The sequence below is a fragment of the Proteus sp. G2674 genome (assembly GCF_009915195.1).
GTDB classification, from domain to species: domain Bacteria; phylum Pseudomonadota; class Gammaproteobacteria; order Enterobacterales; family Enterobacteriaceae; genus Proteus; species Proteus mirabilis.
This window is the reverse complement of record NZ_JAABLS010000013.1, coordinates 1-115,343: the sequence shown is the minus strand read 5'-3', so window position 1 is coordinate 115,343 and position 115,343 is coordinate 1. Positions and strand designations below refer to the sequence as shown.

Here is a 115,343-nt window from a genome sequence, read left to right as displayed (position 1 = left end):
AAATTAGCCGTTAATGGTGCTTGGCACACTGAATTGATGAGCGAAGGGAAAAATTTACTTGCTCACTTTTTACAGACAATCCCTTTTTCAATCCCAGATAAACCCCTAGTGATGAATGTTTCTGCTGAGATTGTTAGCGATATTGAGACAATTAAACAGAATTTAGTTAATCAACTCACAGAAACCGTAAGATGGACAGCAACTATGGCGCTATGGTGTCATTTAGGCTATCACAATTTTATTGAACTTGGTGATAGCAAGTCATTGTATTATTTAGCGAAAAATTCATATACGCTAAAAGATAAAAATATATTGCATGTTAATGATTATATTTAATTATCTTATATAGGAGCAATTATGTTGCCTAATTATCATTATTATATGCAAGCGCATCATTATACTATGCTAACACCTATTTATATCGCCTCGATAGTATTAAGTTTATGCTTTATTAATAATTATAATGAGTTAAGTTTTTGGTTATTATTTATGGGTAACTTTGCTATTTTTATTGTCATTTTACTCAGTGCAATGATGAATGAGCGAATATATTGGCGATACTGTCTCTTTTCTGAAAAGTTTTATTTAAAAAATAATAATAAAAGCGAGATAAAAAGGACGATAATATCACGTTATTTTACTGTTTTTTCGTTAAGCTATATAATTGGGGTTATAATAATATTTCTTGTTACCTCTTATTTAATCGAGATTGTTTTTGATAGCCAAATATATATTATTATTTTTCTTGGTTTTTTCTTGTCACCATTAATGATATGGTTTTTTATGTATTTTTTGATCAAGTTTTATGTCAGTTGTTCAATTCATTATTTGAATAACTTTTCTTTATATAGCCGTGAGAAGAAAAAATTTAACATATCCTATCTTATTGTTAATGAGGTTTTTTTAAGTTTACTTGTTAATTTTCCTATTGTTTTTCCGCTCCAGAACAGTGCTGCTTTCTCGTTAGAGCAAGGTTATCTTAATATTGAGTTTATTGTTGCATTAATCATTCTTTTATATAGTGTTCTGTTTGTTATGCTTTTTTTATCGAAGGCGAGTAAAATTAATTACTTAATGGGGATGATTATTTGTTATAGCTTTGAAGAAGATTTTGCTGAGGTAAAAAAAAGAGGCCTATTTTGTCGTGTATTATGGTTTCTGATTTTGATCCCTTTAGGTACATTGTTACTCTGTTTATTATTCTATTTGCTGAATATAAAAGAGAATTTCTTTTTAATTTATTCGGTGAGTTTATCTTTAGTTATTTATCTCTATTTTATTGAGCGGAGAAATAAACTCTATCAGGAATTTATATTAGCATTTGATATGATCTTACGTTTAAAAGCACTAAAAAATTTTAAGGAGTAAGACATTGTGATGGTTATTATTTAATCCCCTAATCAATATTATTAGGGGACGAATAAGTTAAATAATTTTTTCACTCAATGAAGGTTTTTTATTAGGAATAACATATTGCCAAAAAGAGCGTTTTTCTTTTTGGGTGGTAAATAATTTCCCCACTCGGTTGGCAATTAACTCTAATGAAAAACAGAGCACAAAGTAAATAAAGGCAACAAATAAAAAAACTTCCATCGGGTACACCATGCTGCGATTATTAACTTGGGTTGCTAAGAATGAGAGTTCACCGACACCTACAACATAAGCGAGGGAAGTATCTTTAATTAAGGCTATCCATTGATTGATAAAAGAGGGCACCATCATACGTAATGCTTGTGGTAACACGATATACCAAAGCGTCTGCCAGCGATTAAATCCTAACGATAAACCTGCTTGCCATTGCCCTTTGCCAATAGCGAGAATACCGGCTTTAACACCATGAGCGATATAAGAGGAGGTAATAAGTGCTAGAGCACAGATCACGGTGGTTATCTCAGGAATTTCCATTCCTAATACCACGGGTAATAGAAAATAGAGCCAAAAAATCAACATAATGACCGGAATAGCACGGAAAAAACCTAAAAAAGCGGCAAATAAGTTAACCCATACCCCTCTAAGCATGGCGAGAGCGATCCCCCCAAGCGTCCCTAATATAATAGATACAATACCGGCGATCACACTAATAAATATAGTTAAAGCCGCACCTTCTAATGGCCCATCAGGATACGCGCCAAAAAGTAGATACTGCCAATTATCAGCAATAACAGTAAAGTCCATATTAATATCCTTGCGCTAATTTTCGTTGCTGATGCCATTGCCCCCAAGCTTCCATTAATGCAATGGCAGCGATATACAGTATGGTGGCGACGCCGAACGCTTCAAAAGTACGTAATGATTCAGTTTCAACTTGCCTTGAAGCATAAGAAAGCTCTGCGACACCTATGGCCATAGTGAGAGAGGAGTTTTTGATAATATTCATATATTGACCCAACAATGGCGGAAGGGCGATACGAAAAGCTTGCGGTAAAATGACATAACGCATGGATTGCCAGTGGGTTAATCCTAACGCTAAAGCTGCATATTTTTGGCCTTGTCTGACTCCTTGTATTCCTGCTCTTAGCTCTTGGGCAATAAAAGGTACAGAGTAAAAGGTAAGCCCAATAATACCGGCTAAAAATTCAAAAGAGGGCCAAGAGAGCGTTAAGCCAAATAAAGAAAGTTCATGTGGGGTGTTAAGCCATATCATGGCCGTTTGTGGCAATAGTTCACCAGAAGCAAAATACCAAAAGAAGAGCTGAACCAATAATGGGGTATTACGAAAGAGTGAAGTATAAATGGCCGCACACCAACGTAATGGCGCAATATGGCTATCATAGGCAGCACTGAGAAGAAAACCTAGTAATGTGGCAATAATGATAGTCCAGAAAGAGATAAGCAAGGTGATTAAAAAACCTTGCCACAGCCAACTTAAGTAGTGAGGCTCAAGAAGATAGTGAGAAAGAAACTGCGCAAACATAATTATTACCTATTGCAGACGCCAAACCCCGCAGTAGCGGGGTTGGTGTTTTATCAATAAATCATCGCGATGAATTAAGTCGTTATTTGCTCTACCATTAGGATTGAGGCGCTTGCTCAGAAAGTGGGGCAAACTTAAAGTCACCACGAGGTTGAGCGGACTTAGTATCAGGGCCAAACCAACGATTATAAATTTCGTCTGCTTTGCCTTCTTTCTCTAATCTTAATAGCGTGTTATTAATCTCGTTAATTAAACGCTGTTCACCTTTAGCTGCGGCAACGGCTTGATATTCTCGTGTAATACTAAAGGGCGATATTTCAAAATCAGCTTTGATTTTCTCAGGTAAATTAGCTAATAACCCTACTAATTTAGCATCATCTTGGGTTATCGCTTGTACATTGCCATTGCGTAATGCGGCAAACGCAAGAGGGGTATCGTCATAGGAGATGACTTTAGTTTCAGGATAGCGTTCACGTAGGGTAATTTCCTGTACGGTGCCTTTGTCAGCCCCAATGCGTAATGACGCAATTTGCTCAGGGCTGGTTAATACGCCTTTGCGCGCGATAAATTTCTGTCCAGTAGCAAAATAAGGTACAGAGAAATCGACTTGTTTTGCTCGCTCTTCGGTAATGGTGAAGTTGGCGGCAATTAAATCAACTTTTTTGGCGCTAAGTAGTGGGATACGGTTAGCTGGGTTAGTTGGACGTAATTCCAATTTAACCCCGAGATCTTTGGCAATTTCATTCGCAATATCTGCATCATAACCTGCCAATTTTTTGGTTTGTGGATCGATAAAACCAAACGGTGGGTTACTATCAAAAATAGCAATGCGTACCACACCTGCCTGTTTTATATCGTCTAATTTATCGGCTTTAGCCAGACCAGAAAAAAGCACTGAGCCAGCAATTAATGCCGTTGCCAAAACACGTAATTTCATTATTCACCCCAAAAAAAGTATTCTCATTGTTATGTTGCCTATCACGCTATCAAGTTGTTCTAAGTTCATAAAATAATAAAAAATGATATGGATATGCTTTTATAGAATAAGTTAAGGAGAGATAGTGACTTTATAAACATAAATAAAAAAACAGAGGCAAATAATGCCTCTGTTTCAGAGCGTAAAGAGAGTGAATAAATTATTTAATTAGCAGAATGACTATCATCATTTTTTGTCAGCATTCTTTCTACTTGGTCACCCCCTAAATGACGGAAGTCATGACCCTTAACGTAGTAGAAGATAAACTCACAGATATTCTGGCAACGATCGCCAATACGTTCGATAGAACGAGCACAGAATAATGCCGTCAGTACGCTCGGGATAGTGCGAGGATCTTCCATCATATAAGTCATTAATTGACGAACAATACCTTCATATTCGTTATCAATTTTTGCATCTTCACGATAGATTCGAATAGCTTCTTCTAAGTCCATACGAGCGAAAGCATCAAGAACATCATGGAGCATTTGTATCGCATGTTGGCCTAAGGACTCTAAACTTACTAGCAGTGGTTGATGTTGATGTGAAAATTTCTCAAGGGCCGTTTTACAGATTTTTTCTGCCACATCACCAATACGCTCTAATTCGGCAATAGTTTTAGAAATCGCCATAATAAGGCGTAAATCACTAGCGGTGGGCTGACGTTTGGCAATGATACGCATACAGGCATCATCAATGGCAACCTCCATCATATTGACTTTTTGATCACCTTCAATCACTTCATTGGCCAATGCTTGGTCTTGGTTATGCATTGCGGTAATGGCTTTTTTTAATTGCTCTTCAACTAAGCCACCCATGACCATCAGTTCTGTACGGATATGCTCTAACTCAGCGTTAAATTGACCAGAAATATGTTTATTGTGGTTTAAATTATCCATGATTTGCCTCGTTATCAGCCATAACGCCCAGTGATGTAATCTTCAGTTTGCTTCTTCGCTGGACGAGTAAATAATGTATCGGTATCACTGAACTCGATTAATTCCCCCAAATACATAAATGCAGTGTAATCAGAACAACGTGCAGCTTGCTGCATATTGTGGGTGACGATCACCACGGTATATTCGGATTTTAGTTCACTGATAAGCTCTTCAATACGACCTGTAGAGATAGGATCGAGTGCAGAGCACGGCTCATCCAGTAATAATACTTCAGGACGGATAGCAATACCGCGTGCGATACATAAACGTTGCTGCTGTCCCCCAGAAAGACTATAGCCACTTTGATGTAATTTATCTTTGGTTTCATTCCATAATGCGGCTTTGGTCAGCGCCCACTGAACGCGTTCGTCCATTTCAGCACGAGACAGTTTTTCAAATAAGCGTACACCAAAAGCGATATTGTCATAAATAGACATTGGAAATGGTGTAGGTTTTTGGAATACCATGCCTACTTTTGCGCGTAATAGCGCAATATCTTGTTTATCTGTCAGAATATTGTTGCCATCTAACAAGATTTCACCTTCAGCACGCTGTTCGCCATAAAGCTCATACATTTTATTAAAAGTACGCAGTAAAGTGGATTTACCACAGCCAGAAGGGCCGATAAATGCCGTTACTTTATTTTTGGCAATATCTAATGAGATATTTTTCAGCGCATGGAACTTACCATAGTAGAAGTTCAAGTCACGAACTTGGATTTTGTTTCCAGCGTTATCATTAGCCATAGTCATTCAACGTTCTCTCTTGCTTAACTTTCTGCGTTAACCATGCTTATTTTTAGCAAATAGCACGCGCGCGATAATATTGATAAATAGAACACAGAGGGTGATCAGTAATACGCCAGCCCAAGCAAGCTCTTGCCATTGTGAGAAAGGGCTCATGGCGAATTTAAAGATAGTCACAGGTAAGTTGGCTATCGGTTCGTTTAGATCTGTGCTCCAGAATTGGTTAGATAGTGAAGTAAATAGCAGTGGTGCTGTTTCACCCGCAATACGCGCAATCGCTAATAATACGCCCGTGATAATACCTGATACGGAGGCTTTTAACGTGATTTTAGCGATCATCTTCCACTTGGGCGTCCCTAATGCATAAGCCGCTTCCCGTAAGCTATCAGGGACTAACTTCAACATATTTTCCGTGGTACGAATAACAATAGGTATTTGTAATAACGCTAATGCCACAATACCCGCCCAACCAGAGAAGTGCTGCATTTGTGCCACCACAATGGTATACACAAACAGTCCAACAACAATTGATGGGGCTGATAATAAAATATCGTTGATAAAGCGTATGACTTCCGCTAGCCATGAACGGCGTCCATACTCAGCAAGGTAGATACCCGCTAAGATCCCCAAAGGAGTACCAATGACCGTCGCCCATAAAATAAGTAGACCACTACCTACAATGGCGTTAGCTAATCCGCCACCATCGGTGTTAGGGGGCGGCGTCATTTCTGTGAATAAGGCCCAAGACATGCCATCAAAGCCTTTGGTTACTGTAGAAAACAAGATCCACATTAACCAGAACAGACCAAATGCCATGGTAGAGACAGATAAAAACAGTGCGATACGGTTTTTTTGACGACGCCAAAGTTGGCGTTTATGGCGTATATGCAGTTCTTTTTCTGTTTGAACTTGTAATGAAGAAGAGGATGTTTTAGCCATCTTAACGTGCTCCTTCATTCTTAGATAAACGTAGTGTCATAAACTTAGAAATCGCAAGGACGATAAAGGTAATGACAAATAAAATCAGACCTAATTCCATTAATGCAGCGGTATGAAGACCTGTTTCTGCTTCGGCAAATTCGTTGGCTAATGCAGAGGTAATACTATTGCCCGGCATAAAAAGTGATGCAGAGTCTAACTGGTAGGTGTTACCAATAATAAAGGTCACGGCCATAGTTTCCCCGAGCGCACGACCTAATCCAAGCATCACACCACCTATCACACCGTTTCGGGTATAAGGTAAAACGATATTCCAAATCACTTCCCATGTGGTACAGCCGATACCGTAAGCGGATTCTTTCATCATCACCGGGGTCTGTTCAAATACATCACGCATTACAGACGCGATATAAGGGATGATCATAATTGCGAGGATAACCCCTGCTGCTAATATACCGATACCAAACGCAGGGCCAGAGAATAATTCACCGACAATAGGGACTGATGAGAGCACATTGCCAACAGGCTCTTGGAAGTATGTGGCAAAGAGCGGTGCAAAGATAAAGAGTCCCCACATACCATAAACGATACTTGGAATAGCGGCTAATAACTCAATCGCGATACCCAATGGGCGCTTTAGCCAATTGGGTGCCAGTTCTGTTAAAAAGAGTGCAATACCAAAACTCACCGGAACCGCAATGATCAGGGCAATAATTGAGGTAACGACAGTACCGTAAATTGGTACTAAAGCACCGAATTCCTGTGCGGGTGGATCCCACTCTTTCGTCCACAAGAATGACAGACCAAATTGTTGAATACTTGGCCATGAGGCGAAAATTAGTGAAACAATGATACCTGCTAAAAGCAAAAGTGTAATTAACGCAGCTAGTCGAACTAGTGCGCTAAAAATAACGTCCCCTCGTTTACTCGGGGCCTTTATTACCGTTGTATGCTCGGCCATAAAGCCTCTTTAATTTATTACCCCCTGTGTTGCAGGGGGTGAACGTTAATCTATTTTTTAATGGTAACCCTTTGGTTAGTAAATTGGTTTACCATTACTGTCTTTGATGCTTGTTTTCCAAGCAGCACGAATTTGTTCTACCACTTCTTTTGGCAATACGGCGTAATCAAGATTTTTCGCTTCATCATTGCCTTTTTCATATGCCCAGTTAAAGAAATTCAGTACTTCTTTTCCTTTAGCCGCATCTTTTTGCGTTTGATGCACTAAAATGAAGGTAGTAGAAGTAATTGGCCAGGCATTTTCGCCTTTTTGATTCGTTAGGTCTTGTGCAAAGCTCTTACTCCAATCAATTTTTCTCGCTGCTGCGCTAAAACTATCGGCAGTAGGAGGAATAACTTCGCCATCTGCAGTGACTAATTGAGTATATGCAAGATTGTTTTGTTTTGCGTAAGCGTATTCAACATAACCAATTGAGCCTGGTAGACGTTGAACAAAGGCTGCGATGCCATCATTTCCCTTACCACCTAAGCCAGTAGGCCATTTAACGGTAGAGCCTGCGCCTACTTCATCTTTCCATGCGCTATTTACTTTAGATAAGTAGCTAGTAAAAACGAATGATGTGCCTGAACCATCAGCACGACGAACAACAGCAATGTTTTGGTCAGGTAGATTGAGTTTTGGATTTAGTTTAGCTATGGCAGGATCATTCCATTTTTGGATCTTGCCTAAGTATATATTCCCGATAGTCTCACCGTCTAAGACAAGCTCACCGGATTTAATACCTGAGATATTGACTGCCATCACCACACCACCGATGACAGTTGGAAATTGGAATAAACCGTCAGCCTTGAGTTTTTCATCAGCTAATGGTGCATCAGAAGCGCCAAAATCGACAGTATTAGCAATGATCTGTTTTACACCACCAGAAGAGCCTATGCCTTGGTAGTTAACTTTGTTGCCAGTTTCTTTTTGATAGCTATCTGCCCATTTTGCATAAACTGGAGCAGGGAACGTTGCGCCAGCACCAGTCAGTGAGGTCGTTGCCTGTGCAGAAAGAGCCGTCATTGAAAGTGCAGCGGCAATGACACTGGTCAGGGTGGTACGCATCAGTTTCATAATCCCTCCTGTGGGATAGGTAGAATAACTTTTCGACATCTATCAACTTCGGTTACGGTACGCACAGACAATAGGTCAGTTAGATGACAATTAAATGTCTTAATTGTGACAGTTTTATGACAAAGCAGAAAAAGAGTGAAAATAATGCCTAAAAATAGGTGAAAAAGAATAAGAAGGGCGTTAACGTTAAAAAGTGAGGATATTAATCATCTTCGTCTTCTTGCACTTTTAACGGAAAGTTGGCACGGATAAGTAACCCGCCTTTCGTGCTATCGCCGAGTTCGACAAAGCCACCATGGGCATCCATGATCCGACGAATAATAGATAGACCTAAACCCGCACCGGTTGAACTTCGTGCTTGTTCCCCTTGAACAAAGGGTTGGAATAAACGTTGTCTATCTTCTTTGGCAATGCCTGGACCATCGTCTTCAACTTGAAACCAAGCATATTCTTCATTTTGATTACTTGTGATGCTTATCCAACCATGTCCGTAGCGTGTGGCATTAACAATCATATTGGTAAGCGCCCGTTTGACGGCAATTGGGTTTGCTGTGATATTGATAGGATAAGGGTATAAATGCTCTTCGCTGACTTTGCCTGAGTTAGATTCAGCGCAGATCACTTCACGCAATAGACCATTCATATCACATAATTCTAAAGACATCTCTTTGCCTGTGCGCATATAGTCTAAAAATTGACCGATAATGGCATCGCAATCTTCAATATCTTTATTGATAGAATCAGCAAGATAACTATCTTCAGGACTCATCATTTCTGTAGCAAGACGAATACGCGTTAACGGAGTGCGTAAATCATGGCTTACCCCGGCCATCACCAGTGTTCTATCATTATCTAATGAACGAATATCTGATGACATTTGATTAAATGCTCGAATAATTGAACGCATTTCAGCAGTGCCTGATTCAGGTATTGGTGGAGGGATCACCCCTTTACCAATGCGTCGTGCTGCATATTCAACTTCATGCAATGGACGATTTTGAAAACGGTTATATAACCAGAAAAATGCCACTACGATGATGATAAAAATAATGGCTTGCCGATAAACGGGTAATAAGAAATTTTGCCCTAATTCGGTAAGTGGTACGCGTATCCATAGCGTGGGTGAGAGTTGGGTATTAATCCATAAAATAGGATACTCTAGGGTGTTTTCTAGCCAAATCGTCGTATCACTATTGAGATAATCCGTCATCTGCTGGCTAAGTTCTAAATCTTCTCTTGCCCACTCTAAACCAGCTTTTAAAGCGGCGTCTTTATCAAAGAATGAGATACCTAACTCGTTGTAAATTTTATTACGTAGAGCGGGAGAAATTTTAAGTGGGGTGCCATCGACTAAGATCAGTTCTTCCGGTACTAGCGTACGAATTTCATACGCTAATACTTTATTAAATTGCTGGAGGCTTGGCCCGACAATAAGATGCTGTACAACAACATAACTGGCTATCAAGCTAAAAAAAAGTAATGAGATAACCAGAAATAGAGAGCGAGTGAGCTTATTGTGGGGTGAAAGCCTCAGCCTTCTCATTATGATACGCTCGTTCCATCAGGTACAAAGACATAACCCAGTCCCCAAACCGTTTGAATATAGCGAGGATGGGTGGGATCTTCTTCAATCATGCGACGTAAACGAGAAATTTGCACATCAATAGAACGCTCCATCGCACTATATTCACGACCTCGCGCCAGACTCATTAATTTATCACGTGATAATGGCTCTCGGGGATGTGAAACAAGGACTTTTAATACGGCAAATTCACCACTGGTCAAAGGCATATGTTGATCTTCGTGGAACATTTCCCGCGTACCGAGGTTAAGCTTAAATTTACCAAATGAGACAATCGCATTGTCTTGTGAAGGTGCTCCCGGTAGTTCGTTGGCTTGGCGACGAAGCACCGCACGAATACGGGCTAATAGCTCTCTTGGGTTAAATGGTTTTGAGATATAATCATCAGCACCAATTTCAAGTCCGACAATTCTGTCAACTTCTTCCCCTTTGGCAGTCACCATAATAATAGGGATAGGATTGTTTTGGCTTCTCAAGCGACGACAAATAGATAAGCCATCTTCGCCAGGAAGCATTAAGTCGAGGACAATAAGATGGATAGATTCGCGAGTAAGTAAACGATCCATTTGATCGGAGTTTGCCGCGGTGCGGATTTGAAAACCCTGCTCTGTCAAATAGCGCTCTAATAGTGAACGTAGACGTAAATCATCATCCACAATCAGCACTTTATAACTGTCTTGCATCTTTAAGCTCCCGAAGTGCAAATGCTTTTATTAGCGAATTCTATCATTGATAAGAATATTAAACCAAAAACAAAGAATAAATATTAATGATTTATAGGCAAAACTTGTTCTGACTTTGTATCTTAGAATATCACACTATTTATTTATCTTATTCCGAATAATATTTGATAGATAATACGCAGTAATTAACGATGCCACCTGGCGTTTGCACGCTAACTTCATCATCCACTTTTTTACCGATCAGCGCTCTCGCGACAGGGGAATCAATAGAAATCCACTGTTTTGCTGGGTCAAATTCATCAGGGCCGACTAGTCTAAATGTCTTAATGTTTTCATCATCGTCTTCAAGGGTTACCCAAGCGCCAAAATACACTTTTCCTTCTTGACGAGGATCTGGGTCAACAATTTTTAATTCATCAAGACGTTTGGATAAAAAACGAACTCGTCGGTCTATTTCACGTAATCTTTTTTTACCATAGATATATTCAGCATTTTCCGAACGGTCACCTTGAGCCGCTGCTTCAGAGACCGATTGAGTGACGCGAGGACGCTCTTCTTTCCAAAGATATTTTAGCTCTTTATCCAAGGCATGCCAGCCATCACGAGTAATATAGTTACTTTTTGCCATTACCAATAAATACGATCATCAACATTGAATTTCATACAGATACTATAGCGCGAATCACAGAATAATCTGTTATTTTCCTCATAAATGTCATGCTTGGCCTATAATAAGCGGAATTTTTTTCTTATTGCGCGTGTATAATAGCCATCTTTTTTAACCACTCCTCTCGGTAGGTAAATATATTATGAATGAATCATTAAGCCGAATTATTGCACAAGAGCTATCAGTAAAGCCCCAGCAAGTACTTTCGGCCATTACGTTACTGGATGAAGGGAATACGGTGCCTTTTGTGGCCCGTTACCGAAAAGAGGTAACTGGTGGGTTAGATGATACTCAGCTTCGTCAATTGGAAACCCGCCTGAGTTACTTACGGGAACTCAATGATCGTCGCCAAACTATTTTAAAATCAATTGAAGAGCAGGGGAAACTCACAGAAGAATTACGCTCTTCGATTAATGAGACGCAAAGTAAAACAGAACTTGAAGATCTCTACCTTCCTTATAAACCGAAACGTCGTACTCGTGGACAAATTGCAATTGAAAATGGCTTAGAGCCATTAGCTGATTTGTTATGGAATGAACCACAACATACTCCTGAAGACGCAGCAAGTGCATATATCAACCCTGAAAAAGGCATAGATGATAGTAAAGCAGCCTTAGATGGGGCTCGCTATATCTTAATGGAACGTTTTGCAGAAGATGCTGGATTATTAGCTAAAGTTCGCCAATATTTATGGAAAAATGCGCATCTTGTTAGCAAAGTTGTTGACGGAAAAGAAGCAGAAGGCGCTAAATTTAGCGATTATTTTGATACTCATGAGCCGATTGCTCATGTACCTTCTCACCGTGCATTAGCGATGTTTCGTGGTCGTAATGAAGGTATTTTGCAGTTATCACTTAATCCTGATCCACAATTTGAAGAAGCCCCCAAAGAGAGCTATGGCGAACAGTTGATTACGGAGCATTTAGGTTTACGTCTTAATAATCAACCCGCGGATAGTTGGCGTAAAGCCGTTGTCAGCTGGACTTGGCGTATAAAAGTGTTAATGCATCTTGAAACTGAGTTAATGGGTCAGTTACGTGAGAAAGCGGAAGATGAAGCCATTAATGTGTTTGCACGTAACCTAAAAGATCTCTTAATGGCCGCACCTGCAGGTATGCGAGCTACGATGGGGCTAGATCCTGGTTTACGTACTGGGGTTAAAGTCGCGGTGGTGGATAGTACCGGTAAGCTGATTGCAACAGATACTATTTATCCTCATACCGGACAAGCGGATAAAGCCGCTGCTAGTGTAGCGGCATTATGTATTAAGCATAATGTAGAGTTGGTGGCGATTGGTAACGGTACTGCATCACGTGAAACAGAGCGCTTTTTTGCTGATACAGTAAAACGCTACCCAGAAGTTAAAGCACAAAAAGTGATCGTGAGCGAAGCGGGGGCATCGGTTTATTCGGCATCAGAGCTGGCAGCTAAAGAATTTCCGGATCTGGATGTTTCTCTTCGTGGCGCTGTTTCTATCGCTCGTCGCTTACAAGATCCATTGGCGGAATTGGTAAAAATTGACCCTAAATCTATCGGGGTGGGTCAATATCAGCATGATGTGAGCCAAACATTATTGGCAAAAAAATTAGATACTGTTGTTGAAGACTGTGTAAATGGTGTCGGTGTTGATTTAAATACAGCTTCTGTACCGCTATTGACGCGAGTGGCGGGGCTTAGCCAATCTATTGCTCAAAATATTATTGCTTGGCGTGATGAAAATGGCCGTTTTGTGGATAGAAAACAGTTACTCAAAGTGGCGCGCTTAGGGCCTAAAGCGTTTGAGCAGTGTGCGGGATTTTTACGTATTCGTGATGGTAAAAATCCACTTGATGCCTCAACGGTTCACCCTGAAGCCTATCCTATTGTTGAAAATATTTTGCAATCAATACATCAAAAAATTGATCAAGTCATGGGCAATAGTGCATTACTTTCACAAATCAATGCCAGAGAGTTTGTCACCGAGCAGTTCGGTTTGCCTACCATTAATGACATCTTAAAGGAGCTTGCTAAACCGGGGCGTGATCCTCGTCCTGAGTTTAAAACAGCCACCTTTGCCGAAGGTGTTGAAACAATGAATGATTTAGTCAGTGGTATGATATTGGAAGGTACTGTAACGAATGTGACTAATTTTGGTGCCTTTGTGGATATTGGGGTACACCAAGATGGATTAGTGCATATTTCATCACTGTCGGATAGATTTGTTGAAGATCCCCATACTGTGGTAAAAACCGGCGATATTGTGAAGGTAAAAGTCCTTGAAGTCGATTTACCGCGTAAACGTATTGCGTTAACCATGCGTTTAGATGAAGTGGCTGCTGATAGTGATCATAAACGCCAGTCAGTGACTAAGGATAATGCTTCTAAACATAGTCGCGGGCAAAAAACGACCAGAAACCGCCAATCAAATACGGGTAACAATGCAGGTAATAGTGCGATGAGCGATGCATTGGCCGCAGCATTTGGTAAAAAACGCTAATATCTTATAGGCAGCCATCAATATTAACGTGAAGTAATAAATTGTATTACTTCACGTTTCATAACTATTCACTCAATCTATGGTTTGATGAATAAAAAGCCAAAAGTAATCAGCAATTAAATTATTTTGTTAATATAAAATATACTTTTAGTCTTTTGTCTGAGTCTGCTTTTATCTAACTTAAGGTATATTGCTAATATAATAGATAGAATATGACGTATTTTATCTTTATATTCATTTGTTGTTTCTTTTATCAACATTTTTCTATTTTCCCTATGGGTGATTAATTTTATATTAAAAATAAGTTGATCCCATTATTAACCTTACTACTGTTATGGTTTAATGGTGGGTAAAATAGAAACGTAAATTAAAATTTATCTTATTTTATTGTTCGTCATAGGATTTGCACAACAAAAATCAATGACGATAGGTTTATTTCACCGATATTGGATGATGAAAATGACATTTAATAAATTATCATTAGGGGTAGTTTTACTTTCTGCTTCATTACTAGCAGGTTGTGCCTCAGAATCTTCTCGCTCTTTAGAGGTTGCTAAAGTGGCTACCTATAATACGACTTACTCAGGACCTAAGAGTGCCATTGCTATTGGTAAGTTTGATAACCGTTCTAATTACATGAATGGTATTTTTTCTGATGGTGTGGATAGATTGGGTAATCAATCTAAAACGATTTTAATTACACATTTACAACAAACAGGCCGTTTTAATGTTTTAGATCGCGCTAACTTAACGGAGTTAACACAAGAAGCGAAGATTAAAGGCCAAAGTCAGCAATTAAAAGGCGCAACTTACGTTATTACTGGTGATGTGACAGAGTTTGGTCGCAAAGAAGTAGGTGATCGCCAACTATTTGGTATCTTAGGGCGTGGAAAAACACAAGTTGCTTATGCCAAAGTGAACTTAAATGTTGTGAATGTGAATACCTCTGAAGTGGTGTTCTCTACGCAAGGTGCGGGGGAATACGAGCTTTCTAATCGTGAGATTGTTGGTTTTGGTGGCACAGCAAGTTATGACTCAACACTTAATGGTAAAGTGCTTGATTTAGCCATTCGTGAAGCGGTGAATAATTTAGTTGCAGGTATTGAAAGCCATGCTTGGCAGCCTGAGCAGTAACCCCAATTTTATAAGGATATAAAAATGTCAAAATCATTGCTGGGGTTGCTATTTGCCTCGTTGTTATTGGTTGGGTGCCAAGCGCCAAAGCCTCTTTATAACTGGGATAGTTATCAAACGGTGGTATATCAATATTATCAACAAAGTGAAAGTGATCCTCATGCGCAAATCGATGCATTGAAAAAAAGCATTGAGGTTGCCCGAGCGAAATCATTAGGCGTTCCACCGGGGTTACATGCACATTTGGGCATGTTATATGTGACCACTGGCGCATTAGACTTAGCCATGAGTGAGTTTGATCAGGAGAAAACTCTTTATCCTGAATCAGCAAAGTTTATGGATTTTCTGATGAAAAATAAGGGAGCACAAAAATGAATCGCATTTTAACGTTAGTTTTTGTGGCATTTGCTTTTGTGTTATCAGGATGTGCAGAGCCAGTCAAAACAGACTATACCGCCTTTAAAGCAAGTAAACCAAAAAGCATTTTAGTGCTGTTACCTAAAAATCAGACTCCAGAAGTAGAAGCTGCCCATAGCTTTTTATCTCAAGTGACTTATCCTTTGGCGGAAGCTGGCTATTATGTTTTTCCTGTCGCCGTTGTTGAAGAGACCTTTAAACAAAATGGTTTGTCAACGGGAAGCGATATTCAAGCGGTGAGTCCTAGTAAGTTACGTGAGATTTTTGGTGCGGATTCTGTGCTCTATTTGGATGTCACCCAATATGGTACTTCTTATCAAGTGATCGCCAGTGAGACGCGTGTCAGTGCCAGTGCTAAATTGGTTGATTTACGTAATGGTGCCTTACTGTGGAGTGGACATGCCAGTGCATCGAGTGCAGAAGGGGATACAGCATCGAATGGTTTGGTGGGCATGTTAGTTTCTGCAGTAGTGACTCAAATTGTTGATACTATTGCAGATAAAAGTCATGAAATTGCAGGAGTAGCAAGTGTGCGTTTACTTTCTGCTGGACATGCCAATGGGATCTTATATGGTCCTCGCTCTCCCCACTATGAAAAAGAGGGACAATAACAGCTTGTTATAGTGATTACTCTTTTAAAAGACGCGGTTTATATTGTAAATATAAGCCGCGTTTTTATTTATCTATTATAAATAATAATTATTCTTATTTATATTAGGTGATTTTATCTGCATTTTATATAAACAGCGTGCGACTACTGATTTGAGAGTGAAACATTAAGGGGGAAAATGATATATCGCAGAGAACTAACCATCCTTGGTTGATTGTCCATTTCCTTCCGTGGCGCGTAATCCTTAATTCGGAATATATAAAGAGACGATTAAATAAGAGAAATATCAGAATGAATGCGAAAAGGTAATGGGGAGTGCTATCTTTCCTTGTAATATAGCGACCTTTATTCTTTTACTGAGCCTCAAATTTAAATCAAAACACGACTTAATTGGATATTAATCAATGTTTAAATATAGAGTATGTAATATTATAAATTAGGTAAAGGGCTAATTATCATTATAATTATAACTATCGAATTATGAGAGAATAAAAATATAATAAAATTAATAAAACGATATATTTATTTATTTTAAAGTGTATTTTGAGTAATATATTTTTTTTAATGTGTTATAAAAATAATCGAAAAAAGATGTGTCATTAAAATGCGCTACTAACATATTGAATAAACTTAATTTATTCATAAATAAATTTTAACAGTAATACTATTTCCGTTTAATGTGATCTATATCATATTTTTTACTTGAGTGATTATTTACAGATAGAGTGAAAAGGTCAAAAACAGGATCTTTTTTTCTCTCGTGTTCAGTTAAGCATTTATTGGTTACACTATTATTTCTGGTGGTCATAATGTCTGTTGGCTGGTATGGCACATCGGCGGTTCACTTTTGGAAGGTAGAAGCATGTCAGAACAAACAATTATTTGGGATCTTGACCTGATCCATAAGTATAACTATTCAGGTCCGCGCTACACATCATACCCAACGGCATTGGAATTTAATCAGCAATATAGTGATGCGGATTTCGAACAAGCAACAAAGCGTTATCCCGAACGACCTCTGTCACTGTATATTCACATTCCTTTCTGCCATAAGTTATGTTATTTCTGCGGTTGTAATAAAATTATCACGCGCCATAAACATAAAGCTGATGAATATCTTGATGTTTTAGAAAAAGAAATTATTAATCGCGCTCGCTATTTTAAAAATAGAAAAGTGACCCAAATGCATTGGGGGGGCGGTACTCCCACTTTTCTTGATAAACAGCAAATTAGTCGCTTAGTCGCTTTATTAAGACAACATTTTCATTTTGTGGAAAATGCTGAGCTCTCTATTGAAATTGATCCCCGTGAGATTGAGTTAGATGTTATTGATCATTTACACAATGAGGGATTTAACCGCCTAAGTATGGGGGTGCAAGATTTTAATAAAGAGGTACAACAAAAAGTTAATCGTGAACAAGATGAAGCATTTATCTTTTCATTAGTAGCAAGAGCGCGTGAAGTGGGCTTTCATTCTACCAGTATTGATTTGATCTATGGGCTACCTAAACAGACTAAAGAAAGTTTTGCTTTTACGTTAAAAAAAGTGATTGAATTGTCCCCTGATCGCTTAAGTGTGTTCAATTATGCACATTTACCTAATTTATTTGCCGCACAACGTAAAATTAAAGATGAAGATTTACCACTTGCAGAAGAAAAGTTAGAGATCTTGCAAGAGACTATCACCACACTCACCACAAATGGTTATCAGTTTATTGGTATGGATCACTTTGCTAAGCCTGATGATGAATTAGCGGTTGCACAACGCCAAGGTATTTTACATCGTAATTTCCAAGGATATACCACTCATGAAGAGTGTGACTTATTGGGAATGGGCGTTTCAGCTATCAGTATGCTGGGTGATCACTATGCGCAGAACGAAAAAGTGCTAAAAGAGTATTATGCTCGCGTAAATAGCGAAGGGCATGCGTTGTGGCGTGGACTCTCTCTAACTGATGATGATTGTATTCGTCGCGATGTTATTAAGACCTTGATTTGTAATTTTCATCTTAACTTTACCGAGATTGAACATCTATATCAGCTTGATTTCAAAGATTATTTTAAAGAAGATTTAGCATTACTTGCGCCAATGGCAGAAGATGGATTGGTGGAGATCAGTGCAGAAAAAATTCAGGTCACTCCAAGAGGGCGTTTATTGATCCGTAATATTTGTATGTGTTTTGATACTTATTTACGTAATCAAATGCGCCAACGCCAATTTTCTCGGGTGATTTAGTGGGCAAAAATAAAAGGGAGGGGAGTGACTTAAAACTCCTCTATCCCTAACTCTTTTAATTTACGTGTCAGCGTATTTCTTCCCCATCCTAATAAACGTGCAGCATCTTGTTTATGGCCTTTTGTATAGGAAAGCGCACTGAGTAGTAAGGTGCGCTCAAATTGTGGTAGAGCATCATGAAGAATATTTTCTTTTCCTTCACTGAATACCTCATCCGCCCATAATGAAAGATGTTGTGACCAATGTTGAGAGGAGACTCGAGGTATCGATTTGCTCTTCTCATCTGATTGGCGGATCTCTTGAGGTAAATCTTGCGGCATAATCTCTTGGCTAGCGGTCATAACCGTTAACCAACGACATACGTTTTCTAATTGTCTGACGTTACCTGACCAGTGGTATTCCATCATGCAATGTAAACTTTGCTGGTGGAGCACTTTGGTTTCAACACCAAGCTCTCGAGCGGTTTTTTGGAGAAAATAACGCGCTAAACTTGGAATATCTTCTGTTCTATCACGCAGTGGAGGTAATTGAATACGTATTACATTGAGTCGATGGTAGAGATCTTCACGAAAATCACCTTCCATTACGCGTTTTTCTAAGTCTTGATGAGTCGCGGCAATAATACGTACATCGACTTTCACAGGGGCATAACCGCCAACACGATAAAATTGTCCTTCAGCTAAGACGCGTAATAAGCGGGTTTGAATATCCAGTGGCATATCGCCAATTTCATCAAGAAAGAGGGAACCGCCGTTCGCTTGTTCAAAACGACCTTGGCGTACTTGAGATGCACCAGTAAATGCCCCTTTTTCATGGCCAAAAAGTTCTGATTCGATTAAGTCTTTGGGAATAGCCGCCATATTGAGTGCAATAAAAGGGGCTTGTGCTCTCGGACTATGGCGATGAAGAGCATGTGCAACTAATTCTTTACCAGTACCCGACTCGCCATTGATAAGCACACTAATTGATGAGCGAGAAAGGCGACCAATAATGCGATAAACCTCTTGCATCGCAGGAGCTTCGCCAATCATGTCAGAGACAGATTGAAGGTTAGTTTCTGTTGTATTAGGTTGTTTTTGCTCTCGATAGTGCGTAATAGCACGATGAATGAGTGCAAGTGTATCATCAATATCAAAAGGCTTGGGGAGATAATCAAATGCCCCTTGCTGATAAGCATTTACCGCGGCATCAAGATCAGAATGCGCTGTCATGATAATAACCGGCAACGTAGGGTGTTGCTCTTTAACGCTTTTTAATAGAGATAAGCCATCAATATCAGGCATACGAATATCTGATAATAATACATCGGGAAGTTCACTATTGAGTGCACTGAGGACGTCATTAGCGTGTTCGAAGGTTTTACATGTAAGGCCTTCTCGTGTAATGGCTCGCTCAAGCACCCAGCGAATAGAGCTATCATCATCGACAACCCATATATTTCCTTTTTGCATTGGTTATCTCCTATTTTATTGGCAAGTAAATAGAAAACTCGGTATTTCCCGGCCAACTGGTAAATTCAATTTTACCGGCGTGTTGATCGACTAAGCTACGTGCAATGGATAAACCAAGGCCATTTCCGCCTTCTCTGCCACTGACCATCGGGTAAAAAAGCGTATCTTGTAGATGAGGAGGAATACCCGCGCCAGTATCAATCACATCAATGCGAGCCACCAGTCGATGGCGTTCACCCTGCAGTGTGACTTGGAACGCTGTTCGGGTTCGCAAAATAATAGTTCCCCCAGTTTTCTCCACTGCCTGTAATGCATTGCGGGTGATATTTAACAAGACCTGCTCAATTTGATCCGGATAGTGTGAAAGCTCAGGTAGACTAGGATCGTAATCTTTGAGTAAGGTGACATTTTCAGGGCATTCTAATGTGATAAGTTGTGCAACACGCTCTACAACATGATGAATACTCTGAAAGGTTTTGGTGCCGGGATGTTGTGGGCCGAGTAACCTATCCACAAGCGCTCTTAGGCGATCGGCTTGTTCAATAATGACTTGGGTATACTCAGTCAGCGCAGGATCAGGTAATGATTTTGCTAATAATTGAGCCGCCCCTCGTAATCCACCGAGTGGATTTTTAATTTCATGTGCCAGTCCCCTAACCAATTCCCTTGCCGCCATTTGTTGTGCTTGTTGTATCTGCTCTTGGCTTAACCGGCGTTGACTATCCATAGGCGCCAGCTCCAACAAAATGTGTTGCTCGGAAATAGGCTGGGCACTGAGCGACATAGTGTGTGATTGGTTATTAATAACCAAAATCACTTCGTTATCAGTGAAGCTTTGCCCATTTGCTAATGTTTCACGCATTAACTGTTCATCAAAAGAGGAATAACTAAATAGTGCGCTAAAAGGGGTTTCAAATAATTTGCGACGACTTTGAGCCAGTAATTGCAATGCAGCATGGTTTGCATAGCAAATAATAAACTCTTGGTTGATAACCAATACTGAGTGGATTAATGAATCCAAAATAAGTGTGTTATCAGGTAAATCCGCCGTTTCCATATTGAATACTCCCATTGCACCATTTTAGTGCATCTTACCTTTTTTTTCATAAATGAACAGATGCGTAATTTATTAACAGATGCCTCATTAGAGAGAAAAGAGCCCATCCGAAGATGGGCAAAATAGCTTCACGGCAACAAAAAAATCATAAGCAAAGTAAGTACTTTAGCTATTGTGCGTTACGCACTGTAATACATTTCAAATTCAAGTGGATGTGGTGCCATACGAACACGCTGCACATCAGTACGTAATAGCTCAAGATAAGCGTCTAAAGCATCATCAGTGAATACACCGCCACGGGTTAAGAATTCACGGTCATTATCAAGAGCATTGAGCGCCTCTTCTAATGAACCTGCCACTGTTGGGATCTCTTTAGCTTCTTCTGGGGGTAAGTCATAGAGGTTTTTATCCATGGCATCACCTGGGTGAATTTTATTGATAATACCATCAAGACCCGCCATTAATTGAGCTGCAAATGCAAGGTAAGGGTTAGCTAAAGGATCTGGGAAACGCACTTCGATACGGCGTGCTTTCATGCTAGCGACTACCGGAATACGAATGGATGCTGAGCGGTTACGGGCAGAATAAGCCAGCATAACAGGGGCTTCAAATCCCGGCACTAAGCGTTTATATGAGTTAGTGGTTGGGTTAGTAAATGCGTTTAATGCACGAGCATGTTTGATAATACCACCAATGTAATACAGCGCCATTTCAGATAATCCGCCATATTTATCACCAGCAAATAAATTGACACCATTTTTAGACAGTGACATGTGGCAGTGCATACCTGAGCCATTATCACCCACTAAAGGTTTTGGCATAAAGGTCGCGGTTTTACCAAATACGTTAGCGACGTTTTGTACTACGTATTTATAAATTTGAGTTTCATCTGCTTTTTTGGTCATGGTATTAAAGCGGGTTGCCACTTCATTTTGACCTGCAGTTGCGACTTCGTGGTGGTGTGCTTCAACCACTAAGCCCATTTCTTCCATGATATTACACATGGTCGAGCGAATATCTTGTGAGGAATCAACCGGAGGTAGAGGGAAGTAACCTCCTTTTACCATTGGGCGATGACCTTTGTTACCTTCTTCATATTGTGTATTGGTATTCCATGCTGCTTCAATATCATTGATGGCATAAGAAGCACCAGAGATATCATTTTTAAAACGAATATCATCAAAAAGGAAGAATTCAGGTTCAGGGCCAAATAGGACGGTGTCAGCGATACCACTTGATTTTAAGTAGTCTTCTGCACGTTTTGAGATAGAGCGCGGGTCACGATCGTAACCTTGCATAGTGCCAGGCTCTAAAACATCACAACGAATAATTAATGTTGGATCTTGGAAAAATGGGTCAAGCATCGCTGTTGTAGCATCAGGCATTAGCACCATATCTGATTCATTAATGCCTTTCCAACCACCAATAGAGGAGCCGTCGAACATTTTTCCTTCTTCAAAGAAATCATCGTTAACTTGATGCGCCGGAATAGTAATATGTTGTTCTTTACCGCGGGTATCAGTGAAACGTAAGTCAATATATCTAACTTTATGTTCTTCAATCATGGATAACACATGTTCAAGGGACATAGTAACTCTCCTGGCGAATGGTTTTATTAAGTGCAGTGGCCTTACACATTTTTCGGTGAATTTTTTGCTCACCTAAATTCTATTGCGAAAAGCATGCCAACTTATCTAAAAAGGGATATATACTGTATTGATGAAGTTTAGTGTAGAATATCCCCCGTGATTTTTTAATTATTGCACAAATTTGGTGCAAATTAAGTCTGAATGATTGCACAATTTTGGTGCAATCGGTGCAAGACGACTTATTTCTGAGGCGTGAAAAGGATCACAATTCAATTAATTGCATATTGTTAAGCAATCATTATTGTGATCTTGTTTAGTCTCTCGTCTAAAGCGTGTACAATAACACGCTTATTTCTACAATGCCTGAGGCAAATTTTGTGATCGAAAACTTGCGTAATATCGCCATCATCGCCCACGTTGACCATGGTAAAACTACTATTGTCGATAAATTACTACAGCAATCTGGCACGTTCGGTGAACGTGAAACCGTTGCTGAGCGCGTGATGGACTCTAATGATCTCGAAAGAGAGCGCGGAATTACTATTCTTGCGAAAAATACAGCGATTAAATGGAATGACTATCGTATTAATATCGTAGATACCCCAGGACACGCCGACTTCGGTGGTGAGGTAGAACGCGTTATGTCTATGGTAGACAGCGTTCTATTGCTGGTTGACGCGATGGATGGCCCAATGCCACAAACTCGTTTTGTGACACAAAAAGCGTTTGCTAACAACTTAAAACCTATTGTTGTTATCAACAAAGTTGACCGTCCAGGTGCACGCCCTGATTGGGTTGTTGATCAGGTCTTTGATCTGTTTGTTAACTTAGGTGCGACTGACGAACAACTGGATTTCCCAATTATCTATGCATCAGCATTAAATGGTATTGCGGGAACAGATTATAATGACATGGCTGATGATATGACTCCATTATATGAAGCTATCGTCAAATATGTAGAGCCGCCAAAAGTCGATCTGGAGGGGACCTTCCAGATGCAGATTTCTCAGTTAGATTATAATAACTATCTGGGTGTTATCGGTATTGGGCGTATTAAGCGCGGTAAAGTAAAACCTAATCAACAAGTGACTATCATCGATAGCGAAGGTAATACCCGCAACGGTAAAGTAGGTAAAGTATTAGGTCATTTAGGCTTAGAGCGTATCGATGTTGACGTTGCAGAAGCTGGCGACATCATTGCGATTACAGGTTTAGGTGAATTAAATATTTCTGATACGATTTGCGAAGTAGGTGCTGTGGAAGCATTACCTGCATTAGCCGTTGATGAGCCTACTGTTAGCATGTATTTCTGTGTTAATACATCACCATTCTGTGGTCGTGAAGGTAAGTTTGTTACTTCTCGTCAGATTTTAGATCGTCTGAAAAAAGAGTTAGTTCATAACGTAGCACTGCGTGTTGAAGAGACTGAAGATCCAGATGCATTCCGTGTATCAGGTCGTGGTGAATTACACCTATCAGTACTGATTGAAAATATGCGCCGTGAAGGTTACGAATTAGCCGTATCTCGTCCGAAAGTTATCTTCCGCGAGATTGATGGTCGTAAACAAGAGCCTTTTGAACAAGTCACTATCGATATTGAAGAGCAGCACCAAGGTGATGTGATGCAAGCGATGGGTGAGCGTAAAGGTGAAATGCGCGACATGCAACCAGATGGTAAAGGACGTGTACGTTTAGACTACATTATCCCTAGCCGTGGTTTAATTGGCTTCCGTACTGAGTTTATGACGATGACATCAGGTACTGGTTTACTGTACGCAACATTCAGTCATTATGACGATGTGCGCCCAGGTGAAATCGGTCGTCGTAATAATGGTGTGATGATCTCTAATGGTCAGGGTAAAGCCGTTGCTTACGCGCTATATAGCTTACAAGATCGTGGTAAGTTATTTGTTACTCATGGTGCAGAAGTTTATGAAGGCCAAGTTATTGGTATTCATACTCGCTCTAATGACTTAACAGTAAACTGCTTAACAGGTAAAAAGCTGACAAATATGCGTGCTTCTGGTACGGATGAAGCGACAACGCTGACGCCACATATCAAGCAAACATTAGAACAAGCATTAGAGTTTATTGATGATGATGAATTAGTGGAAGTGACTCCACAATCTATTCGTTTACGTAAACGTCATCTCTCAGAAAACGATCGTCGTCGTGCTTATCGTAGCAAAGACTAATTTGTTATTCTGATAATATAATTCTTAGGGCGCGTTAAGCGCCCTGAGTTTATAAAACCCCGTCACTTCTGTGAAGTGATCCCAGCTCTACTCTTGCGGTATCGAAAAATTACAGTGCGTACCTGATAAGAGCACCAATCAACGGACTAGAGATTTTTCGATTGCACCGTCGAAAGAAGCCCAACCTAACCAGAAGTACCCAACTTAGCTAGTTGCACGAGCTAAGGCACAATAACCGATCATGGAGAAAAGCAAAGACAAGAAGATGTTATCGCTTCGCTCTGTTTTGATTAGTACCACATTGGGGCATTAGGTTTTTATGCTAAATGCTATAAGTCTTTCATGTGACGTTTTATCGCCTCTTTACTTTCAGTAAGTCATGCTTCTCATTGCTTTTGGGCTTCTTGCTCCTTTTTCCATTGTTCTATTTGCGCCGGACTAAACCGATTTTTCCTTTTGACCATTTGGTTGAGCCTTTTTCATTTGCGCATCTTAGTCTCGGGTTTTACTTTTTTCGCTTTCATCCGATATCTCATAAATCATTGGCTACTTTTAAAAACGTTAACCGCATTTTTAGGTTTAAAAAAGAGATGTTAAAAATGCTATTGAACAGCACAGAAACCGTTCTAAACTGTTAGGATGGTTTTTTGTTCGAGTCTTAAAATTGCTTTGAAGAACTTTGATGGGGATGAACGGGTGGTTTTCGCTAACTAATTCGCCCGTTTAACATAATGGGTCTTATCTGAAACTAAAATGTAATAACAAAAGATGTGTGATAATGACAAAAAGATCAGATATTGATGGAGGCAGACTTATCTATACTAAATAAATTGGATGGATAGATAAAGGTCATGCAAAAGGTGAAGATGCATCCACTTTAATGAGTGTTCTAACTGCAGGAGACTATGTTAGTGACGTAGACTCAATGACATATTTAACAGTATTAAGTAAAGAAGAAGCTTATCGTCGCTGGGGTTATTATGGCTCTATTGGTAAATATAAAAATAAGCTTTTCAAACCGTTAATTTTTCCTGATCCTGCTATTTATCTAAATAATGCAAGACCTTACTTCGTTTCATTACCATGCTATTTGGATCGCGTAAAATCGATAGAAGATATTAGAAATAATAGTATTTTAATTTATGTAAAAGATACAACAGGAATAAACATTGGAGCTGAAAGTGTATGGATTAAAATTGAATAAATTTTTTATTTTTTCAATATTATTGATTTTATCTTTAATGACGACCATCATTTTACTGATGTTTCCTGGTGACAGAGAATATACCAAGCTAAATTTTGTTTATTATTACCTATACACTTTTGATGAGGTGAAAAAAATAGATTTTATATCAGATGAATATATCATTATCTATAGACCCATCGATGGAAATTCAAATGAGTCCAATGATGTTATTTTTTTTAATATAAAACCTGAAAAGAACATAGCTCTTATTGATAATCTATCTAAAAATGGATTCACCTCGACATATGATGATTTCTATAAAGAAGAGCGATGGGTTAAAGATAATATACATATAAAAATATCTATTGATGAAAAATCAAGAACCACATCACTTTTTGTTGAGAAATCTTAAATACTTTGATTAATACTATCACCTGACATTCCTGCACAAATGTGATCCCAAGATATACTTTCATATCTAATAGTAATATCTTCATATGGTTGTGCATTAGCATGAATAAGTGAGTTCGGATAATGCGCTGATATACCTATAATGCTAGCTTATTAAGAGTATTAGAAGGACTAGATTTAGAGTTATCAATTAAGGCTAAAAATTCTAATATAAACCCTATGATTGCAAGTACTGTGATAGCGAATAAAAGCGAAATTGATTTGAAAGATGATGGGGATGATCTCGACTTTTGGTTTAAAACAGAGGAATAAGGTATGAATAAACAAATCGAGAAAGTGGAAGGCCTTAATATTCAGCTACATGACATTTTAAATGCTTGATGAGCATAAAGAAAAATTAGTATTACATTGGGCACAGTTGCATGATGATTTTAAAATCATAGGAAAATAAATGGGGAGAGAGTACCTTATCATCACATGGCAATTCCTTTATAGATAAGGATGCTTCTCGTCTTATTTTTCGTCTCTTCCCCTTCTGGTTTTATGTTTTTCAAAAAATTAGGTGTGAATATGGTATTTTTTATCGTTTAAGCCTATTCACTCAAGCAATTTATGATTAAAGTAAAACGAGTTTTCTATTATGGAGAGAATTTATGCTTTATATCTTTGATATGGGTAATGTGATTATCGATATTGATTTCAATCGTGTTTTTGCCGTGTGGAGTAAACTCAGTGGGGTTCCATTAGCCAGTATAAAAGATAATTTTACGACTGGGGAAACCTTTAAATTACACGAACGAGGCAATATTACGGATATAGAATTTGCAGAAGCTGTCTGTGCTGAGCTTGGTATTGGACTGAGTTTTGAACAGTTTGCGGAAGGATGGCAGGCTATTTTTATCGCTGTTCGCCCAGAAGTCATAGATATAATGAATAAGCTAAGAGAGCAAGGTCATCGTGTGGTGGTATTGTCAAATACTAATCGATTACATCAAGATTATTGGCCTCAGCACTATCCTGAAATCGCCGCTTCAGCGGACTTTCTCTATTTATCCCAAGATATCGGTATGAGAAAGCCAGATCCTGAAGTGTATAAATATGTGCTACAGTCCGAAGGCGTTGAAGCACAAGATGCTGTCTTCTTTGACGATTTACAAACCAATGTCGATGCAGCCATTGCGTTAGGTATTCAAGGTGTTCATGTCGTAGATAAAAATACGGTTGTTGAATACTTTAAAGATCATGATTTTACTCTCCCAGTAACAGAATAACGTTGTAATAGGATAACAATTAATTGAATTTGTTATCCTTTTTTTATAAACACATATTCGGTGTTAATCAGGAATACAGTATGATTGCGTTAATCCAAAGAGTGACACAAGCGAAAGTCGATATTGCCGGTGTGACTGTTGGCGCCATTAATCACGGCTTACTCGTGCTATTAGGAGTAGAAAAAGACGATAACCAACAGAAAGCAAAAAGATTGTGTGAAAAAGTGTGTGGTTATCGTATTTTCAGTGATGAAAATGACAAAATGAATCTGAATGTACAACAAGCAGGTGGTAGCCTATTAGTCGTATCGCAATTTACACTGGCTGCCGAAACCCAAAAAGGGATGAGACCGGGTTTTTCTAACGGAGCGCCTCCTGAAATGGCTGAAAATTTATATCACTATTTTGTTGAGCAGTGTAAGCAACAAGGTTTAGAAACCCAAACAGGGCAATTTGCCGCCGATATGCAGGTCACCCTGACTAATGATGGCCCAGTGACATTCTGGTTGCAGGTCTAGTTAAATTATAATAGGAGCTTACTATGTATCATTTACGAACCCCTAAGACGCAAGCAGAATTAGCAGCTTATTATACTTTTCGTTGGGAAATGCTTCGTAAACCGTTACATCAGCCCGAAGGCTCCGAAAAAGATGGTTATGATACCTTAGCGCATCACCAGATGGTGGTTGATGACAGTGGGCAACCCGTTGCTATAGGTCGTCTCTATATAAATGCCGATAATGAAGGTGCAATCCGCTTTATGGCGGTACGTGAGGATGCTCAAGGTAAAGGATTAGGCTCTTTAGTTGCCATGGCGTTAGAGTCTTTAGCTCGCCAAGAAGGGGTAAAGCGTATTGTTTGTAGCGCCAGAGAAGAGTCTGTTCGTTTCTTTGAAAAATTAGGTTATGAGAATTGTGGTTTAGTCACAGGCCCTCAAACTACCCCGATCAAACATTACTTTATGAAAAAAAGTATTGAATCATTAGATGATATTCTCCATCGTCCTGATTGGTGCGCGGAGTTGCAAAAACAGTGGCATCAGCATATCCCCCTAAGTGAAAAAATGGGGTTACGTATTACGCAATATACGGGCACCCGTTTTTATACCACGATCCCTGAATCCGGTAATCAAAACCCACACCATACTATTTTTGCCGGTAGCCAGTTTTCTTTAGCAACACTGACCGGTTGGGGGCTGATTTGGTTGTTAATGCAAGAGCATAAACTGCAAGGCGATATTGTGCTGGTGGATGCGCATATTCGTTATCGAAAACCAGTTTCAGGTCGGCCGTCAGCCGTTGCTGATATGGAAAATTTAAGTGGTGATTTAGGACGATTAGCGAAAGGAAGCAAAGCACGTATTAAGTTAGATGTTGATATTTGTGGTGATGAAGGAACGGGGGCGGTTTTTAGCGGTACTTACATTGTGTTACCCTCACAAAATAAACAGTACTAAATAATGAATCTCTATTTAATTGAAAATTAAGTTATTTATTGTTTTTATCTCTCTTTTTTTCTACCTTTTCCTTATCATGGAAATGGGGAGTGAGAAATCTCTGCTTTAGTGTCTACCTAATAGTGTTTCTATCGTCACTTAATTGAGGTATATTCCGCAGTTTACGGAGGGAAACATGGACACCAATTTATCTACTCGTCTTAATAAATATATCAGTGAAAGCGGTATCTGTTCACGTCGTGAAGCCGACCGTTATATCGAGCAAGGTCTGGTTCTTATCAATGGTAAGCGCGCAGGCATTGGCGATCGCGTAACGGCGGGCGATGAAGTGAAAGTGAATGGACGATTAATTGAAGCGCAAGATAATTCTGAGCTGGTGTTGATCGCACTGAATAAACCTGTAGGTATCGTCAGTACCACAGATGAAGGTGAGAAAGATAATATTGTTGATTATGTTAACCATAGCACCCGTATTTTCCCAATTGGTCGTTTAGATAAAGATTCTCAGGGACTGATTTTTTTGACTAACCATGGTGATCTGGTCAATAAAATCTTACGGGCGGGTAACTCCCATGAAAAAGAGTATTTGGTCACGGTTGATAAACCCATTACTGATGAATTTATTCGCGGTATGGGGGCGGGTGTTCCTATTCTGGGACAAAAAACCAAGAAATGTAAGGTGAAAAAAGAAGCCGCAATGGTATTTCGTATCACCTTAGTACAAGGTCTAAATCGTCAAATTCGTCGTATGTGTGAATATTTTGGTTATGAAGTCACCAAGCTTGAACGTATCCGTATTATGAATGTTAGTTTGGCGGGATTACCTGTCGGGGAATGGCGTGACTTAACGGATGATGAGCTGATAAAGCTATTTGATGCTATTGAAGCATCAAGCTCTGAAGCCCCTAAACAGAAGCAAAATAAACCTAAGAAACAGATAAGTAGTAATGCGAAAGCGTTAGGGATCCATATTCCGAAAACAAAAGCCAAAGAGACAGAAAATAATACGCGTAAACGCTTTGCACAACCGGGGCGTAAAAAGAAAAAACGTTAGTTTGTTTCTTTTGTCATTCTGAGTTAAATAAGCGCCTATAGCGGGAGAAATTAGCGCTTATCCCGCTTTATTCCTCAGTGCAATCAATCACTCTAAATCCAGTTCATCGAGTTTCTTTTGGCGACGTTCAAGTACAATGGCGGCTAATTCTGCATCCATAATACGCCCCATTAGCGTGTCATAATCCTGTTTTGATAGGCAATAAAATAACGGAGTTTGGTTATTATCACACACTTCGACACTACTACTATTTTCAAGTGCGGTTAAGGGTGCTTGCTGAAATTCATCAAGAGTGATTGTTGGCAGGGAAAAATTGTCATCAGACATGAAAACTCCGCAATAAGAAAATAGAAAGAGTCTGCATTGTAACGCTTTTTGCAGCAGGCGCAATCTATGCGCCTGCTAAACCATCAACATCAAAAGGATAAATTATTTATTATTTCGCCGTCTTGCATCCTGTCATCGATAGGCGTTTGGTCATCTTTTTTACCTATTAATGTACCATTTAAGGTCGGTATAACAGCGTCAGCGGCTAAGTTGCCTTTAAGCTTTAAGGTAAATTGTCCTGTTTCATCGGTAGGTTGCGATAATTTCCAACCCATATTATTAGGCAAAGAGAGGGGCACATTCAGCCCATTGACGATAAGAGAAAATAGTCTTTGGTTATTGTTTTGTTCTAATGCAGCAGAGCCACGCACGATGCCTTTATCTACGAAAGCAGAAAACTGTGGGATAATGGCAGTATCTTGTTGTGTCATTAATGTTAGGTCAGGGCGGCGAAGCTCTACGCCATTTAATGTGCCACTATCAGCACTTAACGTCGCGGCGCCTTGCCATAATCCCCATTGCCCATCTTTGGCGATGATTAAATTTTTCAGTTGTCCTGTTAGGCCGGTAAATTGAAAAGGAAAGAGGGGATTAATATCAATGAGGATAGATTGGTTTAATGATAGCTGCTTAATATTGATACTCTTCACATCTTGCTCAATAGGTTTAGCAAAGAAGGAGAGCCATTGCTCAGGTAGGGTATATAAAATACCTGAGAGTGTTGCATCTTCAATATTTAAAGTCTTTGTCTCGCTGTTCCATTGTCCTGCTAGTTTTATTAGCCCTTTTTCATAGCGTAAGCTTAAATTATCTATGTTAAATAAATTATCTTGCTGATTTAACTTAGCGATCACATCAGTGACATGTTGATTTTTATACACAATATCATCGGTGTTTAGCTCACCGGATGTCAGTGATAGGCTATTATTCCACGCAACTTGAGAAAACTGCCCAGCAAATCCACTTATTGCCCACTGTTTCCCTTCAGCAGTAAAATCAACAATGTTCAATTGCTTGATAGTCATTGCTGGAGATTGACTTAATGATTGTTGTAACTCTTCTAAGGTTTTTGTGGATTGCCAACGCAGTCCGGTTAAGTAAACATCATTAAGTTGCCATTGGTTATCTTGATATTGGCCTGATAAAGAGAGTGAGCCATTAAGGAACTGGGTGGCTAATTTTTCAATCAAAATACGATTTGGTTGATATTCGCCAGCAACAATAAAATTATTAAAGCTATTTTTTCCTATCATGCCATCAGCAATGGAAAACTGAAAATGCCCCGCACCAATAGGATCGGTCGAGGTAGGTTTCCAAGGTGTGATACCTCCCGTTATTTTGTTAGCGCTAAAGGTGAATGTTGTGCTAGATGTTGGCATGCTATCTAACTGCATATTTTTAAACTGGAGAATATCTGCACTAACAGGAAGGGGAGCTATTTTATTAGCTAAAATAATTTTACCATTCTCTAAAGTAATTTTTTGCAGATGGGACGGCATAGTAAAAAATTGCCAGTTAAATCTAAGTTGTGCTGATTGGGCTAATACGGCGGTTTTATCTTGTTTGGGGTTAATGGACAGATCATAAACAACAATTTGTTCTGGTTGAGTTAAATCATGTTCAATACCGGAAAAGCGAATGTCATAATCACTATACTGTGTTAACCATTCACTGGTTTTTTGCGCACCCCATTGTGTTTGAAGAAAGGCATAAATCACAATAATAAATAAAATAACGATAAGTATCAGAGATACCAAACTTTTTATCAGCCAGCGCATAACCTTTCTCCTGTTTTATACTCCATCAAAACATCATACAGTTATGCCATCAAACGAGTTGATGCTCAAGTATTCATCAATAAAAGAGTAGTTATGGCATTCTCTTTTATCTAGCCGATATTCTTGCCTAAAAGTAAATAATAATTTTGTTGCCTTAAGTAATAATTAAATCATGTTATTAATCAATTTATTAAATGCGCTATTCCGATTAAAGAGTGAAATAGCGCCGGATTGTGTTTCAGCTATTATTTTTCGGGTGGAAAAATCAGGTTTAAAATAATAGCGGTTAGACCACCTGCAGCAATACCGGATGACAGCAATGTTTTTAGCCAATCTGGTGCAAACTGTAATATTTGAGGTTGCTGTGATACCCCAAGTCCTACGGCCAAAGAGATGGCGAGGATCATAATAGCACGACGATTTAGCGCCTCTTTAGAGACAATACGCACCCCAGATGCAGCGATAGTACCAAACATAACAAGCGTTGCACCTCCCAGTACAGGTTCAGGAATTCGTTGTACAAATTCTGCCACAAAGGGAAATAACCCTAAAATAATCAACATGGCTGCTACGACATAGCCCACATAGCGACTTGCCACACCTGTTAATTGAATAACGCCGTTATTTTGCCCAAAACAGGAGTTTGGAAAGGTATTAAAAAACGCAGAAACCATAGAGTTCAATCCATTTGCTAATACGCCCCCTTTAATGCGTTTCATATAAAGTGGCCCACTGACGGGTTGTTCTGAAACATCTGAGGTGGCAGTAATATCACCAATGGTTTCTAATGAGGTGATCATAAACACCAGCATTAGTGGGATAAGTAAATGCCAATCAAATGAGAGGCCATAATAGAAAGGTTCTGGTACGGTGATAATCGGTGTTTCTTGTTGTTCAGGCGGTGTAGGTAGCATATCTAGCCACCATGCCAAAATATAACCGACAGCCATAGCAATCACTAAAGAAGCGACACGTAAATAAGGGTTTCTTTGGCGGTTAAGTAAAATAATAACCACTAATACCGAACCCGCTAATAAAAGGTTTTTAGGTGAGCCAAAGGTGTTATTTTCAATAGCGGCGTAACCACCACCAATAGAAGTAAGCCCAACTTGAATTAAAGAAAGGCCGATAATCATCACCACAATTCCTGATACCAATGGTGTTATAATCCGGCGAGCTAAATGTAAAAAACGCGATAATAGCACTTCGGTAAGTGAAGCAACCATTAAAGTGCCAAATAGAGCCGCCATCATTGTTGGAATATCTGCGCCACCATTTTTTAATGCCAATCCCCCCATAATCAGAGGAGCCACAAAATTAAAACTGGTGCCTTGAATTGATAATAAACCTGAACCTACGGGACCCCAAGCTCGAATTTGGATCAGTGATGCAATACCTGAGGCGAATAATGACATGCTGATAATGCGTTGAGTGTCATGTACAGGTAACCCTAATGCTTGGCAAATTAAGATAGCAGGGGTTATTACGGCGACAAACATGGCTAATAGATGCTGACAAGCCGCAAATAGTGTTTGTGGTAATGGGGGCTTTTCTTCTAAAGCGAATAGAAGCTCACTCGTTTTTTGGGGCGAAATCTGACTACTTTGTGACAAATTACGATTTTCTGAAGTAACCATGATGTGAATTTCTTATCTGGCAAAAAGCGTATTTTAATGATCTGCGCCACAAAAGCAATCGTTTGCGTAAAATTGATGTTATCAAAATGCATAAGAGGCGCTCACATTTTTATATGTTTTAACTTGTGTTTATCGTCGTTTTTTTTTCTAATCGGGGTATACCTGCTTTTGGCGTTGTTCATGGATGAACTTAGCGTCGTAGTTTTTTTATACAAAATTAACAAATAAGACGGGGTACATAAATGTATCATCTCGATGTTTATGGCACGCTAGTCGCGGCCACTTTGGTTCTTTTACTCGGACGTAAGTTAGTGAAATCTGTTCCTTTTTTAGAACGGTATACGATCCCAGAACCCGTTGCAGGTGGGTTACTTGTTGCAGCTCTTTTACTTGCATTAAAATCATTTATGGACTGGGAAATTAGCTTTGATCTCTCCTTAAAAGATCCACTGATGCTCGCTTTTTTTGCAACAATTGGTTTAAACGCGAACCTTGCCAGCTTAAAAGCGGGAGGAAAAGCGCTATTTATTTTTGTGTTTGTGGTCGTTGGATTACTTTTAGTTCAAAACACAGTAGGTATTGCATTAGCAGAAATGCTAGGCCTTGATCCTCTTATGGGATTATTAGCCGGTTCTATCACCTTATCAGGTGGTCATGGAACGGGTGCCGCTTGGGGGAAAACATTCGTTGAAAGCTACGGCTTTATGAGTGCCTCTGAAGTGGCTATGGCTTGTGCAACCTTTGGTTTAGTGTTAGGTGGATTAATTGGTGGCCCTGTTGCGCGTTATTTAATTCGTAACATTCCAACCCCTGGCGCAGGCAGTGATGATCATGAAATGCCTACAGCCTTTGAGAAACCCGCTACGGGGAGAATGATCACTTCAATGGTGTTATTAGAAACTATTGCGATGATCTCTATCTGTTTAATGGCAGGGACTTTCTTATCTCAGTTACTAGAAGGTACGGCTTTCTCATTACCTACCTTTGTGTGTGTACTGTTCATTGGCGTTATTTTAAGTAATAGTCTATCAATGCTCGGTTTTTATCGTGTATTTGATAGAGCTGTTTCTGTTTTAGGTAACGTTAGCTTATCGTTATTTTTAGCGATGGCGCTGATGAGCTTAAAATTATGGGAGCTGGCATCACTGGCAATACCTATGTTGGTTATTCTCGGTGTTCAAGCGGCAGTAATGGCATTGTATGCAATTTTTGTCACTTTCCGTGTTATGGGTAAAAATTATGATGCGGCAATTTTGGCAGCGGGTCACTGTGGTTTCGGTTTAGGCGCTACGCCAACGGCTATCGCTAATATGCAAGCTGTGACAGATCGTTTTGGTCCTTCTCATCTTGCATTCTTAGTTGTTCCGATGGTCGGTGCATTCTTTATTGATATAGTGAATGCGATAGTGATCAAATTATATCTGATGCTACCATTCTTTACGCCTATAGCAGGGTGATGACAGTGTTCATCTAGTTCGAATGAGAACGGCACAGATAAGTCTGTGCCGTTTTTTATTACAGTATTAAGCTCTCAAGTGCGCTCTAAGCCATTTAAACGGTGTCGTTTAAGCTTGGCTATATTGGGTCTTTGCAGGTAGCCAGCGTTCGATTAACGCTTGCGAATGCTTAGGGTAATGTTGATGTAAATAACGAGCAATACGTTGTACTTCAGGAATAAGCGCCTGATCGCGTAATAAGTCTGCGACTTTAAATTGAGCATTGCCCGTCTGCTTAGTTCCTAATAGTTCACCTGGTCCTCTTATCTCGAGATCTTTTTGTGCAATAACAAAGCCATCATTACTGTCTCTGAGCACTTGTAAACGTAAACGAGCAGTTTGAGTTAAAGGCGTTTTATATAATAAGACACAATGGGAAGCCACAGCACCTCGACCAACACGCCCTCGTAGCTGATGTAATTGTGCAAGACCTAATCGTTCAGGGTTATCAATGATCATTAAACTGGCATTAGGTACATCTACCCCGACTTCTATCACGGTCGTTGCGACCAAAAGCTGTAGTTTGTTTTCTTTAAAGTCGGCCATCACCGCCTGTTTTTCTGCCGGCTTCATTCGACCATGAACCAATCCAATCTTGATTTCCGGTAAGGCAATCGTCAGCTCATCATAAATAACTTGTGCTGCTTGTGCTTCAAGGACTTCGGAGTCTTCAATTAACGTACAAACCCAATAGGCTTGGCGATTTTCTTCGCTACAAGCCACCCTGATACGTTCAATGATGTCATTTCGCCGAGTGTCAGGGATAGCCACTGTCGTTACTGGGGTTCTACCAGGAGGTAGCTCATCGATAATGGAGGTATCCATATCCGCGTAAGCGGTCATCGCCAGTGTTCGAGGAATGGGGGTTGCGGTCATCACCAATTGGTGTGGATGAAAGCCTTGCTCTTCGCCTTTTTTCCATAATGCAAGGCGTTGATGTACTCCAAAGCGATGTTGCTCATCGATAATGACTAATGCGAGAGAGTGAAACTTAACTTGCTCTTGAAAAATGGCGTGAGTGCCAATAATGATGGAAACCTCGCCATTAGCTATTGCATTTTGTTGTGCTTCTCGCGCTTTACCTTTTTGTTTGCCAGCCAACCACCCCACTTGAATACCAAAAGGCTCAAACCATTTTCTAAAGGTGAGGGCATGTTGCTCCGCTAGTAACTCAGTGGGCGCCATTAAAGCCACTTGTTTACCATTGGATATCGCTCTTAATGCACTTAGTGCAGCAACTAAGGTTTTACCTGAGCCAACATCTCCTTGAATTAGGCGCATCATAGGATAATTTTTTTCTAGATCTTGTTCTATTTCATTGACGACGCGCTGTTGTGCTGTGGTGGGTGTAAAGGGCAATGTTGCAAGAAATTGTTCACGTAATGTTGAGCCATGTGGCATTAATAAGGGTTCTGCACGATAAGATTGTGCTCCTGCCCGAGCATTAAGCATACCTAAGTTATGCGCCAATAATTCTTCAATAATCAGCCGTTTTTGTGCAGGATGTTGCCCCTTTTCAAGTTCAGCAAAGGCAATATCAGGGGGAGGATTATGTAAGGTTCGTAACGCGGTAGCGAGTGGCGGTAAACCATAAATAAATTGATCAGGAAGCAGTTCATTAATGGCACAAGTATCAAGTAAGGTTAAGGCTTGTTCTATTAATTTACGCAACGATGTCTGGCGTAAGCCTTCTGTTGTTGAATAAATAGGGGTAAGCGTTTCTTGTAACTTAACTTCTGAGCCAGCCACTTTAATTTTGTATTCGGGGTGAATAATTTCAGGGCCTCGACTTCCTCGTTTTATTTCACCATAAGCGATAACTTGCTTACCCTGAGCAAGGTTATTTTTCATGGCTGCCGTGAAGTTAAAGAAGCGTAAGGTTAAAATACCTGAACCATCAGAAATTTGGCAGGTCATCATTTTTCGACGACCAAAATTTACTTCAGTTCTTAAGATTTCACCGGAAACAGTGGCTGGAATACCAGGAAGTAGATCGCTGATGGCATACAGATGGGTTTGATCTTCATAGCGTAAAGGAAGATGAAGCAATAAGTCTTCCACAGTGACTAACCCTATTTTGGCCAGTTTATCTGCCTGACTTGCACCTACGCCGTGAAGAGTGGTTAAGGGGATTGCATCAAGCAGTTTTCCTTTCATGGGAAAGTTACTCCGTCAGTTTAAATTTCCTAAGTTGTTTTTGTGTCATTTGCATTTCTGCCCACCATGAGTCCGGTGCTTCAATTTCACCACGATCATTAATATAAGGGCGAGGCAGTCCTTTACGACGAGAAACTTCAGCAAGTACTGGATAGCCTCCTTCAAAGAGTAAAATTTGTTGCTCTTCTGCAGTTAATGCACTTTCGGTTCGATTATACATGCCCGCCGCCTGACGTTGGCGTTGTGCTTCATATAAAATTAATGCACTCGCCACAGAAACATTCAAAGATTGCACCATACCCATCATCGGTACAATGATATCTTGATCCGCCAGCGCAATAGCTTCTGGTGATATACCGGTTTTTTCTTGCCCCATAATAATACAGGTTGGTTGTGTGTAATCAATCTCACGAAAATCAACCGCTTTATCTGAGAGATGGGTCGCAAGAACTTGCATGCCCTGTGCACGAAAAGTGTTGATGGCGTCGGCAATGGTTGGATGAGTGTTAACATTTACCCAGCTATTACTGCCCGCTGCGGGAGAAACCAGCATACGCATTTTTTCTTCAGGCCAGATAGCATGGATTTTAGGGATCCCCACCGCGTCCGCAGTGCGTATTACAGCAGCAACATTATGAGATTTATGCACTTCTTCAAGGCAAACAGTGAGATCAGGTTGCCGCATCGCCATCATTTGGCAGATGCGGGCATAGCGTGTTGGATTCATAATTAGTTTTTATTACGGCTGACACGTAATACATCAGGCATGATACGAAGTTTACGCATAATATTGGCTAATTGGATGCGATCTTTGGCTGTCAGTCGAATAAATGCACAATAGACGCGTCCATCTTTCTCTTCGGTATTCATGCTCTGAATGCTTGAATTAGCGTCATTAATTGCTGCGGTTAAATTCGCTAATGCACCTTGATGGTTTATCATATCGACTTTGATTTCGGTAATAAAATCACCATCAATATCTTTATCCCACTCAACTGGCATGAATTTTTCTGGCTCTTTTTGATAACCGCGAATATTACGACAAGATTCGTGGTGAATAACTAAGCCTTTACCAGGGCTAATGTGCGCAACAATAGGATCACCAGGAATAGGGCGACAACATTTAGCAAATGAGATAAGTACACCATCAGCCCCTTTAATAGGTAATTTAGGTGTTTCGTCATTGGTTATGCTTAGATGTGTGTGTTCTTCTTGTTGTTGGTTATCAATCAATAAGTTACGCGCCACAACAACACTCATCGCATTACCTAAACCTATCTCAGCCATAATATCGTCCATTGAGTGAAGCTTCATGCGCTTCAACTCTCGTTCAATATTTTCTAGCGGAATATCTGCCACTTTATGATGGCCTAAAGCGTGATTAAGTAGACGACGACCTAAATTAATAGAGTCTTCACGTTTTAGATTTTTGAGCAACTGTCTTATCTTTGAACGGGCTCTTGAACTGACGACAAAGTTTAACCAAGCCGCATTTGGTCTTGCACCCGGCGCAGTAATGATTTCAACGGTCTGTCCGGTACGTAAAGACTGTGAGAGTGGATAAGGTTGTCTATCAACCCTTGCACCGACACAAGCATGACCAATATCAGTATGAACTGCGTAAGCAAAATCAACCGGAGTCGCACCCGTTGGTAATTCAACAATGCGACCTTCTGGGGTGAAAACGTAAATTTCATCAGGAAAAAGGTCTGATTTCACGTTTTCGATAAATTCAAAAGAGCTACCTGCACTTTGTTGCAATTCAAGTAAACTTTGCATCCAACGTTGTGCTCTAACTTGGGCTGTTGTCCCCGGCTGCTCACCTTGCTCTTTATAAGCCCAATGGGCCGCAACGCCCATTTCAGCCATTTGATCCATATCTTCGGTGCGAATTTGTACTTCAACAGGGACACCATGAGGACCAATGAGCGAGGTGTGAAGGGATTGATAACCATTAGCTTTGGGGATAGCAATATAGTCTTTAACACGACCAGGGCGAGGTTTATAAAGGCTATGCATTTGGCCTAACACACGATAGCAGGTATCGACATCTTTAACGATGACGCGAAAGGCATAAATATCCATAATCGAGTGAAAACGTTGCTCTTTTAGCAACATTTTACGATAAATGGAATAAAGGTGTTTTTCGCGACCGTTGACTTTGCATTGAATACCCGCTTCTGTAAGGCGACCTTCAATTTCAGAGAGGATTTTATTAATCATCTCTTTACGGTTACCACGAGCTGCTTTAACAACTTCTTTAATCACGCGGTAGCGATTAGGATGTAGTGCCTCAAAGCCTAATTCTTCTAGCTCAGTTTTAATATGGTGTATACCTAAACGGTGAGCAAGAGGACTATAAATTTCCAGCGTTTCGCGTGCAATACGGCGACGTTTATCTGGGCGTAGTGAACCCAGCGTGCGCATATTGTGAGTTCGGTCTGCCAATTTGATCAAAATAACGCGAATGTCTTTTACCATCGCCATGATCATTTTGCGAAAGTTTTCAGCCTGAGCCTCTTTTTTATCTCGAAACTTTAATTTATCCAGTTTTGAGACGCCTTCAACCAGATCTGCCACCGTACTGCCAAACAGAGTTTCGATATCTTTAAATGTTGCTGGTGTATCTTCAATGACATCATGCAACAATGCCGCCATTAGCGTTTGATGATCTAATCGCATATCGGCAAGAATACAGGCAACCGCCACAGGGTGAGTAATATAAGGCTCACCACTTGAACGAGTCTGTCCCTCGTGGGCATCTCTGGCGACGATAAAGGCTTTTTTGAGTTGTTCAACTTGCTCAGGTGGCAAGTATTTTTGAACGATTTGATTCAGGCTTTCAAACAGGTACAAGGCAGACCTACCCCTATTTTATGAGACGATTAACGACGACCTTCCGCAATCGCTGAAACCGCTTGTAATTCTGCGGCTTCTTGCTCTTGCTGCTCTTGACGTTCACGAGCATCAAGAATTTTACCGTTAATCAAACCTTCTTCGATTTCGCGTAGTGCGATAACCGTCATTTTATCATTTTCTTCTGGTACTAAAGGATCTTTAGCGCCAACTTGTAACTGGCGCGCACGACGTGCTGCGACCAGAACGAGGTCAAAACGGTTACCAATTTTCTCTACAGCGTCTTGAACGGTTACGCGTGCCATATTTGTGTTACTCCACCATTAACGAAATGACTGGGCATAATACTGAAACTTATCTCAGTCTGCCAATAATTTGCTGATTAAATCACCATGTCGTAGTGTTTGACGATCAAGGCGTAATTTTTCTGAGCGAATGATTGATTGTAAATCAGCAAGCGCAGTATTGAAATCATCATTGATGAGCAAATAGTCATACTCATTAAAATGTTCCATTTCAGACACAGCTTGTGACATACGTTTAGCAATCACTTCTTCACTATCTTGCCCACGCCCGCGAAGTCGGCGGTAAAGCTCTTCTTTAGACGGTGGCAGAATAAAAATACTGCGAGCTTCAGGCATCTTTTTACGTACCTGCTGCGCACCTTGCCAATCGATATCTAAAAAGACATCAACGCCACTGGCTAAGATCTGTTTGATAACTTTACCCGATGTACCGTAATAGTTACCAAACACACAAGCGTGTTCGATAAAATCTCCACTTGCTATCATACTTTTAAATTCTTCTTCAGTGACAAAGAAGTAATGCTCACCATGGTTTTCTCCTGGTCTCATTGGGCGGGTAGTATGAGAGACAGAAACCTGTGTGTCATATAAAGGCTGTGTTTTTAATAAAGCCTGAATAAGACTTGATTTACCCGCACCGCTTGGAGCGGAAACAATATAAAGTGTTCCTTGGATCATGATGACTTTCTGAATTTGACTGGAGAATTAATATAAATATATGTCTAGGGAGCAAATCCCCCTATAGTATACACATACCTCGAAGCACATACAGTGCCCTTGTTTAATACAGGGCTATTTTTTTCTTAATTCAGCTATTTTTTTGTTTTGAAATAAGAGAAAAATTGAGTAAGCCCAATATTAACATACAAATAACGTCTCAGTGATAGGAATTGCCTTTTATCATCATCGAGAAAAGAGATGATACTTTGAGATACCCCACAGAATCTACAATAATTGCTGTTGTTATTACTCCGTTTCGCTAATCTTGATTTTCATAATTAAATACGGGTAAGCCAAGCTTATAGCGGATAGCGAGTAGCCGAGCCGTGAGTCCGGCAACAAGCGTAATAATAATCACGACATCTTTAGGGAGTGGCGTGTAAAACAGTAATCCCATGTAGAGCCAAGCGGCACCAAATGCGACACCCGCATAGATCTCTTTTTGGAAGACGAGGGGAATGGTATTACACAGCATATCACGTAAAACGCCACCAAAAGCGCCGGTGATCACGGCTGCAATGGCAGCAATAATAGGACCATATTCCATATCGAGTGCAATTTGGGCACCGATAATAGAAAAAACCATCAATCCGATGGAGTCTAAAATGAGAAATAAGCGTCGTAGGTGTTTCATCATGGGGGCGACCCAAATAGTGATCACCGCTGCACAAGCTACTGTGACAATATACTCAGGGTGTTTGACCCAACCTAAAGGGTAGTGACCAAGAAGAATATCTCTTACTGAACCACCACCAATAGCAGTGGCTGATGCAATGATGATAACGCCAAAAACATCCATTTTACGGCGACCAGCGGCAAGTGCCCCTGTCATGGCTTCTGCGGTAATACCAATAATATAAAGAACACTAAGTAACATGATTTTTTAATTTTTTGACTGTTTAGTGAGGGTAGAGTAATCACCTTGCGAAAAAGTCTCGACTGAGTTTTTTTAGTGCCAGGTAAAATCAATTAGTTTTTATAATGTGGAAATTTATTTCCCGATAAGGATAACTATGTCTTTTCAGGAACAACAGATTACATTTGATAGTCGTCATCATCAGTTAACCAATATAAATGTTTGGACACCAGATAGCCAGTGGTTAGTTTATGATGTACGTCCCAATGGTGGATCTTTTACAGGATTAACCATAGAAAAAATTCATGCGAAAACAAAACAGCAACAGATAATTTACACCGCCACTCAAGGCGCTCATGTTGGGGTTGCCACAATCAGCCCTGTGGCACCGGTACGTTATGCTTTTATTCATGGCCCAGAAAATCCCGATGATTTATGGCATTATGATTTTCATCACCGTCGCGGTGTGATTGTTAATGAGCAGGAAGATCTTGGTGCAGTTAATATTGATGCTTGTTCCCTGACATCGCCTTATCAAGCTGGCGCGTTACGTGGTGGAACCCATGTGCATGTGTTTAGCCCTGATGGTACACGTTTAAGCTTTACTTATAATGATCACATAATGCATGAGTTAGGGCGCGAGTTCGATCAACGTAATGTTGCAATCGCAGTGCCACTCAAAGCCGTTAAAGTTGCGAAAAAGCACCCTCGTGAGTATGACGGTGAATATTTCTGTACCCTAATAAGCCAAACAGTCGCTTATCCACAAAAGGGCAGTGATGAAATTAATAAAGCCTATGAAGAGTGTTGGATAGGTAAACAAGGTTATACCAAAGCTGATGGCTCACAACAGCGTTGGGCTATTGCTTTTATTGGTGATACGGTCAGTGAAAGTGGTGAGAAGGTCGCTGATATCTTCTTAGTTGATTTGCCAGATGATGATCATGCTTTCAGTCTAGAAGGTGATAAACCTCTGGCAGGAACAGAGACGACGATGCCAGCTCCTGCACAAGGGATTGAACAAATTCGCTTGACGAATACCCACCATAGAAAATATCCCGGTGTTTTAAATCAACCTCGTCATTGGTTAAGAAGTTCACCGCAAGGAGATGCAATTGCTTTTCTGATGAAAGATGATGATGGTGTTGTCCAGCTATATACCGTTTCGCCAACTACCAAAGCGATTAGACAGATCACTTCACAGCAATGGGATATTCAATCTGCGTTCACTTGGAGCCATAGCGGAGAATATCTCACCTTTATTTGTGATAATAGCGTGATGTTATGTAATGCTAAAACAGGTGAATTAACGCGATTAACTGATAAAACAGCACAAGCACCAAGTGGTGACGCAGTCGTATTTTCGCCTAATGATCAGTATATTGCTTTTATGCGTGATATTGATGGTTATCGGCAAATATTTACGGTAGAAAGTGGGTTATAACGTTTTTTATTGTGAAAGGTAACTGATTTTGATGTTACCTTTTCTATTATTAATATACATATTATTCAAATAAAAATTAAAATATTTATTTGTCTTGATTCATTTTATTGGTTTTTATAAAGCTAATTGTCATGTTAAAGTTAACTTATTGTTTTAATAATAGTTATTAGTGATTAAAAATTAAATATATTTTAATGGATATAAAATATAACAATGGAATTAAATTTATGCTGGTGGAATATAGGAATATCTCCACCGACAAAATCAAAACAGAACGTCAAGACTGAAAAAGTTGGCTTAGCGAAAAAATATCTTGAAGAACTTATCATTAAAAAAACACTTGATATCATTGCGTTGAGTGAGGTTTCTGAAAACGAGAGCTACGCTTTTAAGCAGTTGGCGACTCAATTAAAAATGGGTTATATCGATCTCTCAGGAAAAATAGGACGGATTATTATTGATATATCATTAATATATCAAATGAATAAACTAGAGTTTATTTCAAGTAAGTTTTTAACTAAACTCCAGCCTGATAATAGAATGGTAAGGGTAGGCGTTGCTGTTGTATTTAAAGAAATCGAACATCAAAAAATAATCACCCTTTTTTTATCACATTGGCCATCAATATTAAGTGCTAATGATACAACTCGAGAAGTGGCAGCCGCAGGATTAAGAAGTAGTATTAATAAACTCTTTGAAAATAATGGAGATGATGTTCAGTTTATTTGTATGGGGGATTATAATATAGAGCCTTATTCTAATGCGATGCTTAATATATTGTATGCGACAAGAGATTATCATTTAATAAAAAAGAAAAGAAAACTATTATTTAACCCATTTTGGTATCTCTTATCTGATAAGAAGACTAATAATTTAGGTACATATTATTATAATTCCGCATCTATTAATCGTTGGTATGTGTTTGATCAAATGATTTTTTCTTCATCATTTTTATATGGAAAAGAAGATTGTTTTAAATTAGATCTTGAACAGCTTGATTTTTATCGCGTCCTAAATGATGATAATCACTGCCTTGATGATATCTTTTTTAAGAAATTTGATCATTACCCCATATTTTGTAGGATCTTCCATGAATGATGAACATAAGATATTCGAAAAAATAAAAGCTTCACTCAATAGAGCATCTTTTATTATTGATCTACGGAGTAAGATAGAAGATAAAATCAGTGCAGTGGTCAAAAAGCTAGAAGTGATCACCAATAATAAAGTTAAGGTATCATTTGAAGATAATAATAAAAGTAATATTCATTTTATAAATAGTGAGCGCCTTGTTTATATTAATAATGCTGATTTAAGTAAAGAGGATGGTTTTATACTATTTGGTTATAGCTTTAGTAAAATAAATGGCTTTCCTATTGAGATAGAAACGGAAATAGAATCTTTTCACGCAGAAGATATTGAAAATTTATTACATATTATTGTTAATATTATTGATAATGAGTCTATCAGGATCATCGAACTTACTCATCATACTATTTATAATAAATTGATTAATCACCAATAAAAAACTGGCACTGCTTTCGCAATGCCGGTTTTTATTCTTTTGAGGAAACTAGATGAATAATATTTTTTTATCTATTAAATGCAGAAGTCGTAGTGCTGCACCATTGGGCTTAATTTCGTTTCTTTCCCACTTCGAAACGCTTTCTTTAGTCATATTCAATATCAAAGCAAGGGAAGATTGAGAGATATTATTTTGCTCACGGATCCTTTTTATATCTTCACCTGTCATAGGGGTAGGATGTTTATACTTAGCTTGTAATTCTTTCGCTTTTATTCTGGCGGCAATACGTTTAGTTGTACTGCCATCAGTGACTCCTGCATCTTCCATTTCTTGTGCAAATTTTAGCATTTCTTTCATTTTATCAGTCATATTTAACCTCTGTTAAAAGGCCTAGTGCAATCATTTTATCTATTTTATTTTGATTTGCATTGAAGAGATCTTTTGCTAGATCTTTATAGGACTCAAGTTCATCATCTGTGATCTCTTTGGTTTTTTTAGAGCTTAAACTCGATTTTTTCCAACCATCAGCAAAGAATAAATTATTCCCTTGCTTATAAAATATAATTGTTCTAATTCCGCTACTTTTACCTTTTCCTTGGATACAGGCACGTTTCTTGATAACACCACCACCTAGATCTGCCTCAAATTGTCCTGCAAGGACTTCGGTAGCGATAGCTATTAGTTCTGCATTCGTAAGCGTTATTTTTGTGAAACTATTTTTGAACATCTTTGTTTTATAAATAACCATCACGTCCTCTGTGGTAGTTTTTACTATAGTAAATTTTATCACTCAATCATAGAATGTAAATGGGGATTTTTTAATCGTTTTTTATTTTTATTTTAATTTTAAGTAAAAAAACCGGCACTGCTTTCGCAATGCCGGTTTTATGTTGTTGTATGACTAAGCTTTATAACTTATTGTAAAACAGAAATATCAGCGACTTTTAAGAACAACTCGCGTAATTCATGTAGCATGGTTAAACGGTTGATACGAATTTCTTCGTCTTTATCCATTACCATCACTTTATCAAAGAAGTTATTCACAACATCACGTAAAGAGGCGAGTTCAACTAATGCTTCTTGGTATTTACGTTCAGCAAATAGAGGGGCTAGCTTATCTTGTAGCACAGAAAGATTAGCCGCTAGCTGAACTTCTTCAGGCGCTTTTAGCACCGAGGCTAATACTTTATCGTTGAGCTTAACATCTGCTGATTTTGCTAAGATATTAGAAACACGTTTATTGGCTTCGGCTAATGCAGCTGCTTCTTCTAAGGTTCGGAAGTAAGTAACGGCTTTTACACGAGCGTTAAAGTCAGCAGGTTGTGTTGGGCGGCGCGCTAATACCGCTTGAATAGTATCAATACTATAACCCAGCTCTTGATACCAAGCACGGAAACGACCTAGCATAAACTCTACGACATCACTGACGACATTTTTGTTCGTCAGTTTGTCACCATATAAGCGAGCCGCTTCTTGGGTTAATTCTTCAATATCTAATGGTAAATCTTGTTCAACAATAATACGTAGCACACCAAGGGCAGCACGACGTAAAGCGAAAGGATCTTTATCCCCTTTAGGATGTTGACCAATACCAAAGATACCTGCCAGCGTATCCATTTTTTCTGCTATAGCAACAGCACTTGCTACTGGGTTAGATGGTAGTGCATCACCTGCAAAACGTGGTTGATATTGCTCTTTTAATGCGACAGCAACTTCTTCATCTTCACCATCATGGCGAGCATAATGCATCCCCATAACCCCTTGGGTATCGGTGAATTCAAACACCATATTGGTCATTAAGTCACATTTTGATAATAAACCAGCACGTGTTGCTTTATTGACATCAGCACCCATTTTCTCAGCAATAAAACCGGCGAGAGCTTGAATACGGTCTGTTTTGTCGCGTAGAGAGCCTAAATCTTTTTGGAAAAGAACAGTTTCAAGGCGTGGTAAGTTATCTTCTAAACGCTGTTTTCGGTCAGTTTTAAAGAAGAATTCCGCATCCGCTAAACGAGGGCGAACCACTTTTTCGTTACCACTGATTATCTGTTGAGGATCAGAGGATTCAATGTTAGAAACGAAAATAAAGTGAGGTAATAGTGCACCTTGTTTATCGTAGACAGGAAAATATTTCTGATCGCCTTTCATGGTGTAAACCAATGCTTCAGCCGGAACTTCAAGGAATTTTTCCTCAAATTTTGCCGTTAACACCACAGGCCATTCAACTAATGAAGTGACTTCTTCAACTAGGTTGTCACTTAAATCAGCGACACCACCTAGTTTTTCAGCCGCAAGACGTGCATCATGAAGAATGATGGATTTACGGTTTTCGTAATCGGCAATGACCTTACCACGTTCATAAAGGATTTCAGGGTACTGGTTTGCATTATCGATAGTAAATTCAGCTTCACCCATAAAACGGTGGCCACGAATAATACGATCGCTTTGTACACCTAAGATTTCACCGTCAATGAGGGTATCACCCAATAATAAAGTAACAGTATGCACTGGACGCACAAAATGCGTTTCTTTATCACCCCAACGCATTAATTTAGGGATAGGCAGTTTTGCCAGTGCATTGCTTACCATACCAGCCAGTAGTTGGTTAACGGCTTCGCCTTTAACTTCAGCACGATAAAAGAGCCACTCACCTTTATCCGTTGATAAACGTTCAGCTTGATCAACAGTGATGCCGTTACCTCTAGCCCAACCTTCTGCGGCTTTAGTTGGCTTACCTTCAGCATCAAATGCTTGCGCTATAGCAGGGCCTCGTTTTTCAACGATCCTATCTGCTTGAGATTTTGCCATATTTGCCACTTTGATGGCTAAACGACGAGGAGCGGCAAACCAAGATACATCACCATGAGTAATATTGGCGTTATCCAGTTCAGCCGTAAAATGGGTCGCAAAAGATTCGGCTAAAGAACGAAGCGCTTTCGGCGGTAACTCTTCTGTGCCGATTTCCACAAGGAAAGTCTCAGTTGTCATAATAGCCTCTTACTTTTTACACATAGGGAAACCAAGCACCTCACGGGAAGCATAATAAGCTTCAGCGACGGCTTTGGTTAAAGTACGGATACGTAAAATATAGCGTTGACGCTCTGTAACAGAAATCGCTTTACGTGCATCCAATAAGTTAAAAGTGTGACCTGCTTTTAAGATACGTTCGTAAGCAGGTAAAGGCAGAGGTTTTTCTAACTCTAACAACTCACGAGCTTCTTTTTCATATTGTTCGAAACAAGAGAATAAGAAGTCAACATCTGCATATTCAAAGTTATAAGTTGATTGTTCTACTTCATTTTGGTGATAAATATCGCCGTAAGTGGTTTTACCTAATGGGCCATCACACCAAACTAAGTCATAAACGCTATCAACGCCTTGAATGTACATTGCCAGACGCTCTAAACCGTAAGTAATTTCGCCAGTGACGGGTTTACACTCTAATCCGCCAACTTGTTGGAAATAGGTAAATTGCGTCACTTCCATGCCGTTGAGCCAAACTTCCCAGCCTAATCCCCAAGCACCTAATGTTGGGTTTTCCCAGTTATCTTCAACAAAACGAATATCATGGATAGTAGGATCTAATCCTAATTCTCTTAAAGAGCCAAGATAAAGCTCTTGGATGTTATCCGGTGATGGCTTGATGATAACTTGGAATTGGTAATAGTGCTGTAGACGGTTAGGGTTTTCACCGTAACGTCCGTCAGTTGGACGGCGTGATGGTTGAACATAAGCCGCTGCAATAGGCTCTGGGCCTAATGCTCGTAAACAGGTCATTGGGTGTGAGGTACCTGCTCCTACTTCCATATCTAATGGTTGAACAATGGTACAGCCCTGACGAGCCCAATAATCCTGTAATGTCAGGATCAGCCCCTGAAAGGTTTTGGTATCAAACTTTTGCATGTTATATCCGCATGGCGATACATAGAATAAAAAGAAAGGTTTCAGTATACCTTCTAGACGAAAGATATACAGCAAGGAATACGGGCAATTTTCTCTTGATCAAAAAAATAGTGCCTTAATCGTTGTTATGACTATGCTCAAATAGCCAGAATGATTTTTTCTTAGTCTATTTACATGTGTTTTTATACAGTATATAAAGAGCGATATCAATTGTATGAATAACACCTATAAAGAACAAGGAATGTAGCAAATGAATAAACAACGTTGTGATTGGGTAACTCAAGATCCTGAATATCTCGCATACCATGATAATGAATGGGGAAAACCACAGCGAGATAAATACAAACTTTTTGAGATGATCTGCCTTGAAGGACAACAGGCAGGTTTGTCGTGGTATACCGTATTAAAGAAAAGAGCGGGATTTCGTCGTTGCTTTTTTGATTTTCGTCCTGAAAAAATAGCACTAATGACTGAAAAAGATGTGGAAACACTACTACAAGATCCGTCTATTATTCGTCATCGTGGCAAAATTAACGCCATTATCAATAATGCGCGTGCCTTTTTAGCGATGGAAGCTCAGGGTGAAGATTTCAGTGAATTTATTTGGCAATTTGTTGATGGAAAACCCATTGATAACCAGTGGCAGACTATTTCACAGGTTCCTGCTTTTACTGAAATTTCAGATGATATGGCTAAGGCGTTAAAGAAAAAAGGGTTTAAATTTGTTGGTACCACCACCTGTTATGCATTTATGCAAGCAGTAGGCATGGTTAACGATCATATACTCTGTTGTTTTTGTCGGCAATCTCAGCCGGAAAGTAGTATTAAATAGAAGAATACTAGTTTAGTTATCTTTAATTGGATTTAAAACTGAATTTATATTTCAATATTGGTTTTAAGGTTGGTGTTGATATTTAAGTATACATCTGTTAACGGTTGATGCTGAGTCCGGCTCACGGTATGGTGTTTATCTAATGAAAAACGACAAAGAAGATCCTGCAAAGATGACTCAACTATCACGATTTGGGCAAAAATTTGCTCGCCACTCAGGTATTTCTCGCTTGATGCAAGACTTAAATGAAGGAATACGTACACCAGAAGCGGTGATGTTAGGAGGAGGAAATCCTGCCCATATTCCTGAGATGGACAGCTATTTTCACCAATTATTACAAGAGATGGTGAATAATGGCTCATTAAGTGATGCCGTATGTAATTACGATGGGCCACAAGGTAAAGATGCGATGCTCAACGCCTTGGCTATTTGTTTAAAAGAAAAATTAGGATGGAATATTTCCGCTAAAAATATTGCGCTTACTAACGGCAGTCAAAGTGCTTTCTTTTATCTTTTTAATTTACTCGGTGGCCAATCTGCTGAGGGTAAAAAGCGCAAAATTCTTTTTCCTATCGCTCCGGAATATATTGGATATGCCGATGCCGGATTAGAAGAAGATTTGTTTGTTGCGAATAAACCCACTATTGAAATGCTACCTGATGGACAATTTAAATATCATGTAGATTTTGAACATTTAACGATAGGTGATGATATTGGTGCTATTTGTGTTTCTAGACCAACAAATCCAACAGGTAATGTGATCACTGATGATGAAGTAAAAAAGCTGGATGCCTTAGCGAAAAAACATGATATCCCACTGATTATTGATAATGCTTACGGCGTGCCCTTTCCGGGGATTATTTTTTCCCAAGCAACTCCCCACTGGAATGATAACACCATTCTTTGTATGAGCCTCTCTAAGCTAGGATTACCGGGGGCTCGTTGTGGCATTATTATCGCTAATGAAGAGCTTATTACTGCAATCACGAATGTGAATGGCATTATTAGTCTTGCCCCTGGAGGTATTGGCCCTGCGATGGCATTAGAAATGCTCAAACGTGATGATTTAATGCGATTATCCCAAGAGATAATTAGATCTTTTTATCATCAACGAGTACTTGAAACTATTGATATTATTCGTCGCTATCTACCTAAAGAGCGTTGCCTTATCCATAAACCAGAAGGGGCTATTTTCTTGTGGCTTTGGTTTAAAGATTTACCAATCTCAAGTGAAGAACTCTATCGGCGTTTAAAAAAACGTGGTGTATTGATGGTTCCTGGTCACTATTTCTTTCCAGGCTTAGAAGAGTCGTGGCAACATGCACATCAATGTATGCGAATGAATTATGTACCAGAGCCTGCATTAATTGAAAAAGGAATAAAGATCCTATCGGAAGAGATAGAACGATGCTTATCGCCAGAATAAATAAGTAATAAAAATGCCCCTTCAGCGAGAAGAAGGGGCAAAGACAATAACGAGGACTTTTGAGCATAAGTTTGACGGAAAGAAATTGATTACTAAAAGTTAGCAATCCGTCTCAATCTAAATTTCTTAGCACGAGCGCTATTAAAACAGATAATAATAAAATCGATGGCTTAAATAAGCCCCTTTTAAGCCCTTTATTATCCTTCTGTAAAGTGAAATTAAGCATTTGATAACAAATTGACTGCAACCATTTAATATATCTATTAAATTCGCTACAAAGCCCAAATAATCAGTGCCATTAGTTGTGGCGTGATGATACGTAAAAACATAGCTAAAGGATAAACCGTGGCATAAGAAAGTGCGGCAGCACCGCTATTTTGATGAATAGAATTAGCGAATGCTAGAGCGGGAGGATCAGTCATCGAGCCCGCAAGTACGCCACAAAGGGTAAGGTAATTTAACTTAAAAACGAGACGAGCCATTATACCGACTATCAATAATGGGAGTAGTGTGATCGCGATACCATAGCCAATCCAACTTAACCCTTGTCCATATATTAAGGTATCAATAAACCCACCACCGGAATTAAGGCCAACCACAGCTAAAAACATGACGATCCCGAGTTCACGTAGTGCAAGATTAGCACTTGGGGGCATAAACCAATAGAGTTTCCCGAAAGTACCAATACGGCCTAAAATCAAGGCCACGATCAGTGGCCCGCCAGCAAGACCTAATTTTAGTGCAACAGGGATCCCCGGAATAAAAATAGGGATAGAGCCTAATAAAACCCCTAAACCAATGCCAATAAAAACAGGCAACATCTGTACTTGTTCTAATTTTTGTCGTGCATTACCCAAAAGTACTGTAATTGCTTCTATGGCCCCAGGTCTACCCACAACATTTAAAATATCGCCAAACTGTAGCATACTGTTATTACTAGGAATTAATTCAATTCCTGCTCGATTTAATCGTGTGATAACAACATCATATTTTCTTTTTAAATCGAGATCTTTTAATCGTTTACTCAATACTGAGTCATTCGTGACAACAATGCGCACAGATTGTAATTGATGGGTTGAGGTAGAAAGTGAAGCATCTACTTCTTCGCCTAAAATAAGGCGAACCTTATTGAGATCTTCTCTTGAGCCGACAATATGCAGTAAATCGCCTAACTGAATAATAGTGGAAGGCATCGGAACCATAATATCGTCGCCACGTTTCAAACGTGAACAGACAAGGGCATCTTCATTGAGTAGTGGGATATCTTGCATTAATAAGCCATCTAAATTGGGATTGCGAATGGCAATGTTAATGGTATGCAGTGTCTCTTTAGTGCTGTTTTGCTGATGGTTAAAGTGTTTTGCTTCTCGCTCTATATTGATTTTAAATAGCACGCGAATAAACCACATGACCAAAAGAATGCCACAAATTCCCATGGGGTAAGCCATAGCATATCCCATTCCCATTTGACTGATTATGGCTGGATCAATATTAAGGTCGGTGAGGATTTGTTGCCCTGCACCTAATGAAGGCGTGTTCGTTACCGCTCCGGAAAAAATGCCAAGAATAATGGGTAGTGGCACATTAAATAAGTGATAAATAAAGGCTGTTACTAGTGAACCAAGTAAAATAATCAAAATGGCAAAGGCATTGAGCTTAAGCCCAGATACACGTAAAGAAGAGAAAAAACCGGGGCCGACTTGGATACCAATGGTATATACAAAGAGGATAAGGCCGAATTCTTGAATAAAATGGAGTATCTGTGTGTTGAGCACCAGTCCATAACGTTGAGCTAAATGGCCGACAATGATCCCTCCAAACAGCACTCCGCCAATTCCTAAACTGACCCGATAGATTTTAACGTTACCTATCCAAAGTCCTAAGGCGCCTGCTAATGACAACATCACCATTGTTAATGCAATATCACTCATAAAACAGATCCTATGCCAAGTGAAATAGCCAAGTAACTTACTAGCTAAAACGATACATCTAGTTTGCCAAAAAGATAAAAAAACGCTGTGTCTTATTGCACAAATTCAGCATATATAACGATCAAAAAAATAAAAAAGATAAATATTTAGTTAAAATATTTATTTAAAATGAATAGGGTTGAATTTTAATATCAGTGAAACATAATAATTTATAACATCAGAATTATTATATAAAATGAGTTTATTTTTAGATTAAATTAATTACCTGTGTTATTAAAAATAAACCCCTTAGATCTTCTTTTTCTTGTCCTAACAAGGAAAACAGGTTTAACTATGTAATAAAGGTGTTTAACCCTAACGGCTTTTTATAGGTGCTCTATGAGATCCATAATCATTAACAAGTTAATACTAGCGACGTTTATGCTATCACTGACAGGGTGCTCAAGTGTTATGACGCATGCAGGCCCTAATAACGAGCTTTATTCAGGAACAAAAAATAACGTTAATATGCTTTCTGATGATGAAACAGGGTGGGCAATGAAACCGTTAGTTATTCTTGATCTTCCTTTTAGTGCGTTATTAGATACTTTATTGCTTCCTTATGATTATTATACACAACATGATGACAACAGTGATAATTCACCTAAAGAAAGGATAAAAAAATTAGGTAGCACTAATGATACACTTAATACTGGAAATAAAACCTAATTATTATAAATAAGACTAAATATAATCACTTATTTATTATTTAGTCATTATTTATATTTATTTTTTTGCTGTAGCTTCTTTTGGACCAAACATCTTGTTAAGGTTATCAAGCTCTTGCATTCCTTTTTCACAAATTGCTTTTTGCTCTTTTAGGGTGGAAGAACTGATCAACTTTTTATTTTGTTCAAAATTACCTTTTATTTCAGGCATGTTCTGTTTTAAGTCATCTCTTGTAGCAATATATTGTAAGAATTTATCGGCTTCTTTAAAGTAAACCCGACAAGTTTGTGATGTAGCCGCTTGGACTGAAAATGTGGTGACGAATAAAAGTAATGTGCTAATGCCCCAACGTGATTTCATGCTCTAAATTCACCTAACTGATTTGACATAAGGTAATTATATAAAAAGTGCATGAAATAAACGATAACAATAAAGAATAAATTTGTCATTTTTCATGATGTTTTCTGATAACTGTAAAGAAAAATAGCTGTTTCATATAACTTAAGTAAAAGTAGGGTTTATGATGCGGTTAATTTCAGCAATAGTGCTAATAAAAAGTTAAAAATCAGTCGTTTTGGTTGAAAACCATACGAACAGTTGGGAGATAAGAAAAAAGTATTGACGCTTTGGCTTTCTGGCAGTAAGATGCACCTCGTTTTCGGCGAGTAGCGCAGCCTGGTAGCGCAACTGGTTTGGGACCAGTGGGTCGGAGGTTCGAATCCTCTCTCGCCGACCATATTTAGAAACCCCGCTTTTTTAAAGCGGGGTTTTGTCGTTTTAAGGCATCTCTTTATAAATAATCGCTTATGATTTTTTACTCTCTGATCTGATAAGTCGACATAGTTGCATTATTGGTAACTGTGTAGGTAAGTCAGAGTAAAAAGACGGTTTTTATAAATCTTTTTTGTTTCTCTTTACATATACATAGCACTCCTATTTCCGGTGATAAGAGTGTAAATTGAATGCGTATTGAGTTGTCTATTTTAATCTATTGTATTTTATGGTGTTGTGCTTTTTTTTCTGTAGCGAATGAAAGTCATATCGATCCCCCTGTACCAGTAGATTTACCGACAGAAACACAACTTAGAGATCAATTACTACAACAAAATGACAATGTCTCTTTAGTGAACTTAGCGCCACAAAATAAAAGGGAATTTATCACACCTTCTGTACATTGTTTTTCAATCAAACAGGTAAAACTCCATCATCTCGATGAGTTTTCTTCCCCATCACTGCAACGCCAAGTGGCAAAATGGCAAGCTGAATTAGTTGGGCATTGTCAGTCACAGGCATTGTTAGAACAAGATATCAATATTCTGAATGCGCTGCTTTATGATGCAGGTTATGTGACCAGTGAGGTGGGTAAAGTTGATCTTTATGCCGATGACGAGGTATTGGATATCACATTAAATGTCGGGAGAGTGCAAGACATTGTTTCCGAAGCCCCGACAGATAAACGCTATTTGATTTCACAGGCAGTGCCTGTCAAAAAAGGTGATGTTTTAAACGTTAAAGATATTGAACAGGGGGCTGACAATTTCAGATCCCGTCCTAATAGTAATGTCAAAATTCAGATAGAACCCTCGTCAAAAGAACATGAATCCATTATTTCTCTTTCTCAAGTGGGGAAAAGGACAATGGCAGGCTCGGTATCGATTGATAATAAGGAGCAGAAAATTTACGGAGATCTATTTGGCACTACAAGGCTAAGCTTTGGTAATCTAGCGCAACTTAACGATACTTTAATGGTTATTCTTTCAAGTCAACTCGATACCTTAAAATCAAGAGGCATCAAAAAGCAGATCTTTTTATGGCAAGTACCTTATCATTATTGGCGTGCGACATTATTTGGTTATGATATTGGTTCAAAAATGAGAGTCTCTGAAGTGACAAAAGAGTTACAAAAAACGCGTCAACAGCTTCTTTCTTTTGAGATCCAGCGCCAATTTAGACCTTCAACACAGCGTACGGTGACTTTAAGTGGTGGAATACAATATTACACTTATCGCAATGAAGTGTCAGGCTATCGCTTATCAGTCCATGAGCGTCGCAGTCCTTATATTAATGCGGGTATTGAGCAAAATTATCGCTTTATGAGAGGGGGTTTCCTTAATACAAAATTTCATTATAAGCAGAGTGTTTTTATTCCTGGCGCAAGACTATCACCAATAGATTCCCTTAATGGTGTACCCATTTTTAATCTTAATTTTGATGCATTAATTCCTTTTAAAATCACTTCACAGCAATTTTTTTATCAACCAGAAATGATATTTCAACTGACTCGCTCAGATATTGATGGATTACTTGATAAAGCAACCATTGGTGGTCTGTATAGCGTGTATGGTTTTGAGTCCGGCAAAGGTTATTCTGATGCCAATCAGTTTGTTTCCCGGCATAAGGTTACTTGGCTTACACCCTTGAATAACCAAATGCTATTTTCCGCCATAGATTATGGTTCCGTTTCAGAAGATAGAAAAAATATTTTTTATAATAAAAATAAATATTTAGTTGGTGCGGCAATAGGATTAGAAGGTAGCTTTAAGAAACTAAGTTATCAGTTAGTATGGAGCATACCGTTATCAGCCCCTTCTAGTCGAGAAGCAACAGGATCGCAGTTTAATTTTAATACCCAATTTAACTTCTGATTATGGTGATTTATTTTATATTTTTTACTACTGTTTTTATAAATTATTTAATAAATAACTATAGATTATTGGCTTATATAGCATACTAGTAGTCAAAGAGAGAAAAAGGTATTTTTCTCTCTTTGGATTAACGGAGTATTGCGCTGATTATCTTCTATATACTGGTGTTATTCTTCGCTACTAACAGAATAAACCACCCACTTCTTTGTTTCATTTCAATATATTCGTTTAATATTTAAGCGTTCAATCACAAAATATCGTTTTTTTTAAAATAGTCATTTAACTTAAGACTTACTTAATGTGTGGTTTAATTCTCTACCATTAAATCAATTTGTCCAATTTTTATCCTGTAATTGTTTGGTATTTGTTTTGTTTATGTTTGCAACTTGTTCATTTTGGCGTAAAGCCCCTTATTGACGGAAACGAATACAGTTGGTTAATTGAACAATGACAAAATAAAAAGGTATTCCGTTTTTAAACAGGAAACCAAAAAACACAACAGAATAATGACGGAGAATAATGATGAGAAGCTCCAAAAAACAGACAGGGTTGCTAACCGCTACAATCGGCTTACTCGCTTTGGCTATTTCAGCAGGTGTGCAAGCGAAAACATTAGTGTACTGTTCAGAAGGCTCACCGGAAGGATTTAACCCCCAACTATTTACCTCAGGTACGACTTATGACGCAAGCTCAGTACCGCTTTATGATCGCTTAGTTGAGTTTAAACTCGGCACCACTGAAATTACTCCCGGCTTAGCTGAAAGTTGGGAAGTGAGCGATGATGGTAAGGTGTATACTTTCCATTTACGTAAAGGGGTTAGTTGGCATAGCAACAAAGAGTTTAAGCCCACTCGTGAATTTAACGCAGATGATGTGATATATACATTTATGCGTCAAATGGACCCAAATCATCCTTATCATAAAGTCTCTGGTGGAAGTTATGAATATTTCACTGGGATGGATATGAATAACATGATCGAGAAGATCGAAAAAGTGGATGACAATACGGTTCGTTTTGTACTTACCCGTTCAGAAGCGCCTTTCTTGGCTGATATGGCAATGGACTTCGCATCTATTCTTTCTGCCGAGTATGCAGATAATATGATGAAAGCAGGGACTCCTGAGAAAGTGGATCTCAATCCTATTGGTACGGGACCTTTCCAACTGCAACAATATCAAAAAGACTCACGTATTCTTTATAAAGCGAATGATAAATATTGGGGGAAAAAACCTGATATAGATCGTTTAGTTTTCTCTATTACGCCAGATGCCTCAGTTCGTTATGCCAAATTACAAAAGAACGAATGTCAGGCAATGCCTTACCCAAATCCTGCTGATATCGCCAAGATGAAACAAAATAAAGATATCCAGCTACTGGAACAACCCGGATTAAACGTGGGGTATATCTCTTTTAATGTGGAGAAAAAACCGCTTGATAACCAAAAAGTACGTCAAGCATTAAGTATGGCGGTGAATAAAGACGCCATTATTGAAGCTGTCTATCAAGGTGCAGGCCAGAAAGCGAAGAATCTTATTCCACCGACAATGTGGGGTTATAACGATGATATCGTTGATTATGAATATAACCCGGAAAAAGCCAAAGCATTGCTAAAAGAGGCTGGCCTTGCAGATGGCTTTACTATCGATTTATGGGCGATGCCTGTGCAACGGCCATATAACCCTAATGCCCGCCGTATGGCTGAAATGGTACAAGCTGACTGGGAAAAAATTGGTGTGAAAACCAAGATCGTCAGTTATGAGTGGGGTGAATATCTGAAACGTGCTAAATCAGGTGAACACCAGGCTGTGATGATGGGCTGGACGGGAGATAACGGTGATCCTGATAACTTTTTTGCCACACTGTTTAGTTGTGCTGCGAAAGAGCAAGGCTCTAATTACTCGAAATGGTGTTATAAGCCGTTTGAAGATCTGATCCAGCCTGCGCGGATCACGGCAGATCACGATAAGCGTGTTGAGTTATATAAACAAGCTCAAGTGGTGATGCATGACCAAGCGCCAGCACTGATTATTGCTCACTCCACGGTATATGAACCAATCAGTAAAAAAGTAGAGAACTATGTGGTCGACCCATTAGGTAAACACCACTTTAATAATGTCTCTCTAAAATAGTCGTGATATTAACGAGCTGAGTTATCTTTACCACGGTACTTCTCTGAGCGTTTAGAGAAGTACCGCTATCCAATAATAATCAATACATTCAGTACACTGTGAGCGCAGGGGCTTTCCCCTGATTTATCAGCGCTATCTTTTAGCTGATGTGTAAAAAGAGAATTAGGATATGCTGCAATTTATCCTTCAGCGTTTGGGGCTCGTGATCCCAACGTTTATCGGAATTACGTTATTAACCTTTATTTTTGTCCATCTTATTCCGGGTGATCCGGTCATGATTATGGCGGGAGAGCGTGGGTTATCACCAGAGCGTCACGCTTATTTAATGGCGGAATTAGGACTAGATAAACCACTATGGCAACAATATTTAAATTACCTTAACGGCATTATGCACGGTGATTTAGGTATTTCACTAAAAAGTCGTATTCCTGTCTGGGATGAATTTTTGCCACGATTTAAAGCAACCTTAGAGCTAGGTATTTGTGCCATGATTTTTGCTGTTTCAGTGGGCATTCCCGTTGGGGTGCTTGCGGCAGTAAAACGAGGTTCTATTTTTGATCATACGGCAATCAGTGTGTCACTTGCAGGATATTCTATGCCTATCTTCTGGTGGGGGATCATGCTGATTATGCTCGTTTCAGTGAAGCTTGATCTAACACCTGTATCAGGCCGATTGGCGGATAGTGTCTTTCTAGATGATAGCTATCCACTAACGGGATTTATGTTGATTGATACGCTCTTTTGGGGGGAAGAAGGTGATTTTCTCGATGCGCTACACCATATTATTTTACCGGCCATTGTGCTTGGGACTATTCCATTAGCGGTTATTGTGCGCATGACGCGTTCGGCAATGTTGGAAGTATTGGGAGAAGATTATATTCGCACTGCCAGAGCAAAAGGATTAAGTCGTGCACGAGTGATTTTGATCCATGCATTACGTAACGCAATGTTACCTGTTGTGACGGTGATTGGTTTACAAGTTGGTACGATGCTAGCCGGAGCGATACTGACAGAAACTATTTTTTCATGGCCGGGGTTAGGTCGCTGGTTAATTGATGCTCTACAACGTCGAGACTACCCTGTTGTTCAAGGGGGAGTATTGCTCATTGCCACTATGATCATTTTCGTGAATCTATTAGTGGATGTGCTATATGGCATTGTTAACCCACGTATCCGTCATAAGAAATAAGGAGTGCATCATGGCTGAAAATAACGTAACACCGGTCATTAGTGCACCGGTGCCAATGACCCCCTTTCAAGAGTTTTGGCACTATTTCAAACAAAATAAAGGGGCGGTTGTTGGCTTAATTTATATTGTCATTATGCTGTTGATAGCTGCCCTTGCAGGCGTTTTAGCGCCTCATGCACCCAATGAGCAGTTTCGTGAGTTTCTTCTAACGCCCCCAGTATGGCAAGAAGGAGGAAGCTGGAGTTTTATTTTAGGCACTGATGATGTTGGGCGGGATATTCTCTCTCGCTTAATGTATGGTGCGCGCCTTTCATTACTCGTTGGTTGCATTGTCGTTATACTTTCGCTGATTTTAGGCATTATTTTAGGTTTAATGGCTGGCTATTTTGGTGGCATCGTTGATATCGCCATTATGCGCGTAGTCGATATTATGCTGGCATTACCCAGTCTTTTATTAGCATTAGTGTTAGTGGCTATTTTTGGGCCTTCGATTATTAATGCTTCAATCGCTTTAACCTTTGTTGCCCTACCTCATTATGTTCGACTGACGCGTGCGGCAGTGTTAACAGAAATTAACCGTGATTATGTTGTGGCGTCTCGTGTTGCGGGAGCAGGCTCTATACGCCAAATGTTTATCAATATCTTGCCTAACTGCCTTGCTCCTTTAATTGTGCAAGCCTCTTTAGGTTTTTCTAATGCCATCTTAGATATGGCTGCCTTAGGTTTTTTGGGAATGGGCGCACAGCCACCGACACCAGAATGGGGAACTATGTTATCTGATGTGCTGCAATTTACCCAAAGTGCATGGTGGGTAGTGACTTTTCCGGGGTTAGCTATTTTGTTGACGGTTTTAGCCTTTAACTTAATGGGTGACGGTCTACGAGATGCACTCGATCCAAAATTAAAGCAGTAACGGAGTAAGAGCATGGCGTTATTAAATATAAATCAATTATCAGTTCACTTTGGTGATGAAGATACTCCGTTTAAAGCGGTAGACCGGATCAGTTATCAAGTAGAAGAAGGTCAAGTGGTGGGCATTGTTGGCGAGTCAGGCTCAGGGAAATCAGTCAGTTCATTAGCGATTATGGGACTTATTGATTTTCCCGGTCGAGTATCAGCACAAGCCTTACAATTTGATGGACGTGATCTAATGCAAATTTCTGAATCTGAACGTCGTGATTTGGTTGGTGCTGAGGTTGCCATGATATTTCAAGATCCGATGACAAGCCTTAACCCTTGTTTTACGGTCGGTTATCAAATTATGGAGGCCCTCAAAGTTCATCAAGGAGGAAGTCATCGTACGCGTAAACAGCGGGCGATTGATCTATTAACGCTGGTGGGTATTCCTGATCCCGCATCACGTTTAAATGTTTATCCTCATCAACTGTCGGGTGGAATGAGCCAAAGGGTAATGATTGCGATGGCAATTGCTTGCCAACCTAAATTATTGATTGCTGATGAGCCAACCACTGCGCTTGATGTCACCATTCAAGCGCAAATTATCGAGCTATTACTTGAATTACAAAAACAAGAAAATATGGCGTTAGTGTTAATTACTCATGATTTGGCATTAGTCGCAGAAGCTGCAGATACCATTATTGTGATGTATGCAGGGCAAGTTGTTGAATCAGGCTTCGCAACAGAAATTTTCAAAGCGCCTCGCCATCCTTATACCCAAGCTTTATTAAAAGCATTACCTGAATTTGCGAGTGATAAAGCTAGGCTTGAGTCATTACCGGGCGTGGTTCCGGGACGTTATGATAGACCGATGGGATGCTTACTTAATCCTCGTTGCCCCTATGCACAGGATACTTGTTTTCAAATAGAGCCCGAATTGAAAGAGATAGGTAAACATCGAGTGAAATGTCATACACCATTGGATGATACAGGGAGACCAACATATGGCTAATGTTAATCCGAATACTGCAGTGCCTTTATTAAAAGCGGTTAATCTTGCCAAATATTACAGCGTTAAAGGTGGACTTTTTACAAAGGAAAAAACCGTTAAGGCACTAGATGGCGTCTCTTTTGAGCTCGAGCGAGGAAAAACGTTAGCCGTGGTTGGGGAGTCTGGCTGTGGTAAGTCTACCTTAGGTCGATTATTAACGATGATTGAAGTACCAACCTCAGGAGAGCTTTCATATCAAGGGCAAAATTTATTAGTTAAAGATAAATCAGCGGAAAAATTACGGCGCCAAAAGATCCAAATTGTCTTTCAAAATCCTTATGGATCATTAAATCCACGCAAGAAAGTGGGGCAAATATTAGAAGAGCCTCTATTAATTAATACCACGTTAAGTGCACAAGATCGTAAAGAAAAAGTACTTTCTATGATGGCGAAAGTAGGTTTAAAGGCTGAGCACTATAGTCGTTACCCGCATATGTTTTCAGGAGGACAACGCCAACGTATTGCTATCGCCCGTGGTTTAATGCTTGAACCTGATATTGTGGTTGCTGATGAGCCTGTATCTGCCCTAGATGTTTCTGTGCGAGCTCAGGTGCTTAATTTAATGATGGATCTCCAGCAAGAAATGGGACTTTCTTATGTTTTTATTTCCCATGATCTTTCCGTTGTTGAACATATTGCAGATGAAGTGGTGGTGATGTATTTAGGGCGCTGTGTTGAAAAGGGCACTAAAACACAGATATTTGAAAACCCACAACATCCTTACACCCAAGCGTTATTATCAGCAACACCAAGATTAACACCGACATTAAGGCGAGAGAGAATTAAATTAACGGGTGAATTACCTAGTCCGTTAAATCCACCACCAGGATGTGCTTTTGCTGCTCGTTGTCGGCGCGCATTTGGAATGTGTACACAATTACAACCGACTTTAAAAGAGTATCATGGGCAGTTGATTGCTTGTTTTGCCGTAGAGCAAGATCATGGCCAGTTTTAATCAATAGGTTGATAGATAGAATTTATAAAATAAGAACAATGATATTATATGTTGTTCTTATTTTTATATGACTAGCGTTTCTTATTATTTAGTCTCCCTTTAAATTTACTAAATAAAAGGGACGTTATGTTTTATAAAAAATTGCCATTATTAAATCTTCTAGTCATCTCTATTTCATTTGCTTTTATGCATAATAGTGCAGTAGCCAATAACGTTATTGTAGATGCAGGAAAACCTGAAAAAACAACAGTGAGCAAGAATGGAGATGGTTCAGAAACTATTTCTATCAATAAAGCAAACGATATAAATTTATCAGTTAACTATTTTGAACAATTTAATGTTGGAAAAGAAGGCGTTCATATTGATAATAGCGAAGTAAAAGCAAAAGTTATTCTTAACGAAGTAACTTCAAAAAAAACGAGTTCATTAGAGGGGAAAATCTCTGTTTTAGGACAAAATGCAGATTTGATTATCGCCAATCCAAATGGAATTGATTGCTACGGGTGTCAATTTTCAGGTTCAGATAAGGTGATGTTAATTTCAGGGAAATTAGATAGCATTAGAGGCGAAAAATTTTACTTATCAGATGGTTATGTTAATCTAAATAATATTAATAATGCCAATGAAAAACAAACGATCAATGTTTTTTCTAATCGTATTAATATATTGGGTAAAAATAAAATCCCATTGTTTAATGTGATCAATGGCTATGAAATGGTTAGTTTTGTTGGTTATGTTTGGAAAGGTGAACAAGAAAAAGTACTATCTAAAGATAACCAAGAAGGTCTCTCTATTTTAGAAAATAGTTCATTAAAAACGGATCTTTTCTCTTTACAGGGTGGCGTTTTTAATCTTGATGGAAATCTAATCACTAAAAAAATCAATATTATTCGTAATAAAGAAATTAATGCTAATGAAAAATCAATATTCGCAATTATTAATAAAGAAAATGAATTTAGAGCATATAATGAAGTAGATCTAATGTTCATGTTAGCATCTATGAAGTTATATTTACTTGAAAGAGATACAAAAAAATCAGCTGAAATAGCATTAGAATTAGAGGCATTAGAAGAAAAAATAATGGAGTTAGATCCTAATAATATATATATACATAAAAATAAACTAAAGAAAATAAGAAAACTAGCTACTGAAGCTAGGAGAGTTGCTGATCAACAGCAAGCAGAATATAACAAGATCCAGAGTGCTGTTCTTAAAATCGATGAAGCTAAACAAGCAGAAAAAAGAAAGTTGGAGGCTGAAGGTAAAGAAATAGGAACAGCACTTCAGTATATAGAAAGTGACAATATTAACTTTAAAGGTATACTAGCTATTATAAATAGCGAAGTTTTATTTAATGCGAGAAATATTAATGTTGATATTGATAAAACAACTTCTTATGTCAGAAATTCTGGTGTCTCATTTAATGCCCATCAAGATAATAACTACTCGGGTGGATTTGGTCTGAGAAATAGCAGTATCAGATTTTTAGGTTATCGAAATATTCCGATAGGAGATGGTAACGACGATAATAGCTTAAATAAAAATAAGCTTAATGATATTAATTTAAATAAACTATCTATACTTGGTTTTGGTCAGATTTTTGCACATGGAGACAACATAAATATAACAGATGTTAAATTTAAAGAAACTCTTTCAGATGATGGATTAAGTAAAACTTATATAGATTTGATAGCTGATAATGAAATTAATATTAAAGGTCAGTTTAAACCTTTTTTAATTAATGAATATAACTTATTTAAGTTCGCTAACAAGATAACCGAGAATGATAAGGCTATTTTCGATATTAACCCACATGAAATTAAATAATTTAAATGATGATATTTAATAATAACAATTAAAAGAGTAATAAAATTATCATCTAAAAAAGATGAATATTATCTGGTTATTTGTGTTTATAGCCAGATAATTCTTTTTATTGATTTTAACCTGAGTAGAGATGCAGGCTTTAGTGTGTTTTTTCTTTATTGATTGTGATACATAATCGAAAAAATACAGTATAATCACCGTTGTTCAAGCATGGTTACTGGAAATAGCACTGATGAAACCTCATCTCAAACGTTCACTAACAATTAAACAGATGGCTGCTGTTGCAGGTGTCACGTTGGTGACTATTGCTATTTTTATTAGTATTCAGCTTGTTTATTTGATTGATCAACGCCGAGAAGATTATCAAAATCAGCTATTTAATGCGGCAGTCAGTATACAACAACCGCTAGCTGATGCGCTATTGCGTTCAGATTTAAATGATGCCAAACAACTGATCATTAGTTTAAAAACGACCGGGGTACTGGGTAAAGCGATTGTGACACAACCCGAAAATGTTCAGGTGATGAACTTAGATTTTGCACCGAAAAAATCAGTTTCTCAATTTTCACGTTGGCTGTTTGGCATCCCTGTTGAAGTGACTATCCCTTTACAGCCTTTAGGTATTACCTCCGCTGACGATAAAGCCTATACCAGTCATCTTATTTTACAGGCAGATACTAACCGTTTTTATCGTTTTGCGAGTAATACTGTCGCACTGATGTTGACGACTTATTTATTAATGGGTCTTATCCTCACTATTGCAATTAGCTGGTGTATTAATCGTATTATGGTAAAACCGTTGCGCCACATTGCTGTGACTCTTAATAAAAGTAATCAGGTTTCGATGTTGTCGTGTTCAGAATCTCATCGTGATGATGAGATTGGTTTGCTGATTAAAGGATATAATCAACAAAAATCTGATCAAAAAGAGTCAGATATCTGAACCTTCTTACACCACTATGACTCTAATCACGTGAGTGATTTTATTTTAGCGTTCTGTGGTGATAAAGATGACAACGCAACATACAGACATTTTATATCTAACATGTCTTCCGGCATTTATTGTTAAACCTCATAAGTGGTTTAATACCAAGGATTAATAAAACAGAGGTTCACATGCAGGGTGCAATGACACGAATTTTATTGGGAAGCGTTATGTTCAGCGCTGCTATTTGTCAGGTTCAAGCTGAAGCACTGCAGCCTGATCCTGCTTGGCAAGAAGGGCGACTCGCAAATGGTTTCCAATGGCAAATTTTACAAACACCACAACGCCCAAATGATAGGATCCAAATTCGCTTATTAGTGAATACGGGCTCTTTATCAGAAAAGCGCAGTGAAACAGGGTTTTCATCTCTGGTGTCAAAACTGAATGTGTTAGAAAACACCGGATTAACACCAGAAAAACGCGATAATCTTTGGAAAAATGCATTCGATCCTGATTATCCATTGCCACCGATGATCGTCTCTTATGACTTTACGGTTTATAACTTAAGCTTGCCCAATAACCAGCCTGAATTATTAAAAGATGCCTTTGCATTATTGGCGGGTATAGCAAAACCGGCACAATATACAGAAGATGCGGTTCGAAATGCGATTCAATCACCGCTTCCGGTGGTGACTTTTCCCGCTAATATTGATGATCCTATCTGGCGTTCACGTCTAGAAGGCTCAAATCTAAAAGGCCATAATCCAGGTAAACCGGTTAATCATTCGGTAAATACAAAAGAGTTATCAGATTATCAACAGCGTTGGTATACCCCAGATATGATGACGTTATATATTGCCGGTAATGTTGATAATCGTATCTTAACCGAAAGTATTAATCAGGCATTTTCTTCTCTTGAAGGAAAACGCGTGACACCTGTGCCTGTGCCTGTTCTTGCCGATATGAAACCAGAAACATTGTATGTGCAAGAACCCATGCGAAAAAATGACCAAATCTCTCTTATTTGGGATCTAGATTGGTCACCAGTGAAAGATTCTGACACACTGAGCCGTTATTGGTTAAGTGATTTAGCGCGTGAAGTGATTTTTGTGCACTTAGGTCGTAGTCTCGAACAGCGTAAAGAAAAAGAAAGTACGCAAGTGAATATCGATTGTCGAGTGCAATATCAACGAGCCAGTTGCTCGTTAAATGTTGATACAGCAACGGCAAATATTCCTGCACTTGCCACTTGGGTGGGGGAAGAGCTTGGCGAATTACGTAATCAAGGTGTCAGTGATGAATTGTATCAAGATTTACTTCAAGAAAAGCAAATTCAACTCACTCAATTGTTTGCGCGTTATGCCAAAACAAGTACTTCTATCTTAATTAATCAGCGTTTATTGTCTCAGCAAAGCAATATTATTGATATTCCACCAGAGCAATATCAGCGTTTACGCCAAGCATTTTTAGCGGGTTTAACGAAAGAGATGTTAAATCAAGAGTTATCGAGAATTCTATCTGAGGATATCACTTTTGTATTAACGCAAAGTAGCGAGACGCCAACGGTAAACTTGGGTGAATTGCGAGTGCAATTTGAAAAGCAAGTTCACCCAGAAACAGCGAATAGCTCAAACACGGCTAAAACATCGTTAACTACTGGTGAAAAAGCTTCGGTGCAGGCAGATGCACAACAGACAAAATAGATAAGTAGTACGGCATTAACTTAATAAATAAAAGCTGGAAATAGCCTAACGCTATTTTCAGCTTTTTTATCGTTATATGTTAAACCGCTAGCTTATTTTTTTGCACTGGCACGTAAATCGGTTACTGTTTTACCACCTATCCCCCAGTTATCTGTATCAACTTCATCGATAACGACGACAGTTGTCGCAGGATTTTTGCCTAACACATCCACTAAAAGCTGTGTTGCCCCAGCAATTAATTGTTCTTTTTGTTCTGCTGTTGCACCTTCGCGGGTAATTTTAATATTAACGTATGGCATTTATTTTTCCTTATTACGTTTTACATTATTTGATAGGTGGTTAATGCAGGGAATTAACCCTATCTCGTGAGGTTACAATTTTAGGTGATAGATTGCGTTTCACTCTTGTGTTTTTCTTTGCGCATATTAGGTCCATCTGTTGCAATCCAAGCGGCACAAAAGAGTGTTAGTCGTGCAAAAAAGTAGAAGAAAGCCATTAAACCAATCACAGAGCCAAAAGCTGCACCAGAAGGTGAACTGGCTAATCTAGGTAATAACCATGTCATCACCGACTTTAAGATCTCAAAGCCAATTGCGGCGATAAGCGTTCCTTTTAATAATGAGATACGTTTAGGTTGGTGACGAGGTAAGATCCACAATATCCACAAAAATAACAGATAATTGGCACTAATAGAGATAGTTAAACCAATGGTTGTCCAAGCAGGTGTGAGCCATTCAATACCATCTAAACCTAATGTATGCACAATCAATTTTTGTGCGGAGCCAGCAACGGAGGTTAGTGTAATAGTGATAACAAGTGCAACAAGTAAACCGATAAGGGCTAAAAAATCGCGAAAATAACGAAAGTAAATTTTTTCTTGATCTTCTTTGTTACGTTCCCATATCGGGCGAGATTGAGCCAAAATGGCTTGGCGTAAGTTCCCGACCCAGTTAACACCAGAATACAAGGCGATGGCTAACCCTGTTAAACCTACGGTTGTACGTTGACGAACCGCAGTATCAATACTTTGTTGAACGGTTGAGGCTAAGGTTGGATCATCAATACTATTGGCAACCCCCGTGATTAATTTGGCCAACAAATCAGGATTTGAAGCTAAAATAAAACCTGCACAAGCAAAAGAGAGCATTAGTACAGGAATTAATGATAAAAATGAGAAGTAAGTGATAGCCGCACCAAACTGGTTTCCCATTCGGTCAGTAAAACGCTCTGCCGCTCGAATAAGGTGAGCAATAAAGGGAATGTTGGTAACAAAATTAGTGAATTTTATACCAATACCAATGGCTTTTTTTCCACCATGAAGCCCTTTTTCTAACCCATGTTTAATGGGCTGAGTCAGTTGAGTGTTTTTATTGGATGCCTTTTTCTGTGTCTCTTCTGACATATATCCTCTTTAATTAAATCAGTCCATTCTTAAGAATTGAGTACTATTATGATAATGATTATTGAAAAATAGCATAAGGTTATGTTTATTACATAACTTAATGTTTATTATCATTAGCTATCTATTAGGGTAGCAGAGTTGTCTGCTTTGGCTTAAGTATGATGATATTTTTAACAGTTATGCGCTTTTTAGCTAAGCAAACCTATGATTAGCAGGTAGTTCGAATGAATAATAATTCCCATTATATGGCTTAACATAATGGGAATTTACGGGGCATTATTTTTTTGTGAGTAGCTCTAACTCTTCTTCAGCTGCTTTCAACTCAGCTTTTGCTTGCGCAAGTTTATCTTCTCTTTTAGTAATTTTATCGCGCTCTCCCTTAAGTTGCGCTTCTTTTAATTCTAATTCACGCTCTTTCACTTCCAGTTGTTTTTCACGTAATTCTAGGCGGGTATCTTCAACAACCTTTTCTGGAGTGCAATAACGTTCTACTTTATTAAGTGCTCGCTCTAAGCCTTGTACTCGATATTGATTACCATGCATTTTGGCATAGTCGATTTGTCGTTGAATATTCTGTTTTTTGATGTCACAACCATTAACCGCTGTTTCTGCTGATGCATAACTAGCTGTTAAACTAAGAATAATTGCAGTAAAAATATATTTTTTCATTCTATTCCTTTATCTGACTTAAGTTAAATATTGATTTATCATAACCTCTGCCTGCCAAGACACAATGTTTCTTTTTCTTTCAATAAAGAAGTTCAGCTTTTTCTGATACACTTAGCTTATTCACTCTTTTCAGAGTAAGTTAATTACTTTGCTATGCCCATTTCTAACGGAAGATAAAGAATGCTGAGCTATCGTCATAGTTTCCACGCTGGCAACCACGCCGATGTATTAAAACATATTGTTCAAACCCTGATTATTGAGTCTTTAAAAGAGAAAGAAAAACCGTTTCTTTATTTGGATACTCATGCTGGCGCTGGACGTTATCAGCTCACCAATGCACATGCGACTCGCACGGGAGAATACTTAGAAGGCATTGCACGCTTATGGCAACAAGAAGAGGTGCCTGAACTTATCTTGCCTTATTTGGAGGCGGTCGGTTCGTTAAATACATCTGATGAGTTACGTTATTATCCCGGCTCTCCTTTATTGGCTGCTAAATTATTGCGTGAGCAAGATCTGTTAATGCTAACTGAATTACATCCCACCGATTTCCCTTTATTACGTACGGAATTTTCCCGCGATAAACGTGTGAGAGTGTGTCGGGAAGATGGCTTTGGACAATTAAAATCAAAACTCCCTCCCGCCAGTCGTCGTGGGTTTGCTTTAATTGATCCACCTTATGAACTTAAACAAGATTATAGTGCGGTTGTTAAAGGCATTGTGGAAGGCTATAAACGTTTCGCCACCGGGACCTATGCAATTTGGTATCCTGTTGTGCATCGCCAACAAATTAAACGGATGCTAAAAGAGCTAGAGGCCACCGGTATTCGTAAAATTCTGCAAATTGAGTTGGCAGTGAAACCAGATAGTGATCAACTAGGTATGACAGCATCAGGTATGATTGTTATTAACCCACCTTGGAAATTGGCATCACAAATGGCGTCTATCTTGCCTTGGCTACATAAAACCTTGGTTCCTGAAGGTACTGGACACACATTAGTTGAATGGGTTGTACCAGAATAAATCATTTATTACTGTTTTACCTATTACTGTAAAAGCGAAAACCTAACCTGCTAAGTAATAAAATTTGTCATAATAGACTTTATTACATGAAAGAATTAGCCTGTTAGGTACCTATTTTTCTACAGATAAATGGATTAGATCAATTATGAGCAAACATTACGATTATATCGCCATCGGTGGCGGTAGTGGTGGCATCGCATCAATCAATAGAGCGGCTATGTATGGCCAAAAATGTGCATTAATTGAAGCGAAAGCGCTAGGTGGCACTTGCGTTAATGTCGGTTGTGTCCCGAAAAAAGTGATGTGGCATGCTGCGCAAATTGCCGAAGCAATTCATCAATACGGTCCTGATTATGGTTTTGATACTACAGTAAACCGTTTTGATTGGGATACATTAATCAGTAGCCGTACTGCTTATATTGATCGTATCCACCAATCTTATGAACGTGTATTAGGTAATAATAAAGTTGATGTTATCCAAGGCTTTGCCCGTTTTGTTGATGCGCATACTATTGAAGTAAACGGTGAAAAAATTACCGCAGATAATATACTTATCGCCACGGGAGGCCGTCCTATTCAGCCAAACATTCCAGGGGCTGAATATGGTATTAACTCTGATGGTTTCTTCGAACTTAGCGCATTACCAAAACGTGTTGCTGTTGTGGGTGCCGGCTATATTGCTGTTGAATTAGCGGGTGTATTAAATGCGTTAGGGAGTGAAACACACTTATTTGTGCGTAAACATGCACCATTACGTAGTTTTGATCCACTAATCGTCGATACGCTGGTGGAAGTAATGGAAGCGGAAGGGCCTAAATTACACACCCATGCAGTTCCTAAAGCTGTGGTTAAAAATGCCGACGGTAGCTTAACGTTACAACTTGAAAATGGCTTAGAGCAGACGGTAGATACTTTAATTTGGGCGATTGGTCGTGAACCTGCTACAGATAATATCAATTTAGCGGCTACGGGTGTTAAGCTAAATGAAAAAGGGTATATTCAGGTTGATAAATTCCAAAATACCAATGTGCCCGGTATTTATGCCGTAGGTGATAACACAGGTGCGGTAGAATTAACCCCTGTTGCGGTAGCCGCTGGACGTCGTTTATCAGAGCGATTATTTAATAATAAACCTAATGAACATTTAGATTATACTAATATTCCAACAGTGGTATTTAGTCACCCAGCTATTGGTACTGTGGGTTTAACGGAACCTCAAGCTATTGAGCAATATGGCGCTGAGCAAGTGAAAGTCTATAAATCTTCTTTTACTGCCATGTATAGTGCAGTGACACGCCATCGTCAGCCTTGTCGGATGAAATTAGTCTGTCTGGGTGCTGAAGAAAAAATTGTCGGTATCCACGGTATTGGCTTTGGCATGGATGAAATGTTGCAAGGTTTTGCAGTGGCATTAAAAATGGGTGCCACGAAGAAAGATTTTGATGATACTGTTGCTATCCACCCAACGGCGGCGGAAGAATTTGTAACAATGCGTTAATTTTTTCACATTTAATTAAAAAGCGAGTACTACTATAGTGGTATTCGCTTTTTATTTTAGCTAATCGTGCTATCGAGTCTATTTATTTTATCAGCATAAATGGTCGCTTTAAATACAACATCAGTCGTTAAATGTTAATAAAATATTTATGCCCTTTCTTATCAATACCTCCATCTAAGACATACTTTTCCTTTTAATTCAAGTTAATACTTATTTCGACTCTTTTGTTCCACTTTATTATCAATAGGTTTTTTTTATAAGTAACCATAATGTTTCTAATGGTATTATGTCTTATTAGTATTATTAACAAATTATTATATTCATTAACATTATAATAAAACATGATATTATAAAGCCTCTAAAAAATAATCTAATAACAATATAAATAGTAAGACTATTACTGAGGTAAAAGATGAACATTTCAAGGAGAAAGCTACTTTTAGGTGTTGGTGCTGCGGGCGTTTTAGCAGGTGGTGCGGCTTTAGTTCCAATGGTTCGCCGTGACGGCAAATTTGTGGAAGCTAAATCTAGAGCATCATTTGTTGAAGGTACGCAAGGGGCTCTTCCTAAAGAAGCAGATGTAGTGATTATTGGTGCCGGTATTCAGGGGATCATGACCGCTATTAACCTTGCTGAACGTGGTATGAGTGTCACTATCTTAGAAAAAGGTCAGATTGCCGGTGAGCAATCAGGCCGTGCATACAGCCAAATTATTAGTTACCAAACATCGCCAGAAATCTTCCCATTACACCATTATGGGAAAATATTATGGCGTGGCATGAATGAGAAAATTGGTGCGGATACCAGTTATCGTACTCAAGGTCGTGTAGAAGCGCTGGCGGATGAAAAAGCATTAGATAAAGCTCAAGCGTGGATCAAAACAGCTAAAGAAGCGGCAGGTTTTGATACACCATTAAATACTCGCATCATTAAAGGTGAAGAACTATCAAATCGCTTAGTAGGTGCTCAAACGCCATGGACTGTTGCTGCATTTGAAGAAGATTCAGGCTCTGTTGATCCTGAAACAGGCACACCTGCACTCGCTCGTTATGCCAAACAAATCGGTGTGAAAATTTATACCAACTGTGCAGTAAGAGGTATTGAAACTGCGGGTGGTAAAATCTCTGATGTGGTGAGTGAGAAAGGGGCGATTAAAACGTCTCAAGTTGTACTCGCCGGGGGTATCTGGTCGCGTTTATTTATGGGCAATATGGGTATTGATATCCCAACGCTCAATGTATATCTATCACAACAACGTGTTTCAGGGGTTCCTGGTGCACCACGTGGTAATGTGCATTTACCTAATGGTATTCATTTCCGCGAGCAAGCGGATGGTACTTATGCCGTTGCACCACGTATCTTTACGAGTTCAATAGTCAAAGATAGCTTCCTGCTAGGGCCTAAATTTATGCACTTATTAGGTGGTGGAGAGTTACCGTTGGAATTCTCTATTGGTGAAGATCTATTTAATTCATTTAAAATGCCGACCTCTTGGAATTTAGATGAAAAAACACCATTCGAACAATTCCGAGTTGCTACGGCAACACAAAATACGCAACACTTAGATGCTGTTTTCCAAAGAATGAAAACAGAATTCCCAGTATTTGAAAAATCAGAAGTTGTTGAACGTTGGGGTGCCGTTGTGAGTCCAACATTTGATGAATTACCTATCATTTCTGAGGTCAAAGAATACCCAGGCTTAGTGATTAACACGGCAACAGTGTGGGGTATGACCGAAGGCCCAGCAGCGGGTGAAGTGACCGCTGATATTGTCATGGGCAAGAAACCTGTTATTGATCCAACGCCGTTTAGTTTGGATCGTTTTAAGAAGTAAACCCTTGTTTTACTGTAATTAAACACATTAAGGAGTTTTCATGCGCTATAAAAGTCTACTTGTTGCTTTACCTTTCGTGTTCGGTGTAGCAAGTGCAAATGCAGCGGAGAATGTTGTGCATCATAAATTAGACGGTATGCCTATTTCAGAAGCAGTTGAAATTAATGCAGGTAATAATCTGGTTTTCTTAAGTGGTAAAGTGCCTACTAAGAAATCCGCAGATGCACCAGAAGGTGAATTAGCTTCTTACGGTAATACCGAAGAGCAAACTATTAATGTTTTAGAACAAATCAAAACTAACCTGAATAACCTTGGTCTTGATATGAAAGACGTGGTTAAGATGCAAGTATTCTTAGTTGGTGGTGAAGAGAATAACGGCACTATGGATTTTAAAGGCTTTATGAACGGTTATTCTAAGTTCTATGACGCTTCAAAAACCAATCAATTACCAGCACGTTCAGCATTCCAAGTGGCTAAATTGGCTAATCCAGCATGGCGTGTAGAAATTGAAGTGATTGCAGTTCGTCCTGCTAAATAAAGACACCCTGTATTTTACCTTATTTTAAGGTAAACCAATTTTATAAAACGCTAGAGAAGGGCAACTTTCTTTAGCGTTTTTTATGGCTATTTTTTTTCCGTTAGCCACTGAATAATAAAATCAGCAATAGCTTCTGGCGAATTAATATCTAGCAGTGGGAGGGATGTGTCTAAATCACTATCACTGGCTAGTGCTATCACATGTTCATCCAGTAACTCATTAACACTTCGCTCATTGATATGACGGTAAAGTGCAATTTTAGGGATAGCCTCTGTTTTGAAACCTTCCACTAAAATCATATCGAGTTTACTTGCATCAAAACGAGAAGCGAGATAGTACAAATCCAGCTCAGCTAAATCAGGGGTTTCGGTCATTAATGCCCAACGTTGTTGACTAGCGACTAATGTTTGTTCGGCTCCGGCTTTTCTAAGTTCATAGCTGTCTTTGCCTGGTTTATCGACATCCATATCATGATGGGTATGTTTTATCATACCAACCCGAATATTTCTGTTACGCAACAAAGGAATAAGTTTTTTTAGTAAGGTTGTTTTACCTGTACCACTCCAAGCGGTGATCCCTAATAGCGGTAACTGATTTTGTGTCATCTCATGAGCTCCTATTTTGCTATGTGATTGGCGTTTGCTATATCTTCAGGTGTGTTTAAATTAATAAAGGCTGCGGCCTGATTAGCAAATAAAACCGGTTTAGCGGCGATTTGGCGCATAAATAGCATTAATTTACGGTCACCTTGAGCGAGATAAGCCTCAAGTGTTGGAATAAGACAACGATTTAACAGTGCCAGTGTTGGATGCTCTCGCTGCCCATCGTCGGCATAGACGGCTAAGGCATCCCCTTTGTGACGATAGAGCGTTTCAACCAAGTTGTTAGGAAAATAGGGGACATCACAAGGAACAAACACAACCCAAGGGGTTTGAGCTTGTTTTAATAATGCCAGCATTCCAGCTAAAGGACCGGAAAAATCACTGGTTTCATCGGTGATAACAGGATACTGGCTTTGGCGATAGCGTTCCAGATTACGGTTTGCACTAATCAGAATAGAGGCAACCTGTGGTGATAACTTTTGGGCAATATGGAGGTATAAAGGTAGCCCATGTAAGAGTTGAAGCCCTTTATCAGCGCCTCCCATTCTAGTAGCTTGGCCACCGGCGAGTATACCGCCTGTGATATTCTGGTTTTTCATAGTCAATATTTGTGAATGAGTTTGCGAAAAATTGCGAACAATACTTATCAAGTAAAGACGATATAGTAATAGAAAGCACGAACTTATTCTGGTTACATGTAAAGCAACAGCAATTTTTTAAAAAAAGCGTAATATTTACGCAGATTGACAGAGGTTGTCTTTTTCTCTTAGAGAATACTTGGTACTTTGTTGTTATTTTAATAATAAGGATTTTTTGTATGAAATGTCACCGTCTTAATGAAGTGATGGAATTATTGCACCCAGTATGGGAAGAGCATTCTGATTTAAACTTAGTTCAATTATTACAGAAACTGGCGGATGAAGCAGGTTTTAAAGGTCAACTTGCTGATCTAACTGATGATATTTTGATCTATCATCTAAAAATGCGCAATACCGCACCCACAGATGTTATTCCTGGGCTGAAGAAAGATTATGAAGAAGATTTCAAAACAGCTATTTTACGTGCTCGCGGTGTGATTAAAGATTAATTTCAGGATAGGACATGGCCATATCTGCCTCATTTAATTTTCAAGGATTGTCTCCCGATAGTATTTGGGATGCGCTAATTAATATTGGGTTTTATCCTGATTCAGGGCTGACGGAATTAAACAGCTATGAAAATCGTGTTTTTCAGTTTATGGATGAGCACAAACAACGTTATGTGGTGAAATTTTATCGTCCTCAACGTTGGAGCTATTCACAAATAAAAGAAGAACATGAATTTGTTTTAGCGCTAAAAGAGGCACAGGTTTCTGTCGCAGCGCCTATCGAGGTAAAAGGCGAAACAGTTCATCTTTCTAATGAAGGGTTTTATTTTGCATTATTCCCAAGTATTGGGGGAAGAGCATATGAAACTGATAATCTATTTCAGCTTGAAGAGGTGGGGCGGACATTAGGACGTATCCACCAAATAGGTAGAAAAAAGAGCTATCAATATCGGCCGACACTGTCTGTTGCGGACTATTTGGTCGCGCCAAAATTAGAATTTGAACAAAGTGATTTAGTTCCAACGCAATTAAAATCTCAATTTATTGATGCTATTGATAAAATTATTCATGAAGTGAGTCCTAAATTATCAGACTCAACATGGAAAAAATTACGACTACATGGGGATTGTCATCCCGGCAATATATTGTGGCGTGATGAAGTCGTTATGGTTGATTTTGATGATTCTCGTATGGGAAGTGCAATTCAAGATTTTTGGATGTTATTAAGTGGCTCAAAGCAAGATCAGCTTATACAGCTAGATACATTGCTTGAGTCTTATAATGAATATCAAGATTTTGATGTGAGAGAACTATCATTAATTGAACCTCTACGTGCGATGAGAATGGTGCATTATATCGCATGGGTATTAAAGCGCTGGAAGGATCCTGCTTTTCCAAGAACCTTTGTTTGGTTTCAAGAGCAAGACTTTTGGTTTAAACAACTCGCTTTATTTAAAGGGCAAGTGGAGCAATTAAATGAGCCACCTTTACAACTTAGCCCAATGTATTAATTTTTAGGAGATAATACGAAATGAAAAAAATTTGGCTGGCGTTAGCAAGTATGGTGTTAGCATTTGGTGTTTCAGCTGCCGATATTTCTGAAGGTAAGCAGTATACAAATCTTTCTAAGCCTGTTGCAGGTGCTCCACAAGTGGTTGAATTTTTCTCTTTTTATTGCCCTCATTGCTATCAGTTTTCTGAAGTGTATAAGGTCAATAGCACAGTTGAAAAAAATGTACCAGAAAACACCAAAATGGCTCGTTACCACGTTGACTTCTTAGGGCCGTTAGGTAAAGAGATGACCCGTGCATGGGCGGTTGCTATTGCATTAGGTGTTGAAGACCAAGTCTCTCCAGCCTTATTTAAAGGAATACAAGAAACACAATCTATTCGCTCTGTTGATGATATTCGCACTACCTTTATTAATGCAGGGGTAAAAGCGGAAGATTATGATGCAGCAATTAATAGTTTTGTGGTTAACTCATTGGTAAGCCAACAACAAAATGCGGTAACTGATTTCCAAATTAATGGTGTACCGGCAATGGTTATTGATGGTAAATATAAAATGAAAAATGATGGCATTAGTGCTAAATCACCAGAAGAGTATGCAAAAGCTTATTCTGATGTCGTCAATCAATTACTGATGAAAAAATAATTGATAAGTTATTGCTAATTGATAGATAAGTAGAAATAGCTACCAATGTTAGATAAAAATGGCACCCATTGTTTGTGAGTGCCATTTTTTTATTCTTCATATTTCCTTCATAATATAACTATCCACATTAATTGATGTATATCTAATTAATTCAATATAATTAGTAATGCATCGTAAGTCATTGATTTTTTAATTATGTTAATAAAGTGAAAATAGACGTAATCACTTAATATAGATAGGGTTACAAAAATACTCACAGAGTTATCCACAGGATATTCATGAATAATACAAACAATGTAATGTCAGGGAAATAGTCTGTAATATTATTGTAAATCAATATTAACGAACTGACTCTTTTAGTTCCTTGTTTATGGTTGTGTTGCGCTAATTTTTTTAGATAAAGAAGCAATAACTTGTTATATTTTAGTTTATTATTTTCCGTTGCTAAGTGTAATTGCTTAGTGTTTGGAAATGTTAAATAGCTAACCTCTTAGAATAATGAAAAATGTAGATTTTATGTTAATAATAATTCTTTAGCATTTAATTTAACTGCTTTATTCTCCCATTTTGCTTATTTGACAATATTCTTTTACTTATGCTAGAACTGGTAATAGTTATATTTATTATCCAACATAAAAAATTCATTTTTATATATTGGATAAATAACAGTAGGAGGCGTGATGCAAAACGAAACAGATCCTGAAAATCTTACTTTACTCGATGAATCTACCTCAACAAGCCTTGTTCCTTATCGTGGAATTAGATTAGCGAATAACCCAATAAATAAATTAATGAGGAAAATTAAACAGAAACTCGCCACGCTAAATGAAATTAATATTGTCACATTAGTCAGTTGGATAGCAACAGTCACTGCCTGTGGTATGTATGTCTCTTATATTCCACAAATAATGGACAATCTTAATGGCATTAAAACTAGCCCATTCCAGCCTTTTGTTGCAGCCATAAACTGTTTATTATGGACTTATTATGGCGTGAAAAGTAAAGAATATCCCGTTGCGATTGCTAATGCTCCCGGTATTCTATTCGGTACAATTGCTTGCCTTACTGCAATTATTTAATTGATTAACTATACCGTATTTTATTACTGTATTTTATTAAAAATAATATAGAGAATATAAATAATCATATATTATTGAGGTGTTTCTATATTATTTTTAGTCATTATTTTTTATAAAAACGAATAATATTTATCGTCTTTTTATTAAGATATAAATTGATCTGCTTGATTTATTCGAATCAATGATTATCGGTGACTAACCGATAATTATATCTGTCTATCGTGATAAGAAGTTTGTCAATAATCTCAGGTAATATTCGTCTATTGCGTTGCAATGTGGCATTCTAGTCATATCAATGAACCTCAGAACAATGATGAACAGATTATGGTCCAGATAGCAGAAAACCCCTTTATCCTTGTAGATGGCTCTTCATACCTTTATCGTGCCTATCATGCTTTTCCTCCGCTAACTAATAGCAAAGGTGAACCCACAGGGGCGATGTATGGTGTGTTAAACATGCTACGCAGCCTAATAATTCAGTATAAGCCTAGTCATGTGGCGGTTGTGTTTGATGCTAAAGGCAAAACATTCCGTGATGAGTTGTATGAGGAATATAAATCTAATCGCCCACCAATGCCAGATGATCTGCGTGAGCAGATTGAGCCTTTGCATGAAATGGTTCAAGCGATGGGTTTACCGTTACTTTCTATTACTGGCGTCGAAGCTGATGATGTGATTGGCACATTGGCATTAAAAGCAGCCAGTGATGGTCGTAATGTGTTAATCAGTACCGGTGATAAAGATATGGCACAGCTAGTTACGCCCAATATCACACTTATCAACACGATGACGAATGTTATTTTAGGCCCCGATGAAGTTAAAGAAAAATATGGGGTGCCACCAGAGTTGATTATCGACTTTCTCGCACTGATGGGTGACTCATCAGATAATATTCCCGGTGTTCCAGGCGTAGGTGAAAAAACAGCATTAGGGCTATTGCAAGGACTTGGTAGCTTAGAGGATATTTATCAACAGCTTGATAAAATAGCCACATTGAGTTTCCGGGGTGCGAAAACACTTGGCGCCAAAATGGTTGAACATGAGAAAGTTGCCAAACTTTCTTATCAATTAGCGACAATTAAAACAGATGTAGCGCTTGATAAAACCTTTGATGACTTAGTGGTTAATGAACCTAATTTAGATAAGTTACTTGAAATGTTTACGCGTTATGAATTTAAACGCTGGATAAGTGACTTACAAAATGGTGGTTGGTTAGCTCAACGCAGTAGCCGTAAAGCGCCAGTCCCCTATAGTGCAGAAGTCGCAACACCCAAAGAGCAGCCAGCTGCAGACAATTTCCCGGTTATCTCTCAAGAGAACTATGAGTCTATATTGACTCATGAAAGCTTAATGCGCTGGGTTGAGGTACTGAAAAAAGCGCCCGCCTTTGCTTTTGATACTGAAACAGATAGCTTGAATAATATTGATGCACGTTTAATCGGTCTGTCATTTGCGGTAGAGCCTGGCAAGGCCGCTTATATTCCATTGCGTCATGATTATCTAGATGCACCAGAGCAATTACCTGTTGATGAGGTACTAACTGCTTTAAAACCGATTTTAGAAGATAAAACCATCTTAAAAATTGGGCAAAACCTGAAATTCGACCGCGGCATTATGGAAAATGAAGGCATCGAATTAAACGGTATTTATTTTGATACCATGTTGGAGTCTTATGTCTTAAATAGTGTGAGTAGCCGCCATGATATGGATACCTTAGCGGAAAAGCATTTAAATCATAAAACGACGACATTTGAAGAGATTGCTGGTAAAGGTAAGGGGCAACTTACCTTTAATCAGATTGAGGTTGAACAAGCGACCTTATATGCAGCGGAAGATGCTGATATTACCTTGTTACTGCATCAAGCGCTTTATCCTCAAATAGAGGCGATTGCACCGCTAAAACACGTTTATCACGATATTGAGATGCCATTAGTTCCTGTGCTTTCACGCATGGAGCGTAAGGGCGTATTGATTGACGCACAAGTGCTTGCCATGCAATCCCAAGAAATCACTCAACGTTTAGCTGAGATTGAAAAAGAGACATTCGCGTTAGCAGGGCAAGAATTTAATCTCTCTTCACCTAAGCAATTACAAGAGATTTTATTTGAAAAACTCAATCTTCCTATTATCAAGAAAACGCCAAAAGGTGCTCCTTCAACAAATGAAGAAGTGTTAGAAGCGTTAGCGCATAGTCATGAGTTACCTCGTTTAATTTTAGAACATCGTGGATTGGCAAAATTAAAATCGACTTATACGGATAAATTGCCGTTGATGGTCAATAGTAAAACTAAGCGGGTGCATACTTCATATCATCAGGCGGTGACTGCGACAGGACGTTTATCTTCTCGTGATCCTAATCTGCAAAATATTCCAGTAAGAAATGAAGAGGGGCGTCGTATTCGCCAAGCGTTTATTACCCGTGATGGTTTTAAAATAGTTGCTGCCGACTATTCTCAAATCGAATTACGTATTATGGCGCATTTATCGCAAGATAAAGGTTTGCTTGATGCTTTTGCTCAAGGGAAAGATATTCACCGAGCTACTGCATCTGAAGTGTTTGGTATACCTTTAGACGAAGTCACCTCTGAACAACGTCGTAGTGCGAAAGCGATCAACTTTGGTCTTATTTATGGTATGAGCGCATTTGGTTTATCACAGCAGATTGGTGTTGAACGAAAAGAAGCACAGCGATATATGGATCTCTATTTTGAACGTTATCCTGGGGTATTAGATTATATGGAGCGTACCCGTAAACAAGCGTCACAGCAAGGCTATGTGGAAACGTTAGATGGACGCCGTTTATATCTGCCAGAGATTAATTCTAAAAATGCGATCCGACGTAAAGCATCAGAGCGTGAAGCGATTAACGCACCTATGCAGGGAACAGCAGCCGATATCATTAAAAAAGCAATGATTGCGGTGGATAATTGGATCTATCATGAATGCCCTGATGATGTACATATGATTATGCAGGTACACGATGAATTAGTGTTTGAGGTACGAGAGTCATATTTAGAAAAAGCAAATGCGATGATCCATAAGCTCATGGAAAGTAGCATGGAGCTTGCTATTCCACTGAAGGTCGAAGTCGGAGTCGGTAATAACTGGGATGAAGCCCATTAATGACGAGATAACACTTTGTTTATAATAGATATCAGTATGGTTTTTTAACTGATGAATTTAAGCGGGATAGCTATAAGGTTTTCCCGCTTTGCTATATTTAAAGCTAGGGAAGGGGAACAATAGGAATTGTGGGGGGATAAAAAATAAAAAGCCCAGTTGTTTGACTGAGCTTACACTATAAAAGTCATTAGTATTAACAATATCAAAAGTTAAATACATTCCATTAAGCAACTTGGGTGCTGTTGAGTTTGCTTAATTTTTTCTGTTTTTTCTCGATACGTTGACGTTTTAACGGCGATAAATGGTCTATAAATAGTTTACCATTGAGGTGATCTAGCTCATGTTGAATACAGCCAGCAAAGAGATCGGCTGCTTCTAGCTCGATTTCATCACCATTTCTATCTAGTGCTTTGACTTTTAAGTAGCGAAAGCGTTGTGTGGGAGCAAAAGAGTCTGGGATAGAAAGACAACCATCCATCATATCCATTATTTCATCTTCAGTACTGATAATTTCTGGGTTAATAAGAGCAATGGGTTGATCTCTATTTTCAGAAACATCAATAACGACAATACGTTTAGAGACATTAACCTGAGGAGCCGCTAAGCCAATTCCTCTTTCTGCGTACATGGTTTCAATCATGTCATCGATTAATGTGCGTATTTCGTCATCTACTTTTTCCACAGGTGTAGCAACTTTGCGTAGTCGCTCATCAGGAAAATGCAGTAGCGTTAATACAGCCATGAATACCTCATTTTATCGCTAATTTACAAATTTATTACGGTCTCGCGATAAGCCTATCACAAAATTAGTCTGTATAAACCGCACATTTTGTGTGATTTGTTTTATTTTTAAGCACTTTTTACAGGTGATTTAGATCTCATAAATATGTAATTAAACTACATTTATTGAGCGTTTGAATACATAAACATCAAGCTGAATCGTGTTTGCATGTGAAAAAAAATTACAAAAGGGCTTTTATTAGCCAAAAAAATAGAGTACATTATCTCTTGTAGGGTACAGAGGTAAGATGTTCTATCTTTCAGACCTTTTACTTCACGTAATCGGATTTAGCTGAATATTAGCTGCCCCAGTCGACTTTATTTCGACTGGGGCATTTTTTTATCTAAAATTTGCACGAGTGATTAATGCTAAGAATGGAAGGGGAAGCCATATTTTCCCCTAGTAAAGCGGATAGCGAGTTAAGCTTCTGTCTCTGGTTCGTTAGTATCAGTAAACCACTCATTTAACGTATTACGTAATTTATCAATGCCTATTTTTTTCAAAGAAGAAAAACATTCAACACGTATATCACCTGATTTTTCTGACAGTGCATTTTGTACCGCCATTAACTGCTTTTTACGCGCCCCTGATGCTAATTTATCCGCTTTAGTGAGCAAGACGAGAGTCGGAAGCTCTGAATCCACCGCCCAATCAATCATCTGCATATCGAGATCTTTTAATGGATGACGGATATCCATTAAAATAACAACTCCTTTTAAGCACTCTCTTTTTTGCAGATATTCACCTAAAGAGCGTTGCCATTTGCGTTTCATCTCTTCGGGGACTTGAGCATATCCGTAGCCAGGTAAATCGACTAAACGTCGTCCTTCCTCAATTTGAAACAGATTGATAAGTTGAGTACGACCGGGTGTTTTACTGGTTCTTGCCAATCCATTTTGTTGCGTTAGTGCATTTAATGCACTGGATTTACCCGCATTAGAACGACCCGCAAAGGCAATTTCAATTCCTGTATCTGGTGGTAAATGGCGGATATCAGGTGCACTGATAATGAAATGTGCTTTTTGGTAATTAAATTGGGTCATTATGGTATAAGCCTCTCTGAAATAATGCGCTTCCTCATGCATACTAAGATGAGTTTTGCATAGAGAATCGAAAATCGATTAATTAACTATTCCCTCTATTTTGGCGTAATTTAGCGACTTATAACAGTAATTAAACATGAAAATTTACCCTGTTATGATGTAAATGCGTTTATTGTGCGTAAATAAAGGTAAATGATTGGCACTATTTGCCCCAGCGAATTAAAATCGCTGCATATTAAGTAAGTTGTAGACTATTAAAGTAAAGGATCCCTGCATGTTAAAACGTTTTTTTGTCACTCTCGTTACCGCTTGCACCTTGACAACAACAAGCCTTGCAATGGCTGCAACGGGAGAGACCTTTGTTAAATTAGTCACATCTGAAGGCAATATTGAACTGTCACTGGATAATAAAAAAGCCCCTATCACAACGAAAAATTTTATTCAGTATGTCGAAGATGGTTACTATAACGGGACCACTTTTCATCGAGTGATCCCCGGATTTATGATCCAAGGTGGGGGATTTACGGCAGATTTGCAACAAAAGCAGACACGAGAGCCGATTAAGAATGAGGCTGATAATGGCTTACGTAACTTAAAAGGCACCATTGCAATGGCTCGTACATCAGATAAAGACAGTGCCACAAGCCAATTCTTTATTAATGTTGCTGATAATGCCTTTTTAGATCACGGTCAACGTGATTTTGGTTATGCGGTGTTTGGTAAAGTAGTGAAAGGCATGGATGTTGTCGATAAAATTTCACAAGTGCAAACCCGCAATATTGGTCCTTACCAAAATGTACCCGTTAAAACCGTGACGATTTTATCCGCTGAGGTGGTTAAAGAATAATGGGTGATTAGGTTAGACACTTCTCTAGCCTAAGCCAGTCAATGAACAGATATCCAGAATGCGTTCTCACATTCTGGATATTGTCGATCAAAAAAATTATTTCTGATCTTTGTTTTTGACATATGATCTTCTAGTACCGCGCTTGTTTGCTTTATTTATCTCTTAATTGATGAATAATCACCGTCATTATTGTTATTGCGCAATAAATCAACAGCTTTTCTTACTTACTATTTATATTTTACACCTGTGCTATGATAATCGGCTTCGTTGTATCCAGGTCGGTTGAATAACGAGCTATTTTGTCAGGGATATAACGGTTTCAAAATAGCATTAAAACAGATAATGATAATAAAATCAGTCGGATAAGCTAATATGCTGTTACTTATTGATAATTACGACTCGTTTACCTACAACCTTTACCAGTATTTTTGTGAACTGGGGGCGGAGGTTGTTGTTAAACGTAATGATGAGATTGGGCTTAAAGAGATAGAAAAGATGATGCCATCACATCTTGTTATCTCTCCGGGACCTTGCACGCCAGATGAAGCAGGGATCTCTCTTGAGGCGATACAGCGATTTGCCGGGGAAATACCTATTTTAGGTGTTTGCCTTGGTCATCAGGCGATTGGGCAAGCTTTTGGTGCATCCGTTATCAGAGCCCGTGAAGTGATGCATGGCAAAAATTCATTAATACACCATAATCAGCAAGGGGTGTTTAAAGGGCTTAATCGACCTTTAAGCGTTACCCGTTATCACTCTTTAGTGATTGATGCGACAACCTTGCCTGTCCCTTTTGAGGTTACAGCATGGAGCCAACATGACGGGAATGTTGATGAAATTATGGGGATACGTCATCGTACTTTACCCATTGAAGGTGTGCAATTTCATCCTGAAAGTATTCTGAGTGAACAAGGGCATGAGTTATTAAATAATTTTCTTAAATATTAATTGGATAATGAAAATTTAGCGTCATTATCCACTTTTATATCAAACCTTATTTGATTTTTTATTCATATTTAGTGATTATATTTTCATTGTATGGCTAAATGTCGGTCAGGTGGGGTAATGATAAATCAACGTATTAATCGGGCAACTTACGATCAGGTAATGTTGCCAATTTATTCACCAGCAGATTTTATTCCTGTTAAAGGGCAAGGTAGCCGTGTTTGGGATCAACAGGGAAAATCCTATATTGATTTTGCTGGTGGTATTGCTGTTCTAGCGCTTGGGCATGCGCATCCACTATTGAATAAAGCACTGCAAGAGCAAAGTGAGAAGCTTTGGCATGTAAGTAATGTGTTTACTAATGAGCCGGCATTATGTTTAGCTCAGAAATTAATCCAACATACTTTTGCTGAGCGTGTCTTTTTTGCCAATTCTGGGGCAGAAGCGAATGAAGCCGCACTTAAATTAGCACGACATTACGCTATTACCCGTCATAATCCTTATAAAACGAAGATAATTGCCTTCCACCACGCCTTTCATGGTAGAACATTTTTTACAGTCTCTGTAGGGGGACAACCTAAATATGCGGATGGTTTTGGTCCTAAACCTGCGGATATTATACATGTCCCTTTTAACTCTCTTGATGCTGTAAAAGCCGTGATTGACTCTCATACTTGTGCCGTAATACTGGAGCCTATCCAAGGTGAGGGCGGAGTGACACCGGCGACAGCGGAGTTTATGCATGGCTTACGTACACTATGTGATAAGCATCAAGCGCTATTAATTCTTGATGAAGTACAAACGGGTATGGGGCGAACCGGCAAACTATTTGCTTATATGCACTATGATATACAGCCCGATATTATTACCAGTGCCAAAGCATTAGGTAGTGGTTTTCCTCTCAGTGCGATGTTAACCACCGAGAATATCGCTTCGGTAATGGGGGTAGGAACACATGGTACGACTTATGGAGGGAACCCATTAGCCTGTGCAGTAGGCAATGCTGCTTTTGATTTAATCAACACTCAGGCGGTATTAGAAGGTGTCAGTGAGCGTCATCGTTGGATAGTGGATGAATTGCAGGCAATAAACCAAACTTATGCTGTATTTTCCCAAATTCGTGGACAAGGCTTATTAATTGGCGCGCAGTTAGCACCACTGTATGCAGGTAAAGCAAAAGAGTTACTTGCACTGGCCTCTAAGCATGGCTTAATGATGTTAAATGCCGGGGCTGATGTAATACGCTTTACACCATCGCTGATTATTACCCTCGAAGAGTTACAAGAGGGCATGAATGCGTTACGAAAAGCGCTTGCTGAGTTTGTAAAAGCAGAGTGAATTCAAATGTAAAACCCCATCATTGCGATGGGGCTTCATACAAAATAATCACTGTCCATCAGTTAAATGGGCTGTTTTCAATGCAACTTAACGAGTACCGTAAACAACGATAGTTTTACCGTGTGCTGAAATGAGGTTTTGATCTTCCAGCATTTTTAAAATACGGCCTACAGTTTCACGTGAACAACCTACAATTTGACCGATTTCCTGACGTGTAATTTTAATTTGCATGCCATCAGGATGCGTCATTGCATCAGGTTGTTTAGCTAAATTTAATAAAGTTTGTGCAATACGACCTGTTACATCAAGGAAAGCAAGGTTACCTACTTTTTCTGATGTGGTTTGTAATCTATTCGCCATTTGAGCGGAAAGGCGCATCAGAATGTCAGGATTGACCTGAATTAATTGGCGGAATTTTTTATAGGAAATTTCTGCTACTTCACAGGCTGTTTTTGCTCTAACCCATGCACTACGTTCTTGATCTTCTTCAAATAATCCAAGTTCACCGATGAAGTCACCTTGGTTTAGGTAGGAAAGGATCATCTCTTTTCCTTCTTCATCTTTAATAAGAACAGCCACGGAACCTTTAACAATATAATAAAGTGTTTCCGCTTTTTCACCTTGGTGGATCAGCGTGCTCTTGGATGGATATTTGTGAATATGGCAGTGTGACAAAAACCATTCAAGAGTCGGGTCTGTTTGCGGCTTGCCGAGAACCATTCGCGTTATCCTCTGTACGTTAATGCAGCCTTTCAAAACGGATTGACACCCTTTTGATACAGCGTGCTTAAAATCCTATCTTTACCGATTAACTTCCTGAGAATTCGGAAAGTTAATAAGGAATAGATTATAATAAATGAGAAAATAATGCATTGATCTTAACCACTATCATCAAGCAGATATTGTTTTTAACACAGTTAACGCATTAAGTCTCGTTTTACGCAGTCAGCATAATAAACCTATTTGCTAATTGCTAGTTGAATTATGAGAATGTACTCTTTTAGTCTCAGTTGTATTTAGGGGAAAAATAAAATGGAAGCACGTGTTAAATGGGTTGAAGATTTATCTTTTGTTGGCGAATCATCTTCCGGCCATCAAGTTATGATGGATGGTAATTCAGGTGATAAAGCGCCTAGTCCGATGGAAATGGTTTTAATTGCTGCGGGTGGTTGTAGTGCTATTGATGTGGTGAGTATCTTACGTAAAGGTCGCCACCAAGTCACTGATTGTGAAGTAAAATTAACATCAAAGCGTCGTGAAGAGGCACCTCGTTTATTTACTGATATTAATTTACATTTCATTGTTTCCGGCAAAGCGTTGACAGATAAAATTGTTGAGCGAGCTGTACAATTATCAGCAGAAAAATATTGCTCTGTTTCTTTAATGTTAGGAAAAGCAGCCAATATTACGCACTCTTTTGAAATTAAAGATCCTGAATAAATTTGATATTTTAAAATAAATTTTAATATATAAAATAATATCCCTAAAATACGGGGATATTATTTTCGTCAAAAATAACATATCTATTTTAGCTAATTTTTTCACCATTCAATAATTTCTTCACCAGTGGTGCCATGATTAATTCCATCGCTAAGCCTAATTTCCCTCCTGGAACAACAATAGTATTGATAGTCGACATAAATGAACCATGCAACATTGCCAATAGATAGGGGAAATCGATATCCGTTAAGCCACGAAAGCGAATAACAATAAAACTTTCATCCAGTGTTGGAATAGCTTTAGCTGAGAAGGGATTAGAGGTATCCACCGTAGGAACGCGTTGGAAATTGATATGAGTGCGAGAAAACTGTGGAATGATGTAACTGATATAATCATCCATCGAACGTACCACAGAATCTCTCACCGCTTCTTGAGAGTGCCCGCGCTCTGTGGTGTCTCTAATTAATTTTTGTATCCATTCAAGGTTAACAATAGGTACAACACCGACTAATAGGTCAACATGTTGAGCGACATTATGTTGATCGGTAACGACTCCACCATGCAATCCCTCATAAAATAAAATATCTGTTTTTTCTGGCAATGCTTCCCAAGGTGTAAATGTCCCAGGTAATTGGTTATAAGGGGTTGCTTCATCATAAGAATGAAGATATTTGCGAAATTGCCCTTGCCCTGTTTGGCTATAGTGACTTAGGGTTGAACTTAATAAATTAAAGTCATTGGCTTCAGGGCCAAAATAGCTGATATGCCGTCCTTGCTCTTTCGCTTTTCTAATGGCCATATCCATTTCAGGGCGTGTATAACGGTGAAAACTATCCCCTTCAATAGAGGCTGCATGGGCGTTGAGTTGCTGAAATATTTTACGAAAAGCTTGGCTGGTTGTAGTAGTACCTGCACCACTTGAACCAGTAACAGCAATAATAGGGTGTTTGATTGACATATCATGTTCCTTTTCAAAATAAGGGCTATACCTTATTGTTAAATGTGATGTGATAGTGCCAACTTAGGTAAGATCAATCAGGGCGAAACTGTGCAGCTGGCATAATGTTGACGCTTTCATGAAGCTCAGACCACACTAACACGGCCTCACCCGAGACGAGTTGTTTTTTTACGTCGGCAACTTTTTGTTCAAGCGTTTTCTCTTGCATACCATAATCAGTCCCTTCTCGTAAAACGAAACTTTCAATCAAGTTATCTAGCGTTTCGGTTGATAGTTCTTGCCAAGGGATGATCATTTTACTTTCTCCAAATAGGTTGATAGCCAGTCGGGGATACGTTTTTCAAGCCACATTACAGGTTTAGAGAGTTTTCCACTAACAAAACCTACATGCCCACCAAATTCTGTTAATTGGTATTCAATATTTTTAGGTAATGTTGTGATATCAGGTATCACTTCTGTAGACATAAAGGGATCATCTTTGGCGTGAATGATAAGTGTATTTTTTTTGATCTGATTGAGTAAAGGGAGAGCGCTACATTGACGATAATAATCAAGGGCGTCTTTGAAACCGTGAATTTTTGCCGTGATCAGATCATCAAATTGACGTAACTTTTTAATGGATTTAATGGTTAATAGACTAATAGGTAACGACTGGGGATAGCGGATCAATTTGCGAGTTGCATTGCGTTTTAACCCTTTCAGTAAATACCATTGATAGAAGCGCGAAAATCCTCGCTCTATTTTGGTTGAGCAAGGTTCTAACATCAAAGGTGCTGACACAATAACAGCAGCATCTAATACCGCATTTTCACCACTTTCGGCAAGATAATAGGCCAGCATATTGCCTCCTAAAGAGTAACCTACCGCTGCGGTTGGTTGTTCGCCAAATTGCTCTTTTAACCAATTCAGAAAATAGCGGGCATCTTCTGTTTCACCAGAATGATAAATGCGTTTTTGCCGATTGGGTTCGCCACTACAGCCTCTAAAATGCATGACAACACCTAGCCATCCTCGCGCTTTCGCCGCGGCTAGCATGCCATGAACATAAGGGCTATTAAAGTTACCTTCCAAACCATGAAAGATAACCAAACGGGGCTTATGTTGCGCTGTTTTGGGTTCTTCACTCCATGCTAAGTCGACAAAATCATTATCAGGCAAATTAAGCCGTTGCCAATAAGGCGTTAATAGTGGCGTTCTTCGCACTATTCGAGGCAAAAGTGTCTGTAAATGGGGATTCTTAGCCCAAGGTATTGGATCAAAATATTGAGACATAGTTCCGTTTATTAAAATGAATTAATGCTTGTTTGCTAAATAACATACTGCTATTTTCGGTGAAAATAAAACATCTGTCACATCTTTGAGCATTTCACTATGACAAATAGCCTAGTTGTTTCGTTGAGCGTTTTCCTTTTTATTGCAGCCATTACGCCCGGACCTAATAATTTACTATTAACCTCTTCGGGGGCTCATGTTGGTTTAAAACGCTCTTTAACGTTGATGGCAGGCATTATCGTCGGAATGCAATGTGTATTACTTAGCTCTGCTTTTGGTATTGCGACATTATTGATTATTTATCCTGCATTGCATATCGGTTTAAAGATTATTGGTAGCATTTATCTTTGTTGGTTAGCTTGGAAAACAGCAACCGCTTCTTACCAACGATTAGATATTTCAAGTAAAATGCCCCAAACAGTGACGGCGTTTCAAGGTGGATTATTGCAATTTTTAAATCCAAAAGCTTGGATGATGGGGCTAGGCGCCGTAGGAAGTTTTAGTTTAGCCGGTGATGGTTATTTGGGATCGATTGGTGTAATTAGTGTTGTGATGTTGGTGGTAAATTTTATCGCTGGTATGGTATGGATTTTAGGTGGAACATTTATCAGTCATTTTTTACAAAGCAGACGAGCATGGTTCTTATTTAATATTATAATGGGGATATTAACCGCCATGTGTATTCCATTGATTTGGATTGAATAAATATAGACTAAAATAAATGATTTAGTTTCTTTTTATTGTTATAAATAATAATTTTTTTAGTTTAGTTAGTCTCTTGTTTTGTTATATTGCATTTAATTAGCTAATTTAGCTATATTGAGTTATTTTCTACGATTATTATTATATCCAAATATGTTATTTAATCACACATTACACATAATTATTTATTACCGTTGTTGATGATTATCTATTAATAATATTAAGTATGATTAAAGTGTTGTTTTGTGTATTTCTTGATTATTTTATCTTTAATTTTAATCGTAGCTGTGGCAAGGAATTATTTATTCCGTTTGATTGACTATGGTTGTTGAGTGTTTATTGGTTGTTTATTTTTATTAACATTAATTTTATGATTATTTATCAATGGGATAAAATTTTATTATTATGCTATATATTGATATTTAATGGAGTTTTATCTGCAGTGATATTAAGGAATAAATTATTTCAAAAAACTAAAAAAAATTTAAGCATTATTTATAATTTGTTTAAAAATAGATGTGCTTATACGTAAAATTTTAGATAAAATCATAAACAGAATTATTATAAAGGTATTGTTAATATTATTAACATTTTCTATTGAGTAGATGATGTTTTTAATTCACTTTACCATTAAAAATTAATTATTTAATACAATTAAATTTGTTAATAATTAAATCATTATAAAAATAGTATAATTTAAGTGGATTATGTCATTATGCCTACATTAACGAAGATAGCGTGGATAAAACCAGGGATGGCGACAAATCAACGTAAAATAGCGGATTATATTTTAGAACACCCTGAAAAAATCGTGACTTTATCATCACAGCAATTAGCCGAAATTATGGGAGTCAGCCAATCAGCAATAGTGAAATTTAGTCAAAAGATAGGATTTAAAGGATTTCCTTCTTTAAAGCTGGCTATCAGTGAAGATTTAGGGCGAAAAAATGCTAATTCAGAAAAAAATTCCAGCATATTACATAACCAAATAGATTCTGAGGATAGCCTGGTTGTTATTGCGCAGAAATTAGCACAAGAAAAAAATAATTCAATTCGGGATACCACACGTCAAATTAATTATCACCAGTTTGAACAAGTGATCCAACAGATTGATGACGCCTCTCGGGTACAAATTATAGGTATTGGTGGATCAGGTTTAGTTGCCAGAGATTTAAGTTATAAATTACAGAAAATAGGTATTACGACTTTAATTGAAACCGATCATCATGTACAAATTTCTGTTGCTCAGATGTTAAGCCCTCGGGATTTACAAATTGTTATCTCTTACAGTGGCAAAAGAAAAGATATGCTGGTCGCTGCATCTGTGGCTAAAAAACAAGGTGCTAAAATTATAGCGATCACAGGAGAAAAACATTCACCACTAGGTCTGATGGCCGATTATATATTAGAAACTATTGCTGATGAAGGTGAGTGGCGTAGTGCTGCTATTTCTTCTCGCACTGCACAAAACACCATTACCGATCTTATCTTTATGGCATTATTAAAGAAGCGTGATGAAAATGCGAAGACTTTAGTATTAAGCTCTCAAGCACTAATTAATAGTCTGGATGATTAATTTATTTGAACTGATTCAAATTTTTAATATTTAAAAGTTAATATTTACACTTATTTCTAAAGTTATTCTCTTTGTAGCCGAAACGTTAGTTATTTAGCACGTGTTTTTTTATTGAGATATCTCATTTCAATGACGAGGAGAGTAACTAATGCGTAACAATCAACCGGTGACACAGCGAGAATATCCGGTAGCTGAAAACGCAACACTGATGTCAACAACCGATGTTAATGGCAATATTATTTATGCTAATGAGGATTTTGTTGAAGTCAGTGGTTTTTCAGCACAAGAGTTAATGGGGCAACCCCATAATATTGTCAGACATCCAGATATTCCTGCTGATGTATTTAGAGACATGTGGAAAACATTAAAACAGGGGGAGGTTTGGACGGGAATAGTTAAAAATAGGCGCAAAAATGGCGATCATTATTGGGTAAGAGCTAATGTCACCCCTATTATTCGTCAAGGTAAAATTCAAAGTTTTATGTCAGTGAGGACGGCGGCAAAAAAAGAAGAAGTAGAACAAGCCGCAGCACTGTATGCCGCTTTTAACCAAGGTAAATATCCCTCTCACACTTTTTCTAAGGGGGCATTCATTTATAAGGGCTGGAAAAGTTGGCGCTCATGGAAACAAACACTCTCACTAAAGCAGCGTGTACGCTTACTTCTTTTATTACCATTTCCTTTTATATTATTAAGTGTTTGGTTTGCTGGTTTAAATGGTTGGGGTTTATTCATTCATACCGCTATCTTACTTTCACTATTGATAGCCAATGAGCGAATTTTTTATTTTCAAATAGTGAAGCCGATTATGATCCTTAATAAACATGCTAATCGGGTGGCTACAGGTGATGAACACAACGTTGATTATCTTGATCGTATTGATGAAATTGGTATGACTCAACGTTCTGTAAATCAATTAGGGCGGATGTTTCGTTGGCTTGTGAACGATGTCAGTCATCAAATTCATCAAGTTGCTTTTTCTTGTGATCAACTAGCTGCGGGGAATCGTGATCTCTATACGAGGACTGAACAAACTGCAAGTCATGTTGAGACTACTGCGTCAACCATGAATCAATTAACCACAGCGGTGAGTAATAATAGTGAAACGGCAGGGCAGGCTAATAATTTATCTAATATGACTTGCAAGGCAGCAATACAAGGAGGAACTGCAATGGATACTATTGTGCATACGATGGACGATATTGCGAAAAGTTCTGAGCGTATCAGTAATATTATTGGTGTCATTGACAGTATTGCATTTCAAACCAACATATTGGCATTAAACGCTTCGGTGGAAGCCGCCAGAGCAGGAGAGCAAGGACGCGGTTTTTCTGTGGTAGCCAGTGAGGTACGTAATTTGGCGCAACGCAGTGCAGAGGCGGCAAAAGAGATCAAAGCATTGATTAATACATCAAGTAACAATATTAAGATTGGCTCAAAGCAAGTGAATGAGACGGTGGAAACAATGGAAAATATTGTGGTTCATGTAAAAAATGTCACGAGTCTTATTGGTGAAATCAGCCTTGCATCATCAGAACAAAGTGCAGGATTAAAAGAGCTTGGTCGAGCTGTAGAGCAGTTAGAATCAATAACACATGAAAATGCAGATTATGTCTCTAAAGCGTCGTTAATTTCCGGAGAAATGAAAGAACAAACGAATTATTTAGTAAAAGCTATTCATGTATTTCACTAAATAGTAAGAAAAGTCGAATAAAGAAATAGGTAAAGATCTTCCAGATAATATAAAACACCTCATTTTTATGAGGTGTAATTATTTGATTAAATTGTATTAAATAATTAATTATGGAAAAAATGGTGTCTCTTATTTCTTTCATTTGAGATTTTACTATATTTGGATTTTTGATTGTTTTTTGTCCTGACTTAAGTTATATATAAAATATTGAAAATATAAAATAGGAAAATCACATGGCTAACATTATATACATGACCCTAACTGGGGAACAACAAGGATTAATATCTAAAGGGTGTTCAACATATGATTCAATTGGAAATAAATACCAAAAAGGTCATGAGGATGAAATACTTGTATTAGCTATTAGACATTCGATATCTCGAGCCCAAAACTCTCATCATCATCCATTCGAAATAGTAAAACCCATCGATAAATCATCGCCACTGCTAGGTGTCGCCATATCTAATAATGAGTTAATAGATTGCAAACTAGAATTTTTTAGAACTAGTCAAAATGGCGCTCAAGAAAAGTACTACAGTATATCATTACAACAGGCCACCATAAAAAATATAACTTATGATTATCCTAATTCAATATCTCATAATGACAGACAACCGGAAGAAATCATATTGTTAGATTATAGAGATATCACATGGAGGCATTTAGCGGCATCCACATCAGGATATAGTATTAGAGAAGAAAGTATCTACTAAGTAGATGCTTTCTTCTCTAATAGATAAGGTTTTATATCATTTATAATGTCATATAGTTTTTCTTTAGAAATAATAAATATTCCAGTTATATAGCAGTCACTATCGAAGTATTCAAATAACTTGTAGTGAACTGAAATGTCGCTAGAGTTTTTTATTTTTTTAAAGGAAATGTTAATTATGTTTCTCTCATCTGTGAATAAACATTTATAACTAACGTTGTTTATAATATCTAAAATATTATCGACAAAATCACTTAATTCAAAATAATAAAATTCACAATTAAAAACATTAAAAAAACCGTTTTTAAGGGTTAATTCTATATTAAAAGTAAATGATTTATCATATTCAGAGTATTGTTCACTATCAATAGAAAAATCGTGTATATCAATAATAGAAAACTTTATATTATTTATTTCATTGTTTATACTAAACATATTGCCTCTATTTATACATAAAATGAGTAACGGTCCATGTTTTTTCATCAACAACAACTTCTAAAGTATATTCTTTTACTTCATTTATATTTTTACCATTAAGATTTTTTATTTTTGATGAGTAACGATACTTTTTTATTTTGATAATATATCTTTTAAGTATTAAAGCAGATCTACCTTTAGTGTCTACCCCTCTCTGACCATATCTTATTGCTTTTTCAATAATTGTTATTGGAACATATCTTTCTGCTTCAGCCATGTGAGATGCGGCTTTAGGTGTGAATTTTAAAGTTCTAGGTGATAATCCTATTTTTAGTCGTCCACGTAAAAGTGAAATTAAATGATCTGTTAATTTAATAGTTCCTGCTTTGACTAAAGATGTACCACCTCCTTTAAGTAAAGTAGTGAGCTTCGCTCCATTTTTAACAAACCATCCCCCAAGTAAAATTATATCTAAAGGATCAATTAATGGTGATACTAAAGGTAGTTCATATTTACCTAAATATTCACCAGTTGCATCATAAACATCATAAACTCCAGATATGCCATATAGATAGCCTATGCACATTCCGGAATCTTCATCGACGACAGGTACTGACCCTGATGGTATAGTGTCAGTTAATTCTAGAGCAAAATACTCTCCTTCAACTAATGGTGATTTAAAGTCATAGACTCTACCAATATCATTATAATCAAAAGGTCTAATATTTATATCATCATCCATGCAAATATCCTTATGCTTAATTAACAATTTAGACTCAGATAAGAATCATGATATGAAATGAGCGAATTTACTACTTAAACTTCTCTATTAAATACTATAAAAATATTTCAGTATTATTTTAATCGCTAAATCACACATAGTATTAAAGCCCAATTTCACAGTTTATAATAGTATATCAACACCTCATTTTTATGAGGTGTTGATATACATATAAATAGATTAGCACTTGTTAAAAACTTGTCCAATCATCATCTTCATCTTCTTTGAATGTTGATTGGTTATGGTTTTTTGGCTCTTTTATTCTTGAGTCTTGTTGATTTTCTTTTATGGGCGATAACCCAATATTTGCTGATTTCTCAACGGGTTTTGTTAATGTGCTCTTCTTCGAAAATAGACTTTCCGCTGTTTTAAATTGCTCAACAATTTGCTCAAGATCACCCGCCTCTTCGGTTAGTAAACTCGCTACAGCAGAAGATTGCTCCACCATTGCGGCATTTTGTTGTGTCGCTTTATCCATTTCAGTGACGGCTAAGGAGACTTGAGAAATGCCTCGCGTTTGTTCTTCTGATGCAGATAAAATTTCAGTCATTGAGCTTTCAACATGTTTAACTGATGTGAGGATCTCATCCATTGAAGTACTGACTTGTTCAACCAGTTGATTACCTTGTTTGACGCGGTTAATCGACGCATCAATAAGCTCTTTGATCTCTTTTGCCGCCTCTGCACTGCGTTGCGCCAATTCTCTTACTTCTGTGGCAACAACAGAAAAACCACGTCCTTGCTCTCCTGCTCTGGCCGCTTCTACCGCAGCATTGAGTGATAATATATTGGTTTGAAAAGCAATGCTGTTGATAACCGTTGTGATCTCGCCAATCTTTTGAGAGCTTTGTGCAATATCGTTCATGGTTTTTACCATTCTATGGGTAACATCCCCCCCTTTACTGGCAATATTAGAGGTTTGATTGATAAGGTGTGATACTTCACGAGCACTTTCAGTATTATTTTTTACTGTGGCGGTTAGTTGTTCCATACTAGAAGCGGTTTCTTCTAAAGCGCTCGCTTGCTCTTGAGTACGACTAGATAGATCATTATTACCAGCACTGAGCTCTTGTACACCATTATAAATATGATGACTTGTTCCGCGAATAGCATTGACTATCAGTGATAATTCAGACCGCATATACTGTATTCCATTAATAAGTTGGTCTATCTCATTATTACCTTTGACTTTTATGGTGCTATTTTCAAGTAAATTCCCTTGTGAGATATCTGACATATAATCAATGACTTGTTTAATACGTAACACGATATGGTGGCGTATCCACAACATGACAAACACCGTAAATAAGATAAATACCGACATAAAAATAAACGCGAAGATCAACGCGCGTTGGTAATTACCCTGTGCGGCTTCTATAGCGTGGTTGACGACATTATCGCTAAGATGATCCGTTGCCTCATAAAGTGATTGTGTGAAGCGCTCATTCGTATTGTGAGCATAAAGCGATTGGAAACCGTAATAATCTCGTATTTCTAAACATGAAACGAGCTGGTCAAGATCGTAAATGACACGCTGAAATAGTTTTTTCATTTTCGCCACTTTTTCGCGATCAAAATCGGCATTTTCAGCGGAGGTAAAATATTGGGTAATAATGCTAGAGACTTCTTTTTTTCGTTGAGGGTAAGAGGAGAGGAAATCTGTAATTTTGCTTTCAGCAAGATCTGGGGTGAGATGAGCATCAAACATTACATTAAGCATATCTTCACGTAATTTATTTAATGCGGCATAACCATAATCCATGGTTTTTATCTGTTCAAAACCATCGGCTAACTGTGAAATTCGCTTATTAGTTAAATAAGCATCACGAATGCCTGTAGCACCAGAAAACAACTGAATGGCACAAAACAAGATCAAAATAAACATTAAGCCACTAGATATTTTTATTCGTTTAAGCATAGCCTTACCTATTTCATTAATTTGTAGGATAAAGAGCAAGGAACGACAAACATACATCAGTTAAATTTATTCGGCTTAATAATTGAAAACTTTACTTTTTTTATCTATTTTGTGACTGAAAACGACTTATTTTGCTTTTTTTCGCTTTAATTAACCGCTAATAACTAAAATTTTCTAATGATTGGTGTAAGGTGCTAGAGGAAAAAAATAATTTATTAGCAAGGCGAATTATTAGTAATTAAAAGTTTCTAATGATTGATGAGAAAGAAAAGAAAAATATCAGTAAGCAAAGTGCTGTCTGATTTTTATAACCTATATAGAATAGGAAAATTTATAATTGATTTTAAGAAATACCTCCAATCTTGTTTGATTGAAGGTATTAACGGTAGAGGTCTTTAATACAGATGTAACGTGTTATTTAAACTTTGTCGCAGGTTAATATTATTGTAGGTTATTTAGCTTAAAAACTTTCCCAATTGTCATCGGCTTCATGATGATGGGATTTTATTGTGGATGTCGTTGCTGTTTTTGTTATTTCCGGTTCAGCTGGCTTAGCCGAGAATGTTGGTGATCGTGGTGATGTAACCGCGACTTGTTCTACCTTGAAGGTATTTACAATCATATCTAACATTGAGGCTTGTTCACTTAGTGTTGCTGAAGCAGCTGTAGATTGTTCCACCATCGCGGCATTTTGTTGTGTCGCTTTATCCATTTCATTAACTGCAAGGCTAATCTGAGCAATGCCACGAGTTTGCTCTTCTGATGCTGCTAAAATCTCTTTCATCGAGCCTGATACATGGTTAACTGATGTGACGATCTCTCCCATAGATAAGCTGACTTGTTCGACAAGATCATTACCCTGTTTTACTCGTAAAATAGTTGATTCAATGAGTTCTTTTATCTCTTTTGCCGCCTCCGCACTACGTTGCGCCAAATTACGTACCTCACTGGCTACCACAGAAAAACCGCGTCCTTGCTCACCGGCTCTGGCTGCTTCTACTGCGGCATTGAGTGCTAATATATTGGTTTGAAAAGCGATATCATCAATCACTGCGGTGATCTCACCAATTTTTTGCGAACGATCGGCAATGTCTGTCATGGTCATCACCATCTTATTGCTATGCTCACCACCTTGAACAGCAATATCTGCTGTGCTCATGACTAACTGAGTGACTTCACGTGCGCTTTCGGTATTATTTCTGACTGTTGCGGTAAGCTGTTCCATGCTGGAAGCCGTTTCTTCTAAAGCACTAGCTTGCTCTTCGGTACGACTTGATAAATCGTTATTACCGGCGGCAATTTCTTGAACACCACTATAAATCGTTGTACTACTGTTACGGATAGCGCTAACCATTTCTTTTAAGCGCGCTCGCATTTGTTGTAAACCCAACATAAGTTGGTCTATTTCATTGCGGCCTGTAATATCATGGTCAATGCGACTAATTAAATCTCCACTAGCAATCGCCTCTTGATATTCAATCATTTGGTTAATGCGTACAATAATATGTTTACGGATCCAAAAGAGCACTAATGTCGTAAATATCAGGAATATACCCATGAATAGGGAGGCTATCCATAGCATCTCGTGATAGTTATCTTCTGCTTCAATCACCGACGGATTAACAACGTCATCAGTAATGAAATCTGTTGCTTCATATAATGAATTAGTGAAGTTATCGTTGGCTGGACTTTTTAAGATCAAACGAATTGCATTGGTATTACGTTCATTTAAATATTGCACAAGAAGATCTAAGTCATAACGACTTTTTTGATAAAGTTGTTTGATCTCTGCCATGCGTTGCTGATCAAATCCAGTTTGTGCAGATAGTTCGACATATTCATTCATCAACGTATCCACCTCCGCCTTACGTGCATCCATCGTTTGTATGAATGTAGTAATATTAGCATCTTCCACCTGTGGATTAGCAATATAACTAAACGCCTGCGCAATAATATCAGTACGTAAAGTATTTAACGCCGCGTAGGTGTTATCCATAGTGCGTAACTGGTCGAAACTGTATGAGATTTGTTTTAATTTGTTTTGAGTTTGGTAGGCATCGTGAATGCTTTGTACTCCAGATATTACCTGAATAATACAAAACAGAGTCAGGACACACATTAAACCTTGAGAGATTTTAATTCGTTTTAACATAACCCTACCTATTAGCTTGGCCTTTTTCTTCGCCAGTGGGAGTTCCACTTAGCAGAATGATTAATTCGGCTGGTAGATTAAAAACTTTAGCTAGAAAATGAGTATTTCCCTTACTTAATACAAATAATGGGTAAATAAATGATAGATAACTATTTAAATTGGATAATTGCGTACAAGGTGAGGATATAATTTTGTGTAAAACGTGCTACTGTGACAGGAAATAAAGGCGTTAAGTTAAATGACTTATATAAATTTTTTAAATGTATTTTAATGAAAAGGAACTATATTATTTTAATAGTTCCTTTTTAGGCATTAATGAAAAATAGTTATTGAGACTCAAAAGCGTTGGTCATCTCTTCTAGTTTTTCTTGTAATTCCATCCACGCCATCTCAACTTCTTCTAAAGCCGATTTGGCAATACTTTGACGGCTTAAGCAATTGGTAAGTGTCGCCTTGTTCTTCGCTTCATAAATTTGACTATCAGAAAGCTCAGTTTCGATGGCGGCCAGCTCTTGGCTAAGCTTATCCATCTTGCTTTCTAATGTGGTGAGCTTTTTGCGCAAAGGTTGAGTTTGTTGCCTAAACTCCGCCTCTTTACGCTTTTGCTCTTTTTTATCTTGAGCCGTTAAGTTCGAGGCGTTTGTTGTTTCTTGATCGGGTTGCGTTTTATTTGCTTGAGTCTCTTGGCGATTTTGATCAACTAACCATTGCTGGTAATCATCAAGGTCGCCTTCGAATGGCTCTACTTGACCATCATGGACGAGATATAAATCGTCTGTGGTTGAGCGTAATAAATGCCTATCATGGGATACCACAACAATCGCACCTTCAAAGCTAATTAGCGCTTGTGTTAATGCTTGTCGCATATCTAAATCAAGGTGGTTGGTTGGTTCATCCATTAGTAGTAAATTTGGGCGTTGCCAAACCAGTAGCGATAAAACTAAACGTGCTTTTTCACCACCAGAAAATTGGCCACATGCATCGGTGACTTTATCACCATGGAAACCAAACCCCCCTAGATAATCACGTAATTTTTGCTCAGTCTCTTGTGGCGCTAAACGGGTTAAATGTTGTAATGCAGATTCATCGGCACGTAAATATTCCAGCTGATGCTGGGCGAAATAACCTAATTTGATCCCTTTGGAAAGGGCAACCTTTCCTTGTAGTGGTGCTAATTCTCCAGCTAACAGCTTAATTAATGTAGATTTACCTGCACCATTACGGCCTAAGAGACCAATTCGTGAGCCGGGAATTAAGTTAAGTTTGATGTTATTAAGGATAATCTTATCACCGTAACCGGCACTGACTTTTTCCATAGACAGAAGCGGGTTTGGTAAGCTTTCTGGTTGGCGAAAACTAAACTGGAACGGGTTATCTGAGTGCGCGGGGGCCACTCGCTCCATACGTTCAAGCATTTTGACACGGCTTTGTGCCTGTTTGGCTTTAGTCGCTTTCGCCTTAAAGCGGTCAATAAAACTTTGTAAATGGGCAATTTTTGCTTGCTGATTTTCAAAGAGTGCTTGTTGTTGTGCCAATTTTGTTGCACGTTGTATTTCAAACGAAGAGTAGTTACCTGAATATTCAAATATTTTCTCTTGTTCAATATGTAAGATTTTATCCACAATCGGATCAAGAAAATCTCGGTCGTGGGAAATTAAAATCAACGTACCATTATAACTTTTTAGCCATTTTTCTAGCCAAATTACCGCATCTAAATCTAAGTGGTTAGTCGGTTCATCAAGTAGTAATAGATCAGAACGACAAATTAGTGCCTGTGCTAAGTTTAAGCGCATTCGCCAACCACCAGAAAATGATTTTACTGGCTCAGTGAGTTGTTGTTGGCTGAATCCCAAGCCATTAAGTAATGTAGCCGCACGAGATTGAATAGTCCACGCATTAATAGCATCGAGTTGGCCGTGGATCAGGGCAATAGCATGACCATCGTTATTGTCGTTCGCCTGTTGTAGACGACGCTCCAACTCGCGGTATTCTCTATCACCATCAATAACATAATCAATGGCAGGAACGTCTAAAGCGGGTGTCTCTTGATTTACCCATGCCATTGACCAAGTGCTAGGAAACGTCACATTACCCGCTTCAGCTTGTAGATCCCCTTTTAATAAAGAGAGCAGTGTGGTTTTGCCACAGCCATTTTTACCCACAAGACCAATCTTTTGTCCTGGATTAATCGTTGCGCTGGCATTATCAAGTAATACCCTGACACCGCGGCGAATTTGCAAAGAAGAAAAAACAATCATAAATGTCGTCTATTAAGAGTATGTAAATTAATATATAGAGTAAGTTGTTCGTAACAGTTGGTCACAATGCGTGCATGGTAACGGAAAAAAAGGTTTCTGACACGTTTTGTAAGGAGGAATGATGTCAAACGCATCAAATGTTTTACTGGTGTATGTCCATCCCGAACCGCGTCAATCTATCGCCAATAAAGCGTTGTTGCGTGCGGTACGGGATCTGGAAAATATAACAATTCATGATTTATATGCTACTTACCCTGATTTCTTTATCGATATTCACCGTGAACAAGCGCTATTGTGTCAACACCAAGTTATTGTATTTCAGTTTCCATTACAAACTTATAGTTGTCCTGCGTTATTAAAAGAGTGGCAAGATAGAGTGCTCACGCGCCCTTTTGCTAATAAAGTTGGACGAGCTCAACTTAAAGGTAAAACATTCCGTTGCGTAGTGACTACTGGTGAGCCTGAACATGCTTATCAACATAATGGTAAAAATCACTACACACTATCTGAATTATTGCGTCCTATCGAGTTAATGGCGGAAATGTGTGGTATGCGCTGGTTATCGCCGATGATTATTTACTCCGCAAGGCAACAGTCCAAAACAACACTAGGGCATATTAGTGATGCTTATCGCCAATGGTTACAAGCACCGTTAGAGGGGGAACACGCGGATGGAAGATAATTGGATGATAAAAGCCGTGCTGTTTTTCTTATGTGCTGCCGTGATTATGGTACCCATTGCACAACGCTTAAAAATTGGTGCGGTATTAGGCTATTTAATTGCTGGTATTGCGATTGGCCCTTGGGGATTAGGATTATTTAAAGATGTTGATTACATCTTACACTTTTCTGAATTAGGGGTTGTTTTTTTAATGTTCCTGATTGGGCTGGAGTTAAATCCAGCTAAGCTTTGGGAGTTACGGCGAGCAATATTTGGTGTCGGCGCCATGCAGGTTGTCTTTACTGCATCTATTATCACAGGGCTACTTTTACTCTTAACTTCTTTTTCGTGGCAAGCGGCATTGATTGGTGGCCTAGGTATCGCCATGTCATCAACTGCGATGGCTTTACAATTGATGAATGAAAAAGGAATGAATCATAACGAAGGAGGCCAGTTGGGTTTTGCGGTTTTACTCTTTCAAGATATGGCCGTTATTCCTATTCTTGCGGTGATCCCTTTACTTGCTGGTGAAACAGCCAGTAGTGATTGGTATCGTATTGCCCTAAAAATAGTCTCATTCGCTGCATTATTAATTTGTGGCCGCTATTTATTGCGCCCACTATTTCGCTTAATTGTTAAATCGGGTGTGAGAGAAGTTTTTACCGCTGGTGCGCTATTAGTGGTATTAGGGTCAGCACTCTTTATGGAAATGATTGGCTTTTCCATGGCGATGGGAACTTTTATTGCAGGGGTATTATTAGCTGACTCTGAATATCGTCATGAATTAGAAATCTCGATTGAACCTTTTAAAGGCTTATTGTTAGGGTTGTTTTTCATCTCCGTCGGTATGTCCCTCAATATAGGTATATTGTGGGATTATTTACCGCAAGTGTTACTGGGCGTTGTTATTTTAGTCTTGATTAAAGGGTTGGTACTTTATGGTATCGCTTGGTTAGCGAGATTACGTTTTTCGACACGTTTACAATTTTCAGCCGTATTAAGCCAAGGCGGTGAATTTGCTTTTGTTGTTTTTTCTACCTCTATGGCGATGGGGGTATTAAATAGTGAACAGATGGCATTGCTTTTGGTTGTCGTAACGCTTTCAATGATGACTACGCCACTTGTGATGCAAATGACAGACGCCGTGTTATCGCGCCGTTATAATGATGCAAAGATAGACGAAGAGCCTTTTGTTGAAAATAACCATCCAGAAGTGATCTTGGTGGGCTTTGGTCGTATGGGGCAGGTAGTCGGGCGTCTACTTATGGCCAATAAAGTCAACGTGACCGTATTAGAGCATGATGTTGGTAGTTTAAGTACCATGCGTAAATATGGTTATAAAGTTTATTATGGCGATGCGACAGACTTGAATTTATTACGTGCTGCGGGGGCTGAACACGCGAAAGCCATTGTGATCACCAGTAATGAGCCTGAGGCGACAATGGAAATTGTCCATTTATGCCAGCGCCATTTTCCTCAATTACAAATTATTGCCAGAGCCAGAGGACGTGTTGAAGCACATGAGCTATTAAAAGCAGGGGTGACAGAGTTTAGTCGAGAAACCTTCTCGAGTGCTTTAGAGCTAGGACGTAAAACTTTAATTGAACTTGGTATGCACCCACATCAGGCCTATCGTGCACAACAGCATTTTCGTCGTCTAGATATGCAGTTATTAAGAAAGTTAGTGGACGAATCACCTGAAGAAGTCTCGAATGTTTCACGTGTTAAAGAGGCTCGTCGTGAATTAGAAGAGCTGTTTAATGAAGAGATGAGACAAGAGCACCACCAGCCTGATATTTGGGACGAATCGTTAACTGATGCTATCCCTCAAGTAAATAGAGAAAAAAGACCCATTGATAAACAGGAGAACTGACCCCATGTCTGCAACCCGTAAGCGTTTTATTGCTGGCGCAGTATGTCCCCACTGTCAAGCCCAAGATACACTGAAAATGTGGCGAGAAGATAAAGTGGATATTGTGGAATGCGCTCAATGTGGTCATCAGCAAAGGCAAACAGACGGTGAGGTTAGTGCACTTGTGCGTGAAAATGAACAGGTCATCGGGATCTTTACACCACAATAATTGTAGGTTTTTTTGATATAACCCGATACAGACGATTTATTTTTCGTTACAATCGGGAAAATTTTGCCCACGGGTATGTAGGAGATGTCATGAAAGTAGCAAACGACTTGGTAGTTAGTCTGGCTTATCAAGTAAGAACAGAAGACGGTGTTTTAGTTGATGAGTCCCCGGTGAGTGCACCGCTAGACTATCTACATGGCCGTGGTTCTTTAATCAGTGGTTTAGAAAATGCATTAACGGGTCGTGAAGTTGGTGAGAAGTTCGACGTTGAAGTCGCTTCTGATGACGCATATGGCCAATACGATGAAAACTTAGTTCAACGTGTACCGAAAGATGTTTTTGTTGGTGTTGATGAGTTAGAAGTGGGTATGCGCTTCTTAGCTGATACAGATCAAGGCCCAGTACCAGTAGAAATTACCGGTATTGAGGGTGACGAAGTTATCGTTGATGGTAACCACATGTTAGCGGGTCAAAACCTGAAGTTTCATGTAGAAATCGTTGCTATCCGTGAAGCCACTGAAGAAGAATTAGCTCATGGTCATGTTCATGGTGAAGATGAAGGTCATGAATGTTGTGGCGGACATGGTCACGGTGAAGAAGGTGGATGCTGTGGTGGTGGTCATGGCCATGATCACGATCACGGTGAAGAAGGTGGATGTTGTGGTGGCGGTCATGGCAAAGGTGGTCACGGCCACGGTCATGGCGGTTGTGGTTGCCAACATTAATCTTGTGAAACCATTGAAAAAGGAGCGTGATAACGCTCCTTTTTTGTTATAGCCTACAGTCTCACTTGAAGTTAATAATGAGGTGGTGGGGTCTCATCTTCAGGGCGAGCGAGCATTGACGATTGGGATGACTTCAATCGTTCGGTGACGATTTTTAAGGCCTCTTTAAAACGACTAATTTCAATTTGTTGTTGTGTGACCACCTGATTTAACTCTTCGATGGTGGCATCTTGGAAAGCAATTTTACTCTCTAATTGAATAAGTAACTCTTCTATTTCCTTAATGTCCATGTTTTTTCTCCTTGTTATGTGATGTCATATAATGACTAATATAGTGAATTACTGAGTAAAATTTAATATTATTTACTGATATATACACAGTAAGACATAAATCTGGTTTGAGTTAAAAGACTATTTTGTTAATGTGGTAACACGCTGTGCTGACGAAAATCCTAACATTAACGGTTGTGGGTGTCGGCAAATATTTTTAATTCATATAAAATTGTTACCCGCGGATGAGATCTACTCCGCAACGACAGAAAGAAGTGATGCAAAACGTATTTGCTAAGATTTAAGATGATCGTTTGCAACGCGTAGTGACTCACTAACATAAACTGGAGAACGGGATGAAATCTTTATTAAAAACGACGTTGTTGGCAACAAGTTTAGCATTTGCATTTAGTGCACCTCATGCACTGGCAGAAGAGACAGCTAAAGTACCAACATTAAATAGCGCGTTTAAAACTCAGGATGAGCAGAATGCATATGCTTTAGGCGCGTCAATGGGTCGCTATATGGAAGCTGCATTAACAGAACAAAAAAATATCGGTATTAATTTAGATTCAAAACAATTATTAGCCGGTGTTCAAGATGCCTTTAATAATAAATCTAAATTATCAGATGCAGAAATTGAATTAACGCTGGCAGCTTTTGAAGATCAAGTACGTACAGTTGCAACGGCGAAAATGGAAAAAGAAGCTGCAGAGAATAAAGCTGCTGGTGATAAATTCCGTACAGAATTTGCGGCTGAAAAAGGTGTCGTTAAAACTAAATCTGGCCTACTGTATTTAGTTGAAAATCCAGGTAAAGGTAAAACACCAACAGATGCTGATCGCGTTACTGTGAACTATAAAGGTATGCTGATTGACGGTAAACAATTTGATAGTTCTTATGATCGTAAAGAGCCTTTAACTATTAGCCTGAAAAGTGTTATCCCAGGTTGGACTGAAGGTATGAAATACATTAAAGAAGGCGGAAAAATTAAGTTAGTTATTCCACCTGAATTAGGTTACGGTCAACGTGCAACGAGTGGCATTCCAGCTAACTCAACATTAGTCTTTGAAGTTGAATTGCTGAGTGTTGAAAGCGACAAATAATCAGTTGCTTAATGAAAAAATGCTGGAGTACTATTCCAGCATTTTTGTTTGTTTATTTTATTTTTTCTTCAACAATCATTGAGTTAGTCTTTTTAAATACAAAAATAAGACCAATAATAATGGCGCCCATCCCCGCTAAACTAAGCCAAGACATTTTATTGCCTAAGAAGATATAATCCATTAACGCAGTTACTCCCGGTACTAAATAGAATAAGCTAGTCACATTAACCAGATTACCTGCAGTTAACAGTCGGTAGAGTAGTAATTGTGCCACGACAGAAATAATAATTGCTAGCCAAAGTACGGGAACAATAAAACCAATATCCCAAGATTGCTGCATAGGTTGAAATGGAATAAATAATAAGCATAGCGTTAAACTAACCACATATTGTATCGGCAATGCCTCCATAGGCGCTAATTGTAATTTCTTTTGGGAAATTGCGCCAAAGCTCATACAGAGGAGTGCAATAAGTGCATAAATCATTCCTGTTAATGAGAGTGAAGTATTAAATAAACTCTGCGCAACCACTAATACTAATCCTATCAAAGCAATAAATAGTCCTAATAATCGACTCGCAGTAAAGTGTCGTTCAATGATCCATAAAGTGAGGATTGGCTGAATACCCATAATAGTGGCGAGCATCCCTGGTGTAATACTGTTAGCGAGCGCTAACAAGTAACAAATAGAGTAACCACCGATAATGAGCAATCCAACCCATGCTGTTTTTAAACGGCTTCCTTTAGGGGGAAGAAATTGGCGACGTTGGAGACAAAGTAGGGTAAGAAACAGTAATGCAATAACAAAACGCCAAGTCAAAATGGCAAATGAGCTGCCATTATCTAAACCCCAACGAGAAAAAATAGCACCACTACTCCAAAGTAGAACAAAAAGCGTAGTAGGGGCAAACTTTGCCCAATATTGACCTAAAAACATAAGTAAACCTGTAAAAGTGTGTAGAAACAGCAGTAATGTCGAGATAACGGTTATGTCATTCTGATAGGAGAATCAATAGTAATAATCTCTCTGCATACATATAGTAATGAATATATTCTAGCCAGATAAATTATAGAAGTGCATAACAGTGCTAAAGGTAAACTGTTTCTCTAGCAACTTTTGCATAAAATAAGCGAGAGAAAATGGAGATATAGTCGGTTTCACCAGCGGATCGATATTTTATAATATTTGTTAAAATTTTTAGATAATTAGCATATTAATAGGGTTAACAACTTCTTAAAATAGCATAATATTTAAATATAACTGGTGTGCTTAGCTTCATTAAGCTTTTTCTTGATCCCCGAAATAGGGTAATTTTACCAAGAGAAATGCGTGAGTAATGTAAAAATAGAAAGAAAATAAAGCAAAGCTGTGACCTATGACAAAGCTCTTATTCTAAGACTCTTGACGTAGATCCCTTGACGATTTAACGTCAAGATTGTACAGGACTTTATATTTAAATTTTAATATTGAATTGATTCATGAAGATGAATCATTATAAATAATAAGACCTCAAGTCATTATCATAATTAAAGCCTTTAAGGATTATATAATCAAATGTCTAGCCCGTTATTCTATGGTGACAGCAACGAGTTTGAAAAACTAGATAGCCGACCTTTTACTCAAACTGATCACGAAATTTTAAAGTCATATGAGGCTGCAGTAGATGGTTTAGCCATGTTAATTGGTCATCACTGCGAAATCGTATTGCACTCTCTGGAAGATTTGAAATGTTCAGCGGTTAAAATTGCGAATGGGGAACATACAGGCCGTAAGATTGGTTCACCTATTACCGATTTAGCATTACAAATGTTGCACGATATTACAGATGAAGATTCAAGTTTTTCAAAAGCGTATTTTACCCGTGCAAAAAGTGGCGCTTTGATGAAATCAATTACGATCGCTATTCGTAATCGTGAGCGCCGTGTTATTGGTTTATTATGTATTAATATGAACCTTGATGTCCCATTCTCTGAGATTATTAAAACCTTTATTCCTGAAGAAACGCATGAAGTGGCTTCTGATGTGAATTTTGCTTCTTCTGTCGATGATCTCGTGGCACAAACACTTGAATTTACGATTGAAGAAGTGAATAACGATCGTGAAGTGGCTAATAACGCGAAAAATAAACAAGTGGTGTTAAATCTTTATGAGAAAGGGATCTTTGATATCAAAGACGCGATAAATCAAGTTGCTGATAGACTGAATATTTCTAAACATACTGTGTATCTCTATATCCGCCAATTTAAAAATGGAGAGTAGAGTAATACGATGAATCTGACATATTGCTTGCTGGTGACAGGGCCACATTATGGCACGGAACAAGCTTCTAGCGCTTATTTATTTGCTAAAGCGTTGCTTGAAAAAGGTCATCACATCGCACAAGTATTTTTTTATCGTGAAGGTGTGTCCAATGCTAATCAATTGGTCTCACCCGCAAGTGATGAATTTGACTTGCCAAAAGCCTGGATAGCATTAGCTTCACGCTACAATATCCCTTTGCAGGTTTGTGTTGCTGCAGCATTACGGCGTGGTGTTGTTGATGAGCAACAAGCTAAAGAGCAGGGGTTACTGAGCAGCAATATGGCAACAAAGTTTGAGCTAAGTGGCTTAGGAGCCCTCGCTCAAGCGATGTTAACTTGTGATCGTGTGGTGCAGTTTTAATGAAGAAAATGAATTCTGTGGCGTTTATCTTTACTCAGGCACCTCATGGTAATAGTGCTGGGCGTGAAGGTTTAGATGCGCTATTAGCAACTTCCGCCTTAACCGAAAATATAGGTGTTTTTTTTCTTTCTGATGGCGTGTTCCAATTACTGGAAAATCAACAGCCTGAAGGTGTTCTTTCTCGTCATCATGCAGCTACATTTAAAATCCTCCCCTTGTATGATGTGACAAACGTCTATATATCACAAGAAGATCTAGCTCATCGTGGTTTATCGTCACAAACAATGTTTATTCTTGATGCCAAGGTTATAACAGGTCAAGAGATTGCTCAAAAACTGAGTCACTATGACGTGGTATTACGTTTTTAATGATGAGTTAGTCAAGAAGGATGAACGGTTATGTTGTATACTTACTCCGTCTCTATTTACCAAAGTGATTTGGACGCATTTTTGTCTTTATTGACAAAGCATGATGAAGTTTTATTAATCCAAGATGGTGTACTAGCCGTTCTTGAAGATAATCCTTTATTAATTTATTGTCTGGCTCAGCAAATTTCTGTTTATGCATTAATTGATGATGTTCTCGCGCGAGGCCTAAAAGATCAGGTTTCTCATCAGATTAAACTTATCAATTATGGTGATTTTGTCGATTTAACGGTAAAACACCCCCAACAAATTCACTGGGGCGCGTAGAATTGCTGTATAATTCTTGACACATGAGCTCGTCAGCAATAAAATTCTGCGTCCTCATGTTTTGTCTTGTCGACAAGACAGAGTTCAAATCCGTGTTTACGAAGCAAAAACCAGGAGCTTTTTTTAAATGGCAACTATTAATCAGCTGGTGCGCAAATCTCGTAGCTCGAAAGTTGTTAAAAGCAACGTTCCAGCTCTGGAAGCTTGCCCGCAAAAACGTGGCGTATGTACTCGTGTATATACTACCACTCCTAAAAAACCAAACTCAGCACTGCGTAAAGTATGCCGTGTTCGTTTGACTAACGGTTTCGAAGTTTCTTCCTACATCGGTGGTGAAGGCCACAACTTGCAGGAGCACTCCGTAATCCTTATCCGTGGTGGTCGTGTTAAAGACTTACCAGGTGTGCGTTACCACACTGTTCGCGGCGCGCTGGACTGTTCCGGTGTTAAAGACCGTAAACAAGGTCGCTCTAAGTACGGTGTGAAGAAGCCAAAGGCTTAATGGTTCTCCGTTAAGTAAGGCCAAACATTTTTTCACAATTAATGTCAAAATAAACTCATCGAGTTTTGGACAACCCTGAATTTTAAACGGAGTATTTCCATGCCACGTCGTCGTGTAATTGGTCAACGTAAAATTCTGCCAGATCCTAAGTTCGGATCAGAACTACTGGCCAAATTTGTTAACATTCTGATGGTAGACGGTAAAAAATCTACTGCAGAATCTATTGTTTATAATGCGCTAGAGACCCTGGCTCAGCGTTCAGGCAAAACTGAACTGGAAGCGTTCGAAATCGCATTAGATAACGTACGTCCTACTGTGGAAGTTAAATCCCGCCGTGTTGGTGGTTCAACTTACCAAGTTCCAGTTGAAGTACGCCCAGTTCGTCGTAATGCATTAGCAATGCGTTGGATTGTTGAAGCTGCTCGTAAACGCGGTGATAAATCCATGGCTCTTCGCCTGGCAAATGAATTATCTGATGCGGCTGAAAACAAAGGCGCTGCTGTTAAGAAACGTGAAGACGTTCACCGTATGGCAGATGCAAACAAGGCGTTCGCACACTACCGCTGGTAATCCGCGAAGTAGTCGCAACTCTTTTCAGGACAGCTATGCTGTCCTTTACCTGAATTGAACGCCCACGAGAGAGGAAAAAATGGCTCGTCAAACCCCCATAGCACGCTATCGTAATATCGGTATTAGTGCGCACATCGACGCCGGTAAAACCACTACAAGTGAACGTATTCTGTTTTATACCGGTGTAAACCATAAAATTGGTGAAACTCACGAAGGTTCAGCAACAATGGACTGGATGGAGCAAGAGCAGGAACGTGGTATCACTATCACATCCGCTGCAACTACTGCATTCTGGTCTGGTATGGCTAAACAGTTTGAGCCTCACCGTGTAAACATCATCGACACCCCAGGACACGTTGACTTCACTATCGAAGTAGAACGTTCTATGCGTGTTCTTGATGGCGCGGTTATGGTTTACTGTGCAGTTGGTGGTGTTCAGCCTCAGTCAGAAACAGTATGGCGCCAGGCTAACAAATATCATGTACCACGTATCGCGTTCGTTAACAAAATGGACCGTATGGGTGCAAACTTCTTACGTGTAGTTGAACAAATCAAAACACGTTTAGCTGCAAACCCAGTTCCACTGCAAATCCCAGTAGGCGCTGAAGAAGATTTCACTGGTGTTGTTGACCTGATCAAAATGAAAGCGATTCGCTGGAATGAAGAAGATCAAGGCGTCACCTTCGAATACGAAGACATTCCTGCTGATTTACAAGATCTAGCAGAAGAGTGGCACAACAACCTGATCGAATCTGCAGCTGAAGCATCAGAAGAACTGATGGACAAATATCTAGGCGGTGAAGAACTGTCAGAAGCAGAAATTAAATCTGCGCTGCGTAAACGCGTTCTAGATAACGAAATTATCCTGGTTACCTGTGGTTCTGCATTTAAGAACAAAGGTGTTCAGGCAATGCTGGATGCAGTTATTGAATATCTGCCAGCACCAACAGATGTACCTGCAATTAAAGGTATTTTACCAGATGGTAAAGATACTCCAGCAGAACGTCATTCAAGCGATGAAGAGCCTTTCTCTTCTCTGGCATTTAAAATCGCAACTGACCCATTTGTTGGTAACTTAACGTTCTTCCGTGTTTATTCCGGTGTTGTAAACTCTGGTGACACGGTTCTGAACCCAGTTAAAGACAAAAAAGAACGTTTTGGCCGTATCGTTCAGATGCATGCTAATAAACGTGAAGAAATTAAAGAAGTTCGTGCAGGTGACATCGCTGCTGCTATCGGTCTGAAAGACGTTACTACAGGTGATACACTGTGTGCAATTGATGCACCAATCATCTTAGAACGTATGGAATTCCCAGAGCCAGTAATCTCTGTTGCTATCGAACCTAAGACTAAAGCTGACCAAGAAAAAATGGGTATCGCTCTGAACCGTCTGGCTCAAGAAGATCCATCTTTCCGTGTATCTAGTGATGAAGAGTCTGGACAGACTATCATCGCAGGTATGGGTGAGCTACACTTAGACGTGTTAGTTGACCGTATGCGTCGTGAGTTTAAAGTTGAAGCGAACGTAGGTAAACCACAAGTTGCTTACCGTGAAACAATTCGCGAAGAAATTACTGACGTTGAAGGTAAACACGCTAAACAATCTGGTGGTCGTGGTCAGTATGGTCATGTTGTTATTGACCTTAGCCCATTACCATCAGGTGGTGAAGAGAACTATGTGTTCGTCAACGATATCGTTGGTGGTGTAATTCCTAAAGAATTCATCCCAGCTGTTGACAAAGGTATCCAAGAACAGCTGAAATCAGGTCCTTTAGCCGGTTACCCTGTTGTTGATATCAAAGCTCGTCTGCACTTCGGTTCTTACCATGATGTTGACTCCTCAGAGATCGCGTTTAAAATTGCTGCATCTATGGCCTTTAAAGAAGGTTTCATGAAAGCAAAACCGATTCTGTTAGAGCCAATCATGAAAGTTGAGATTGAAACGCCAGAAGATTACATGGGCGACGTTATCGGTGACTTAAACCGTCGTCGTGGTATGGTTGAAGGTATGGACGATCTACCTACTGGTAAGATCATTCGTGCACAAGTACCACTGGCTGAAATGTTCGGTTATGCAACTGACCTGCGTTCACAAACTCAGGGTCGTGCTTCATACTCAATGGAGTTCTTGAAGTACAACGAAGCGCCTAGCAACGTCGCTCAGGCTATTATCGAAGCTCGTAAAGCGAAATAAGATCCTTTCGAGTTCAATTTAGTTTACGCTCCCTCTGTGAGAGGGAGCGATATTAAGGAATATAGTCGTGTCTAAAGAAAAATTTGAACGTTCAAAACCGCACGTTAACGTTGGTACTATCGGCCACGTTGACCACGGTAAAACAACTCTGACTGCTGCAATCACTACAGTTTTAGCTAAAACTTACGGTGGTGCTGCTCGTGCATTCGACCAAATCGATAATGCGCCAGAAGAAAAAGCGCGTGGTATCACCATCTCTACTTCACACGTAGAATACGATACTCCAACTCGCCACTACGCACACGTAGACTGCCCAGGTCACGCCGACTATGTTAAAAACATGATCACTGGTGCTGCGCAAATGGACGGAGCTATTCTGGTAGTAGCAGCAACTGATGGTCCAATGCCACAAACTCGTGAGCACATCCTGTTAGGTCGTCAGGTTGGTGTTCCTTACATCATCGTATTCCTGAACAAATGTGACATGGTAGATGATGAAGAGCTGTTAGAATTAGTTGAAATGGAAGTTCGTGAACTTCTGTCTCAATACGATTTCCCAGGTGATGACACTCCAGTAATCCGTGGTTCAGCGCTGAAAGCACTGGAAGGCGAAGCAGAGTGGGAAGCAAAAATTGTTGAATTAGCAGAAGCACTGGATTCTTATATCCCAGAGCCAGAGCGTGCAATTGACAAACCATTCCTGTTACCAATCGAAGATGTATTCTCAATCTCAGGCCGTGGTACAGTAGTTACTGGTCGTGTAGAGCGTGGTATCATCAAAGTAGGTGATGAAGTTGAGATTGTTGGTATCAAAGAAACCGCAAAAACAACTTGTACTGGCGTTGAAATGTTCCGTAAATTACTTGACGAAGGTCGTGCAGGTGAGAACGTAGGTGTTCTACTGCGTGGTACAAAACGTGAAGAAATCGAACGTGGACAAGTACTGGCGAAACCAGGCTCAATCAACCCACACAACAAATTTGAATCAGAAGTTTATATTCTGAGCAAAGATGAAGGTGGTCGTCACACTCCATTCTTCAAAGGCTACCGTCCACAGTTCTACTTCCGTACAACTGACGTAACTGGTACTATCGAATTACCAGAAGGCGTAGAAATGGTAATGCCAGGCGACAACGTGAACATGATCGTTGAACTGATCCACCCAATCGCAATGGACGAAGGTTTACGCTTCGCAATCCGTGAAGGTGGCCGTACAGTAGGTGCGGGTGTTGTTGCTAAAGTATTAGGTTAATT

General features: G+C 38.7%; 108 protein-coding genes and 1 tRNA gene (1 of these 109 running past the window's edge). 62 read left to right on the top strand and 47 right to left on the bottom strand.

Annotated elements, in window-relative coordinates:
* Both GWI58_RS05740 and GWI58_RS05735 read left to right on the top strand, forming a co-directional pair.
* Positions 1–336, top strand: the 3' portion of a protein-coding gene (locus tag GWI58_RS05740) for an ACP S-malonyltransferase (protein ID WP_110229575.1). The gene continues 603 nt to the left of window position 1, outside the view; the window shows 336 of its 939 coding nt (coding positions 604–939); its start codon lies beyond the left edge, outside the window; the stop codon is at positions 334–336.
* 153 nt (positions 337–489) lie between these two features.
* A complete protein-coding gene (locus tag GWI58_RS05735) occupies positions 490–1,368 on the top strand; it encodes a hypothetical protein (protein WP_237611669.1) in 879 nt (292 codons plus the stop codon).
* A 57-nt stretch (positions 1,369–1,425) separates the two neighbouring features.
* Here GWI58_RS05735 and GWI58_RS05730 read toward each other — a convergent pair whose 3' ends face one another.
* The 11 genes from GWI58_RS05730 to greB form a co-directional block, all read right to left on the bottom strand.
* Positions 1,426–2,175: an amino acid ABC transporter permease gene (locus tag GWI58_RS05730; RefSeq protein WP_036972146.1), complete on the bottom strand. Its 750-nt coding sequence runs from the start codon at positions 2,173–2,175 to the stop codon at positions 1,426–1,428.
* 1 nt (position 2,176) lies between these two features.
* Entirely contained in the window at positions 2,177–2,914 is a 738-nt protein-coding gene (locus tag GWI58_RS05725; protein WP_004246784.1) for an amino acid ABC transporter permease, read from the bottom strand.
* 97 nt (positions 2,915–3,011) lie between these two features.
* Complete coding sequence (locus GWI58_RS05720) at positions 3,012–3,851, bottom strand: ABC transporter substrate-binding protein (RefSeq protein ID WP_004249074.1); 840 nt, start codon at positions 3,849–3,851, stop codon at positions 3,012–3,014.
* Positions 3,852–4,054: 203 nt separating this feature from the next.
* Positions 4,055–4,789, bottom strand: a complete 735-nt coding sequence (gene phoU / locus GWI58_RS05715) for a phosphate signaling complex protein PhoU (protein WP_017628646.1) — start codon at positions 4,787–4,789, stop codon at positions 4,055–4,057.
* A 14-nt stretch (positions 4,790–4,803) separates the two neighbouring features.
* Positions 4,804–5,580 carry a phosphate ABC transporter ATP-binding protein PstB gene (pstB, locus tag GWI58_RS05710; RefSeq protein ID WP_004246787.1) on the bottom strand — a complete coding sequence of 259 codons (777 nt, stop codon included), beginning with the start codon at positions 5,578–5,580 and terminating at the stop codon, positions 4,804–4,806.
* A gap of 30 nt (positions 5,581–5,610) precedes the next feature.
* Entirely contained in the window at positions 5,611–6,513 is a 903-nt protein-coding gene (gene pstA, locus GWI58_RS05705) for a phosphate ABC transporter permease PstA (protein ID WP_004249075.1), read from the bottom strand.
* A gap of 1 nt (position 6,514) precedes the next feature.
* Complete coding sequence (gene pstC / locus GWI58_RS05700) at positions 6,515–7,474, bottom strand: phosphate ABC transporter permease PstC (protein ID WP_004246789.1); 960 nt, start codon at positions 7,472–7,474, stop codon at positions 6,515–6,517.
* 75 nt (positions 7,475–7,549) lie between these two features.
* Positions 7,550–8,590: a phosphate ABC transporter substrate-binding protein PstS gene (gene pstS, locus GWI58_RS05695; protein ID WP_004246790.1), complete on the bottom strand. Its 1,041-nt coding sequence runs from the start codon at positions 8,588–8,590 to the stop codon at positions 7,550–7,552.
* Positions 8,591–8,792: 202 nt separating this feature from the next.
* Complete coding sequence (gene envZ, locus GWI58_RS05690; RefSeq protein ID WP_012368538.1) at positions 8,793–10,133, bottom strand: two-component system sensor histidine kinase EnvZ; 1,341 nt, start codon at positions 10,131–10,133, stop codon at positions 8,793–8,795.
* Positions 10,133–10,855 (bottom strand): osmolarity response regulator transcription factor OmpR, encoded by a 723-nt coding sequence (gene ompR / locus GWI58_RS05685; RefSeq protein ID WP_004246792.1) that lies wholly within the window; start codon positions 10,853–10,855, stop codon positions 10,133–10,135. Before ompR ends, envZ begins: the two co-directional genes overlap by 1 nt.
* A 148-nt stretch (positions 10,856–11,003) precedes the next feature.
* Positions 11,004–11,483 (bottom strand): transcription elongation factor GreB, encoded by a 480-nt coding sequence (gene greB, locus GWI58_RS05680; RefSeq protein ID WP_004246793.1) that lies wholly within the window; start codon positions 11,481–11,483, stop codon positions 11,004–11,006.
* A gap of 181 nt (positions 11,484–11,664) precedes the next feature.
* Here greB and GWI58_RS05675 point away from each other — a divergent pair, with 181 nt between their 5' ends.
* The 5 genes from GWI58_RS05675 (at position 11,665) to hemN (ending at position 18,395) form a co-directional block, all read left to right on the top strand.
* The gene (locus GWI58_RS05675) at positions 11,665–13,998 is read left to right on the top strand and encodes a Tex family protein (RefSeq protein ID WP_094959563.1); all 2,334 of its coding nucleotides are present in this window, start codon (positions 11,665–11,667) and stop codon (positions 13,996–13,998) included.
* A gap of 453 nt (positions 13,999–14,451) precedes the next feature.
* A complete protein-coding gene (locus GWI58_RS05670; protein ID WP_012368537.1) occupies positions 14,452–15,132 on the top strand; it encodes a CsgG/HfaB family protein in 681 nt (226 codons plus the stop codon).
* A gap of 24 nt (positions 15,133–15,156) precedes the next feature.
* Complete coding sequence (locus GWI58_RS05665; protein ID WP_004246796.1) at positions 15,157–15,507, top strand: DUF4810 domain-containing protein; 351 nt, start codon at positions 15,157–15,159, stop codon at positions 15,505–15,507.
* Positions 15,504–16,160 (top strand): DUF799 domain-containing protein, encoded by a 657-nt coding sequence (locus GWI58_RS05660; RefSeq protein WP_004246797.1) that lies wholly within the window; start codon positions 15,504–15,506, stop codon positions 16,158–16,160. The genes GWI58_RS05665 and GWI58_RS05660 overlap by 4 nt, the downstream gene beginning before the upstream one ends.
* 861 nt (positions 16,161–17,021) lie before the next feature.
* On the top strand, positions 17,022–18,395 hold the full coding sequence (gene hemN / locus GWI58_RS05655) for an oxygen-independent coproporphyrinogen III oxidase (protein ID WP_161768979.1): 1,374 nt from the start codon (positions 17,022–17,024) through the stop codon (positions 18,393–18,395).
* Between the two features lie 29 nt (positions 18,396–18,424).
* Here the strand turns inward: hemN and glnG are convergent, their stop codons facing one another.
* The 3 genes from glnG to glnA all read right to left on the bottom strand — a co-directional run bounded on the left by glnG (position 18,425) and on the right by glnA (position 22,492).
* Positions 18,425–19,846: a nitrogen regulation protein NR(I) gene (glnG, locus tag GWI58_RS05650; RefSeq protein WP_046334844.1), complete on the bottom strand. Its 1,422-nt coding sequence runs from the start codon at positions 19,844–19,846 to the stop codon at positions 18,425–18,427.
* 10 nt (positions 19,847–19,856) lie between these two features.
* On the bottom strand, positions 19,857–20,903 hold the full coding sequence (gene glnL, locus GWI58_RS05645; protein ID WP_004249083.1) for a nitrogen regulation protein NR(II): 1,047 nt from the start codon (positions 20,901–20,903) through the stop codon (positions 19,857–19,859).
* 179 nt (positions 20,904–21,082) lie between these two features.
* Complete coding sequence (gene glnA / locus GWI58_RS05640; RefSeq protein ID WP_004246801.1) at positions 21,083–22,492, bottom strand: glutamate--ammonia ligase; 1,410 nt, start codon at positions 22,490–22,492, stop codon at positions 21,083–21,085.
* A gap of 359 nt (positions 22,493–22,851) precedes the next feature.
* Between glnA and typA the strand changes: the two genes are divergently transcribed.
* The 7 genes from typA (at position 22,852) to rluF (ending at position 30,065) form a co-directional block, all read left to right on the top strand.
* Positions 22,852–24,687: a ribosome-dependent GTPase TypA gene (typA, locus tag GWI58_RS05635; RefSeq protein ID WP_004246802.1), complete on the top strand. Its 1,836-nt coding sequence runs from the start codon at positions 22,852–22,854 to the stop codon at positions 24,685–24,687.
* A gap of 880 nt (positions 24,688–25,567) precedes the next feature.
* Complete coding sequence (locus tag GWI58_RS05630; RefSeq protein ID WP_110229572.1) at positions 25,568–25,891, top strand: hypothetical protein; 324 nt, start codon at positions 25,568–25,570, stop codon at positions 25,889–25,891.
* Positions 25,869–26,285 carry a hypothetical protein gene (locus tag GWI58_RS05625; protein ID WP_110229571.1) on the top strand — a complete coding sequence of 139 codons (417 nt, stop codon included), beginning with the start codon at positions 25,869–25,871 and terminating at the stop codon, positions 26,283–26,285. The genes GWI58_RS05630 and GWI58_RS05625 overlap by 23 nt, the downstream gene beginning before the upstream one ends.
* 652 nt (positions 26,286–26,937) lie before the next feature.
* Positions 26,938–27,555, top strand: a complete 618-nt coding sequence (gene yihX / locus GWI58_RS05615) for a glucose-1-phosphatase (protein ID WP_004246809.1) — start codon at positions 26,938–26,940, stop codon at positions 27,553–27,555.
* An 80-nt stretch (positions 27,556–27,635) separates the two neighbouring features.
* Positions 27,636–28,073 (top strand): D-aminoacyl-tRNA deacylase, encoded by a 438-nt coding sequence (gene dtd, locus GWI58_RS05610; protein WP_004246810.1) that lies wholly within the window; start codon positions 27,636–27,638, stop codon positions 28,071–28,073.
* A 23-nt stretch (positions 28,074–28,096) separates the two neighbouring features.
* Positions 28,097–29,011: a fatty acid biosynthesis protein FabY gene (gene fabY, locus GWI58_RS05605; RefSeq protein WP_004249085.1), complete on the top strand. Its 915-nt coding sequence runs from the start codon at positions 28,097–28,099 to the stop codon at positions 29,009–29,011.
* A 175-nt stretch (positions 29,012–29,186) separates the two neighbouring features.
* Positions 29,187–30,065 carry a 23S rRNA pseudouridine(2604) synthase RluF gene (rluF, locus tag GWI58_RS05600; protein WP_017628653.1) on the top strand — a complete coding sequence of 293 codons (879 nt, stop codon included), beginning with the start codon at positions 29,187–29,189 and terminating at the stop codon, positions 30,063–30,065.
* Positions 30,066–30,152: 87 nt separating this feature from the next.
* Here rluF and GWI58_RS05595 read toward each other — a convergent pair whose 3' ends face one another.
* From GWI58_RS05595 to GWI58_RS05585, 3 genes are all read right to left on the bottom strand, one after another.
* Entirely contained in the window at positions 30,153–30,392 is a 240-nt protein-coding gene (locus GWI58_RS05595; RefSeq protein WP_004246813.1) for a hypothetical protein, read from the bottom strand.
* Positions 30,393–30,481: 89 nt separating this feature from the next.
* Positions 30,482–32,170: an AsmA family protein gene (locus tag GWI58_RS05590; RefSeq protein ID WP_110229569.1), complete on the bottom strand. Its 1,689-nt coding sequence runs from the start codon at positions 32,168–32,170 to the stop codon at positions 30,482–30,484.
* Between the two features lie 245 nt (positions 32,171–32,415).
* The gene (locus GWI58_RS05585) at positions 32,416–33,807 is read right to left on the bottom strand and encodes a uracil-xanthine permease family protein (protein ID WP_110229568.1); all 1,392 of its coding nucleotides are present in this window, start codon (positions 33,805–33,807) and stop codon (positions 32,416–32,418) included.
* 242 nt (positions 33,808–34,049) lie between these two features.
* Here GWI58_RS05585 and gltS point away from each other — a divergent pair, with 242 nt between their 5' ends.
* Positions 34,050–35,264 carry a sodium/glutamate symporter gene (gene gltS / locus GWI58_RS05580; RefSeq protein WP_004246816.1) on the top strand — a complete coding sequence of 405 codons (1,215 nt, stop codon included), beginning with the start codon at positions 34,050–34,052 and terminating at the stop codon, positions 35,262–35,264.
* Between the two features lie 108 nt (positions 35,265–35,372).
* Here gltS and recG read toward each other — a convergent pair whose 3' ends face one another.
* The 6 genes from recG to GWI58_RS05550 form a co-directional block, all read right to left on the bottom strand.
* A complete protein-coding gene (gene recG, locus GWI58_RS05575; RefSeq protein WP_161768978.1) occupies positions 35,373–37,460 on the bottom strand; it encodes an ATP-dependent DNA helicase RecG in 2,088 nt (695 codons plus the stop codon).
* A 7-nt stretch (positions 37,461–37,467) separates the two neighbouring features.
* Positions 37,468–38,187, bottom strand: coding sequence for a tRNA (guanosine(18)-2'-O)-methyltransferase TrmH (gene trmH / locus GWI58_RS05570; protein WP_004246818.1), 720 nt, complete (start codon positions 38,185–38,187; stop codon positions 37,468–37,470).
* Positions 38,188–38,189: 2 nt separating this feature from the next.
* A complete protein-coding gene (gene spoT / locus GWI58_RS05565) occupies positions 38,190–40,316 on the bottom strand; it encodes a bifunctional GTP diphosphokinase/guanosine-3',5'-bis pyrophosphate 3'-pyrophosphohydrolase (RefSeq protein ID WP_049203258.1) in 2,127 nt (708 codons plus the stop codon).
* 29 nt (positions 40,317–40,345) lie between these two features.
* Positions 40,346–40,621: a DNA-directed RNA polymerase subunit omega gene (rpoZ, locus tag GWI58_RS05560; RefSeq protein ID WP_004246820.1), complete on the bottom strand. Its 276-nt coding sequence runs from the start codon at positions 40,619–40,621 to the stop codon at positions 40,346–40,348.
* 54 nt (positions 40,622–40,675) lie between these two features.
* Positions 40,676–41,299, bottom strand: coding sequence for a guanylate kinase (gmk, locus tag GWI58_RS05555; protein ID WP_004246821.1), 624 nt, complete (start codon positions 41,297–41,299; stop codon positions 40,676–40,678).
* 301 nt (positions 41,300–41,600) lie between these two features.
* Positions 41,601–42,218, bottom strand: a complete 618-nt coding sequence (locus GWI58_RS05550; RefSeq protein ID WP_004246822.1) for a trimeric intracellular cation channel family protein — start codon at positions 42,216–42,218, stop codon at positions 41,601–41,603.
* A 136-nt stretch (positions 42,219–42,354) separates the two neighbouring features.
* On the opposite strand from GWI58_RS05550, the gene GWI58_RS05545 reads away from it, so the two are divergent.
* From GWI58_RS05545 to GWI58_RS05535, 3 genes are all read left to right on the top strand, one after another.
* Positions 42,355–43,641, top strand: a complete 1,287-nt coding sequence (locus tag GWI58_RS05545; protein ID WP_110229567.1) for a DUF3748 domain-containing protein — start codon at positions 42,355–42,357, stop codon at positions 43,639–43,641.
* Positions 43,642–43,854: 213 nt separating this feature from the next.
* Complete coding sequence (locus tag GWI58_RS05540; protein WP_110229566.1) at positions 43,855–44,739, top strand: endonuclease/exonuclease/phosphatase family protein; 885 nt, start codon at positions 43,855–43,857, stop codon at positions 44,737–44,739.
* Positions 44,732–45,166 carry a hypothetical protein gene (locus GWI58_RS05535; protein WP_110229565.1) on the top strand — a complete coding sequence of 145 codons (435 nt, stop codon included), beginning with the start codon at positions 44,732–44,734 and terminating at the stop codon, positions 45,164–45,166. Before GWI58_RS05540 ends, GWI58_RS05535 begins: the two co-directional genes overlap by 8 nt.
* Before the next feature lie 48 nt (positions 45,167–45,214).
* On the opposite strand, the gene GWI58_RS05530 is transcribed toward GWI58_RS05535, so the two are convergent.
* From GWI58_RS05530 to glyQ, 4 genes are all read right to left on the bottom strand, one after another.
* Complete coding sequence (locus GWI58_RS05530; RefSeq protein WP_004246828.1) at positions 45,215–45,535, bottom strand: helix-turn-helix domain-containing protein; 321 nt, start codon at positions 45,533–45,535, stop codon at positions 45,215–45,217.
* On the bottom strand, positions 45,528–45,914 hold the full coding sequence (locus GWI58_RS05525) for a type II toxin-antitoxin system RelE/ParE family toxin (protein WP_110229564.1): 387 nt from the start codon (positions 45,912–45,914) through the stop codon (positions 45,528–45,530). The genes GWI58_RS05530 and GWI58_RS05525 overlap by 8 nt, the downstream gene beginning before the upstream one ends.
* Before the next feature lie 167 nt (positions 45,915–46,081).
* On the bottom strand, positions 46,082–48,154 hold the full coding sequence (gene glyS / locus GWI58_RS05520) for a glycine--tRNA ligase subunit beta (protein ID WP_161768977.1): 2,073 nt from the start codon (positions 48,152–48,154) through the stop codon (positions 46,082–46,084).
* Between the two features lie 9 nt (positions 48,155–48,163).
* Positions 48,164–49,069 carry a glycine--tRNA ligase subunit alpha gene (gene glyQ / locus GWI58_RS05515; RefSeq protein ID WP_161768976.1) on the bottom strand — a complete coding sequence of 302 codons (906 nt, stop codon included), beginning with the start codon at positions 49,067–49,069 and terminating at the stop codon, positions 48,164–48,166.
* 250 nt (positions 49,070–49,319) lie between these two features.
* Here glyQ and GWI58_RS05510 point away from each other — a divergent pair, with 250 nt between their 5' ends.
* Positions 49,320–49,901 (top strand): DNA-3-methyladenine glycosylase I, encoded by a 582-nt coding sequence (locus GWI58_RS05510; RefSeq protein WP_004246833.1) that lies wholly within the window; start codon positions 49,320–49,322, stop codon positions 49,899–49,901.
* A gap of 172 nt (positions 49,902–50,073) precedes the next feature.
* Positions 50,074–51,327, top strand: a complete 1,254-nt coding sequence (locus GWI58_RS05505) for a valine--pyruvate transaminase (RefSeq protein WP_036908872.1) — start codon at positions 50,074–50,076, stop codon at positions 51,325–51,327.
* 272 nt (positions 51,328–51,599) lie between these two features.
* On the opposite strand, the gene GWI58_RS05500 is transcribed toward GWI58_RS05505, so the two are convergent.
* Positions 51,600–53,258, bottom strand: a complete 1,659-nt coding sequence (locus GWI58_RS05500; RefSeq protein ID WP_017628660.1) for a putative transporter — start codon at positions 53,256–53,258, stop codon at positions 51,600–51,602.
* A gap of 378 nt (positions 53,259–53,636) precedes the next feature.
* Between GWI58_RS05500 and GWI58_RS05495 the strand changes: the two genes are divergently transcribed.
* On the top strand, positions 53,637–53,966 hold the full coding sequence (locus GWI58_RS05495; protein WP_004246836.1) for a YceK/YidQ family lipoprotein: 330 nt from the start codon (positions 53,637–53,639) through the stop codon (positions 53,964–53,966).
* Between the two features lie 57 nt (positions 53,967–54,023).
* On the opposite strand, the gene GWI58_RS05490 is transcribed toward GWI58_RS05495, so the two are convergent.
* Positions 54,024–54,326 carry a DUF5339 family protein gene (locus GWI58_RS05490; RefSeq protein WP_004246838.1) on the bottom strand — a complete coding sequence of 101 codons (303 nt, stop codon included), beginning with the start codon at positions 54,324–54,326 and terminating at the stop codon, positions 54,024–54,026.
* Positions 54,327–54,625: 299 nt separating this feature from the next.
* Between GWI58_RS05490 and GWI58_RS05485 the strand changes: the two genes are divergently transcribed.
* The 10 genes from GWI58_RS05485 to GWI58_RS05440 all read left to right on the top strand — a co-directional run bounded on the left by GWI58_RS05485 (position 54,626) and on the right by GWI58_RS05440 (position 67,288).
* A tRNA-Pro gene (locus GWI58_RS05485) sits at positions 54,626–54,702 on the top strand.
* Positions 54,703–54,928: 226 nt separating this feature from the next.
* A complete protein-coding gene (locus GWI58_RS05480) occupies positions 54,929–56,611 on the top strand; it encodes a ShlB/FhaC/HecB family hemolysin secretion/activation protein (protein ID WP_004246839.1) in 1,683 nt (560 codons plus the stop codon).
* Positions 56,612–57,133: 522 nt separating this feature from the next.
* Positions 57,134–58,741: a dipeptide ABC transporter periplasmic-binding protein DppA gene (gene dppA, locus GWI58_RS05475; RefSeq protein WP_004249098.1), complete on the top strand. Its 1,608-nt coding sequence runs from the start codon at positions 57,134–57,136 to the stop codon at positions 58,739–58,741.
* A 169-nt stretch (positions 58,742–58,910) separates the two neighbouring features.
* Positions 58,911–59,930, top strand: a complete 1,020-nt coding sequence (gene dppB / locus GWI58_RS05470) for a dipeptide ABC transporter permease DppB (RefSeq protein ID WP_004246841.1) — start codon at positions 58,911–58,913, stop codon at positions 59,928–59,930.
* Between the two features lie 10 nt (positions 59,931–59,940).
* The gene (gene dppC, locus GWI58_RS05465; protein ID WP_004249100.1) at positions 59,941–60,843 is read left to right on the top strand and encodes a dipeptide ABC transporter permease DppC; all 903 of its coding nucleotides are present in this window, start codon (positions 59,941–59,943) and stop codon (positions 60,841–60,843) included.
* 12 nt (positions 60,844–60,855) lie between these two features.
* Positions 60,856–61,839, top strand: a complete 984-nt coding sequence (gene dppD, locus GWI58_RS05460; RefSeq protein ID WP_094959571.1) for a dipeptide ABC transporter ATP-binding protein — start codon at positions 60,856–60,858, stop codon at positions 61,837–61,839.
* Positions 61,832–62,833: a dipeptide ABC transporter ATP-binding subunit DppF gene (dppF, locus tag GWI58_RS05455; RefSeq protein WP_094959572.1), complete on the top strand. Its 1,002-nt coding sequence runs from the start codon at positions 61,832–61,834 to the stop codon at positions 62,831–62,833. The genes dppD and dppF overlap by 8 nt, the downstream gene beginning before the upstream one ends.
* A 126-nt stretch (positions 62,834–62,959) precedes the next feature.
* The gene (locus GWI58_RS05450; protein ID WP_161768975.1) at positions 62,960–64,660 is read left to right on the top strand and encodes a two-partner secretion domain-containing protein; all 1,701 of its coding nucleotides are present in this window, start codon (positions 62,960–62,962) and stop codon (positions 64,658–64,660) included.
* A gap of 232 nt (positions 64,661–64,892) precedes the next feature.
* Entirely contained in the window at positions 64,893–65,603 is a 711-nt protein-coding gene (locus tag GWI58_RS05445) for a HAMP domain-containing protein (protein ID WP_110229562.1), read from the top strand.
* 212 nt (positions 65,604–65,815) lie between these two features.
* Complete coding sequence (locus GWI58_RS05440; RefSeq protein ID WP_223293380.1) at positions 65,816–67,288, top strand: M16 family metallopeptidase; 1,473 nt, start codon at positions 65,816–65,818, stop codon at positions 67,286–67,288.
* Between the two features lie 92 nt (positions 67,289–67,380).
* On the opposite strand, the gene GWI58_RS05435 is transcribed toward GWI58_RS05440, so the two are convergent.
* From GWI58_RS05435 to GWI58_RS05425, 3 genes are all read right to left on the bottom strand, one after another.
* Positions 67,381–67,587: a 2-hydroxymuconate tautomerase family protein gene (locus GWI58_RS05435; protein ID WP_004246849.1), complete on the bottom strand. Its 207-nt coding sequence runs from the start codon at positions 67,585–67,587 to the stop codon at positions 67,381–67,383.
* Between the two features lie 80 nt (positions 67,588–67,667).
* The gene (gene yhjD / locus GWI58_RS05430; RefSeq protein WP_004246850.1) at positions 67,668–68,690 is read right to left on the bottom strand and encodes an inner membrane protein YhjD; all 1,023 of its coding nucleotides are present in this window, start codon (positions 68,688–68,690) and stop codon (positions 67,668–67,670) included.
* A gap of 276 nt (positions 68,691–68,966) precedes the next feature.
* Positions 68,967–69,359: a DUF1090 domain-containing protein gene (locus tag GWI58_RS05425; RefSeq protein ID WP_004246851.1), complete on the bottom strand. Its 393-nt coding sequence runs from the start codon at positions 69,357–69,359 to the stop codon at positions 68,967–68,969.
* A 180-nt stretch (positions 69,360–69,539) separates the two neighbouring features.
* On the opposite strand from GWI58_RS05425, the gene GWI58_RS05420 reads away from it, so the two are divergent.
* From GWI58_RS05420 to GWI58_RS05405, 4 genes are all read left to right on the top strand, one after another.
* Positions 69,540–70,382: a 23S rRNA (adenine(2030)-N(6))-methyltransferase RlmJ gene (locus GWI58_RS05420; RefSeq protein WP_004246852.1), complete on the top strand. Its 843-nt coding sequence runs from the start codon at positions 69,540–69,542 to the stop codon at positions 70,380–70,382.
* A 145-nt stretch (positions 70,383–70,527) separates the two neighbouring features.
* The gene (gorA, locus tag GWI58_RS05415; protein WP_161768974.1) at positions 70,528–71,880 is read left to right on the top strand and encodes a glutathione-disulfide reductase; all 1,353 of its coding nucleotides are present in this window, start codon (positions 70,528–70,530) and stop codon (positions 71,878–71,880) included.
* A 412-nt stretch (positions 71,881–72,292) separates the two neighbouring features.
* Entirely contained in the window at positions 72,293–73,714 is a 1,422-nt protein-coding gene (locus tag GWI58_RS05410) for an NAD(P)/FAD-dependent oxidoreductase (protein WP_004246855.1), read from the top strand.
* 40 nt (positions 73,715–73,754) lie between these two features.
* Positions 73,755–74,252 carry a RidA family protein gene (locus GWI58_RS05405; protein ID WP_004246856.1) on the top strand — a complete coding sequence of 166 codons (498 nt, stop codon included), beginning with the start codon at positions 73,755–73,757 and terminating at the stop codon, positions 74,250–74,252.
* Between the two features lie 86 nt (positions 74,253–74,338).
* Here the strand turns inward: GWI58_RS05405 and mobB are convergent, their stop codons facing one another.
* Positions 74,339–74,857, bottom strand: coding sequence for a molybdopterin-guanine dinucleotide biosynthesis protein MobB (gene mobB, locus GWI58_RS05400; protein WP_004246857.1), 519 nt, complete (start codon positions 74,855–74,857; stop codon positions 74,339–74,341).
* A gap of 11 nt (positions 74,858–74,868) precedes the next feature.
* Complete coding sequence (mobA, locus tag GWI58_RS05395; RefSeq protein WP_161768973.1) at positions 74,869–75,453, bottom strand: molybdenum cofactor guanylyltransferase MobA; 585 nt, start codon at positions 75,451–75,453, stop codon at positions 74,869–74,871.
* A gap of 218 nt (positions 75,454–75,671) precedes the next feature.
* Here mobA and GWI58_RS05390 point away from each other — a divergent pair, with 218 nt between their 5' ends.
* The 5 genes from GWI58_RS05390 to polA all read left to right on the top strand — a co-directional run bounded on the left by GWI58_RS05390 (position 75,672) and on the right by polA (position 81,797).
* A complete protein-coding gene (locus GWI58_RS05390) occupies positions 75,672–75,941 on the top strand; it encodes a YihD family protein (protein ID WP_004246861.1) in 270 nt (89 codons plus the stop codon).
* Positions 75,942–75,955: 14 nt separating this feature from the next.
* Entirely contained in the window at positions 75,956–76,951 is a 996-nt protein-coding gene (locus GWI58_RS05385) for a serine/threonine protein kinase (protein WP_004246862.1), read from the top strand.
* A gap of 20 nt (positions 76,952–76,971) precedes the next feature.
* Entirely contained in the window at positions 76,972–77,595 is a 624-nt protein-coding gene (dsbA, locus tag GWI58_RS05380; protein ID WP_004246863.1) for a thiol:disulfide interchange protein DsbA, read from the top strand.
* Positions 77,596–78,275: 680 nt separating this feature from the next.
* Complete coding sequence (locus GWI58_RS05375; RefSeq protein ID WP_004246864.1) at positions 78,276–78,674, top strand: SemiSWEET family transporter; 399 nt, start codon at positions 78,276–78,278, stop codon at positions 78,672–78,674.
* A gap of 324 nt (positions 78,675–78,998) precedes the next feature.
* Positions 78,999–81,797: a DNA polymerase I gene (gene polA, locus GWI58_RS05370; RefSeq protein WP_161768972.1), complete on the top strand. Its 2,799-nt coding sequence runs from the start codon at positions 78,999–79,001 to the stop codon at positions 81,795–81,797.
* 223 nt (positions 81,798–82,020) lie between these two features.
* Here the strand turns inward: polA and def are convergent, their stop codons facing one another.
* On the bottom strand, positions 82,021–82,539 hold the full coding sequence (def, locus tag GWI58_RS05365; protein ID WP_004246867.1) for a peptide deformylase: 519 nt from the start codon (positions 82,537–82,539) through the stop codon (positions 82,021–82,023).
* Positions 82,540–82,825: 286 nt separating this feature from the next.
* Here def and GWI58_RS18005 point away from each other — a divergent pair, with 286 nt between their 5' ends.
* Positions 82,826–82,873, top strand: a complete 48-nt coding sequence (locus tag GWI58_RS18005) for a hypothetical protein (protein WP_438361642.1) — start codon at positions 82,826–82,828, stop codon at positions 82,871–82,873.
* A 124-nt stretch (positions 82,874–82,997) separates the two neighbouring features.
* On the opposite strand, the gene yihA is transcribed toward GWI58_RS18005, so the two are convergent.
* Positions 82,998–83,621 carry a ribosome biogenesis GTP-binding protein YihA/YsxC gene (yihA, locus tag GWI58_RS05360; protein WP_004249106.1) on the bottom strand — a complete coding sequence of 208 codons (624 nt, stop codon included), beginning with the start codon at positions 83,619–83,621 and terminating at the stop codon, positions 82,998–83,000.
* 274 nt (positions 83,622–83,895) lie between these two features.
* Between yihA and ppiA the strand changes: the two genes are divergently transcribed.
* From ppiA to GWI58_RS05345, 3 genes are all read left to right on the top strand, one after another.
* Complete coding sequence (gene ppiA, locus GWI58_RS05355) at positions 83,896–84,468, top strand: peptidylprolyl isomerase A (protein ID WP_004246869.1); 573 nt, start codon at positions 83,896–83,898, stop codon at positions 84,466–84,468.
* 372 nt (positions 84,469–84,840) lie between these two features.
* Complete coding sequence (locus GWI58_RS05350) at positions 84,841–85,416, top strand: aminodeoxychorismate synthase component II (RefSeq protein WP_004246870.1); 576 nt, start codon at positions 84,841–84,843, stop codon at positions 85,414–85,416.
* Positions 85,417–85,533: 117 nt separating this feature from the next.
* Positions 85,534–86,751, top strand: coding sequence for an aspartate aminotransferase family protein (locus GWI58_RS05345; protein WP_161768971.1), 1,218 nt, complete (start codon positions 85,534–85,536; stop codon positions 86,749–86,751).
* Between the two features lie 87 nt (positions 86,752–86,838).
* Here GWI58_RS05345 and crp read toward each other — a convergent pair whose 3' ends face one another.
* Positions 86,839–87,471 (bottom strand): cAMP-activated global transcriptional regulator CRP, encoded by a 633-nt coding sequence (gene crp, locus GWI58_RS05340; protein WP_004246872.1) that lies wholly within the window; start codon positions 87,469–87,471, stop codon positions 86,839–86,841.
* A gap of 312 nt (positions 87,472–87,783) precedes the next feature.
* Here crp and GWI58_RS05335 point away from each other — a divergent pair, with 312 nt between their 5' ends.
* A complete protein-coding gene (locus GWI58_RS05335; RefSeq protein WP_004246873.1) occupies positions 87,784–88,191 on the top strand; it encodes an OsmC family protein in 408 nt (135 codons plus the stop codon).
* An 88-nt stretch (positions 88,192–88,279) separates the two neighbouring features.
* Here GWI58_RS05335 and GWI58_RS05330 read toward each other — a convergent pair whose 3' ends face one another.
* From GWI58_RS05330 to GWI58_RS05320, 3 genes are all read right to left on the bottom strand, one after another.
* The gene (locus GWI58_RS05330) at positions 88,280–89,149 is read right to left on the bottom strand and encodes a phosphoribulokinase (RefSeq protein WP_004246875.1); all 870 of its coding nucleotides are present in this window, start codon (positions 89,147–89,149) and stop codon (positions 88,280–88,282) included.
* Positions 89,150–89,222: 73 nt separating this feature from the next.
* A complete protein-coding gene (locus GWI58_RS05325; RefSeq protein WP_004246876.1) occupies positions 89,223–89,444 on the bottom strand; it encodes a YheU family protein in 222 nt (73 codons plus the stop codon).
* Entirely contained in the window at positions 89,441–90,421 is a 981-nt protein-coding gene (locus GWI58_RS05320; protein WP_004246877.1) for a hydrolase, read from the bottom strand. Before GWI58_RS05320 ends, GWI58_RS05325 begins: the two co-directional genes overlap by 4 nt.
* A gap of 99 nt (positions 90,422–90,520) precedes the next feature.
* Here GWI58_RS05320 and GWI58_RS05315 point away from each other — a divergent pair, with 99 nt between their 5' ends.
* The 4 genes from GWI58_RS05315 (at position 90,521) to GWI58_RS05300 (ending at position 95,105) form a co-directional block, all read left to right on the top strand.
* Entirely contained in the window at positions 90,521–91,126 is a 606-nt protein-coding gene (locus tag GWI58_RS05315; RefSeq protein WP_110229557.1) for a LysE family translocator, read from the top strand.
* Positions 91,127–91,838: 712 nt separating this feature from the next.
* Entirely contained in the window at positions 91,839–92,699 is an 861-nt protein-coding gene (locus GWI58_RS05310) for an SIS domain-containing protein (protein WP_046334859.1), read from the top strand.
* 148 nt (positions 92,700–92,847) lie between these two features.
* The gene (locus tag GWI58_RS05305) at positions 92,848–94,392 is read left to right on the top strand and encodes a methyl-accepting chemotaxis protein (protein ID WP_017628668.1); all 1,545 of its coding nucleotides are present in this window, start codon (positions 92,848–92,850) and stop codon (positions 94,390–94,392) included.
* 233 nt (positions 94,393–94,625) lie between these two features.
* Positions 94,626–95,105 (top strand): Hcp family type VI secretion system effector, encoded by a 480-nt coding sequence (locus GWI58_RS05300; protein WP_004249111.1) that lies wholly within the window; start codon positions 94,626–94,628, stop codon positions 95,103–95,105.
* Here GWI58_RS05300 and GWI58_RS05295 read toward each other — a convergent pair.
* From GWI58_RS05295 to GWI58_RS05275, 5 genes are all read right to left on the bottom strand, one after another.
* Positions 95,102–95,539 carry a hypothetical protein gene (locus tag GWI58_RS05295; protein ID WP_110229556.1) on the bottom strand — a complete coding sequence of 146 codons (438 nt, stop codon included), beginning with the start codon at positions 95,537–95,539 and terminating at the stop codon, positions 95,102–95,104. The genes GWI58_RS05300 and GWI58_RS05295 overlap by 4 nt on opposite strands.
* 7 nt (positions 95,540–95,546) lie before the next feature.
* Entirely contained in the window at positions 95,547–96,263 is a 717-nt protein-coding gene (locus GWI58_RS05290) for a hypothetical protein (RefSeq protein ID WP_036919225.1), read from the bottom strand.
* Positions 96,264–96,492: 229 nt separating this feature from the next.
* On the bottom strand, positions 96,493–98,220 hold the full coding sequence (locus tag GWI58_RS05285; RefSeq protein ID WP_110229555.1) for a methyl-accepting chemotaxis protein: 1,728 nt from the start codon (positions 98,218–98,220) through the stop codon (positions 96,493–96,495).
* A gap of 460 nt (positions 98,221–98,680) precedes the next feature.
* Positions 98,681–100,372: a methyl-accepting chemotaxis protein gene (locus GWI58_RS05280; protein ID WP_004249116.1), complete on the bottom strand. Its 1,692-nt coding sequence runs from the start codon at positions 100,370–100,372 to the stop codon at positions 98,681–98,683.
* A gap of 326 nt (positions 100,373–100,698) precedes the next feature.
* Positions 100,699–102,630 carry an ABC transporter ATP-binding protein gene (locus tag GWI58_RS05275; protein ID WP_110229554.1) on the bottom strand — a complete coding sequence of 644 codons (1,932 nt, stop codon included), beginning with the start codon at positions 102,628–102,630 and terminating at the stop codon, positions 100,699–100,701.
* Positions 102,631–102,751: 121 nt separating this feature from the next.
* Between GWI58_RS05275 and kefG the strand changes: the two genes are divergently transcribed.
* The 4 genes from kefG (at position 102,752) to slyD (ending at position 106,097) form a co-directional block, all read left to right on the top strand.
* On the top strand, positions 102,752–103,312 hold the full coding sequence (gene kefG / locus GWI58_RS05270; protein WP_004246884.1) for a glutathione-regulated potassium-efflux system ancillary protein KefG: 561 nt from the start codon (positions 102,752–102,754) through the stop codon (positions 103,310–103,312).
* Complete coding sequence (gene kefB, locus GWI58_RS05265) at positions 103,302–105,164, top strand: glutathione-regulated potassium-efflux system protein KefB (RefSeq protein WP_094959582.1); 1,863 nt, start codon at positions 103,302–103,304, stop codon at positions 105,162–105,164. Before kefG ends, kefB begins: the two co-directional genes overlap by 11 nt.
* A 4-nt stretch (positions 105,165–105,168) precedes the next feature.
* Positions 105,169–105,372, top strand: coding sequence for a YheV family putative zinc ribbon protein (locus GWI58_RS05260; protein WP_004246886.1), 204 nt, complete (start codon positions 105,169–105,171; stop codon positions 105,370–105,372).
* A gap of 89 nt (positions 105,373–105,461) precedes the next feature.
* Positions 105,462–106,097 carry a peptidylprolyl isomerase gene (gene slyD, locus GWI58_RS05255; RefSeq protein ID WP_004246887.1) on the top strand — a complete coding sequence of 212 codons (636 nt, stop codon included), beginning with the start codon at positions 105,462–105,464 and terminating at the stop codon, positions 106,095–106,097.
* Between the two features lie 71 nt (positions 106,098–106,168).
* Here the strand turns inward: slyD and GWI58_RS05250 are convergent, their stop codons facing one another.
* Positions 106,169–106,387, bottom strand: coding sequence for a SlyX family protein (locus GWI58_RS05250; protein WP_004246888.1), 219 nt, complete (start codon positions 106,385–106,387; stop codon positions 106,169–106,171).
* Positions 106,388–106,722: 335 nt separating this feature from the next.
* Between GWI58_RS05250 and fkpA the strand changes: the two genes are divergently transcribed.
* The gene (gene fkpA, locus GWI58_RS05245; RefSeq protein WP_004246889.1) at positions 106,723–107,472 is read left to right on the top strand and encodes an FKBP-type peptidyl-prolyl cis-trans isomerase; all 750 of its coding nucleotides are present in this window, start codon (positions 106,723–106,725) and stop codon (positions 107,470–107,472) included.
* 52 nt (positions 107,473–107,524) lie between these two features.
* On the opposite strand, the gene GWI58_RS05240 is transcribed toward fkpA, so the two are convergent.
* Positions 107,525–108,406, bottom strand: a complete 882-nt coding sequence (locus GWI58_RS05240; RefSeq protein ID WP_094959584.1) for a DMT family transporter — start codon at positions 108,404–108,406, stop codon at positions 107,525–107,527.
* A gap of 618 nt (positions 108,407–109,024) precedes the next feature.
* Between GWI58_RS05240 and GWI58_RS05235 the strand changes: the two genes are divergently transcribed.
* From GWI58_RS05235 to tuf, 8 genes are all read left to right on the top strand, one after another.
* A complete protein-coding gene (locus GWI58_RS05235) occupies positions 109,025–109,729 on the top strand; it encodes a helix-turn-helix transcriptional regulator (protein WP_004246891.1) in 705 nt (234 codons plus the stop codon).
* Between the two features lie 9 nt (positions 109,730–109,738).
* Positions 109,739–110,131, top strand: a complete 393-nt coding sequence (gene tusD / locus GWI58_RS05230; RefSeq protein ID WP_004246892.1) for a sulfurtransferase complex subunit TusD — start codon at positions 109,739–109,741, stop codon at positions 110,129–110,131.
* Positions 110,131–110,499: a sulfurtransferase complex subunit TusC gene (tusC, locus tag GWI58_RS05225; protein WP_094959585.1), complete on the top strand. Its 369-nt coding sequence runs from the start codon at positions 110,131–110,133 to the stop codon at positions 110,497–110,499. The genes tusD and tusC overlap by 1 nt, the downstream gene beginning before the upstream one ends.
* A 30-nt stretch (positions 110,500–110,529) precedes the next feature.
* Positions 110,530–110,823, top strand: coding sequence for a sulfurtransferase complex subunit TusB (gene tusB / locus GWI58_RS05220; RefSeq protein ID WP_004246894.1), 294 nt, complete (start codon positions 110,530–110,532; stop codon positions 110,821–110,823).
* A gap of 127 nt (positions 110,824–110,950) precedes the next feature.
* Positions 110,951–111,325: a 30S ribosomal protein S12 gene (gene rpsL / locus GWI58_RS05215; protein WP_004246896.1), complete on the top strand. Its 375-nt coding sequence runs from the start codon at positions 110,951–110,953 to the stop codon at positions 111,323–111,325.
* 99 nt (positions 111,326–111,424) lie between these two features.
* Positions 111,425–111,895: a 30S ribosomal protein S7 gene (rpsG, locus tag GWI58_RS05210; protein WP_004246897.1), complete on the top strand. Its 471-nt coding sequence runs from the start codon at positions 111,425–111,427 to the stop codon at positions 111,893–111,895.
* 79 nt (positions 111,896–111,974) lie between these two features.
* Positions 111,975–114,089, top strand: coding sequence for an elongation factor G (gene fusA / locus GWI58_RS05205; protein WP_094959586.1), 2,115 nt, complete (start codon positions 111,975–111,977; stop codon positions 114,087–114,089).
* Between the two features lie 67 nt (positions 114,090–114,156).
* A complete protein-coding gene (gene tuf, locus GWI58_RS05200) occupies positions 114,157–115,341 on the top strand; it encodes an elongation factor Tu (protein ID WP_004249692.1) in 1,185 nt (394 codons plus the stop codon).
* Positions 115,342–115,343 lie beyond the last annotated feature (2 nt).

Excerpts from the sequence above, each read along its gene's own strand:
- GWI58_RS05550 (WP_004246822.1), bottom strand. The coding sequence starts at position 42,218 with ATGTTACTTAGTGTTCTTTATATTATTGGTATTACCGCAGAAGCCATG.
- GWI58_RS05510 (WP_004246833.1), top strand. The coding sequence starts at position 49,320 with ATGAATAAACAACGTTGTGATTGGGTAACTCAAGATCCTGAATATCTC.
- glyQ (WP_161768976.1), bottom strand. The coding sequence starts at position 49,069 with ATGCAAAAGTTTGATACCAAAACCTTTCAGGGGCTGATCCTGACATTA.
- envZ (WP_012368538.1), bottom strand. The coding sequence starts at position 10,133 with ATGAGAAGGCTGAGGCTTTCACCCCACAATAAGCTCACTCGCTCTCTA.
- GWI58_RS05450 (WP_161768975.1), top strand. The coding sequence starts at position 62,960 with ATGTTTTATAAAAAATTGCCATTATTAAATCTTCTAGTCATCTCTATT.
- ompR (WP_004246792.1), bottom strand. The coding sequence starts at position 10,855 with ATGCAAGACAGTTATAAAGTGCTGATTGTGGATGATGATTTACGTCTA.
- dppF (WP_094959572.1), top strand. The coding sequence starts at position 61,832 with ATGGCTAATGTTAATCCGAATACTGCAGTGCCTTTATTAAAAGCGGTT.
- GWI58_RS05405 (WP_004246856.1), top strand. The coding sequence starts at position 73,755 with ATGCGCTATAAAAGTCTACTTGTTGCTTTACCTTTCGTGTTCGGTGTA.
- GWI58_RS05445 (WP_110229562.1), top strand. The coding sequence starts at position 64,893 with ATGAAACCTCATCTCAAACGTTCACTAACAATTAAACAGATGGCTGCT.
- GWI58_RS05735 (WP_237611669.1), top strand. The coding sequence starts at position 490 with ATGGGTAACTTTGCTATTTTTATTGTCATTTTACTCAGTGCAATGATG.
- pstS (WP_004246790.1), bottom strand. The coding sequence starts at position 8,590 with ATGAAACTGATGCGTACCACCCTGACCAGTGTCATTGCCGCTGCACTT.
- pstA (WP_004249075.1), bottom strand. The coding sequence starts at position 6,513 with ATGGCTAAAACATCCTCTTCTTCATTACAAGTTCAAACAGAAAAAGAA.
- dppD (WP_094959571.1), top strand. The coding sequence starts at position 60,856 with ATGGCGTTATTAAATATAAATCAATTATCAGTTCACTTTGGTGATGAA.
- GWI58_RS05535 (WP_110229565.1), top strand. The coding sequence starts at position 44,732 with ATGAATGATGAACATAAGATATTCGAAAAAATAAAAGCTTCACTCAAT.
- polA (WP_161768972.1), top strand. The coding sequence starts at position 78,999 with ATGGTCCAGATAGCAGAAAACCCCTTTATCCTTGTAGATGGCTCTTCA.
- dsbA (WP_004246863.1), top strand. The coding sequence starts at position 76,972 with ATGAAAAAAATTTGGCTGGCGTTAGCAAGTATGGTGTTAGCATTTGGT.
- GWI58_RS05500 (WP_017628660.1), bottom strand. The coding sequence starts at position 53,258 with ATGAGTGATATTGCATTAACAATGGTGATGTTGTCATTAGCAGGCGCC.
- GWI58_RS05670 (WP_012368537.1), top strand. The coding sequence starts at position 14,452 with ATGAAAATGACATTTAATAAATTATCATTAGGGGTAGTTTTACTTTCT.
- GWI58_RS05335 (WP_004246873.1), top strand. The coding sequence starts at position 87,784 with ATGGAAGCACGTGTTAAATGGGTTGAAGATTTATCTTTTGTTGGCGAA.
- mobA (WP_161768973.1), bottom strand. The coding sequence starts at position 75,453 with ATGAAAAACCAGAATATCACAGGCGGTATACTCGCCGGTGGCCAAGCT.
- GWI58_RS05540 (WP_110229566.1), top strand. The coding sequence starts at position 43,855 with ATGGAATTAAATTTATGCTGGTGGAATATAGGAATATCTCCACCGACA.
- GWI58_RS05595 (WP_004246813.1), bottom strand. The coding sequence starts at position 30,392 with ATGTCTGATGACAATTTTTCCCTGCCAACAATCACTCTTGATGAATTT.
- pstB (WP_004246787.1), bottom strand. The coding sequence starts at position 5,580 with ATGACTATGGCTAATGATAACGCTGGAAACAAAATCCAAGTTCGTGAC.
- GWI58_RS05530 (WP_004246828.1), bottom strand. The coding sequence starts at position 45,535 with ATGACTGATAAAATGAAAGAAATGCTAAAATTTGCACAAGAAATGGAA.
- glyS (WP_161768977.1), bottom strand. The coding sequence starts at position 48,154 with ATGACAACTGAGACTTTCCTTGTGGAAATCGGCACAGAAGAGTTACCG.
- glnA (WP_004246801.1), bottom strand. The coding sequence starts at position 22,492 with ATGTCCCTTGAACATGTGTTATCCATGATTGAAGAACATAAAGTTAGA.
- GWI58_RS05420 (WP_004246852.1), top strand. The coding sequence starts at position 69,540 with ATGCTGAGCTATCGTCATAGTTTCCACGCTGGCAACCACGCCGATGTA.
- GWI58_RS05240 (WP_094959584.1), bottom strand. The coding sequence starts at position 108,406 with ATGTTTTTAGGTCAATATTGGGCAAAGTTTGCCCCTACTACGCTTTTT.
- fabY (WP_004249085.1), top strand. The coding sequence starts at position 28,097 with ATGTATCATTTACGAACCCCTAAGACGCAAGCAGAATTAGCAGCTTAT.
- dppB (WP_004246841.1), top strand. The coding sequence starts at position 58,911 with ATGCTGCAATTTATCCTTCAGCGTTTGGGGCTCGTGATCCCAACGTTT.
- glnL (WP_004249083.1), bottom strand. The coding sequence starts at position 20,903 with ATGGAAACGGCGGATTTACCTGATAACACACTTATTTTGGATTCATTA.
- GWI58_RS05435 (WP_004246849.1), bottom strand. The coding sequence starts at position 67,587 with ATGCCATACGTTAATATTAAAATTACCCGCGAAGGTGCAACAGCAGAA.
- rpsG (WP_004246897.1), top strand. The coding sequence starts at position 111,425 with ATGCCACGTCGTCGTGTAATTGGTCAACGTAAAATTCTGCCAGATCCT.
- GWI58_RS05725 (WP_004246784.1), bottom strand. The coding sequence starts at position 2,914 with ATGTTTGCGCAGTTTCTTTCTCACTATCTTCTTGAGCCTCACTACTTA.
- fusA (WP_094959586.1), top strand. The coding sequence starts at position 111,975 with ATGGCTCGTCAAACCCCCATAGCACGCTATCGTAATATCGGTATTAGT.
- yihA (WP_004249106.1), bottom strand. The coding sequence starts at position 83,621 with ATGACCCAATTTAATTACCAAAAAGCACATTTCATTATCAGTGCACCT.
- GWI58_RS05545 (WP_110229567.1), top strand. The coding sequence starts at position 42,355 with ATGTCTTTTCAGGAACAACAGATTACATTTGATAGTCGTCATCATCAG.
- GWI58_RS05315 (WP_110229557.1), top strand. The coding sequence starts at position 90,521 with ATGACAAATAGCCTAGTTGTTTCGTTGAGCGTTTTCCTTTTTATTGCA.
- mobB (WP_004246857.1), bottom strand. The coding sequence starts at position 74,857 with ATGACACAAAATCAGTTACCGCTATTAGGGATCACCGCTTGGAGTGGT.
- pstC (WP_004246789.1), bottom strand. The coding sequence starts at position 7,474 with ATGGCCGAGCATACAACGGTAATAAAGGCCCCGAGTAAACGAGGGGAC.
- rpoZ (WP_004246820.1), bottom strand. The coding sequence starts at position 40,621 with ATGGCACGCGTAACCGTTCAAGACGCTGTAGAGAAAATTGGTAACCGT.
- GWI58_RS05295 (WP_110229556.1), bottom strand. The coding sequence starts at position 95,539 with ATGTTTAGTATAAACAATGAAATAAATAATATAAAGTTTTCTATTATT.
- GWI58_RS05440 (WP_223293380.1), top strand. The coding sequence starts at position 65,816 with ATGTTCAGCGCTGCTATTTGTCAGGTTCAAGCTGAAGCACTGCAGCCT.
- greB (WP_004246793.1), bottom strand. The coding sequence starts at position 11,483 with ATGGCAAAAAGTAACTATATTACTCGTGATGGCTGGCATGCCTTGGAT.
- trmH (WP_004246818.1), bottom strand. The coding sequence starts at position 38,187 with ATGAATCCAACACGCTATGCCCGCATCTGCCAAATGATGGCGATGCGG.
- GWI58_RS05585 (WP_110229568.1), bottom strand. The coding sequence starts at position 33,807 with ATGGTTACTTCAGAAAATCGTAATTTGTCACAAAGTAGTCAGATTTCG.
- GWI58_RS05290 (WP_036919225.1), bottom strand. The coding sequence starts at position 96,263 with ATGGATGATGATATAAATATTAGACCTTTTGATTATAATGATATTGGT.
- GWI58_RS05345 (WP_161768971.1), top strand. The coding sequence starts at position 85,534 with ATGATAAATCAACGTATTAATCGGGCAACTTACGATCAGGTAATGTTG.
- GWI58_RS05260 (WP_004246886.1), top strand. The coding sequence starts at position 105,169 with ATGTCTGCAACCCGTAAGCGTTTTATTGCTGGCGCAGTATGTCCCCAC.
- recG (WP_161768978.1), bottom strand. The coding sequence starts at position 37,460 with ATGAAAGGAAAACTGCTTGATGCAATCCCCTTAACCACTCTTCACGGC.
- yihX (WP_004246809.1), top strand. The coding sequence starts at position 26,938 with ATGCTTTATATCTTTGATATGGGTAATGTGATTATCGATATTGATTTC.
- gltS (WP_004246816.1), top strand. The coding sequence starts at position 34,050 with ATGTATCATCTCGATGTTTATGGCACGCTAGTCGCGGCCACTTTGGTT.
- GWI58_RS05310 (WP_046334859.1), top strand. The coding sequence starts at position 91,839 with ATGCCTACATTAACGAAGATAGCGTGGATAAAACCAGGGATGGCGACA.
- GWI58_RS05385 (WP_004246862.1), top strand. The coding sequence starts at position 75,956 with ATGGCCATATCTGCCTCATTTAATTTTCAAGGATTGTCTCCCGATAGT.
- glnG (WP_046334844.1), bottom strand. The coding sequence starts at position 19,846 with ATGCAAAAAGGAAATATATGGGTTGTCGATGATGATAGCTCTATTCGC.
- kefG (WP_004246884.1), top strand. The coding sequence starts at position 102,752 with ATGTCAAACGCATCAAATGTTTTACTGGTGTATGTCCATCCCGAACCG.
- tusC (WP_094959585.1), top strand. The coding sequence starts at position 110,131 with ATGAAGAAAATGAATTCTGTGGCGTTTATCTTTACTCAGGCACCTCAT.
- GWI58_RS05300 (WP_004249111.1), top strand. The coding sequence starts at position 94,626 with ATGGCTAACATTATATACATGACCCTAACTGGGGAACAACAAGGATTA.
- ppiA (WP_004246869.1), top strand. The coding sequence starts at position 83,896 with ATGTTAAAACGTTTTTTTGTCACTCTCGTTACCGCTTGCACCTTGACA.
- phoU (WP_017628646.1), bottom strand. The coding sequence starts at position 4,789 with ATGGATAATTTAAACCACAATAAACATATTTCTGGTCAATTTAACGCT.
- slyD (WP_004246887.1), top strand. The coding sequence starts at position 105,462 with ATGAAAGTAGCAAACGACTTGGTAGTTAGTCTGGCTTATCAAGTAAGA.
- def (WP_004246867.1), bottom strand. The coding sequence starts at position 82,539 with ATGGCTGTATTAACGCTACTGCATTTTCCTGATGAGCGACTACGCAAA.
- GWI58_RS05505 (WP_036908872.1), top strand. The coding sequence starts at position 50,074 with ATGACTCAACTATCACGATTTGGGCAAAAATTTGCTCGCCACTCAGGT.
- GWI58_RS05285 (WP_110229555.1), bottom strand. The coding sequence starts at position 98,220 with ATGCTTAAACGAATAAAAATATCTAGTGGCTTAATGTTTATTTTGATC.
- fkpA (WP_004246889.1), top strand. The coding sequence starts at position 106,723 with ATGAAATCTTTATTAAAAACGACGTTGTTGGCAACAAGTTTAGCATTT.
- GWI58_RS05375 (WP_004246864.1), top strand. The coding sequence starts at position 78,276 with ATGCAAAACGAAACAGATCCTGAAAATCTTACTTTACTCGATGAATCT.
- rpsL (WP_004246896.1), top strand. The coding sequence starts at position 110,951 with ATGGCAACTATTAATCAGCTGGTGCGCAAATCTCGTAGCTCGAAAGTT.
- GWI58_RS05720 (WP_004249074.1), bottom strand. The coding sequence starts at position 3,851 with ATGAAATTACGTGTTTTGGCAACGGCATTAATTGCTGGCTCAGTGCTT.
- GWI58_RS05410 (WP_004246855.1), top strand. The coding sequence starts at position 72,293 with ATGAACATTTCAAGGAGAAAGCTACTTTTAGGTGTTGGTGCTGCGGGC.
- GWI58_RS05665 (WP_004246796.1), top strand. The coding sequence starts at position 15,157 with ATGTCAAAATCATTGCTGGGGTTGCTATTTGCCTCGTTGTTATTGGTT.
- crp (WP_004246872.1), bottom strand. The coding sequence starts at position 87,471 with ATGGTTCTCGGCAAGCCGCAAACAGACCCGACTCTTGAATGGTTTTTG.
- dppC (WP_004249100.1), top strand. The coding sequence starts at position 59,941 with ATGGCTGAAAATAACGTAACACCGGTCATTAGTGCACCGGTGCCAATG.
- GWI58_RS05525 (WP_110229564.1), bottom strand. The coding sequence starts at position 45,914 with ATGGTTATTTATAAAACAAAGATGTTCAAAAATAGTTTCACAAAAATA.
- typA (WP_004246802.1), top strand. The coding sequence starts at position 22,852 with ATGCCTGAGGCAAATTTTGTGATCGAAAACTTGCGTAATATCGCCATC.
- gorA (WP_161768974.1), top strand. The coding sequence starts at position 70,528 with ATGAGCAAACATTACGATTATATCGCCATCGGTGGCGGTAGTGGTGGC.
- GWI58_RS05630 (WP_110229572.1), top strand. The coding sequence starts at position 25,568 with ATGAGTGTTCTAACTGCAGGAGACTATGTTAGTGACGTAGACTCAATG.
- GWI58_RS05325 (WP_004246876.1), bottom strand. The coding sequence starts at position 89,444 with ATGATCATCCCTTGGCAAGAACTATCAACCGAAACGCTAGATAACTTG.
- gmk (WP_004246821.1), bottom strand. The coding sequence starts at position 41,299 with ATGATCCAAGGAACACTTTATATTGTTTCCGCTCCAAGCGGTGCGGGT.
- kefB (WP_094959582.1), top strand. The coding sequence starts at position 103,302 with ATGGAAGATAATTGGATGATAAAAGCCGTGCTGTTTTTCTTATGTGCT.
- tusD (WP_004246892.1), top strand. The coding sequence starts at position 109,739 with ATGAATCTGACATATTGCTTGCTGGTGACAGGGCCACATTATGGCACG.
- GWI58_RS05235 (WP_004246891.1), top strand. The coding sequence starts at position 109,025 with ATGTCTAGCCCGTTATTCTATGGTGACAGCAACGAGTTTGAAAAACTA.
- GWI58_RS05390 (WP_004246861.1), top strand. The coding sequence starts at position 75,672 with ATGAAATGTCACCGTCTTAATGAAGTGATGGAATTATTGCACCCAGTA.
- tusB (WP_004246894.1), top strand. The coding sequence starts at position 110,530 with ATGTTGTATACTTACTCCGTCTCTATTTACCAAAGTGATTTGGACGCA.
- GWI58_RS05480 (WP_004246839.1), top strand. The coding sequence starts at position 54,929 with ATGCGTATTGAGTTGTCTATTTTAATCTATTGTATTTTATGGTGTTGT.
- GWI58_RS05660 (WP_004246797.1), top strand. The coding sequence starts at position 15,504 with ATGAATCGCATTTTAACGTTAGTTTTTGTGGCATTTGCTTTTGTGTTA.
- dppA (WP_004249098.1), top strand. The coding sequence starts at position 57,134 with ATGAGAAGCTCCAAAAAACAGACAGGGTTGCTAACCGCTACAATCGGC.
- GWI58_RS05425 (WP_004246851.1), bottom strand. The coding sequence starts at position 69,359 with ATGAAAAAATATATTTTTACTGCAATTATTCTTAGTTTAACAGCTAGT.
- GWI58_RS05490 (WP_004246838.1), bottom strand. The coding sequence starts at position 54,326 with ATGAAATCACGTTGGGGCATTAGCACATTACTTTTATTCGTCACCACA.
- GWI58_RS05280 (WP_004249116.1), bottom strand. The coding sequence starts at position 100,372 with ATGTTAAAACGAATTAAAATCTCTCAAGGTTTAATGTGTGTCCTGACT.
- GWI58_RS05350 (WP_004246870.1), top strand. The coding sequence starts at position 84,841 with ATGCTGTTACTTATTGATAATTACGACTCGTTTACCTACAACCTTTAC.
- hemN (WP_161768979.1), top strand. The coding sequence starts at position 17,022 with ATGTCAGAACAAACAATTATTTGGGATCTTGACCTGATCCATAAGTAT.
- GWI58_RS05495 (WP_004246836.1), top strand. The coding sequence starts at position 53,637 with ATGAGATCCATAATCATTAACAAGTTAATACTAGCGACGTTTATGCTA.
- GWI58_RS05305 (WP_017628668.1), top strand. The coding sequence starts at position 92,848 with ATGCGTAACAATCAACCGGTGACACAGCGAGAATATCCGGTAGCTGAA.
- rluF (WP_017628653.1), top strand. The coding sequence starts at position 29,187 with ATGGACACCAATTTATCTACTCGTCTTAATAAATATATCAGTGAAAGC.
- yhjD (WP_004246850.1), bottom strand. The coding sequence starts at position 68,690 with ATGTCAGAAGAGACACAGAAAAAGGCATCCAATAAAAACACTCAACTG.
- GWI58_RS05330 (WP_004246875.1), bottom strand. The coding sequence starts at position 89,149 with ATGTCAATCAAACACCCTATTATTGCTGTTACTGGTTCAAGTGGTGCA.
- GWI58_RS05320 (WP_004246877.1), bottom strand. The coding sequence starts at position 90,421 with ATGTCTCAATATTTTGATCCAATACCTTGGGCTAAGAATCCCCATTTA.
- GWI58_RS05275 (WP_110229554.1), bottom strand. The coding sequence starts at position 102,630 with ATGATTGTTTTTTCTTCTTTGCAAATTCGCCGCGGTGTCAGGGTATTA.
- GWI58_RS05730 (WP_036972146.1), bottom strand. The coding sequence starts at position 2,175 with ATGGACTTTACTGTTATTGCTGATAATTGGCAGTATCTACTTTTTGGC.
- GWI58_RS05675 (WP_094959563.1), top strand. The coding sequence starts at position 11,665 with ATGAATGAATCATTAAGCCGAATTATTGCACAAGAGCTATCAGTAAAG.
- GWI58_RS05250 (WP_004246888.1), bottom strand. The coding sequence starts at position 106,387 with ATGGACATTAAGGAAATAGAAGAGTTACTTATTCAATTAGAGAGTAAA.
- GWI58_RS05590 (WP_110229569.1), bottom strand. The coding sequence starts at position 32,170 with ATGCGCTGGCTGATAAAAAGTTTGGTATCTCTGATACTTATCGTTATT.
- dtd (WP_004246810.1), top strand. The coding sequence starts at position 27,636 with ATGATTGCGTTAATCCAAAGAGTGACACAAGCGAAAGTCGATATTGCC.